The sequence below is a fragment of the Stutzerimonas sp. 21-1 genome (assembly GCF_056336065.1).
The window spans coordinates 2,822,051-2,930,819 of the sequence record NZ_CM150500.1 but is presented as its reverse complement, the minus strand read 5'-3'; the positions used below and the strand labels follow the sequence as shown (position 1 = coordinate 2,930,819).

At 63.7% G+C, this 108,769-nt stretch carries 113 protein-coding genes, 13 tRNA genes and 1 pseudogene (1 of these 127 only partly in view); 71 read left to right on the top strand and 56 right to left on the bottom strand.

The annotated features are described in order from the left end of the window. The 4 genes from queE to nadA all read left to right on the top strand — a co-directional run. Positions 1–91 carry the 3' end of a 7-carboxy-7-deazaguanine synthase QueE gene (gene queE, locus AC0ZJQ_RS14270; protein WP_102828763.1) on the top strand. 557 nt of this gene lie to the left of the window's left edge, so the window shows 91 of its 648 coding nt (coding positions 558–648); the start codon falls outside the window, past its left edge; the stop codon is at positions 89–91. 52 nt (positions 92–143) lie between these two features. Further along, positions 144–818, top strand: a complete 675-nt coding sequence (gene queC, locus AC0ZJQ_RS14265) for a 7-cyano-7-deazaguanine synthase QueC (RefSeq protein ID WP_167137897.1) — start codon at positions 144–146, stop codon at positions 816–818. Between the two features lie 58 nt (positions 819–876). Beyond that, positions 877–952, top strand: a tRNA-Lys gene (locus AC0ZJQ_RS14260). Positions 953–1,189: 237 nt separating this feature from the next. Further along, positions 1,190–2,248 (top strand): quinolinate synthase NadA, encoded by a 1,059-nt coding sequence (nadA, locus tag AC0ZJQ_RS14255; protein ID WP_155550232.1) that lies wholly within the window; start codon positions 1,190–1,192, stop codon positions 2,246–2,248. An 85-nt stretch (positions 2,249–2,333) separates the two neighbouring features. Here nadA and AC0ZJQ_RS14250 read toward each other — a convergent pair whose 3' ends face one another. Continuing rightward, positions 2,334–3,764, bottom strand: a complete 1,431-nt coding sequence (locus AC0ZJQ_RS14250) for a M48 family metalloprotease (protein ID WP_102828766.1) — start codon at positions 3,762–3,764, stop codon at positions 2,334–2,336. A gap of 107 nt (positions 3,765–3,871) precedes the next feature. On the opposite strand from AC0ZJQ_RS14250, the gene AC0ZJQ_RS14245 reads away from it, so the two are divergent. Further along, positions 3,872–4,123, top strand: a complete 252-nt coding sequence (locus tag AC0ZJQ_RS14245) for a sulfurtransferase TusA family protein (protein ID WP_213664336.1) — start codon at positions 3,872–3,874, stop codon at positions 4,121–4,123. A 50-nt stretch (positions 4,124–4,173) separates the two neighbouring features. Here the strand turns inward: AC0ZJQ_RS14245 and AC0ZJQ_RS14240 are convergent, their stop codons facing one another. After that, positions 4,174–4,647, bottom strand: a complete 474-nt coding sequence (locus AC0ZJQ_RS14240) for a peroxiredoxin (protein ID WP_165595374.1) — start codon at positions 4,645–4,647, stop codon at positions 4,174–4,176. An 11-nt stretch (positions 4,648–4,658) separates the two neighbouring features. Then, entirely contained in the window at positions 4,659–5,219 is a 561-nt protein-coding gene (locus AC0ZJQ_RS14235; RefSeq protein ID WP_314019580.1) for a glycine cleavage system transcriptional repressor, read from the bottom strand. A gap of 222 nt (positions 5,220–5,441) precedes the next feature. On the opposite strand from AC0ZJQ_RS14235, the gene dapA reads away from it, so the two are divergent. The 4 genes from dapA (at position 5,442) to AC0ZJQ_RS14215 (ending at position 8,595) form a co-directional block, all read left to right on the top strand. Further along, entirely contained in the window at positions 5,442–6,320 is an 879-nt protein-coding gene (dapA, locus tag AC0ZJQ_RS14230; RefSeq protein ID WP_008567638.1) for a 4-hydroxy-tetrahydrodipicolinate synthase, read from the top strand. 17 nt (positions 6,321–6,337) lie between these two features. Then, on the top strand, positions 6,338–7,435 hold the full coding sequence (gene bamC / locus AC0ZJQ_RS14225) for an outer membrane protein assembly factor BamC (RefSeq protein ID WP_314019578.1): 1,098 nt from the start codon (positions 6,338–6,340) through the stop codon (positions 7,433–7,435). Between the two features lie 92 nt (positions 7,436–7,527). Further along, entirely contained in the window at positions 7,528–8,397 is an 870-nt protein-coding gene (locus tag AC0ZJQ_RS14220; protein ID WP_314019576.1) for a phosphoribosylaminoimidazolesuccinocarboxamide synthase, read from the top strand. 108 nt (positions 8,398–8,505) lie between these two features. Then, positions 8,506–8,595 (top strand) — tRNA-Ser (locus AC0ZJQ_RS14215). Positions 8,596–8,649: 54 nt separating this feature from the next. Here the strand turns inward: AC0ZJQ_RS14215 and AC0ZJQ_RS14210 are convergent. The 6 genes from AC0ZJQ_RS14210 to AC0ZJQ_RS14185 form a co-directional block, all read right to left on the bottom strand. Further along, positions 8,650–9,663, bottom strand: a complete 1,014-nt coding sequence (locus AC0ZJQ_RS14210; RefSeq protein WP_476476824.1) for a phage integrase — start codon at positions 9,661–9,663, stop codon at positions 8,650–8,652. Beyond that, positions 9,663–10,943, bottom strand: a complete 1,281-nt coding sequence (locus tag AC0ZJQ_RS14205) for a hypothetical protein (RefSeq protein WP_476476823.1) — start codon at positions 10,941–10,943, stop codon at positions 9,663–9,665. Before AC0ZJQ_RS14205 ends, AC0ZJQ_RS14210 begins: the two co-directional genes overlap by 1 nt. A 58-nt stretch (positions 10,944–11,001) precedes the next feature. Then, positions 11,002–11,292, bottom strand: coding sequence for a hypothetical protein (locus AC0ZJQ_RS14200; protein ID WP_476476822.1), 291 nt, complete (start codon positions 11,290–11,292; stop codon positions 11,002–11,004). Between the two features lie 64 nt (positions 11,293–11,356). Beyond that, complete coding sequence (locus tag AC0ZJQ_RS14195; RefSeq protein ID WP_476476821.1) at positions 11,357–11,788, bottom strand: hypothetical protein; 432 nt, start codon at positions 11,786–11,788, stop codon at positions 11,357–11,359. After that, positions 11,781–11,996 (bottom strand): hypothetical protein, encoded by a 216-nt coding sequence (locus AC0ZJQ_RS14190; protein ID WP_045666264.1) that lies wholly within the window; start codon positions 11,994–11,996, stop codon positions 11,781–11,783. Before AC0ZJQ_RS14190 ends, AC0ZJQ_RS14195 begins: the two co-directional genes overlap by 8 nt. Continuing rightward, positions 11,993–12,211 carry a hypothetical protein gene (locus AC0ZJQ_RS14185; protein WP_014852368.1) on the bottom strand — a complete coding sequence of 73 codons (219 nt, stop codon included), beginning with the start codon at positions 12,209–12,211 and terminating at the stop codon, positions 11,993–11,995. Before AC0ZJQ_RS14185 ends, AC0ZJQ_RS14190 begins: the two co-directional genes overlap by 4 nt. A gap of 122 nt (positions 12,212–12,333) precedes the next feature. Here AC0ZJQ_RS14185 and AC0ZJQ_RS14180 point away from each other — a divergent pair, with 122 nt between their 5' ends. Further along, on the top strand, positions 12,334–12,600 hold the full coding sequence (locus AC0ZJQ_RS14180; protein ID WP_045666266.1) for a hypothetical protein: 267 nt from the start codon (positions 12,334–12,336) through the stop codon (positions 12,598–12,600). 138 nt (positions 12,601–12,738) lie between these two features. On the opposite strand, the gene AC0ZJQ_RS14175 is transcribed toward AC0ZJQ_RS14180, so the two are convergent. Next, positions 12,739–13,260: a GNAT family N-acetyltransferase gene (locus AC0ZJQ_RS14175; RefSeq protein ID WP_476476820.1), complete on the bottom strand. Its 522-nt coding sequence runs from the start codon at positions 13,258–13,260 to the stop codon at positions 12,739–12,741. 445 nt (positions 13,261–13,705) lie between these two features. Further along, the gene (locus AC0ZJQ_RS14170) at positions 13,706–14,254 is read right to left on the bottom strand and encodes a cysteine hydrolase family protein (protein ID WP_167137888.1); all 549 of its coding nucleotides are present in this window, start codon (positions 14,252–14,254) and stop codon (positions 13,706–13,708) included. 106 nt (positions 14,255–14,360) lie between these two features. Between AC0ZJQ_RS14170 and AC0ZJQ_RS14165 the strand changes: the two genes are divergently transcribed. Together AC0ZJQ_RS14165 and AC0ZJQ_RS14160 are read left to right on the top strand one after the other, a co-directional pair. Next, positions 14,361–15,332, top strand: a complete 972-nt coding sequence (locus AC0ZJQ_RS14165; protein WP_314019573.1) for a GlxA family transcriptional regulator — start codon at positions 14,361–14,363, stop codon at positions 15,330–15,332. 51 nt (positions 15,333–15,383) lie between these two features. After that, positions 15,384–17,750 (top strand): DNA polymerase II, encoded by a 2,367-nt coding sequence (locus AC0ZJQ_RS14160; RefSeq protein ID WP_167137882.1) that lies wholly within the window; start codon positions 15,384–15,386, stop codon positions 17,748–17,750. A gap of 27 nt (positions 17,751–17,777) precedes the next feature. Here AC0ZJQ_RS14160 and AC0ZJQ_RS14155 read toward each other — a convergent pair whose 3' ends face one another. The 4 genes from AC0ZJQ_RS14155 to AC0ZJQ_RS14140 are packed head-to-tail and all read right to left on the bottom strand — an operon-like array spanning position 17,778 to position 22,510. After that, complete coding sequence (locus tag AC0ZJQ_RS14155; protein ID WP_476476819.1) at positions 17,778–19,322, bottom strand: phospholipase D family protein; 1,545 nt, start codon at positions 19,320–19,322, stop codon at positions 17,778–17,780. A gap of 49 nt (positions 19,323–19,371) precedes the next feature. Beyond that, positions 19,372–19,716: a YdbL family probable chaperone protein gene (locus tag AC0ZJQ_RS14150; protein ID WP_476476818.1), complete on the bottom strand. Its 345-nt coding sequence runs from the start codon at positions 19,714–19,716 to the stop codon at positions 19,372–19,374. 8 nt (positions 19,717–19,724) lie between these two features. Continuing rightward, complete coding sequence (locus AC0ZJQ_RS14145; RefSeq protein WP_008567630.1) at positions 19,725–19,916, bottom strand: YnbE family lipoprotein; 192 nt, start codon at positions 19,914–19,916, stop codon at positions 19,725–19,727. A gap of 35 nt (positions 19,917–19,951) precedes the next feature. After that, positions 19,952–22,510, bottom strand: a complete 2,559-nt coding sequence (locus AC0ZJQ_RS14140; protein WP_476476817.1) for an intermembrane phospholipid transport YdbH family protein — start codon at positions 22,508–22,510, stop codon at positions 19,952–19,954. 550 nt (positions 22,511–23,060) lie between these two features. Here AC0ZJQ_RS14140 and AC0ZJQ_RS14135 point away from each other — a divergent pair. Then, positions 23,061–23,414 carry a tetratricopeptide repeat protein gene (locus AC0ZJQ_RS14135; protein WP_008567628.1) on the top strand — a complete coding sequence of 118 codons (354 nt, stop codon included), beginning with the start codon at positions 23,061–23,063 and terminating at the stop codon, positions 23,412–23,414. Between the two features lie 42 nt (positions 23,415–23,456). Further along, the gene (locus AC0ZJQ_RS14130) at positions 23,457–24,923 is read left to right on the top strand and encodes a DNA recombination protein RmuC (protein ID WP_008567627.1); all 1,467 of its coding nucleotides are present in this window, start codon (positions 23,457–23,459) and stop codon (positions 24,921–24,923) included. Positions 24,924–24,929: 6 nt separating this feature from the next. Here AC0ZJQ_RS14130 and AC0ZJQ_RS14125 read toward each other — a convergent pair whose 3' ends face one another. After that, complete coding sequence (locus tag AC0ZJQ_RS14125; RefSeq protein ID WP_008567626.1) at positions 24,930–26,177, bottom strand: MgtC/SapB family protein; 1,248 nt, start codon at positions 26,175–26,177, stop codon at positions 24,930–24,932. Positions 26,178–26,250: 73 nt separating this feature from the next. Beyond that, entirely contained in the window at positions 26,251–29,718 is a 3,468-nt protein-coding gene (locus AC0ZJQ_RS14120; RefSeq protein WP_476476816.1) for a hybrid sensor histidine kinase/response regulator, read from the bottom strand. A 279-nt stretch (positions 29,719–29,997) separates the two neighbouring features. On the opposite strand from AC0ZJQ_RS14120, the gene AC0ZJQ_RS14115 reads away from it, so the two are divergent. The 4 genes from AC0ZJQ_RS14115 (at position 29,998) to AC0ZJQ_RS14100 (ending at position 33,143) form a co-directional block, all read left to right on the top strand. After that, complete coding sequence (locus AC0ZJQ_RS14115) at positions 29,998–30,558, top strand: GNAT family N-acetyltransferase (protein WP_008567624.1); 561 nt, start codon at positions 29,998–30,000, stop codon at positions 30,556–30,558. 176 nt (positions 30,559–30,734) lie between these two features. Further along, complete coding sequence (locus tag AC0ZJQ_RS14110; RefSeq protein WP_102828779.1) at positions 30,735–31,451, top strand: AzlC family ABC transporter permease; 717 nt, start codon at positions 30,735–30,737, stop codon at positions 31,449–31,451. After that, positions 31,448–31,774, top strand: coding sequence for an AzlD domain-containing protein (locus AC0ZJQ_RS14105; protein ID WP_102828780.1), 327 nt, complete (start codon positions 31,448–31,450; stop codon positions 31,772–31,774). The genes AC0ZJQ_RS14110 and AC0ZJQ_RS14105 overlap by 4 nt, the downstream gene beginning before the upstream one ends. A 7-nt stretch (positions 31,775–31,781) precedes the next feature. Further along, a complete protein-coding gene (locus AC0ZJQ_RS14100) occupies positions 31,782–33,143 on the top strand; it encodes an MFS transporter (RefSeq protein WP_476476815.1) in 1,362 nt (453 codons plus the stop codon). A gap of 54 nt (positions 33,144–33,197) precedes the next feature. Here the strand turns inward: AC0ZJQ_RS14100 and rdgC are convergent, their stop codons facing one another. Further along, positions 33,198–34,118 (bottom strand): recombination-associated protein RdgC, encoded by a 921-nt coding sequence (rdgC, locus tag AC0ZJQ_RS14095; protein ID WP_155550246.1) that lies wholly within the window; start codon positions 34,116–34,118, stop codon positions 33,198–33,200. Positions 34,119–34,329: 211 nt separating this feature from the next. On the opposite strand from rdgC, the gene AC0ZJQ_RS14090 reads away from it, so the two are divergent. From AC0ZJQ_RS14090 to AC0ZJQ_RS14075, 4 genes are all read left to right on the top strand, one after another. Continuing rightward, positions 34,330–34,405 (top strand) — tRNA-Val (locus AC0ZJQ_RS14090). A gap of 13 nt (positions 34,406–34,418) precedes the next feature. Further along, a tRNA-Asp gene (locus AC0ZJQ_RS14085) sits at positions 34,419–34,495 on the top strand. Positions 34,496–34,755: 260 nt separating this feature from the next. Next, the gene (locus AC0ZJQ_RS14080; protein ID WP_237264037.1) at positions 34,756–35,517 is read left to right on the top strand and encodes an FKBP-type peptidyl-prolyl cis-trans isomerase; all 762 of its coding nucleotides are present in this window, start codon (positions 34,756–34,758) and stop codon (positions 35,515–35,517) included. A 197-nt stretch (positions 35,518–35,714) separates the two neighbouring features. After that, entirely contained in the window at positions 35,715–36,077 is a 363-nt protein-coding gene (locus tag AC0ZJQ_RS14075; protein ID WP_213664318.1) for a VanZ family protein, read from the top strand. Between the two features lie 254 nt (positions 36,078–36,331). On the opposite strand, the gene AC0ZJQ_RS14070 is transcribed toward AC0ZJQ_RS14075, so the two are convergent. After that, a tRNA-Asn gene (locus AC0ZJQ_RS14070) sits at positions 36,332–36,407 on the bottom strand. A 100-nt stretch (positions 36,408–36,507) separates the two neighbouring features. Continuing rightward, positions 36,508–37,704, bottom strand: coding sequence for an amino acid aminotransferase (locus AC0ZJQ_RS14065; protein ID WP_155550248.1), 1,197 nt, complete (start codon positions 37,702–37,704; stop codon positions 36,508–36,510). 209 nt (positions 37,705–37,913) lie between these two features. On the opposite strand from AC0ZJQ_RS14065, the gene uvrB reads away from it, so the two are divergent. The 8 genes from uvrB (at position 37,914) to dinB (ending at position 43,957) form a co-directional block, all read left to right on the top strand. Further along, positions 37,914–39,929: an excinuclease ABC subunit UvrB gene (gene uvrB, locus AC0ZJQ_RS14060; protein ID WP_476476814.1), complete on the top strand. Its 2,016-nt coding sequence runs from the start codon at positions 37,914–37,916 to the stop codon at positions 39,927–39,929. Between the two features lie 103 nt (positions 39,930–40,032). Beyond that, positions 40,033–41,514, top strand: coding sequence for a glutamate--tRNA ligase (gene gltX / locus AC0ZJQ_RS14055; RefSeq protein WP_155550250.1), 1,482 nt, complete (start codon positions 40,033–40,035; stop codon positions 41,512–41,514). 177 nt (positions 41,515–41,691) lie between these two features. Then, positions 41,692–41,767, top strand: a tRNA-Ala gene (locus tag AC0ZJQ_RS14050). A gap of 50 nt (positions 41,768–41,817) precedes the next feature. Then, positions 41,818–41,893: transfer RNA gene (locus AC0ZJQ_RS14045), tRNA-Glu, on the top strand. A gap of 50 nt (positions 41,894–41,943) precedes the next feature. Next, positions 41,944–42,019, top strand: a tRNA-Ala gene (locus AC0ZJQ_RS14040). Between the two features lie 45 nt (positions 42,020–42,064). Beyond that, a tRNA-Glu gene (locus tag AC0ZJQ_RS14035) sits at positions 42,065–42,140 on the top strand. Between the two features lie 214 nt (positions 42,141–42,354). Further along, positions 42,355–42,804: an acyl-CoA thioesterase gene (locus AC0ZJQ_RS14030; RefSeq protein ID WP_008567612.1), complete on the top strand. Its 450-nt coding sequence runs from the start codon at positions 42,355–42,357 to the stop codon at positions 42,802–42,804. 154 nt (positions 42,805–42,958) lie between these two features. Further along, positions 42,959–43,957 (top strand): DNA polymerase IV, encoded by a 999-nt coding sequence (gene dinB / locus AC0ZJQ_RS14025; RefSeq protein ID WP_314019670.1) that lies wholly within the window; start codon positions 42,959–42,961, stop codon positions 43,955–43,957. Between the two features lie 214 nt (positions 43,958–44,171). Here dinB and AC0ZJQ_RS14020 read toward each other — a convergent pair whose 3' ends face one another. From AC0ZJQ_RS14020 to AC0ZJQ_RS13965, 12 genes are all read right to left on the bottom strand, one after another. Then, entirely contained in the window at positions 44,172–44,579 is a 408-nt protein-coding gene (locus AC0ZJQ_RS14020; RefSeq protein ID WP_008569946.1) for an META domain-containing protein, read from the bottom strand. Next, on the bottom strand, positions 44,576–45,010 hold the full coding sequence (locus AC0ZJQ_RS14015; protein WP_237264054.1) for a hypothetical protein: 435 nt from the start codon (positions 45,008–45,010) through the stop codon (positions 44,576–44,578). The genes AC0ZJQ_RS14020 and AC0ZJQ_RS14015 overlap by 4 nt, the downstream gene beginning before the upstream one ends. A 76-nt stretch (positions 45,011–45,086) precedes the next feature. Then, the gene (locus tag AC0ZJQ_RS14010) at positions 45,087–45,893 is read right to left on the bottom strand and encodes a dienelactone hydrolase family protein (RefSeq protein ID WP_165595044.1); all 807 of its coding nucleotides are present in this window, start codon (positions 45,891–45,893) and stop codon (positions 45,087–45,089) included. Between the two features lie 131 nt (positions 45,894–46,024). Beyond that, positions 46,025–46,621: a cytochrome c3 family protein gene (locus AC0ZJQ_RS14005; protein WP_003291176.1), complete on the bottom strand. Its 597-nt coding sequence runs from the start codon at positions 46,619–46,621 to the stop codon at positions 46,025–46,027. A gap of 10 nt (positions 46,622–46,631) precedes the next feature. Continuing rightward, a complete protein-coding gene (locus AC0ZJQ_RS14000; protein WP_003291174.1) occupies positions 46,632–47,120 on the bottom strand; it encodes a nitrate reductase cytochrome c-type subunit in 489 nt (162 codons plus the stop codon). An 11-nt stretch (positions 47,121–47,131) separates the two neighbouring features. Next, positions 47,132–49,636, bottom strand: a complete 2,505-nt coding sequence (napA, locus tag AC0ZJQ_RS13995; protein ID WP_155550254.1) for a nitrate reductase catalytic subunit NapA — start codon at positions 49,634–49,636, stop codon at positions 47,132–47,134. Further along, complete coding sequence (locus AC0ZJQ_RS13990; protein WP_165595045.1) at positions 49,637–49,897, bottom strand: chaperone NapD; 261 nt, start codon at positions 49,895–49,897, stop codon at positions 49,637–49,639. Between the two features lie 73 nt (positions 49,898–49,970). Beyond that, positions 49,971–50,147: a periplasmic nitrate reductase, NapE protein gene (gene napE, locus AC0ZJQ_RS13985; RefSeq protein ID WP_008569939.1), complete on the bottom strand. Its 177-nt coding sequence runs from the start codon at positions 50,145–50,147 to the stop codon at positions 49,971–49,973. A gap of 274 nt (positions 50,148–50,421) precedes the next feature. Then, positions 50,422–50,916, bottom strand: coding sequence for a SprT family zinc-dependent metalloprotease (locus tag AC0ZJQ_RS13980; protein WP_165595047.1), 495 nt, complete (start codon positions 50,914–50,916; stop codon positions 50,422–50,424). A gap of 41 nt (positions 50,917–50,957) precedes the next feature. Continuing rightward, positions 50,958–51,629 (bottom strand): Yip1 family protein, encoded by a 672-nt coding sequence (locus AC0ZJQ_RS13975; RefSeq protein ID WP_165595048.1) that lies wholly within the window; start codon positions 51,627–51,629, stop codon positions 50,958–50,960. 149 nt (positions 51,630–51,778) lie between these two features. Next, entirely contained in the window at positions 51,779–52,378 is a 600-nt protein-coding gene (locus AC0ZJQ_RS13970; protein ID WP_008570765.1) for a Yip1 family protein, read from the bottom strand. A gap of 140 nt (positions 52,379–52,518) precedes the next feature. Beyond that, positions 52,519–53,112, bottom strand: coding sequence for a DNA-J related domain-containing protein (locus AC0ZJQ_RS13965; RefSeq protein ID WP_165595049.1), 594 nt, complete (start codon positions 53,110–53,112; stop codon positions 52,519–52,521). A gap of 133 nt (positions 53,113–53,245) precedes the next feature. On the opposite strand from AC0ZJQ_RS13965, the gene ttcA reads away from it, so the two are divergent. Beyond that, positions 53,246–54,070 carry a tRNA 2-thiocytidine(32) synthetase TtcA gene (ttcA, locus tag AC0ZJQ_RS13960; RefSeq protein WP_301618786.1) on the top strand — a complete coding sequence of 275 codons (825 nt, stop codon included), beginning with the start codon at positions 53,246–53,248 and terminating at the stop codon, positions 54,068–54,070. 30 nt (positions 54,071–54,100) lie between these two features. On the opposite strand, the gene AC0ZJQ_RS13955 is transcribed toward ttcA, so the two are convergent. Continuing rightward, complete coding sequence (locus AC0ZJQ_RS13955; protein ID WP_165595050.1) at positions 54,101–54,793, bottom strand: MOSC domain-containing protein; 693 nt, start codon at positions 54,791–54,793, stop codon at positions 54,101–54,103. Positions 54,794–54,902: 109 nt separating this feature from the next. Here AC0ZJQ_RS13955 and AC0ZJQ_RS13950 point away from each other — a divergent pair, with 109 nt between their 5' ends. The 4 genes from AC0ZJQ_RS13950 to AC0ZJQ_RS13935 all read left to right on the top strand — a co-directional run bounded on the left by AC0ZJQ_RS13950 (position 54,903) and on the right by AC0ZJQ_RS13935 (position 57,815). Further along, positions 54,903–55,346: an HIT family protein gene (locus tag AC0ZJQ_RS13950; RefSeq protein ID WP_054095149.1), complete on the top strand. Its 444-nt coding sequence runs from the start codon at positions 54,903–54,905 to the stop codon at positions 55,344–55,346. A 99-nt stretch (positions 55,347–55,445) separates the two neighbouring features. Further along, positions 55,446–56,411 carry an ABC transporter substrate-binding protein gene (locus AC0ZJQ_RS13945; RefSeq protein WP_177313848.1) on the top strand — a complete coding sequence of 322 codons (966 nt, stop codon included), beginning with the start codon at positions 55,446–55,448 and terminating at the stop codon, positions 56,409–56,411. Then, positions 56,408–57,169, top strand: coding sequence for an ABC transporter permease (locus AC0ZJQ_RS13940; RefSeq protein ID WP_314019542.1), 762 nt, complete (start codon positions 56,408–56,410; stop codon positions 57,167–57,169). The genes AC0ZJQ_RS13945 and AC0ZJQ_RS13940 overlap by 4 nt, the downstream gene beginning before the upstream one ends. Further along, positions 57,162–57,815 (top strand): ABC transporter ATP-binding protein, encoded by a 654-nt coding sequence (locus AC0ZJQ_RS13935; protein WP_476476813.1) that lies wholly within the window; start codon positions 57,162–57,164, stop codon positions 57,813–57,815. The genes AC0ZJQ_RS13940 and AC0ZJQ_RS13935 overlap by 8 nt, the downstream gene beginning before the upstream one ends. Before the next feature lie 3 nt (positions 57,816–57,818). Here the strand turns inward: AC0ZJQ_RS13935 and AC0ZJQ_RS13930 are convergent, their stop codons facing one another. From AC0ZJQ_RS13930 to AC0ZJQ_RS13920, 3 genes and pseudogenes are all read right to left on the bottom strand, one after another. Further along, complete coding sequence (locus AC0ZJQ_RS13930) at positions 57,819–59,084, bottom strand: DUF445 domain-containing protein (RefSeq protein WP_314019538.1); 1,266 nt, start codon at positions 59,082–59,084, stop codon at positions 57,819–57,821. Between the two features lie 216 nt (positions 59,085–59,300). Then, a complete protein-coding gene (locus AC0ZJQ_RS13925; RefSeq protein WP_008569921.1) occupies positions 59,301–59,699 on the bottom strand; it encodes a hypothetical protein in 399 nt (132 codons plus the stop codon). A gap of 144 nt (positions 59,700–59,843) precedes the next feature. Next, a pseudogene (locus AC0ZJQ_RS13920) lies at positions 59,844–61,822 on the bottom strand (methyl-accepting chemotaxis protein). 199 nt (positions 61,823–62,021) lie between these two features. On the opposite strand from AC0ZJQ_RS13920, the gene AC0ZJQ_RS13915 reads away from it, so the two are divergent. Next, a complete protein-coding gene (locus AC0ZJQ_RS13915; protein ID WP_008569916.1) occupies positions 62,022–62,213 on the top strand; it encodes a hypothetical protein in 192 nt (63 codons plus the stop codon). A 113-nt stretch (positions 62,214–62,326) separates the two neighbouring features. Then, positions 62,327–62,764: a 3-isopropylmalate dehydratase gene (locus AC0ZJQ_RS13910; RefSeq protein WP_165595055.1), complete on the top strand. Its 438-nt coding sequence runs from the start codon at positions 62,327–62,329 to the stop codon at positions 62,762–62,764. A gap of 47 nt (positions 62,765–62,811) precedes the next feature. Here the strand turns inward: AC0ZJQ_RS13910 and AC0ZJQ_RS13905 are convergent, their stop codons facing one another. Then, complete coding sequence (locus tag AC0ZJQ_RS13905; protein ID WP_458988611.1) at positions 62,812–63,183, bottom strand: DUF6746 family protein; 372 nt, start codon at positions 63,181–63,183, stop codon at positions 62,812–62,814. 227 nt (positions 63,184–63,410) lie between these two features. Here AC0ZJQ_RS13905 and AC0ZJQ_RS13900 point away from each other — a divergent pair, with 227 nt between their 5' ends. Beyond that, positions 63,411–63,959, top strand: coding sequence for a glutathione peroxidase (locus tag AC0ZJQ_RS13900; protein WP_102828814.1), 549 nt, complete (start codon positions 63,411–63,413; stop codon positions 63,957–63,959). A 37-nt stretch (positions 63,960–63,996) separates the two neighbouring features. Here the strand turns inward: AC0ZJQ_RS13900 and AC0ZJQ_RS13895 are convergent, their stop codons facing one another. Continuing rightward, positions 63,997–65,244 (bottom strand): OmpP1/FadL family transporter, encoded by a 1,248-nt coding sequence (locus AC0ZJQ_RS13895; protein ID WP_102828815.1) that lies wholly within the window; start codon positions 65,242–65,244, stop codon positions 63,997–63,999. Positions 65,245–65,413: 169 nt separating this feature from the next. Continuing rightward, complete coding sequence (locus AC0ZJQ_RS13890; RefSeq protein WP_476476812.1) at positions 65,414–66,256, bottom strand: sulfurtransferase; 843 nt, start codon at positions 66,254–66,256, stop codon at positions 65,414–65,416. 144 nt (positions 66,257–66,400) lie between these two features. Here AC0ZJQ_RS13890 and rnd point away from each other — a divergent pair, with 144 nt between their 5' ends. The 11 genes from rnd (at position 66,401) to AC0ZJQ_RS13835 (ending at position 75,113) form a co-directional block, all read left to right on the top strand. Further along, positions 66,401–67,528 (top strand): ribonuclease D, encoded by a 1,128-nt coding sequence (gene rnd, locus AC0ZJQ_RS13885; RefSeq protein WP_314019527.1) that lies wholly within the window; start codon positions 66,401–66,403, stop codon positions 67,526–67,528. After that, positions 67,525–67,818: a YcgL domain-containing protein gene (locus tag AC0ZJQ_RS13880; RefSeq protein ID WP_008569908.1), complete on the top strand. Its 294-nt coding sequence runs from the start codon at positions 67,525–67,527 to the stop codon at positions 67,816–67,818. The genes rnd and AC0ZJQ_RS13880 overlap by 4 nt, the downstream gene beginning before the upstream one ends. Positions 67,819–67,907: 89 nt before the next feature. Then, positions 67,908–68,303, top strand: coding sequence for a hypothetical protein (locus AC0ZJQ_RS13875; RefSeq protein ID WP_008569907.1), 396 nt, complete (start codon positions 67,908–67,910; stop codon positions 68,301–68,303). 116 nt (positions 68,304–68,419) lie between these two features. After that, positions 68,420–68,869 carry a YcgN family cysteine cluster protein gene (locus AC0ZJQ_RS13870; RefSeq protein WP_008569906.1) on the top strand — a complete coding sequence of 150 codons (450 nt, stop codon included), beginning with the start codon at positions 68,420–68,422 and terminating at the stop codon, positions 68,867–68,869. Positions 68,870–68,925: 56 nt separating this feature from the next. Beyond that, positions 68,926–70,146 (top strand): hypothetical protein, encoded by a 1,221-nt coding sequence (locus AC0ZJQ_RS13865; RefSeq protein WP_476476811.1) that lies wholly within the window; start codon positions 68,926–68,928, stop codon positions 70,144–70,146. A 201-nt stretch (positions 70,147–70,347) separates the two neighbouring features. Beyond that, positions 70,348–72,972, top strand: coding sequence for an alanine--tRNA ligase (gene alaS, locus AC0ZJQ_RS13860; RefSeq protein WP_476476810.1), 2,625 nt, complete (start codon positions 70,348–70,350; stop codon positions 72,970–72,972). 52 nt (positions 72,973–73,024) lie between these two features. After that, a complete protein-coding gene (locus tag AC0ZJQ_RS13855) occupies positions 73,025–74,263 on the top strand; it encodes an aspartate kinase (RefSeq protein WP_054095135.1) in 1,239 nt (412 codons plus the stop codon). 180 nt (positions 74,264–74,443) lie between these two features. After that, a complete protein-coding gene (csrA, locus tag AC0ZJQ_RS13850; RefSeq protein WP_003283978.1) occupies positions 74,444–74,629 on the top strand; it encodes a carbon storage regulator CsrA in 186 nt (61 codons plus the stop codon). Between the two features lie 62 nt (positions 74,630–74,691). Continuing rightward, positions 74,692–74,782: transfer RNA gene (locus tag AC0ZJQ_RS13845), tRNA-Ser, on the top strand. Between the two features lie 107 nt (positions 74,783–74,889). Continuing rightward, a tRNA-Arg gene (locus AC0ZJQ_RS13840) sits at positions 74,890–74,966 on the top strand. A gap of 70 nt (positions 74,967–75,036) precedes the next feature. Next, positions 75,037–75,113 (top strand) — tRNA-Arg (locus tag AC0ZJQ_RS13835). Between the two features lie 50 nt (positions 75,114–75,163). Here AC0ZJQ_RS13835 and AC0ZJQ_RS13830 read toward each other — a convergent pair. Beyond that, positions 75,164–75,658 carry a DUF4124 domain-containing protein gene (locus tag AC0ZJQ_RS13830; RefSeq protein ID WP_237264077.1) on the bottom strand — a complete coding sequence of 165 codons (495 nt, stop codon included), beginning with the start codon at positions 75,656–75,658 and terminating at the stop codon, positions 75,164–75,166. 335 nt (positions 75,659–75,993) lie between these two features. On the opposite strand from AC0ZJQ_RS13830, the gene mgtE reads away from it, so the two are divergent. Continuing rightward, the gene (gene mgtE / locus AC0ZJQ_RS13825) at positions 75,994–77,436 is read left to right on the top strand and encodes a magnesium transporter (RefSeq protein ID WP_054095133.1); all 1,443 of its coding nucleotides are present in this window, start codon (positions 75,994–75,996) and stop codon (positions 77,434–77,436) included. 97 nt (positions 77,437–77,533) lie between these two features. Here the strand turns inward: mgtE and AC0ZJQ_RS13820 are convergent, their stop codons facing one another. The 3 genes from AC0ZJQ_RS13820 to AC0ZJQ_RS13810 all read right to left on the bottom strand — a co-directional run bounded on the left by AC0ZJQ_RS13820 (position 77,534) and on the right by AC0ZJQ_RS13810 (position 78,512). Then, positions 77,534–77,860 carry an Arc family DNA-binding protein gene (locus AC0ZJQ_RS13820; protein ID WP_237264079.1) on the bottom strand — a complete coding sequence of 109 codons (327 nt, stop codon included), beginning with the start codon at positions 77,858–77,860 and terminating at the stop codon, positions 77,534–77,536. A gap of 221 nt (positions 77,861–78,081) precedes the next feature. Beyond that, positions 78,082–78,267, bottom strand: coding sequence for a PA3371 family protein (locus tag AC0ZJQ_RS13815; protein ID WP_237264080.1), 186 nt, complete (start codon positions 78,265–78,267; stop codon positions 78,082–78,084). A 38-nt stretch (positions 78,268–78,305) separates the two neighbouring features. Beyond that, positions 78,306–78,512 carry a hypothetical protein gene (locus AC0ZJQ_RS13810; protein ID WP_237264081.1) on the bottom strand — a complete coding sequence of 69 codons (207 nt, stop codon included), beginning with the start codon at positions 78,510–78,512 and terminating at the stop codon, positions 78,306–78,308. A gap of 222 nt (positions 78,513–78,734) precedes the next feature. Here AC0ZJQ_RS13810 and AC0ZJQ_RS13805 point away from each other — a divergent pair. Next, positions 78,735–78,811: transfer RNA gene (locus tag AC0ZJQ_RS13805), tRNA-Arg, on the top strand. A 92-nt stretch (positions 78,812–78,903) separates the two neighbouring features. On the opposite strand, the gene AC0ZJQ_RS13800 is transcribed toward AC0ZJQ_RS13805, so the two are convergent. The 4 genes from AC0ZJQ_RS13800 to flgA all read right to left on the bottom strand — a co-directional run bounded on the left by AC0ZJQ_RS13800 (position 78,904) and on the right by flgA (position 81,431). Then, entirely contained in the window at positions 78,904–79,653 is a 750-nt protein-coding gene (locus AC0ZJQ_RS13800) for a flagellar brake protein (protein WP_178091567.1), read from the bottom strand. Positions 79,654–79,716: 63 nt separating this feature from the next. Next, positions 79,717–80,187 carry a flagellar protein FlgN gene (locus tag AC0ZJQ_RS13795; RefSeq protein ID WP_008570756.1) on the bottom strand — a complete coding sequence of 157 codons (471 nt, stop codon included), beginning with the start codon at positions 80,185–80,187 and terminating at the stop codon, positions 79,717–79,719. Positions 80,188–80,217: 30 nt separating this feature from the next. Continuing rightward, the gene (gene flgM, locus AC0ZJQ_RS13790; RefSeq protein ID WP_008570755.1) at positions 80,218–80,547 is read right to left on the bottom strand and encodes a flagellar biosynthesis anti-sigma factor FlgM; all 330 of its coding nucleotides are present in this window, start codon (positions 80,545–80,547) and stop codon (positions 80,218–80,220) included. A 119-nt stretch (positions 80,548–80,666) separates the two neighbouring features. Continuing rightward, complete coding sequence (gene flgA, locus AC0ZJQ_RS13785) at positions 80,667–81,431, bottom strand: flagellar basal body P-ring formation chaperone FlgA (RefSeq protein ID WP_391639104.1); 765 nt, start codon at positions 81,429–81,431, stop codon at positions 80,667–80,669. An 82-nt stretch (positions 81,432–81,513) separates the two neighbouring features. Here flgA and AC0ZJQ_RS13780 point away from each other — a divergent pair, with 82 nt between their 5' ends. The 18 genes from AC0ZJQ_RS13780 (at position 81,514) to AC0ZJQ_RS13695 (ending at position 97,375) form a co-directional block, all read left to right on the top strand. Then, positions 81,514–82,446 carry a chemotaxis protein CheV gene (locus AC0ZJQ_RS13780; RefSeq protein ID WP_155550277.1) on the top strand — a complete coding sequence of 311 codons (933 nt, stop codon included), beginning with the start codon at positions 81,514–81,516 and terminating at the stop codon, positions 82,444–82,446. A gap of 36 nt (positions 82,447–82,482) precedes the next feature. After that, positions 82,483–83,307: a protein-glutamate O-methyltransferase CheR gene (cheR, locus tag AC0ZJQ_RS13775; protein ID WP_178091569.1), complete on the top strand. Its 825-nt coding sequence runs from the start codon at positions 82,483–82,485 to the stop codon at positions 83,305–83,307. Positions 83,308–83,499: 192 nt separating this feature from the next. Beyond that, positions 83,500–83,904, top strand: a complete 405-nt coding sequence (gene flgB, locus AC0ZJQ_RS13770) for a flagellar basal body rod protein FlgB (RefSeq protein WP_008570750.1) — start codon at positions 83,500–83,502, stop codon at positions 83,902–83,904. Positions 83,905–83,915: 11 nt separating this feature from the next. After that, on the top strand, positions 83,916–84,359 hold the full coding sequence (flgC, locus tag AC0ZJQ_RS13765; protein WP_008570749.1) for a flagellar basal body rod protein FlgC: 444 nt from the start codon (positions 83,916–83,918) through the stop codon (positions 84,357–84,359). A gap of 12 nt (positions 84,360–84,371) precedes the next feature. Next, positions 84,372–85,055, top strand: a complete 684-nt coding sequence (flgD, locus tag AC0ZJQ_RS13760) for a flagellar hook assembly protein FlgD (protein WP_008570748.1) — start codon at positions 84,372–84,374, stop codon at positions 85,053–85,055. A 30-nt stretch (positions 85,056–85,085) separates the two neighbouring features. Further along, positions 85,086–86,672, top strand: coding sequence for a flagellar hook protein FlgE (locus AC0ZJQ_RS13755; protein ID WP_476476809.1), 1,587 nt, complete (start codon positions 85,086–85,088; stop codon positions 86,670–86,672). Positions 86,673–86,869: 197 nt separating this feature from the next. Then, a complete protein-coding gene (flgF, locus tag AC0ZJQ_RS13750) occupies positions 86,870–87,610 on the top strand; it encodes a flagellar basal-body rod protein FlgF (protein WP_314019485.1) in 741 nt (246 codons plus the stop codon). Positions 87,611–87,652: 42 nt separating this feature from the next. Further along, complete coding sequence (gene flgG, locus AC0ZJQ_RS13745) at positions 87,653–88,438, top strand: flagellar basal-body rod protein FlgG (protein WP_003287448.1); 786 nt, start codon at positions 87,653–87,655, stop codon at positions 88,436–88,438. A gap of 83 nt (positions 88,439–88,521) precedes the next feature. Then, a complete protein-coding gene (gene flgH, locus AC0ZJQ_RS13740) occupies positions 88,522–89,220 on the top strand; it encodes a flagellar basal body L-ring protein FlgH (RefSeq protein ID WP_155550280.1) in 699 nt (232 codons plus the stop codon). Between the two features lie 17 nt (positions 89,221–89,237). Next, positions 89,238–90,335, top strand: coding sequence for a flagellar basal body P-ring protein FlgI (locus AC0ZJQ_RS13735; RefSeq protein ID WP_008570743.1), 1,098 nt, complete (start codon positions 89,238–89,240; stop codon positions 90,333–90,335). A gap of 13 nt (positions 90,336–90,348) precedes the next feature. Further along, complete coding sequence (gene flgJ, locus AC0ZJQ_RS13730) at positions 90,349–91,530, top strand: flagellar assembly peptidoglycan hydrolase FlgJ (RefSeq protein ID WP_155550281.1); 1,182 nt, start codon at positions 90,349–90,351, stop codon at positions 91,528–91,530. Positions 91,531–91,533: 3 nt separating this feature from the next. Further along, positions 91,534–93,573, top strand: coding sequence for a flagellar hook-associated protein FlgK (flgK, locus tag AC0ZJQ_RS13725; RefSeq protein ID WP_167137318.1), 2,040 nt, complete (start codon positions 91,534–91,536; stop codon positions 93,571–93,573). 11 nt (positions 93,574–93,584) lie between these two features. Continuing rightward, positions 93,585–94,850: a flagellar hook-associated protein FlgL gene (flgL, locus tag AC0ZJQ_RS13720; RefSeq protein WP_314019479.1), complete on the top strand. Its 1,266-nt coding sequence runs from the start codon at positions 93,585–93,587 to the stop codon at positions 94,848–94,850. Between the two features lie 124 nt (positions 94,851–94,974). Continuing rightward, positions 94,975–95,295 carry a ComEA family DNA-binding protein gene (locus tag AC0ZJQ_RS13715; protein WP_167137312.1) on the top strand — a complete coding sequence of 107 codons (321 nt, stop codon included), beginning with the start codon at positions 94,975–94,977 and terminating at the stop codon, positions 95,293–95,295. 360 nt (positions 95,296–95,655) lie between these two features. Further along, complete coding sequence (locus tag AC0ZJQ_RS13710) at positions 95,656–96,093, top strand: YkvA family protein (RefSeq protein ID WP_213663859.1); 438 nt, start codon at positions 95,656–95,658, stop codon at positions 96,091–96,093. 114 nt (positions 96,094–96,207) lie between these two features. After that, positions 96,208–96,531, top strand: coding sequence for a helix-turn-helix domain-containing protein (locus AC0ZJQ_RS13705; RefSeq protein WP_213663858.1), 324 nt, complete (start codon positions 96,208–96,210; stop codon positions 96,529–96,531). Continuing rightward, positions 96,528–96,908: a hypothetical protein gene (locus tag AC0ZJQ_RS13700; RefSeq protein ID WP_003287457.1), complete on the top strand. Its 381-nt coding sequence runs from the start codon at positions 96,528–96,530 to the stop codon at positions 96,906–96,908. The genes AC0ZJQ_RS13705 and AC0ZJQ_RS13700 overlap by 4 nt, the downstream gene beginning before the upstream one ends. After that, positions 96,908–97,375 carry an SEL1-like repeat protein gene (locus tag AC0ZJQ_RS13695; protein WP_003287459.1) on the top strand — a complete coding sequence of 156 codons (468 nt, stop codon included), beginning with the start codon at positions 96,908–96,910 and terminating at the stop codon, positions 97,373–97,375. The genes AC0ZJQ_RS13700 and AC0ZJQ_RS13695 overlap by 1 nt, the downstream gene beginning before the upstream one ends. A gap of 79 nt (positions 97,376–97,454) precedes the next feature. On the opposite strand, the gene AC0ZJQ_RS13690 is transcribed toward AC0ZJQ_RS13695, so the two are convergent. Then, on the bottom strand, positions 97,455–99,536 hold the full coding sequence (locus AC0ZJQ_RS13690; protein ID WP_167137306.1) for a carboxy terminal-processing peptidase: 2,082 nt from the start codon (positions 99,534–99,536) through the stop codon (positions 97,455–97,457). A gap of 165 nt (positions 99,537–99,701) precedes the next feature. Between AC0ZJQ_RS13690 and AC0ZJQ_RS13685 the strand changes: the two genes are divergently transcribed. Beyond that, complete coding sequence (locus AC0ZJQ_RS13685; RefSeq protein ID WP_314019474.1) at positions 99,702–100,664, top strand: NAD(P)H-quinone oxidoreductase; 963 nt, start codon at positions 99,702–99,704, stop codon at positions 100,662–100,664. Positions 100,665–100,704: 40 nt separating this feature from the next. Here the strand turns inward: AC0ZJQ_RS13685 and AC0ZJQ_RS13680 are convergent, their stop codons facing one another. From AC0ZJQ_RS13680 to minC, 5 genes are all read right to left on the bottom strand, one after another. Next, the gene (locus AC0ZJQ_RS13680; RefSeq protein ID WP_167137300.1) at positions 100,705–101,994 is read right to left on the bottom strand and encodes a M18 family aminopeptidase; all 1,290 of its coding nucleotides are present in this window, start codon (positions 101,992–101,994) and stop codon (positions 100,705–100,707) included. Between the two features lie 85 nt (positions 101,995–102,079). Beyond that, positions 102,080–102,715, bottom strand: coding sequence for an RluA family pseudouridine synthase (locus AC0ZJQ_RS13675; protein WP_008570735.1), 636 nt, complete (start codon positions 102,713–102,715; stop codon positions 102,080–102,082). A 61-nt stretch (positions 102,716–102,776) separates the two neighbouring features. Next, a complete protein-coding gene (gene minE, locus AC0ZJQ_RS13670; protein WP_003287467.1) occupies positions 102,777–103,034 on the bottom strand; it encodes a cell division topological specificity factor MinE in 258 nt (85 codons plus the stop codon). Beyond that, the gene (gene minD / locus AC0ZJQ_RS13665) at positions 103,031–103,846 is read right to left on the bottom strand and encodes a septum site-determining protein MinD (protein ID WP_008570733.1); all 816 of its coding nucleotides are present in this window, start codon (positions 103,844–103,846) and stop codon (positions 103,031–103,033) included. The genes minE and minD overlap by 4 nt, the downstream gene beginning before the upstream one ends. 90 nt (positions 103,847–103,936) lie before the next feature. Then, positions 103,937–104,662, bottom strand: coding sequence for a septum site-determining protein MinC (gene minC / locus AC0ZJQ_RS13660; protein WP_476476808.1), 726 nt, complete (start codon positions 104,660–104,662; stop codon positions 103,937–103,939). A 149-nt stretch (positions 104,663–104,811) separates the two neighbouring features. Here minC and AC0ZJQ_RS13655 point away from each other — a divergent pair, with 149 nt between their 5' ends. Beyond that, a complete protein-coding gene (locus tag AC0ZJQ_RS13655) occupies positions 104,812–105,753 on the top strand; it encodes a lipid A biosynthesis lauroyl acyltransferase (RefSeq protein ID WP_167137294.1) in 942 nt (313 codons plus the stop codon). 24 nt (positions 105,754–105,777) lie between these two features. Here AC0ZJQ_RS13655 and AC0ZJQ_RS13650 read toward each other — a convergent pair whose 3' ends face one another. The 3 genes from AC0ZJQ_RS13650 to AC0ZJQ_RS13640 form a co-directional block, all read right to left on the bottom strand. Next, positions 105,778–106,620 carry a pirin family protein gene (locus AC0ZJQ_RS13650; protein ID WP_476476807.1) on the bottom strand — a complete coding sequence of 281 codons (843 nt, stop codon included), beginning with the start codon at positions 106,618–106,620 and terminating at the stop codon, positions 105,778–105,780. A 91-nt stretch (positions 106,621–106,711) separates the two neighbouring features. Beyond that, a complete protein-coding gene (locus AC0ZJQ_RS13645) occupies positions 106,712–107,467 on the bottom strand; it encodes an MlaA family lipoprotein (RefSeq protein WP_476477782.1) in 756 nt (251 codons plus the stop codon). 7 nt (positions 107,468–107,474) lie between these two features. Next, positions 107,475–108,764: an alpha/beta fold hydrolase gene (locus tag AC0ZJQ_RS13640; RefSeq protein ID WP_476476806.1), complete on the bottom strand. Its 1,290-nt coding sequence runs from the start codon at positions 108,762–108,764 to the stop codon at positions 107,475–107,477. Between the last annotated feature and the right edge of the window lie 5 nt (positions 108,765–108,769).

Below are 108,769 nucleotides of genomic sequence, written 5' to 3'. Positions count from 1 at the left end.
CCTGGCGGACTGGATCGTCAACGACAACCTGCCGGTGCGCCTGCAGCTACAGCTGCACAAGATCATCTGGAACGACGCGCCCGGACATTGAGTTCCGGCGCTGCGGTCTGCGGCGGCGGACTATCAACCGTTTGAGGAAAAGCATGGGCGAGAAAAGAGCGGTCATTTTGTTATCGGGTGGCCTTGATTCGGCGACGGTCGTGGCGATCGCCCGTGACCAGGGCTACAGCTGTTACACCATGAGCTTTGACTATGGGCAGCGTCACCGTGCCGAGTTGCAGGCCGCCGAGCGAGTCGCCCGGCAGCTTGGTGTGGTCGAGCACAAGGTTATCGGGCTGAATCTCGATGGCATCGGCGGTTCGGCGCTCACCGATAACCGCATCGAAGTGCCCGAGCTTCCCGGTGAGGGGATTCCGGTTACCTACGTGCCGGCACGCAACACCGTTTTCCTTTCACTAGCGCTCGGCTGGGCGGAAGTGCTGGATGCCCATGATATCTTCATCGGGGTCAATGCGATCGATTACTCGGGTTATCCGGACTGCCGGCCAGAGTTCGTCGAGGCCTTCGAGCGGCTGGCCAATCTCGCGACCAAGGCGGGCGTCGAAGGTCACGGGTTCCGCATCCGGGCGCCATTGCAACAGTTGAGCAAGGCGCAGATCGTGCAGGAAGGAGCTCGCCTGGGCGTGGACTATGCGATGACTGTGTCCTGCTATCAGGCTGATGACGATGGGCGCGCCTGCGGCAAATGCGACAGCTGCCGTCTGCGGGCCGCGGGATTTGCCGCAGCCGGAATCGCCGACCCTACGCGTTATCGTTGAAGAAAAAATAAAAAAGTCGTTGATTTCATCAATCAAATCAGTATCATGCGCCCGCATCGGGTCGTTAGCTCAGTTGGTAGAGCAGTTGGCTTTTAACCAATTGGTCGTAGGTTCGAATCCTACACGACCCACCAGATTCTCTCCTAAGAGAGCCATGAAGCCGGAGGCCGCTAAGGTCTCCGGCTTTTTTGTTTCTGCGTGACTCGATTAGCGCTTTTGCGGTGATTGGCTGGCCGAAGCGCATGACGGGGCGCGGGGCGGCTGCGCCAGCATCTGCTCGCTTAAGTGCTTTAATGGCGCCAACTGCCGAATCCGTTCGATGCCCGGGTATACTCGGCGCTTCACGCAAATGTGCATGCAGGACCCGCAACATGACGCAAATACCCGAACGCATCCTTGTGCAGGCTCATCTCGCCGCCAAGCAGCCCAAGCCGCTGTCGCCCGAGCAGGAGGCGCAATTGCGCAGCGAGATCGCCGCCGAGCTGAAAAAGCAGAATGCGGTCCTGGTTGCGCACTACTACACCGACCCGGTTATCCAGGCGTTGGCCGAGGAAACCGGCGGCTGTGTTTCCGACTCGCTGGAAATGGCGCGCTTCGGCAACGAGCATCCGGCGCAGACGGTGGTGGTCGCCGGTGTCAAGTTCATGGGTGAGACGGCGAAGATTCTCAATCCGGAGAAGCGCGTGCTGATGCCGACGCTGGATGCCACCTGTTCGCTCGACCTGGGTTGCCCGGTCGAGGAGTTCGCCGCCTTCTGTGATCAGCACCCAGAGCGTACCGTGGTGGTTTATGCCAATACTTCAGCCGCGGTCAAGGCGCGCGCCGACTGGGTGGTGACCTCCAGCTGCGCGCTGGAGATCGTCGAAAGCCTGATGGATAACGGCGAGAAGATCATCTGGGCGCCGGACAAGCATCTGGGGAGTTACGTGCAGCGTGAAACCGGTGCGGACATGCTGCTGTGGGACGGCGCCTGCATCGTTCACGAGGAGTTCAAGGCGCGGCAGCTGGCAGACATGAAGGCGCTATACCCGGATGCAGCGATTCTCGTGCACCCCGAGTCGCCAGAAGCGGTAATCGAGCTGGCTGATGCCGTCGGCTCCACCAGCCAGCTGATCAAGGCGGCGCAGACGCTACCGAATACGTCGTTTATCGTCGCGACCGACCGCGGCATCTTCTACAAGATGCAGCAGTTGTGTCCCGACAAGACCTTCATCGAGGCGCCCACCGCTGGTCAGGGCGCGACCTGTCGCAGCTGTGCGCACTGTCCGTGGATGGCGATGAATACCCTTGAGCGCACGCTCGATTGCCTGCGCCAAGGTAGCAACGAGATTCGCGTCGATCCGGCGCTGATTCCGCGTGCGGTGAGGCCGCTCAAGCGCATGCTCGACTTCACCCAGGCCGCGCGCCTGCGCCAGGCCGGCAACGCCTAAGCGACTGTTGCGAAGAGGGTGCGAGAGCGCGACACGGAGAAGAGGCGTATTCGTTCAGTCTGACGAATGCGCCGCGGTACTGCGTTCAGCGCAGCATATCTTCGACCATGCGTTTTTCTTCCATCAGCCGTTGCTGACGGGCATCGATGCGTGAGGCGAGCTGGAAGTTGCTGGAGCGACGCTTGGCGAAATCCAGCTGCTCGATGGCCTGGTCGTAATCGCCAACCAGCGCGAAATACTCGGCACGGGCTTCGTGGACGCCGACGATGTTGCCCGTCAGTCCGCGAATCTCGGCAACCTGATACCAGATGTCCGGATCGGCGCTGCGTTGTGCAGCCAGCTGATCAAGTTCCTTGGCTGCCTGGGTGGTCTGTCCCTGCTTGATCAGCAGATCGATGCGTGCCTGGCGCAACGGGTAGCTGCCCGGGTACTGGCGCAGCATGCGCTGAAGGTATTGCTCCGCCTGAGGCAGGCGGTTGGCGGTGACCTCCAGCTCGATCTGGGCGAGGTTGTAGATCAGTTCGTCCGGTGCCTTGTTCAGCAGCGGTGCGAGGGTGCTGCGCGCTTCATCCAGTTGCCCGCCCTTGATCTGTGCCAGCGCCAGGCCATAGCGCGCGGCGTCGAGATCGGCGTTCTCGTTGAGCTGCGCGCGAAAGCGTTTGGCGCCGAGGCCGGGTGTGGTTTCGAAACGCAGCTGCGTGCGTGCGCGGATCAGCTGGTAACGCAGGCTGTCCTCGATACCGCCGTTGGCGAGCTGTTCCGCGCGATTGGTAGTGTCGGCGATGCGCGATTCGGTAACCGGGTGCGTCAGCAGAAATTCCGGCGGCTTCTGGTCGTAGCGATACTGGCGCATCAGGCGAGCGAACATCTGCGGCATGGCGCGGGGATCGTAGCCGGCCTTCTCGAGGTTGAGGATGCCGATGCGGTCTGCTTCCTGCTCGTTCTGGCGTGAAAAGCGACGCTGCGCCTGGATCGCCGCGGCCTGGGTCGAGACGATCGCGGCGATACCGGCATCGCCGGCGCCGGCCGCGGCGGCCACTACACCGGCAAGCATGGCGGCCATCATCGGTACCTGCATGCGTTGCTGCGCTTCCAGGCCGCGAGCGAAGTGTCGCTGCGACAGGTGCGCCAGTTCGTGCGCCATCACTGAGGCGTACTCGGCCTCCGTCTGCGCATGAATGAACAGGCCGCCGTTGACGCCGATGATTCCACCCGGTGCGGCGAAGGCGTTGAGGTGCGGGCTCTCGAGCAGCACGAACTCGAGGCGGCGATCCTGCAGCTGACTGGTTTCCGTCAGGCGATAGACGCTGCTTTCCACATAATCCTTGAGCAACGGATCGGATAGCTGACGAACCTGCCCGCGCAGCAGACTGAGCCAGGCGCGGCCCAGGAGGTACTCCTGCTCCGGTGAAACGATGCTCGAGCTGGCATCGCCCAGCGACGGAAGATCGCTGGCGGGAAGCGGGGAGGCGAGCAGGCAGGCGAGCGTCAGCAGGGTCGGGCGCAGCAGATTCATCCAGGCGGGCTCATAGTAGTGGAGCGCTACTGTAGCCTTGTGTTCGGGCGGCTGGCCAGAGGGCGTCCGCGCTCGGTATCCTGCGTTCCTTTTGCGGAGACTGGACCATGATCGAGGCGGACGAACCGACTCTTGCTTTCGACGCCGAGCTGGATGCGGTAGGGCTCGCCTGTCCGATGCCGCTGCTCAAGGCCAAGCTCGAACTCAACGGCCTGCCCAGCGGTGCGGTGCTGAAGGTGATCGCCAGTGATCCTGGCTCGCAACGGGACTTTCGCAGTTTCGCCAAGCTGGCCGGGCACGCGTTGCTGCATGAGGAAGAGAAGGGCGGAATCTATCGCTACTGGCTGAGAAAGGCCTGAGAGGCGAGTCATCCGCGTGTGCGAGGGGCGAAAAATCCGCCCCGTTCGGTTCAGGCGTCGTTCAGTGCCCGGGCGGCCTGCAAGACTGCCTCGGCATGTCCCGGAACCTTGACGCCTCGCCATTGCTGACGCAGCACGCCGTTGCGATCGATCAGAAAGGTGCTGCGATCGATGCCCAGATATTCCTTGCCGTAGAGCTTCTTCAGCTTGATCACTTCGAACAGTTGGCAGAGTTGCTCGTCCTGATCGCTGATCAGTTCAAAGGGAAAGCCCTGCTTGTTCTTGAAGTTCTCGTGAGTCTTCAGGCTGTCGCGCGAGACGCCGAACACCTGCGTGTTGACCGCGCGAAAGGCATCATGGCGGTCACGAAAATCCTGTCCTTCGGTGGTGCAGCCCGGCGTGTTGTCCTTGGGATAGAAGTACAGGACGACCTGTTCGCCCTTCAGTGCGCCAAGATCGACCTGCAGGCCGCCAGTGGCCTGGGCCTGGAAGGTTGCGACGGGTTGGTCGAGTTCGACTGCCATAACGGAATTCCTTACGGGTTTTGCGGGCGCCAAGGTTCGATCAGCGCATCGAGATTCAGCGCATCGGCGAAGTCGAGAAACTGATCCCGCAACCAGCTGATCTGGGTGCCAGCGGGAAGGGTAACGGTCAGCGTCGCGTTGAGCATGGTGCCGCCGGTCTGCGGTGCCTCGTAGGTATCGCAGGTCAGATTCTCCAGCTCAACGCGGTGGTCGATAAAGAACTGGCACAGCTCGTTGAGAATATCCGGTCGGTACACGGCGCTGACATAGGCGACGTACGGCAGCGCCTGCGGACGACTTTCCAGGGCCTCGCTACGAACTACGCTGGCGGTAAAGCTGTGCTTCTTGGCCAGACTGGGCAGGGCGGTTTCCATGCGTGCGAGGGCGTCCCAGCTGCCGGTGATCTCCAGCACCAGAGCGCTGCAGGCGCCGTGGCGAGTCAGCCGTGCGCTGACGACGGCGCAACGGTTCTCGTTGCTGGCCCGGCAGAGCACATTGGTCAGCTCCATGGGACTGGCGCCCAGGGCGCTGATGACGAGGAACTGTTCGCGGGGTACTGGAGGGGTGGACATGCAACATTCCTGGCGGTGATGAATCGGGTCGGCCAGCCAAGCCGAAAACGGCTAAGAGTAGCGAAAAGCGCCGCGCGTGGGAATGTGTCGTAGGTTCGGCGGGCGTGGAAAGGTGGGCCGGTAGGTGCATCCGATCATTGCGTTCGGACTACGCGGTGTGCTCGCAAAGCGCAATGGAGCCTTGTACCATTACGCCTCTCTTTTTCCGGCAGGAGCGGTTGCATGATTGCGGGCAGTATGGTGGCGCTGGTCACCCCCATGGACGCACAGGGTGGTCTGGATTGGGATAGCCTGAGCAAACTCGTCGACTTCCATTTGCAGGAAGGTACGAATGCAATCGTTGCCGTCGGAACGACCGGTGAATCGGCGACCCTCAGTGTGGCTGAACATATCGAGGTAATACGTCGCGTCGTCGACCAGGTTGCCGGCCGCATTCCTGTCATTGCCGGCACGGGCGCCAACTCCACCAGCGAGGCCGTCGAGCTGACGGAAAACGCTCGTGACGCCGGTGCTGATGCCTGCCTGCTGGTCACGCCGTATTACAACAAGCCGACCCAGGAAGGCCTTTACCAGCATTTCAAGCACATCGCCGAAGCGGTAGCGATTCCCCAGATTCTTTACAACGTGCCGGGGCGCACCGTATGCGACATGCTGCCGGAGACGGTCGAGCGTTTGTCCAAAGTGGCGAACATCATCGGCATCAAGGAAGCGACCGGCGATCTCAAGCGCGGCCAGGAAGTGCTGGATCGGGTCGGCAAGGATTTTCTGGTGTATTCCGGCGACGATCCCACCGCCGTTGAACTGATGCTGCTCGGCGGTAAGGGCAACATCTCGGTGACAGCCAACGTGGCACCTAGGGCTATGAGCGATCTCTGTGCCGCGGCGATGGCCGGCGATGCAGTGACGGCGCGCGCCATCAACGAGCGCCTGATGCCCCTGCACCGTGCGTTGTTCCTCGAGTCGAATCCGATTCCGGTCAAGTGGGCGCTGCATGAAATGGGCCTGATGGGCAATGGCATTCGTCTGCCACTGACCTGGCTGAGTGCGAGCTACCAGGAACCGCTACGCCAGGCAATGCGCCAGACCGGCGTGCTGGCTTGAACAACAAAGGAATACGCATGAAGCGACTGGCCGGACTCTCGACCCTAGCCCTGATCATCTCTGCTACCAGCGGCTGCGGCTGGCTGTGGGGCGACGACGGATATTTCCGCGATCGCGGCAGCGATTATCTTTCAGCGCGCCAGGTCGCGCCGATGCAGGTGCCGGTAGATGGCGATATCCGCCCGCTCGATCCGCTGTTGCCGATCCCAAGCCAGGTCGCCGATTCCACGCATACAGGCGAATACGAAGTACCGCGTCCGCAGCGTCTGCAGGTGGCGGCACAGGTCAGCGCTTTCAGCATCCAGAGTTCCGAGGACTCCCGCTGGCTGGTCGCCCAGCGCGCGCCAGCCCAGGTCTGGGCGGCGACGCGGCAGTTCTTCGTCCAAAACGGCTTCGATATCGCCGATGAACGTCCACAGACCGGCGAATTCAGCACTGCCTGGCAGCGTGGCGATCAGCTCGATCCAGCCGTCGCGCGCAATCTCGGCCTGCAGGACGATGAAGCGCGGGTGCGCGTGCGTGTCGAGCCCGGCGTGCAGCGCAACACCAGCGAAGTCTACGTGCTCAGCGTGAAGCGCCCACTCGGCAGCAACGAGGAAATTACCTGGCCACAGACCGCCAGCAATCCAGAGCTGGACCGCGTGCTGCTCGACGAACTGCATGCCAAGCTCGCCAGCAGCGCGGAGCAGGCCGGCTCCGTGTCGTTGCTGGCCGAGCGCGACTTCGACGCACCCAGCCGTGTCACGCTTAGCGACGACGGTGCAGGCATTCCGGTGCTGCAGCTGGAGACCGACTTTGACCGCGCCTGGTCAAGTGTCGGTCGCGCGCTGCAGGCTGGCGACGTGCGGGTCGACGACCTGGATCGCAGCCTGGGCGTCTATTACGTCAACCTCGCCGAAGGCGCGAAGGACCCGCAAGAAAAGCCGGGCTTCTTCGGGCGGCTGTTCGGCGGAGAAGACAAGGACGAGATCGAGGCGCGTGCCGAGCGTTATCAACTGCGTCTGACTCGCGCGGGCGACAAGGTGCTGGTGACGCTGGACAAGGGCATCGACGCCGTGGCTCCAGCCGACGTGGCGCGCCGCGTACTGTCGCTGATCAAGGACAACCTGGGCTAAAGGCAGCCGGCAGCCCTGTACCGATCCCAATAGGCGAAACTCAGGTTTCGCCTGTTTCGTTTTGATGACCTGCCAACAGCGGAATTCTCCCTATGACCACTCCCTCCACCCTGAGCCTGAAGAAGATCTATTCCGGCAAGGTCCGTGATCTCTATGCGGTTGATGACAAGCGCATGCTCATGGTCGCCACCGATCGTCTCTCGGCCTTCGACGTGATTCTCGCCGAGCCGATTCCCGAAAAAGGCAAGATTCTCACGGCCATCTCCAACTTCTGGTTCGACAAGCTCAAGGATCTGGTGCCCAATCACTTCACCGGCGACCGCGTCGAGGATGTGGTTCCGCCCGCAGAGTTGCCGCTGGTGGAGGGCCGTGCGGTCGTGGCCAAGCGCTTGAAGCCGGTTGCGGTGGAAGCGATCGTGCGCGGTTATATCGCCGGCTCCGGCTGGAAGGAATACCAGAAGAGCGGCACGGTTTGCGGCATCCAGCTGCCGGCAGGCCTCAAGGAGGCGGCCAAGCTGCCGCAGCCGATCTTCACGCCCTCGACCAAGGCGGCCGTGGGCGATCATGACGAGAACATCTCCTTCGCCCGATGCGAAGCCATCATCGGCGCAGAACTGGCCGCACAGGTGCGTGACGTATCCATCGCGCTCTACAGCGCTGCGGTCGAATACGCAGCCACCCGCGGCATCATTATCGCCGACACCAAGTTCGAGTTCGGCCTCGACGAAAACGGTACGCTGACTCTGATGGACGAGGTACTGACACCCGACTCCAGCCGCTTCTGGCCAGCCGACAGTTACGCTGAAGGTAGCAATCCGCCGAGCTTCGACAAGCAGTTCGTTCGCGACTGGCTGGAGTCCACCGGTTGGAACAAAGAGCCGCCGGCGCCCGCGCTTCCTGCCGAGGTCGCGCGCAAGACCGCGGATAAATACCGCGAGGCGCTGACCCGCCTGACTGCCTGAGCGCGTGGCGAAGCGAGGTGGCGAGCGCGCAAGATGCTGAAAAATTGAAAAAAATGTCAGCAGCCGGGGTTCGCCAACGCGAACCGAGCTGCTATCATGCGCACCGCTGGAGAGATGCCGGAGTGGCCGAACGGGACGGATTCGAAATCCGTTGTACCCTCGCGGGTACCTAGGGTTCAAATCCCTATCTCTCCGCCATTACATATAACCTAAGCCCCTGAAATTCCTAGAGTTTCGGGGGCTTTTGCTTTTCTAGCCCGGCCAACTGTCGAAGAACTGTCGAAAGTCGCGTACAGGCCCGAAAGCTACTGCGTCACGCAGATGGTCCGGTGCTAGATGGGCATAGCGCATAGTCATTGCCAGCGACGCATGACCCAGGATCTTCTGCAGGGTCAGGATGTTCCCGCCATTCATGACGAAGCGACTGGCAAAGGTGTGCCGCAGCACATGCGACGATTGCCCAGCGGGCAGGGTGATACCTGATGCCGTCAGGGTCTTGTCGAAGCTATTCAGGCAGTTTGAGAACTGGCCGTGTCGCTTGAAGTGCTCGGAGATCCGCTGTTCCAGGATGGGATCAATCGGAATCGACCGGACCCGCTTACCCTTCGTGTTCACGAACGTCACCAGACCCGACCGCACCCGTTCTGGCGCCAACGCTTGAGCCTCGCCCCAACGCGCACCCGTCGCAAGGCAGATCGCAGCCACCATCGCTACGTGAGGCGTCTTGCAGCGGGCATGGATCGTCTCGAACAGCAGAGAGACTTCGGCGTCCGTCAGGTAGGCCAGTTCCTTTTCCTGAAGGCGAAGCGGGCGTACCTGGGCCAGCGGGTTCGGGTAATCGATTTCGCCGAGCTGCCGCAGCACGTTGTAAACCGAACGCAGGTAGCCGAGGCGATTGTTCAACGTCTTCGGGTTGGCCTTGTTGGCGAGGAGGGCGGCGCGGTACTCGGCGTACTGGTTGCCGGTGATTCGACGCGCTACCGGGTTGCCAAGCTGTCTCGCCATTTCATCGAGCAGGCGTCGGCGTGCTTCGCTGTCTGCCAGGGTGTGACCGTGCAACACGAACCAGCGATCGACGAGTTCCAGCAGGCGGCGCGCATCTTTCGGCTTGGGTGACCAGTCCGGTGCGTCTATCACCTTCGCGCGACACGTCGCTTCGAACCGCTGGGCTTCGCCCTTGGTCTTTAACGTCTTGCGGAAGCGCTTGCCCTTGATCGGCTCTACATCGACTTTCCAGCGGCCATCGTCGGTTTGCTGGATCGCCATCAGATAGCGCGCCCCCACCTCACATGGCGTTCCTGCAGCAGCTCCTTGATGTGCTTGTACAGATCCCGCTCGCTCATATCCTTGGCGGCGTAGTGATCGCGGATGACCGGCCAGCAATCCCATTGCTTCAGGGTCTCGAATGCTTTCTTAGCGCCCACTCGCTCCCGTGCCAGCAGGCTTACGAAGTTTCCCAGGAACAGTTCCACGTTCTTGCCCGAGAAACCCCGCGAGGTCTTGTAGTAGCGCTTGTACTCGGTTTCATCGACCAGTGAGTCGACCGGCACATCGACACGAATGTCGTCGCGAATCAGCGTCCAGATCGGGTCGAAATAGCCGGGCCGGGCGAGCAACTTGAACTGGCACAGCCCGTAGCGCCACAGGCCGTCCAGATGGGCCGAGAAGGCTGCGAAGGAGTCCGTATCAATGACTTGGCCGGTCTTCACGTCAGTCGAGCCGCTGGCGAACTGCTGGATGACCGAATGGTGGTAGCGCAGTTCGATCCGCCACACGTCCGCGTTTGGATCGTAGTTATCAGGATCGGCGGGATCGAACGAATCCCGACGACGCCAGACGCTTTCCCAAAAGTCGAGCTTATCGGTCGCGCGGGCCTGTTCAGTCTTGTTGTAGATGCAGAGCTGGACGCCACCGGCGGAGCCGAACATGGACGTTTCCCCGCGCCCGTAGACGCTGGACTTGGTCGCCCAGTTGATCTCGTTGATACCCGAGATATCCCGGTGCGTCCGCGCACGGCAGTGCAGCCGAGCTACCAGATCCACCGGAGGTTTCCAGCCCTGGAGATCCAACGCCAGATGGACGGCGCACTGGTTGCGTTCGCGGTGCGTCATGACTGCCGCCGCGTAGTAGTCCATGCGCTCTTGCAGCCGTTCCGGCGACAGCGCGTCAATGGCGTGCGGTGACACCTCGATCTTCAGGTGTGGGCCGATCTGTTCCAGCTTGGCGTTGAAGTTCTTGATCAGCAGCACGAAGCCGAGATCGGCGTTCTGCAGCTTGTACTGGTAGCCCGAGTCCCGCCCTACCCGTCCGGCATGCCAGAACTCGCCAGCGAACTCGACCATGACGCCCGGTTTCTCGAACAGCGCCATGATTTCCGGGCGGATCAGCCCGCGATACAGCTGGCGGACCGTATCGACGCCGCAACGCAGCAAACGGACCTTGGACAGATCGACGATTGCCGCCGTGCCCGGATCGACGAACAGACGTCCGTTGCGATCTTCACGGGCGAGCATATCGAGACGGAGAAAATCTTTTGGTTTGGCCATTTGGTTTCACTTCCTAATGCTGATTAATGCGGTTCTCAACCTTCGTTTATCTGACGTGTTACAGGGACGTCAGCGGGGGCGCGCGCACGCCGGCACAGGCCACGCGCCCGCTACGCTCCGCGTAGAGCTGTGCAGGCATGCGCGCGCTTTTGGCTGGCCATGCCGTAACCGCGTCGGAAAACGCTTCGGTCGGATCGTCCGGGCAGGGTTGTTCCTGGATGAAGGTCGGCAGGTAGGGCCGGTCGGGCGGCGGCGTGCCGTCCAGGGCGATGCAGAGCGCGAGGCAGGCCAGCCCGAGAAGCAGGTGCGGCAGGCAGAGATAGGCGCGGCGCGACAGGGCGAAGAACACCAAGGGCGCCGCCCTTGTCATCCCGCTCTTGCCGCCGAGGGCTCGGGAGCGTGGGGTGGAAAAGCTACCCCACACTCCCCGCGATAGGCTGGTCATAGTCGTGCAGGGTCAAGGGTGCGCTGCGCCCGTGCTTCCGTTCGACGGGACGGTGAAGCGTGTCCCGACGAGCCGGGAGCGCGGCCCCTGACCGTTCAGCATTAGGGAGGGCGACGCGGCCCAGTACGTTGCCGGAACCGTGCCGGTCGCGGTACCGCATCGCCCTGATGGTAAGAATGTCCACGAACGGGATTTCGCTTGGCGTGCGCCCGTCGTCGACGAAGCTCACCGCCATGAAGTACGGGTAATCCCAGACGCCTTCCTTCGCCAGCACCACACCGACGATGTGCACGCAGCACCAGTAAGGCGGCTCGTCTTCGTCCATGTGCAGCTCCAGCAGCACGGACTGGCCGATGTAATCCTTGGCAGCTTCAGCATCCAAGGTGACGGGCTTACGCATGGCTGTAGTCTCCTTCCTTGAACTCCTTTTTTCCTTTCTTCAGGTCGGCCCGCAGGCGCGCGAGGTTGACCATGCGGAAGTCCGCGAGACGCATCGTTGGGATGGTGCCGGTGGCCGCCCAGTCGGCGGCCTCTTCGACGGATACCCCGCTCATTTCGGCGAAGGTCTTGAGGCTGCACAGGTCGAGGCTGTCGTCTGCCTTACTCATAGCGTCCACTCCTGTTCGAGAAGCTGCTGATGCAGCAGGGCCACGTTGACCATCGTGCGCTTGCCGACCTTCTGCGACGGCAGGTAGCCACGCTCCAGCCAGGTGCGTACCACGATGGGTTCGTCGCCCATGCCGATCCACTCGGCGAACTTCGGCCACGGCATCAGGGGCGGGGCGCCGTGCAGCTTTTGCGGGTCAAAACCTTCCGTATCCATCCGCTTTACTCCACTATGTTCGGCTTTGATAACCAACCAACCAATGGGTAACAACTACCCATGGAGCGATTGTTACCCATCCAACAAGATGGAGCAATAGCTACTCAGGAATATTTTTCTGCATGCACAGCGCATCCGATAGAGCACGCGCGTTGCTCAAGCTGATCGGCCCCAAGCGGGCGAGCGAACAAGGTGGTGATTACGAGCGCTGGCGGAACGTCAGCAAGGGTGCGGTGCGCGTAAGCGCAGACGAGATAGACGTACTGGTGAAGATCTACCCCCAGTACGCCCTATGGCTGGCCAGCGGGCAGATTGCCCCGGAGATCGGACAGACCAGCCCGGCCTATGACGAGGCCAACCGAAACTTGAGCCAACCCAGCGCGGGATAGCGATCACACGGAAAGTAGCTAGGCGATGGTATGCCCGAGCGCAGGGAGCAAGTTACAACGAACGAGAGTAGCGGCTTGCAAAGCCGCAAGCTTCGATTGATTCGCAAGTCATCAACGATCTATATCGTAGAAGTAACGCTAGGCAGGAATCTGCATTAAAAAACTGTGAACATTTACACCCGCGCGATCATTAAATAGTACTTTTTCATCTCCAATTAGTTTTCGAGCGATAGCTATTGATGCTTCATTCCCCTCATCCACCACCGCCTCGACGAAAACACCATTCTCAAATTTCCCACTCATCCCGTTTACAAACTCAACCAATGCTTTAGTTGCAATTGTATTCCCAAAGCCCTGGCCCCTGTATTCCTTTATTACGGCCCAATCTATTTGCCAGACCGGGGCGCCTTCCTTTACGTTCGAATAAACAAGCGCACACCTGGCAATTACTTTGTTCTGAAGTGACGGACTAAACATTACATATGTGATTCTAGGTATTCCATTGGGCTGATCCGCATGAACATAGACATCGTCAAATACTCGCCCCTGCTCCAGATTAATGGAATTATTTTTTATTGCTGCCGCGACTTCGGCCAACCCTTGTTCGGCGAGATCAGCACCGGAGGATTCCTTATTTCTTTTCTTAAATAATCCAAACATTTTTTAAATCTACCTTATTACTTATGGCCTGGTGAGTAATTTAAGGATTGCCGGTGCGAAAACTATATTCACCCAGTCAGGGTGGCGCAGGAGCATATTGCGCTAATGATGGCATAATGAAATTATTGTTAGAAGCCTTTCCTTTGGGATGCAAGCCGTTAAGGTCGAGCCAGCGCTTGGAGTGTCGAAAAGGCGTCGAAATCACTGCTGACCAACGCGGCACAATGCAGGCATGGAAGAACGGAACGGCCCGTATTGCGGGGTTTTGCAAAGCAACGCAGAGCAAAAAATGGGGTTCAAATCCCTATCTCTCCGCCATTACATCGATACGCGAAACCCCTGATTTCTTCGAGGAATCAGGGGTTTCGTGTTTTTGCGTGCTCGATTTGCAGTGCCGGGGGGCGGAGGCCGTCGCGTTCGGTGACAGCCTCTCTCCTCGCTCCTCTCAAGCGGACAGGTATTCGTCGGTCGAGCGGATGGTGGCGTAGGCGAAGCCGAGCGCTGCCATCATCGCGGCGTGGACCTGTGCGGCCGGTACCGTTACGCCGCCGAATTCCAGATCGAGCGTCGCGCAGGCGTCGTGCAGCACGGTGACTGTGTAGCCGAGGTCCGCCGCGGCGCGCACCGCTGCATCGACGCACATGTGGCTCATGGCACCGACGACGACCAGTTCCCGTACGTTCTGCTCATCGAGCAGGCGCTGCAGCGGTGTTTCGCGGAAGGCGTTGACGTGGTTCTTGACGACGACCGGCTCACCTTCGCGCGGCGCGACCTCGGGCTGGATCAGCACGCCATCGGTGCCGGGCGTGAACGCCGGTTTTTCGCCGTGGGCAAATTCGTGGCGGACGTGGATGACTGCGATGCCCTTGGCGCGGGCATCGTCGATCACCCGTGCGGCGTTGGCGACCGCGGCCTCGATGCCCGTCAGGGGCAGCTTGCCCGCCGGGGTGTATTCGTTCTGCAGGTCGATGACGATGACGGCTCGTTTGCTCATGCGGGAATTCCTTTGCGTTTGGGTGAAAAAGGGTCTGGCTATCCTTGGCCAGCGGCGGCACGCTGCGAAGTGGCGCGATCGACAACTTGCGGGGCGATAGAGACATATGGTGCAGGAAAACAGCATCGAGATCGGAATACTGCTGTACCCCGGCGCGCAGATGGCGGCCGTGCTGGGCCTGAGCGATCTGTTCGCGATCGCTCAGCGCATCGCCGACGAGCGGCCGGTACCCGGCGCGTTGCTGCGGGTCAGTCATTGGCAGCAACAGGCCGGCGACGATGCGCCGGTGCGCATCCGCGATTCGTTGCCGGGCGGGGGCGGCGCGCCGAAGGTGCTGATCCTGCCGCCCAGCCTGGAGGAGCCGCTTTCGTCCGAGGCAGCGGCGCCTTACCGGGACTGGCTGCGGGCGCAGCATGCGGCGGGCACGACGCTGGCATCGGTGTGCGCCGGCGCGTTCCTGCTTGGCGAAACCGGCTTGCTCGCCGGCCGTACCGTTACCACCCACTGGCTCTATGCGCAGCGCCTGCTGGGCCGTTTTGCGGACGTTCAGGTGGATGTCGACCAGCTCATCGTCGATGCCGATGACATCATCACCGCCGGCGGCATCATGGCCTGGACCGACCTGGGGCTGCGGCTGGTGGATCGCTATCTGGGCGCGGCGATCATGATCGATACCGCGCGGATGTTGCTGGTCGATCCGCCGGGGCGCCAGCAGCGCTATTACAGCGCTTTCGCGCCGCGCCTGACGCATGGCGACGACGCCGTGCTCGCCGTGCAGCACTGGCTTGCCGAAACCGATGCCAAGGAGGTTGCACTCTCCGACCTGGCGCGCCGCGCCGGGCTGGAGGCGCGCACCTTTCTGCGGCGCTTCCAGAAGGCCACCGGCATGACGACCACCGAATACTGCCAGCGCCTGCGCGTCGGGCGGGCGCGGGAGATGTTGCAGGCCGGCCGCTTGCCCATCGAGCGGGTCGCCTGGGAGGTCGGTTATGGTGACCCAGGGGCGTTTCGCAAGGTCTTCACGCGCATCGTCGGGCTGACCCCGGGCGAGTATCGCCAGCGCTTCCAGGCCGGCTGATCGCCGCGTGCTGACGTAGAATCCGCCTTTGCCTGAGCGACCGAGAGAGTAATGGCGGATCTACCGCAGGGGTTCATTCTGACCCGGCACTGGCGCGACACTGCCGAGGGCTGCGAGATCAGCTTCTGGCTCGCCACCGCTGCCGGCGCGCGGCTGGTGCGCGTTCCCAGCCGGCCGGTGGTCGCCTTCATCCCGGCGCACGAGCGCGCGCGGGCCGAGGCGTTGCTGCGGCGCGAAGCCGATGTCCAGTTGAGTCCACTGGCGTTGCGCGATTTCCATCAGCGGCCGGTGCTGGGGCTGTATTGCCGGCAGTACCGGCGCCTGCTCGATTGCGCGCGGCTGCTGCGCGATGCCGGTGTGGATGTGTACGAGGCCGACATCCGCCCGCCGGAGCGCTACCTGATGGAGCGTTTCATCACCGCGCCGGTGTGCTTCAGCGGCACGTCCGCTGGCGATGAAGGCCTGATCGACGCGCAGCTCAAACCGGTCGCCGACTACCGGCCGCGGCTGCGGCTGGTCTCGCTGGACATCGAAACCAACGCCCGCGGCGATCTCTACTCCATCGCGCTGGAGGGCTGCGGCCAGCGGCAGGTCTACATGCTCGGCCCGGCGAACGGGCCGGACGCCACGGTGGATTTTCGTCTCGACTACTGTCAGAGCCGCGCCGAGCTGCTGGAGTGCCTGAACGCGTGGCTGGCGGCGCACGACCCGGATGCGATCATCGGCTGGAACCTTGTGCAGTTCGACCTGCGTGTGCTGCACGAGCACGCGCAGCGTCTGCAGATTCCGCTACGCCTGGGCCGCGGCGGGGCGCAAATGGAGTGGCGCGAGCACGGCCAGCGGCGCAACCACTTCTTCGCCGCGGCGGCGGGGCGGTTGCTCATCGACGGCATCGAGGCGCTGCGTTCGGCGACCTGGAGCTTCCCCTCGTTCAGCCTGGAGAACGTCGCCCAGAGCCTGCTCGGCGAGGGCAAGGCGATCGACAATCCGTACCAGCGCATGGCTGAGATCGACCGCATGTTCGCCGAGGACAAGCCGGCCCTGGCCCGCTACAACCTCAAGGACTGCGAGCTGGTCACGCGCATCTTCGCCCATGCCGAACTGCTGGACTTCCTGCTCGAGCGCGCGAGCGTCACCGGCCTGGCCGCCGACCGCAGCGGTGGCTCGGTGGCCGCGTTCGAGCATCTGTACCTGCCGCTGATGCATCGCCAGGGCTTCGTCGCGCCGAACCTCGGCGAGCGCGAGCCGGAAGCCAGCCCCGGCGGCTTCGTCATGGACTCGCAGCCAGGCCTGTACGAATCGGTGCTGGTGCTCGATTACAAGAGCCTGTATCCCTCGATCATCCGCACCTTCCTGATCGACCCGGTCGGACTGATCGAGGGGCTGCGCCAGCCGACCGACGAGGCCTCGGTGCCGGGCTTTCGCGGCGCGCGCTTCTCGCGCACCCGGCATTGCCTGCCGGCGATCGTCGAACGCGTCTGGCAGGGGCGCGAGGCGGCCAAGCGTGCGCGCAACAAGCCGCTGGCGCAGGCGCTGAAAATCATCATGAACGCCTTCTACGGTGTGCTTGGCTCCAGCGGCTGCCGCTTCTTCGATCCGCGTCTGGCATCGTCGATCACCCTGCGCGGCCACCAGATCATGCGGCGCACCCGCGAGCTGATCGAGGCGCAGGGGCACACGGTGATCTACGGCGACACCGACTCCACCTTCGTCTGGCTGCGTCGCGCGCATTCCGACGACGAGGCCGCGCGTATCGGCCGTGCGCTGGTGCAGCAGATCAACGACGACTGGCGCGCGCAGCTGCGCGCGGAATTCGGCCTGGAGAGCGCGCTGGAGCTGCAGTTCGAGACGCACTTCCGGCGCTTCCTGATGCCGACCATCCGCGGCGCCGAGGAGGGCAGCAAGAAGCGCTACGCCGGCCTGGTCACGCTGCCGGACGGCAGCGACGGCCTGGTCTTCAAGGGGCTGGAAACGGTGCGCACCGACTGGTCGCCGCTGGCCCAGCGCTTCCAGCAGGAGCTGTACCGGCGCATCTTCCATCGCCAGCCCTATCGGGACTTCGTGCGCGATTACGTGCAGCGTACGCTGGCGGGCGAATTCGACGAGCTGCTGATCTATCGCAAGCGTCTGCGCCGCCGGCTTGCCGACTACCAGCGCAACGTGCCGCCGCACGTGCGCGCGGCGCGCCTGGCCGACGAGTACAACGATCACCTGGGTCGGCCGCGGCAGTATCAGAACGGTGGCTGGATCCGCTACGTGATTACCGTCGCCGGCCCCGAGCCGCTGGAAGTCCGCCGTGCCGCGATCGACTACGACCACTACCTGACGCGCCAGCTGCAGCCCGTGGCAGAGGCGATTCTGCCGTTCGTAGGCGATGACTTCTCCGCGCTGATCGACGGGCAGCTCGACCTGTTCTGAGCAGCCTGCGTTGCCGACCTCAGTGGTTCACAGCAGCCACTCGATTGGCAGCCAGGACAGCAGCGTCACCGAGGCGCGCCGCCAGAAGCCCGCTTGCGGCTCGTTGTCATGGCGGACGGTGGTGCCGTCGCGGCGCTCCAGCCAGTAGAGCCGGCCGTCATCGGCCAGGCGAACCTCGTAGGCGCTAGCCGGAATCTGCTCGTCGAACATCGTTTCGATACGTGCCGCCAGCTGCGGACTGTCGATGACGAAGCCCAGTTCGGTGTTCAGGTGTGTCGAGCGTGGGTCGAAGTTGAACGAGCCGACGAAGACCCGCTCGCGGTCTACGGCGAAGGTCTTGGCGTGCAGGCTGGAGCCGGAGCTGCCGAACGGGCCGGCCTTGTCCTTCGGCTCGTTGCCCTCGGTCAGCCGGCGCAGCTCGTAGAGCACGATGCCGGCCTGCAACAGGTCCTTGCGGCGCTTGGCGTAGCTGGCATGGACGGCAGCGACGTCGGTGGCGTCCAGCGAGTTGGTCAGGATGCGCACCTTCACGCCGTTGCCCGCCAGCGCGGCGAAGGCCGCGGTACCGGTGGCGGTGGGCACGAAGTAGGGCGACACCAGTTCGACGTCACGGCGCGGCTCGCCGAGGATCTGGCCCAGTTGGTAGGTCAGCAGGCCCTCGCCGTCGGCCAGGCCGAGGCCTTTGGCCGGATCGTCGCTGACCATGCGCGTGGTCGCCCACTCGAACGGCAGGTGGCCGGCGAGCAGCTCGCGGATGAACGCGGAGTCGCGCAGCGCCTCGATGTAGCGACCGGCGGCCGGGTCGCGCTCGATGATCGATGCCTGCGCGGACAGCTCGTCCAGTGCCGTCTCGCTTGCCGCGGGCAGGATGCCGGTCACCGGGTAGGCGGAGTCGCTGGCCCAGTAGCGGTCGAAATCGCGCGAAACTTCATCGACCACCGGGCCGACCGCCAGTACGTCCAGATCGGCGAAGAGCATGCCCTCGCTGGCGGCGAAGTATTCGTCACCGATATTGCGGCCGCCGACGATGGTGGCCTGGTTGTCGCTGGTGAACGACTTGTTGTGCATGCGCCGGTTGGCGCGGGAGAAATCGCTGAGGTAGCCGATGGCCTTCGGCTGGCGCACCACGAAGGGATTGAACAGCCGCACCTCGATCAGCGGATGCGCATCGAGCGTCGCCAGCCGGTGGTCGAGGCCGCTGGTGCCGTTGTCGTCCAGCAGCAGACGAACCCTGACGCCGCGGTCGGCGGCATCGTGCAGCGCTTCGAACAACAGCGTGCCGGTGAGATCGTTGCGCCAGATGTAGTACTGCACGTCGAGCGTGCGCTCGGCGGCGTTGGCCAGCATTGCGCGCGCGGCGAACGCATCGCGCGGGTCGCTCAGCGGATGGATGCCGCTGCGCCCCGGATGTGCAGCGATCAGCGGAGCGAGTGCGCGGCCCAGTGGCGTGTCGGCGGTTTCGGCCGGGCTCGGCGCACTGGAGCGGGGGCGGCCCTCCAGCGGCGGCAACGTGCAGCCGGCCAGCAGCAGGCTGCAGGGCAGGGCGAGACGCAGGCGCAGGCTGGACGTCACCGGCACTGACGCCAGCCCCGACCGCCGACGGCTGGCCGTGGCCGACCGGTCATTTGCGAACCCAGTTGCCGCTCAGTTGGATGATCTGCCCGGGCGGGGTTTTCTCGATGGCCTTCTTGCCGGCGATGGCTTCGACGTCGCCAACGCTGACGCCGTTCTGCTTGGCCACGCGGTGGTATTCGGCCCGGCGTGCCTGGTTGATCTGGCTGGCGATCTCCTCGGCATCGCCGCGCGACTCAACCACGCCCAGATAGCCGTCGGGCTTCTCGCCGAGCAGGCCGGCGGCCTTGGCGGTGCCCAACGCCGACATGGCTTCGTTGAGCGTCATGGCGGCGGCCGGCAGCGCCAGACCGAGCGCGAGCAGCAGGCTGGCCAGTTTCAGATAGGTTTTCATGGCTTTCCTCAGAACAGTCCGCTGTCTTCGTTGATGATCGAATCGAGCTGCTTGTCGACCTTGATGTAGATCTCGTGCTCGATCTTCACGTTCAGGTTGATGTTGATCGGCTCGTTCGGCACGGCCAGCTCCACGCGGGGCGTGCAGGCACTGGCGAGCAGGACCAGCGTCAGGAGGATCGGCGGATGGTGCGCGCGCATGGCGACTTCTCCTGTGGTATCGCGGCTGCCGCGCCTCACTGGAGACGTTCGCGCACCCGCCGTTGAATGGTTTCGCTGACCCGGTCGCTCAGTTGCAGACTGGTCAGCAGCGCCGGGATGTCCTCTTCGAGGTTGATCGAGAAGTTGATCGGCCGGCCGCCTTCCAGACCCGGATTGCGGCCGTGCAGACGCAATCCGAGGTCCAGCTTGCCGTTGGCATCATAGCGGACGTCGCTGGCCAACAGATCGTAATGGAAGTCGTGCAGGGCGTCGGCGACGATCTTCATCGCCGGATTGGCCTGACCGAGGGCATCGATTTTCGGCGACCTGAAGCGCAGCACGCCACCCGGCGCCCGCGCGGCGATCTGGCCATCGTCGATCACCAGCCCCGCGGGCAGGTAGCGCAGCTGCAGGCTGCCGTCGAGGATGCCGCTGCCGCTCAGCCCTTCGGTCGGATAGGCGGCCAGCAGCGCCGGCAGTTGCAGGCCTTCCAGGCGGGCCTGTAGCGGCTGCGGCTGGCCGGCGAGGTCGAGGCTGCCGGGCTGCAGCCACAGGCGGCCATCGAACAGGCGGGTTTCCGCCGTTTGCCAGCTGAGCCGGCCCTGCGCCGGTTGCGCGAAGTCGGCCTGATAGTGGCCACGCAGGCGCAGCGGGCCGAATTCGAAGCCCGGATTGGCGCGCTGCAGCTGCAGTTCGGGAAGTTCCAGGCGCAGCTGCTGGCGCGCCAGGCTCAGGGCAAGCTGCAGGTCCAGACCGCTTAGCTCGGTACGGTCGTAGATGCCCGCCAGCCCGTTGCCACGCAGTGCCAGGCTGGCCGCAAGCGGCGCGTTGCCGGCGGGCACGGTCAGGCGGCCTTCAGCCTGCAGCCGACCGTTGTCGAGCTGCAGCAGCGCGGGCCAGTCGGCCAGGGTGCCGGCGAGCGGATTGCCGGCGCGCAGGAATACTTCCGGCAGCTTGCCGTCGATCTGCAGCGCGCCGTTCCAGGCCTGCTCCAGCTCGATGTCGAGCGCCAGCCCGGCGGCATTGCCCAGCACGCCGCTGGCGTGCAGGCGATTGGCGTCGAGGTCGAGCCGACCGTTCCATTGCCAGCCCTGGGCGACCAGCTGCGGCTGTTGCAGGCGTACCAGGCGCAGACTGGCGGGACCGTACAGAGCTAGTTGCGGGGTGGTGTCGGCAGTGGCGCCGAACCGCAGTTGCAGGCCGTCGAGTGCGGCGTCGAGCTGTTGCGCCAGCAGCGTACCGGCGGCCAGTCGCTCGATGCGCAGACGCGAGTTTGCCGCGAGGCTTAGCTCGCTGTGCGCGGCGGCGATGCGCCCGTGCAGGCGCAGGTCGGCCTGCAGGTTGCGCAGATCGAGCGCCGCCTGCGCGAGATGCGGGCTGCGCAGTTGCAGGCGCGCGTTCTCCACGGCGATGCCGGGTTCCGCTGCGCCGGTCTCGACCTGCAGTTGCGCCTGCAGGGTGGCCGGGCTGGCGCCTTCGCCTTCCAGCCGCAGCTGCAGCGTCAGCGGGGCGCCGGGCGGTGCGTTGTCAGCAGGCGTGATGGCCAGGCGCAGCAGGTCCGGTCGCAGCGTTTCCGGCAGTGTTTGCAGCAGCCGCGCGCCGGGGCGCATCTGCAGATCGGCTGTCAGCGAAGTCGGCAGCCAGAGGCCAGCGCTGGCGCGTGCGCCGAGGTCGAGCCGGCCGCGCAGCTCGCCGAGGTCGAGCAGTGGCCAGAACAATGGCAGATCGGTCGACAGCTGCAGCTCACCGCTCAGCTGGCGCCAGTCGGCCAGGGCAGCGGTCGCCGGCCGTGACAGCGCCCAGCCGGCACCGAGGCGCATGTCGCTGGGCAGCTCGCCGAGCGCTGCGGGGTCGTAGTCCAGCCAGGTGCCGAGCCATTCCAGCACCCAGGGCGCCTCGGGCAGGCCGCTCAGGGCCAGCGTGCCGCGCCAGTGCTGCTGCGTGTCGTCGCGCGTCGCCTGGCTGTCGAGACTCAGGCGTGGCTGATCGTCGAGCAGCAACCGTCCCTGCGCGCGGATCGCGGCGCCTTCGGTGGCGGCCTCGATCAGCAGCGTCGCCCGATGATCGCCACGCGACAGCGTCAGCTCGCCATTCAGCGGCAGCAGCTCGGCACCGGCGTGCTGCAGGCGCAGGCGCGCCTGTTCCTGACAGGTCCCGCTGGCGCAGGGCAGGCGCAGCTGCAGGTTGTTGATGGTCAGCGTGCGCGGCAGCCAGGCGGCCCAGCGGCGCAGTTGCGCAGCGCTCGGCGCGGCGTCCGCTGTCGTCGGTGGAGCGGATGCAGGCGCTTGCCAATCCAGCTCGAGCTGGGCGATCTCCAGCGCTCGCGGGGGCTGGCCGCGCAAGAGGCCGGCCAAACGCAGCGAAACGCCTTCGGCGCGCAGCGCGAGTCGGCCGCCGCCACTCGTCTGCTGGGCATAGGAGAGGTGCTGCAGCGACAATCCGTCGCGCGCGAGTGCCAGCCCCTGCCAATGCAGGGTTTCGATGCCCTGCGCCCGAGCCAGCTGCTGCCAGCGGTACTGGGCATAGACGAATGCCGCGCAGACCAGCAGCAGGCCCAACGACACCCAGAGCCAGCGCTTGCGCCTTGTGCTCATTGCTCCCGATCCGTGCTCATTCCGACGGCACAGCATAGCCGCAAAAAGATGTATGCAATCGTGCCGCCGGCGTTGTGCGCCGGGCGACCGGACGGGTGCGGAAAAGTTCCCGCATGGTGATCTGCCGAGGCCGCGCAAACCCTTGCGCCAAGGCTCTTGCAGCCCGTTCCGGCAGACTTGTGCACATTCGCCTAGCGGCTTTGTCAAGCGCTTATGACAAACTGTCGCAAACCCGCGTGCTAGCTGGGATTGAGCGTAACTGATTGAAATTAAAGGATAATTTTTGGTGGTGAAAAAACCGCCAGTTTAACCGCAGGCCCCGAAACACCGGGCTTGCGGAGAGTTGTTCGCCGATTGTCCACCGAGTTATCCACAGGTTCTGTGGATGAAAAACAGGACGTGATCTAGATCGTGTTTTGCCGGTTTTGGCAAGACTTCAACTCTCGGCAAAAAGGTGTAGAGTGCGCGCCCTCATCCTCTGTCGCGCCCTCGATCCATGACGATGCGTCCTACTACCGTTCCTTCCGCCGGCTCGCCGCTACCGGTGCGCATGGCCGTCTGGCTGCTCGACAGCGAGCGCCTGGGGCGCGCCGTCGGCGTCAAACGGATCGCCGGGCGGCTGCTCAAGCAGCCGGCGCGCGAAGGCGTGATCGAGGCGCAGAGCCGCCTGGGGCAGTTGCTCTGCCGGGATTGCGACAGCCAGCGCGACCGACGCATCGGTTTCGAGCTGCTGCGCCAGGCCGCTCGCGCGGGCGACTGCCAGGCTCAGCTGGAGCTGGGGCGGCTGTACTGCCAACCGCAGCACCGCGAGCCGGCCAAGGCCCGGCTCTGGCTGGAGCAGGCCGCGGCGCAGGGCTCGCAGGATGCTGCCCGCTGGCTTCAGCGCCTGTCGCAGCGCGCCTGACGGCCGCTCGCTATACTGCCCGGCATTTTGCCGGAGCCCTTCATGTCTCTCGATTCCGATTTCCTGCTGGCCGGGCTGGCGTTCGTTGGCGTCTGCGCGATGGTCACTGCGTTCTATCTGCAGCGCCGCTTGTCGGCGGCCGAGGCTGCGCGGGCTCTGCTCGACGAGCGGCTGACCCAGGCCGCGCTGGCACAGGAAGGGCTGAGCGCGCAGCTGGAAAGCGTCCGGCTGGAACAGGCCGATCTGCAGGAGATCAAGGCGGCGCAGCAGGCCGAACTCGCGGCGCTGCGGCGCGAGGCGCAGTGGCTGCAGAGCCGTCATGGCGACGACCGCGACCGCCTCGACGAGCTGCAGGCCGAGCGTGACGCCCAGCAGGCCGAGCTGCTCCGCCTGAGCGCGGCGCATGCGGCGGTTACCGCGGAGCTGCGCGAGCAGCAGGCGGCGCATCAGCAGCGCCTGCAGGACCTGCAGGCAGCGCGCGATGAGCTGCGTGCGCAATTCGCCGAGCTGGCCGGGAAAATCTTCGACGAGCGCGAGCAGCGCTTCGCCGACACCAGCCATGAGCGCCTCGGCCAGCTGCTCGATCCGCTGAAGGAGCGCATCCAGGCGTTCGAGAAGCGTGTCGAGGAGAGCTACCAGAGCGAGGCGCGCGAGCGCTTCTCGCTGGCACGCGAGCTGGAGCGGCTGCAGCAGCTCAACCAGCGCCTCGGCGACGAGGCGACCAATCTCACCCGTGCGCTGCAAGGGCAGAAGACCCAGGGCAACTGGGGCGAACTGGTGCTCGAGCGGGTGCTGGAGCATGCCGGCCTGGAGAAAGGCCGCGAATACCATACGCAGGTCAGCCTGAAGAGCGCCGATGGCGAGCGCTTCCAGCCGGACGTGCTGATCCGGCTGCCGGGCGACAAGCAGGTGGTGGTCGACGCCAAGGTCAGCCTGACCGCCTACCAGGCGCTGACCTGTGCCGAAGACGAGAACAGCCGGGCGCTGGCGCTCAAGCAGCATGTACAGTCGCTGCGCAATCACCTCAAGGGGCTTTCGCTCAAGGATTACCAGCGGCTGGAGGGCTTGCAGAGCCTGGATTTCGTGCTGCTGTTCGTGCCGATCGAAGCGGCGTTCGCTGCCGCGCTGCAGGCTGATCCCGAGTTGTTCCAGGAGGCGTTCGGGCGGCACGTGGTGATCGTCAGCCCGACCACGCTGCTGGCCACGCTGCGGGTCATCGACAGTCTCTGGCGGCAGGAGCGGCAGAATCAGAACGCGCGCGAGATCGCCGAGAAGGCCGGGGCGCTGTACGACAAGTTCACCGCCTTCCTGCAGGATCTGGACGAGGTCGGCAGCCGCCTGCAGCAGCTCGACCGGGCCTATCTTGCCGCGCGCGGCAAGCTCACCGAGGGGCGGGGCAATCTGGTCGGGCGCGCCGAACAGCTGAAGGCGCTGGGCGCCCGGGCGAGCAAGCGTTTGCCGGGCGACTGGCTGGAACGTGCCGGAGCCTTGGGCGAGACGGGCGAATAGCGCTTTTCACACCAGCATCAGCACCGCCAGACCGCAGAGCAGGCCGCCCAGCATCACCGGCACGGTGCGCAGGGCGAGTGCGCGACCGCCGACGAGGGCGATCAGCACGGCCTTGACCAGGCTGTTGCTCAGCGCCGCGAGGAAGATCCCGCGCACGGCGATATGCGCATCCAGGTCGGCCTGCGCGCTGTTGGCGAGCGACAGGGTGATCGCATCCACGTCGCTCATCCCGGAGAGCAGGGCGACCAGGTAAACGCCGACATCGCCGAGCCAGCGGCGAGCCCCTTCGACCATCACCAGAATCGCCACCAGCAGCGCGGCGAAGCGCAGAGCCGGGCCGAGCTCGAACGGGTTCTTCAGTGGCGGCTCGGTGTTGACGTCCGGCTGCTGAGCGGCGCGCAGGTAATACAGCAGCGCGCCGCCGGCATAAATGCCACCAGCCGTCAGCATCGGCGCGAGCAGCGTCGGCAGCAACGCCGCGTTGACCACGCCGACCTCCAGTAGGACGCGCGGAAACATCAGCGCCGAGGTTGCCAGCAGCCCGGCCGCCAGCGCGGAACGCAGCTTGGGCGTATCCAGCCGGGCGAGGGTCAGCGTCATCGCCGTGGACGACACCATGCCGCCGAGTATCGCCGTGACCAGCAGGCCGTGGCGGGTGCCGAGCAGACGGATCGCCACGTAGGCGGCGAAGCCGATGCCGGTGATCAGCACCACCATCAGCCAGGTGGTGTACGGATTGAGCGCCTGCCAGGGGCCATAACCCTGGTTGGGCAGCGCCGGCAGCAGCACCACGGAGATGAACAGCAGCTTCAGCGCTCCCCCCAGTTCGGCCTCGTTGAGTTGCTGCAGGGCGCCATGCAGGCGCGCCTTCAGGCTCAGCAGCAAGGCCACCACGATGGCGAACGAGGCCGCCAGCAGGCGGCTTTCGGCCACCGCCAGGCTGCCGAGCAGGAAGGTCACCAGCAGCGCGACTTCGGTGGTCATGCCGTGATCGCCGCTGCGTTGCGCGTCGATCAGGTAGCCGACGATCACCAGCAGGGCGAACATGACGAACAGGGCGATCCACACCGTCGCGCCGAAATGCGTCACGCCCAGCGCCGCCAGCCCACCGAGCAGCCCGCCGAGGCCGAAGGTGCGCAGCCCGGCAACCAGTTCGCCACCGGCCTGCTGGCGATTGGTCCAGTCGCGCTCGGTACCGATCAGCAGGCCGACACCCAGTGCGGTGGCGAGGTTGAGTAGAAGTTCGGAGTTCATGGCTACCTGGCCGTTGCAGCAAACGGCCATCAGTGTAGCCGCGGCGGGCGGCGAGAGCTGCCCGCGCGCGGCTTCAGTTGAGCGTCAGGTGACGGCTCATCAGCGCACGCAGGGCAGCGGGTTTCACCGGTTTGGCGAGGAAATCCAGGCCGCTGGCGTGGATTTCCGCCACCAGTTCGGGGCGTGCATCGGCGCTGATCACCACGCCCGGCACCGGTTCGCCGAGGCGGGTGCGCAGCCAGGCCATCAGCTCGGTGCCGGTCTGGCCGTGGTCGAGGTGATAGTCCACCAGCACCAGCTGCGGACGAACATCCTCGGCCAGCAGGCTTTCGCATTCGGCGCGGTCGCGGGCGGTCCAGACCTGGCAGCCCCAGCGCGTGAGCAGGCTGTTCATGCCGATCAGGATGCTGTCCTCGTTGTCGATGCACAGCACCTGGGTGCCGGTCAGCGCGGTGTGCTGGACGTCGCGCGGCCCCTTCACCTGGCGTGGCTTGGCGTTCTGGGCGATCGGCACGGTCACGCTGAACACGCTGCCCACGCCCGGCCAGGAGCGGACCTCCAGCGGATGGTGCAGCACCTGGCAGAGGCCGTCGGCGATCGCCAGCCCCAGGCCCAGGCCTTTCTCGGCGCGGGTCTGGTGGCTGTCCAGACGCTTGAACTCCTCGAAGATCACCTTCAGTTTGTCTTTCGGAATGCCCGGGCCGCGATCCCACACCTCCAGCCGCAGGTGCTTGCCCTGGCGGCGCACGCCGAGCACCACGCGGCCCTTGGCGTAGCGGAAGGCGTTGGTCAGAAAGTTCTGCAGCACCCGGCGCAGCAGGCGGATGTCGCTGTCGATGCGCAGCCGGCAGCCGTGCACGCGGAAATCCACGCCCTGTTCGCGCGCCAGCACCGTGAATTCGGTGGTCAGCGTGTCGAACAGCGAGGCGAGCGGGAACGCGTTACGGTCCGGCATGATGCGCCCGCCTTCCAGACGCGAGATGTCCAGCAGGTCGGTGATCAGGTCCTCGGCTGAGCGCAGCGAGCTGTCGAGGTGGCGCACCAGCTCCTGAGCCTCTTCTGGCAGGGCGTTCTGCTGGTGGGAGAGGGCGGCGGAGAACAGTCGCGCGGCGTTGAGTGGCTGCATCAGGTCGTGGCTGACCGCGGCGAGAAAACGCGTCTTCGACTGGTTGGCCGCCTCGGCGGTGCTTTTGGCCTCGATCAGTGCCTGGTTGAGCTGCGATAGCTCCTGCGTGCGCTCGCTGACGCGCTGTTCCAGACCCTCGTTGGCGTCCTTCAGCGCGCGCTCGGCCTCGCGGTAGGCGGTGATGTCCGAGAAGCTCATGACGAAGCCGCCACCGGGCATCGGGTTGCCGATCAATTCGACCACCCGGCCGTTGGGGAACAGCCGTTCGGAAGTGTGCGCACGACCCTGGCGCATCCAGTACAGGCGCTTGGCGACATGTGTGTCGGGATCGCCTGGGCCGCACAGGCCGCGCTCGGCGTTGTAGCGGATGATGTCGGCGATGGGCCGGCCGATGTACACCAGCCCGTCCGGATACTCGAACAGTTCGAGGTAGCGGTGGTTCCAGGCCACCAGCCGCAGCGACTGGTCGACCACGCTGATGCCCTGGGTGATGTTCTCGATCGCGCCCTGCAGCAGCGCGCGGTTGAACTGCAGCACTTCCGAGGCTTCGCCGACGATGCGCACCACGTCGTCGACCTGCATGTCGCGGCCTTCCAGCGCCGCCTTGACCACCGCGCGGGTGGAGGAGGCGCCGAGCACGCCGGCGAGCAGTCGCTCGGTGTGTGCGATCCACTGGCCGTCGGCCTGCTGGCGGCGCGAGAGGTCCTGGCCATGACGCCGGGCGAAGCGCTGAAAGCTGCTCTCGGCACGTTCAGCGCCGACGAAGCGCGAGGCGAGCGTCAGCAGGTCCTCGACCTGCACGGCGAGCAGGCGCCGGTTGCTGCTCGGCGAGGTGACCTCCTGGCCAATGAAGCGCCCCGCCTGCCAGTGCTCGGCGACGCGGGTCTGGGTGAGGATCGAGACCCAGAAGAACAGGGTGGCGTTACCCATCAGCGACAGCATGACGCCCAGCGTCAGCGGGCTGACGTCGAAGCCGATGGAGCCGCCGTACATCCACTCCAGCCCTGGGAACATCTCCAGCGGCCAGCCGAGCAGCGGCAGAATCAGCGTGTAGAACCAGATCGCCGCGCCCGCGGCGAGGCCGGCGAACACGCCGCGACGGTTGGCCTGCTTCCAGTACAGCGCGCCGACCATCGCCGGTGCCAGCTGGGTGATGGCCGCGAAGGCGATCTGACCGATGGTGGCGAGGCTGGCGTTGGGGCCGAGCAGGCGATAGCTGACGTAGGCCAGCAGCAGGATGGCGACGATGCTGATGCGGCGTACCGACAGCATCCAATGGCGGAAGGCCTCGAACGGCTGTTCGGTTTCCTGGCGGCGCAGCAGCCAGGGCAGCAGCATGTCGTTGGAGACCATGGTCGACAGTGCCACGCTGGCGACGATCACCATGCCGGTAGCGGCCGAGGCGCCACCGATGAACGCCAGCAGGGCGAGCCCGGGATGCGCCTCGGCCAGCGGCAGGCTGATGACGAAGGAGTCCGGCGAGATACCGGCGGGCAGCAGCACCTGTCCGGCCAGGGCGATCGGCACGACGAACACCGCCGCCAGTATCAGGTAGATGGGAAACACCCAACGCGCCAGACGAAAATCGCGCGGCTCGATGTTCTCCACCACCGCGACGTGAAACTGCCGCGGCAGGCAGACGATAGCCATCATGGCCACCGCGGTCTGCACCAGCATCGACGGCCAGTTGACCGTTTCGGCCCAGTAATCGGACAGTTCGGCCGACTCGTGGGCGTGGTTGAACAGATCGCCGAAGCCGTTGAACAGGCCGAAGGTGACGAAGACGCCGACCGCCAGGAACGCCAGCAGCTTGACCAGCGATTCGAAGGCAATCGCCAGCACCATGCCGCGGTGATGCTCGGTGACGTCCAGGTTGCGTGTGCCGAAAAGGATGGTGAACAGCGCCAAGGCGATGGAAACGATCAGCGCCGTGTCGCCGGTCCCGGTGCCGGTGGCATCGATGTTGGTGCCGATCAGCAGGTTGACGCCGAGCACGATGCCCTTGAGCTGCAGCGCGATGTACGGCACCACGCCGACCAGGCAGAACAGCGTGACCACGACGGCCAGCAGCTGCGACTTGCCGTAGCGGGCGGCGATGAAGTCGGCGATCGAGGTGATGTTCTCCTGCTTGCTGATCACGATCATCTTCTGGATCACGTGGGGAGCGAACAGCAGCAGCAGGATCGGGCCCAGGTAGATCGGCAGAAACGCCCACAGTTGTTCGGCGGCCTGGCCGACCGCGCCGAAGAAGGTCCAGCTGGTGCAGTACACCGCCAGCGAGAGGCTGTAGACCCATGCTCGCAGACGCGGCGACATCGACGACTCGCGCTTGCGATCGCCATAGAAGGCGATGGCGAACAGAATGGTCATGTAGATGAGGGCGACCAGTGCGATCAGCCCGCCAGACAGGGTCATGCCAGCTCCGAACAGTGAAGTAGCGACAGGCCAGCGGGGCGGCGACGACAAACGTGCCGAACGCTCAAGACTGGGGGCTGCCGGGTAATCAGTATGATGAATCGGCGCAGTTTCGCAGCATTCGTGCAGCCCGTGTCGCAGGGTGCGACCAAGGTCGCATGGGGTCGGCACGGCACTGGCGGCAGCATCGCCGGCGGCTCTGCGCGGTGCACTTGGCGTCGCGTCGCTGTCTGAATCTGGCTGGCATCGGCCAGCCTGTCCACTACCGGGAGATCATGCATGTTCACGCCGCGTCCGCTCATGCTCCAACGCGGAGCCTTGCGCCTGGAACCGATGGTCGAAGCCGACATCCCCCAGCTGGTGTCGCTGGCCGAAGCGAATCGCGACGAGCTGATGTACATGAACGGGCCGCTGCGCCCGGACTGGTACCGCCATGCGCTGGCCGAGCAGCGCGAAGAGCGTGCCGTGGTGTTCACCGTACGGCTGGCCGAACGCATCGTCGGCACCACGCGCTTCGCCGACTTCATGCCCAGCCTGCCGGCCGCCGAACTGGGCTGGACCTGGCTCGACCGCGCCGAGCACGGTAGCGGCCTGAATGCGTCGATCAAGGCACTGCTGCTGCGCCACGCGTTCGAGGACTGGCAGCTGGTGCGCCTGCAATTGAAGACGGCGGCGCGCAACCTGCGCTCGCAGCGCGCCATCGAGAAGCTCGGCGCGCAGCGCGAAGGGCTGCTGCGCAATCATCGGCGGCTCGCCGACGGCCGGCTCGACGACACCGTGCTGTACAGCATCACCGATCAGGAATGGCCGGCGCTCAAGGCGCAACTGACACTCGGCTGATTTGCCTTCCCGCGTGGCGCGTGCAGGCCGTCGCGCCTGCGGCGGACTTTGCGGTAAGGTTCGTCCTTTGCCGGACCGTCGCTCCGGTCATCCAACTGTCCCGACTGCCCGCTACGCTCGCCAGACCGGCGCAGCGTCGCTGCGGTCGTTGTGCCTTGTCATCGCCAGGGGATTCGATGTCGCGTTCGCAAGAGTTCCTCCACGGTTGTCGCGATATCCTGCCGCTGGTGCTCGGTGCGATCCCCTTCGGCATCATCTTCGGCACACTGTCCATTGGCGCGGGCCTGTCGTTCTGGCAGACGCTTGGCATGTCGGCGCTGGTCTTCGCCGGTTCGGCGCAGTTCATCGCCGTGACTCTGATCAGCGGCGGCGTGGGCGCAGCGGTGGTGTTGTTGACCACCTTCGTGGTCAACCTGCGCCATGCGCTCTACAGCGCGGCGCTGCAGCCGTTCGTGCGCCACCTGTCGGGCCGCTGGCGTGCGCCGCTGGCCTTCCTGCTCACCGACGAGGCGTTCGCCGTGGTGCAGCAGCGCTATGCCCGTGACGATGCCTCGCCGCACAAGCACTGGTTCTTCCTCGGCGCGGCGCTGACGATGTTCGTCAACTGGCAGCTGTCCACGCTGGTCGGTGTGCTGTTCGGCCAGGCGGTACCGGATGTGGCGAGCTGGGGACTGGATTTCGCCATGATCGCGACCTTCATCGGTATCGCCGTGCCGATGATGACCACCCGCCCGCAGGTGGCCTCGGCGGTGTGCGCCGGCATCGTCGCGCTGCTGACCTGGGAGTTGCCCTACAAGCTCGGGCTGATTGCCGCCGCGCTGGCGGGCATCATCGTCGGCGTCTGGCTGGAGCAGCGCGCCGAAGCGGCCGCGCGTGCGCGGGGAGAATTATGAATACCTGGCTGCTCATCTTCGGCATGCTCGCCATCACCTTCCTGACGCGCTATGCCTTCTTCGCCTGGCCGAACCTGCGTTTCCCGCGGTTGGTGGAGCAGGGGCTGCACTATGTGCCGGTGGCGGTGCTGACGGCCATCGTGGTGCCCGGCATGCTGCTGCGCGAAGGCGAGTGGGCGTTGCACTGGCGCAACGCCTACCTGCTGGCCGGCGTGTTGGCGATCGCGATTGCGGTGCTGACGCGCAACCTGCTGGCGACCATCGCCGGCGGGCTGCTGTGCTTCTTCCTGCTGCGCTGGGCTTTCGGCCAGCTGACCCTGTGAGCCGGCGATGAGCATGCATTCGCAATTCACCCTGCTCGGCAAGCGGCGTTTCCTGCCGTTCTTCCTGACGCAACTGCTCGGCGCGTTCAACGACAACGTGTTCAAACAGGCGCTGGTTCTGGCGATTCTGTTCCGCCTCGCCGACAGCGCGGACAAGAGCCTGCTGGTCAATCTTTGCGCCTTGCTGTTCATCCTGCCGTTCTTTCTGTTCTCTGCGCTGGGCGGGCAGTTCGGCGAGAAGTTCGAGAAGGCCTGGCTGATCCGCCGCATCAAGTTCGCCGAGATTCCGATCATGCTTGCCGGCGCCTGCGGCCTTCTGCTGGGCAATCTGCCGTTGCTGCTGCTGGTGCTGTTCTGCATGGGCACGCAGTCGGCGCTGTTCGGTCCGGTGAAGTATTCGATCCTGCCGCAGCAGCTCGATGACGACGAGCTGGTGGGCGGCAATGCCCTGGTGGAGATGGGCACCTTCCTGGCGATCCTCGGCGGTACGCTCTGCGCCGGGCTGCTGATGGCCAGTGAGTATTACGTCGCCCTGGTGTCGCTCAGCGTGGTGGTGCTGGCGCTGGCGGGCTATCTCACCAGCCTCGGCATTCCGCGGACCGCGGCGGCGCTGCCGCAGTTGAAGCTCGACTGGAATGTGCTGCGCCAGTCATGGCGGGTGATGCGCCTGGGGCTCGGCCAGCAGCGCGCGGTTTCGCACGCCATGCTCGGCAATTCCTGGTTCTGGTTCCTCGGTGCGACCTATCTGACGCAGATTCCGGCCTTCGCCAAGGAGCTGCTGCACGGTGACGAAAGCGTGGTGACGCTAATTCTCACGCTGTTTTCGGTGGGCATCGCGCTGGGTTCGCTGCTGTGCGAGCGGTTGTCGCGGCATCACGTCGAGCTTGGCCTGGTGCCCTTCGGCGCGCTGGGTCTGAGCCTGTGCGGATTATTGCTGTGGTGGCACGCGGCGGCGTTTCCGGCGGTCGCTGGCACGCAGGATTGGCTGACGCTGTTGGGCGAGCCGTTGGCCTGGCTGATCCTGGCGGACATTCTCGGGTTGGGCATGTTCGGCGGGTTGTACATCGTGCCGCTGTATGCGCTGATCCAGTCGCGCAGCGTGGTTCACGAGCGCTCGCGGGTAGTGGCGGCGAACAACATCCTCAACGCGCTGTTCATGGTCGCGTCGGCGCTGGTGGCCATCGTGCTGCTGGTGCCGTTGCAACTGACGATTCCGCAGCTGTTTCTCGTCGTTTCGCTGCTGAGCCTGGTGGTGACCGGCGCGCTGTTTCTGTCGGTGCCGGAGTTCATCGAGCGGTTTCTGCTCTGGCTGCTGGGCCCGCGCCGGGGTGGTGCGTTGGCGCTGCGCTTGCGCGTGCGCCGGGACTAGCGCGGGCGGGAACTGCCGCTGTCGGCCAGCGGCGCCGCGCCCGCGCGGGGCGGTTCAGATGCCCTGCGGAATCTCTTCGCCGCCGAGTGCCTCGAACAGTGCCGGGAGGAACTCGCGGAAGGTCATCATCATCAGCAGGAAGCTGGCGTCCTGCTGGGCGAGGGCGTCGTCGCCGCCATCCTGTTCGGCCTGATCCTGCAACAGTTCCTCGAAGCGCAGGCGCTTGATCACCGTCTTGTCGTCGAGCACGAAGGACAGCTTGTCCTGCCAGGCCAGCGCCAGCTGGGTCACCTGCTTGCCGGCCTCCAGATGCTGCTGGATCTCGTCGCTGGTGAGGTCCTGACGCTTGCAGCGCACCGTGCCGCCGTCCTCGTGGGTGTCGCGCAGCTCGCATTCGTCGAGCACGAAGAAGTCATCGGCCGCCTTCTGCGCTTTTACCCATTCGGTAAGCGTGGCGCTGGGCGCGATCTTCACCGTCAGCGGCCGCACCGGCAGTGAGCCGATGGCTTCGCGCAGGGTCGACAGCAGGTCCTCGGCCTTCTTAGGGCTCGCGGAGTTCACCAGGATCAAGCCGCGCTCGGCGTCGATCGCCGCGAAGGTGCCGGACTTGCGGATGAAGGCGCGCGGCAGGAAGGCCTGGATGATCTCGTCCTTTATCTGGTCGCGCTCCTTCTTGTAGACCTTGCGCATCTGCTCGGCCTCGATTTCGTCGACCTTCTCCTTCAGCGCGTCCTTTACGACGCTGCCCGGCAGGATGCGTTCCTCCTTGCGCGTGGCGATCAACAGGAAACCTTGGCTGACATGCACCAGCGGGGCATCCTCGCCCTTGCCGAACGGCGCGACGAAGCCATAGGTACTCAGTTCCTGGCTGGCGCAGGGGCGGGCAGGCTTGGCGGCGAGTGCGGTTTCGAGTGTCTCGGGATCGAAAGGAACGTTCTGGGTGAGACGGTAGACGAGCAGGTTGCGAAACCACATGGCAGGGTGACTCTCCGGAAAGCAAAGCGCGCATTATTCCTCCCCACGGAGCGCAGGCCAACCCTGTCGGTCGGCCCGGCCGTACAAACGGGAAATACGGCAGCAAACCCGGGCTTTTCCTAAGTCTTTGGAACGCCTGCAATTTTTTTTTCATAAGGGGCTTGCCAAGGCACGGATGCCTCTCTAGAATGCGCCCCACTTCGAGAGCAAAGGGTGATTAGCTCAGCCGGGAGAGCATCTGCCTTACAAGCAGAGGGTCGGCGGTTCGATCCCGTCATCACCCACCACTCGAGGTTAAGCGCAGCGGTAGTTCAGTCGGTTAGAATACCGGCCTGTCACGCCGGGGGTCGCGGGTTCGAGTCCCGTCCGCTGCGCCATATTCGCTTCATGGGTCCACTGAACGCCCGGAAGCATTAAAAGAAGCGTCCTTGATGGACGCTTTTTTTATGCCCGTCGTTTGCTCAGCGAGCACATTCCGTCGCCGTGATCGCTTCTGCATCGCTGCTGATGCCCACGTCTCTCTTTGCACTCTCTTTACTATCCCGGCCAGGGTGCGCGGTAGCCAGTGTTTGCGCGTGCCTGCTAAGCTCGACGTCTTTTTCGGGGCCTGTCCCTGCCAGAGTAAAAAGGAAACAGCATGAGACTGAGACATCATCGTTTGGCATCAGCGGTCGCCCTGGTTGGCCTGGTATTGGCCGGCTGCGACTCGCAGACCAGTGTCAAGCTGGAAACTCCTGCGCAGAAGGCGTCCTACGGGATCGGCCTGAATATGGGCAAGAGCCTGGCGCAGGAGGGGATGGATGATCTCGACTCGCAGGCAGTGGCGCAGGGCATCGAGGACGCCATCGGCAAGCAGGAACAGAAGCTGACCGACGAGCAGCTGATGGAGGCGTTTGCCTTCCTGCAGAAGCGTTCGGAAGAGCGCATGGCTGAAATGAACGCCAAGGCGGTCGAGTCCGGCAAGAAATTCCTCGAGGAAAATGCCAAGCGCGAAGGCGTGAAGACCACCGAGTCCGGCTTGCAGTACGAAGTGATCAAGGCTGCCGAGGGCGCGCAGCCGACGGCCGACGACATCGTCACCGTGCATTACGAGGGCAGCCTGACCGACGGCACCGTGTTCGATAGCTCGATCAAGCGTGGCAGCCCGATCGATCTGCCGGTCGGCGGCGTGATTCCGGGTTGGGTCGAAGGCCTGCAGCTGATGCACGTCGGCGAGAAGTACAAGCTCTACATCCCGAGCGAGCTGGCCTACGGCGAGCAGAGCCCCAGTCCGCTGATTCCGGCCAACTCGGTACTGGTCTTCGAGCTGGAACTGCTCGGGATCAAGGGTGACGACGCGGCGCCGGCGGCCGAAGAAGCTCCCGCTGGTGCGGCGGATGCGGCCGCCAACAAAGAGTGATCGCAACAGCCATCCCTCTGGAACGCCCCCTCGTGGGGCGTTTCTGTTTGTGCCGCATACTCGCGTCGATCGAATGTCGCTCGGTTGATTGATCGATATGCAGATTCCGTGGTCTGTGTCCTGGTCGTCGCCGTTCCTGCGTTGATGCAGGATGGACGAACCGACCACAGTCTTGATCAAGAGGGCTTCCCTGTTCCATGTCGTACTTGCGTGTGTTGCCTTTTTTGATTGTGCTGGCGGTGGTGCTGGCAAGTGGGTTGCGACCAGAACCGGTGCCGCAGTTGTTTGACCAGCAGGACAAGCTGCATCACCTGCTCGGGTTTGCCGCGCTGGCCTTCACGCTGCGCCTGGCGTTTACCCGGCTTTCGTTTCTGTGGGGCTTCGGTTTCACAGTCGCCGCGGCGCTGCTGATCGAGTTGGCGCAGAGCCTGCTCCCGCATCGCATGGCATCACGCTGGGACATGCTGGCCAACGTGCTGGGCGTGTTGCTGGGGTGGGGCTGCTCGTTGCTGGTACAGAGCTGGCTGCGCTTGCGTGCTGAGCAACCGCTCACCGAGTGACGAGTGGTGCGGCGGGTGTGCGGGAGTTTGGAGGGCCGCAGCCCGTGGTGCGATTTCGGCAGGCATAAAAAAGCCCCGTTCTTACCCGAGGCTTTCGAATTTGCTCCGCGACCTGGACTCGACTGCGCCAGCAGAACGCGCTTCAGCGCGGCCCCGAAGGGGTGAGGCCGTGGGCCGAATAACCTGGGACGTAGTCCCTGGTGAGAGTCCAGCGGACACAAAAAAGCCCCGGTTTTAACCGAGGCTTTCGAATTTGGCTCCGCGACCTGGACTCGAACCAGGGACCCAATGATTAACAGTCATTTGCTCTACCGACTGAGCTATCGCGGAACAACGGTGCGTATCCTACTGTTTGGAAAGGAGAAGTCAACCCCTCCGGACCGTCTCGCAACACCGCGGGCAGGCAAGATGTGCCTGCCCGTGGCGCCCTTTACAGGACCTGGACGATGGCGTCGGTGACGATATCCAGATTGTTGCGGTTCAGTGCGGCGGCGCAGATGCGGCCGGTGCTGATGGCGTAGACGCCGAACTCGGCGCGCAGGCGTTCGACCTGCTCGGCCGTGAGTCCCGAATAGGAGAACATCCCGCGCTGAGCGGCGACGAAGCTGAAGTCGATCTTCGCGCCCTTGGCGGCCAGTTGCTTGACCATGCCGAGGCGCATCTCGCGGATACGCTCGCGCATCTCAGCCAGCTCGGCTTCCCACATGGCGCGCAGTTCCGGGCTGTTGAGCACCGAGGCGACGATGGTTGCGCCGTGGGTTGGCGGGTTGGAGTAATTGGTGCGGATCACGCGCTTGACCTGCGACAGCACGCGCGCCGACTCGTCGCGGTTCTGGGTGACCATCGACAGCGCGCCGACCCGCTCGCCATACAGCGAGAAGGATTTGGAGAACGAACTGGAGACGAAGAAGGTCATGCCTGAGGCGGCGAACAAGCGCACGGCTGCGGCATCTTCCTCGATGCTGTCTCCGAAGCCCTGATAGGCGATGTCGAGGAACGGGATGTGTCCGCGTGCCTGCAGCACGTCGAGAATCTGTTTCCAGTCCTCCAGCGTGAGGTCGACGCCGGTCGGGTTGTGGCAGCAGGCGTGCAGCACCACGATGGAGCGCGCCGGCAGATCCTGCAGGTCGGCGAGCAGACCGGCACGGTCGATACCGTGGGTGGCGGCGTCGTAGTAACGGTAGTTCTGCACCGGGAAGCCGGCGGATTCGAACAGCGCGCGATGGTTTTCCCAGCTCGGGTTGCTGATCGCCACGGTGGCGTCGGGCAGCAGTCGCTTGAGGAAGTCCGCGCCGACCTTCAGCGCGCCGGTGCCGCCCAGGGCCTGGGCTGTGACCACGCGGCCTTCGGCGAGGAGTGCCGAATCGTTGCCGAACAGCAGCTTCTGTACCGCCGAGTCATAGGCGGCGATGCCTTCGATCGGCAGATAACCGCGCGGTGCATGTGCGGCGATGCGTGCCTGTTCGGCCTCGGCAACCGCGCGCAGCAGCGGAATGCGGCCTTCTTCGTTGTAATAGACGCCGACACCGAGATTGACCTTGTTCTGCCGCGTGTCGGCATTGAAGGCTTCATTGAGGCCGAGGATGGGATCACGCGGCGCCATTTCGACAGCAGAGAACAAACTCATGGTGAGGGGGCTCGAAAGAGAAGAGTGGCGGAAACATCGACCCCCGCACTGGCGCGCAGGGGGATGCGCAAACGGGGCGGTAGTATAGCGGCCACTCCTGCAGCCTGCGATATGCTAAAGCGGTTTTCTGCCCCGCGCGGCCGGCGCTCCGACAGCCTGTTGGTGGGGTGCAAAAGCTGGGGTCCAGCATGTTTTTTCAGAGGGGCGAGATGTCCAAGTTCGAGTTGGTCACGCGATTCAAGCCGGCCGGCGATCAGCCGGAGGCCATCCGCCTGATGGTCGAGGGTCTCGAGGCAGGGTTGTCGCACCAGACGCTGCTGGGGGTGACCGGTTCCGGCAAGACCTTCAGCATCGCCAATGTCATCGCCCAGGTGCAGCGCCCGACAATGGTGCTGGCGCCGAACAAGACTCTGGCGGCCCAGCTGTATGGCGAATTCAAGACGTTCTTCCCGAACAATGCGGTGGAGTACTTCGTTTCCTATTACGACTACTACCAGCCCGAAGCCTACGTTCCGTCGTCGGACACCTTCATCGAGAAAGACGCATCGATCAACGATCACATCGAGCAGATGCGTCTGTCGGCGACCAAGGCGCTGCTGGAGCGACCGGACGCGATCATCGTCACCACGGTCTCCTGCATCTACGGCCTCGGCGATCCGCAGTCCTATCTGAAGATGGTGCTGCACGTCGATCGCGGCGATCGCCTCGATCAGCGCGAGCTGCTGCGCCGGCTGACTGGTCTGCAGTACACGCGCAACGACATGGATTTCGCCCGCGCGACCTTCCGTGTGCGTGGTGACGTGATCGACGTGTTCCCGGCTGAGTCGGAGCTCGAAGCGGTGCGCATCGAGCTGTTCGACGACGAAGTGGAGAGTCTGTCGGCGTTCGATCCGCTGACCGGCGAGGTGATCCGCAGGCTGCCGCGCTTCACCTTCTACCCCAAGAGTCACTACGTGACCCCGCGCGAGACGCTGCTCGGTGCCATCGACAAGATCAAGGACGAGCTGCGCGAGCGGCTCGACTACCTGCGCGGGCAGAACAAGCTGGTGGAGGCGCAGCGTCTGGAGCAGCGCACACGCTTCGATCTGGAAATGATCATGGAGCTGGGCTACTGCAACGGCATCGAGAACTACTCGCGCTACCTCTCCGGACGCGAGGCGGGCGAGCCGCCGCCGACGCTGTTCGACTACCTGCCACCCAATGCGCTGCTGGTGATCGACGAGTCGCACGTCTCGGTGCCGCAGGTCGGCGCGATGTACAAGGGCGACCGTTCGCGCAAGGAAACCCTGGTGGAGTACGGCTTCCGCCTGCCATCGGCGCTGGATAACCGACCGATGCGCTTCGACGAGTGGGAGGCGATCTGTCCGCAGACCATCTTCGTTTCCGCCACGCCGGGGCCATACGAGGCCGAGCATGCCGGCCGCGTGGTCGAACAGGTGGTGCGACCGACCGGTCTGGTCGATCCGCAGATCGAGGTGCGGCCGGCGCTGACCCAGGTCGACGACCTGCTGTCGGAGATCCGCAAGTGCGTGGCCAAGGAAGAGCGCGTACTGGTTACCACGCTGACCAAGCGTATGGCCGAGGACCTCACCGATTACCTTGGCGACCACGACGTGCGCGTGCGCTATCTGCATTCGGACATCGATACCGTGGAGCGCGTGGAAATCATCCGCGACCTGCGCCTGGGCACTTTCGACGTGCTGGTGGGGATCAACCTGCTGCGCGAGGGGCTGGATATGCCGGAGGTGTCGTTGGTCGCGATCCTCGATGCCGACAAGGAAGGCTTCCTGCGCTCCGAGCGTTCGCTGATCCAGACCATCGGCCGCGCCGCGCGCAACCTCAACGGTCGCGCCATTCTCTACGCCGACAACATCACCGGCTCGATGCAGCGCGCCATCGACGAGACCGAGCGGCGGCGCAACAAGCAGATCGCCTTCAACGAGGCCCACGGCATCGTGCCCAAGGGCGTGAAGAAGGATGTGCAGGACATTCTCGAAGGCGCCACCGTACCCGGCTCGCGCAGCCGCAAACGGCGCAGCGAGGCCAAGGCTGCGGAGGAGAGTGCGCGCTACGAGAACGAGCTGCGTTCGCCGAGCGAGATAACCAAGCGCATCCGTCAGCTGGAGGAAAAGATGCTGCTGCTGGCGCGCGACCTGGAGTTCGAAGCTGCTGCCGAGGCCCGCGACGAGATTCACAAGCTGCGCGAGCGCCTGCTGCAGGTCTAACGCGACAGCCGTGCTGCCCGGGGGCGAACTGGAGCAGCCGGCGCCGCGCCTGCTAACATTCGCGCCTTCGATTTTCCGTCCGTCCTTTCGTTCGAGAGCTTCCATGACCACGGTCCGCACCCGCATCGCGCCATCTCCGACCGGCGATCCCCACGTCGGCACTGCCTATATCGCGCTGTTCAACCTGTGCTTCGCGCGTCAGCACGGCGGCCAGTTCATCCTGCGCATCGAGGACACCGATCAGGTGCGTTCGACTCGCGAATCCGAGCAGCAGATCTATGACGCGCTGCGCTGGCTGGGCATCGAGTGGGACGAGGGTCCGGATGTCGGTGGGCCGCACGGTCCGTACCGGCAGAGCGAGCGGGGCGCGATCTACAAGCAGTACTCGGACGAGCTGGTCGCCAAGGGCCACGCCTTCCCGTGCTTCTGCTCCGCCGAGCGCCTGGATGCGGTGCGCGCCGAGCAGATGGCCAACAAGGAAACCCCGCGCTACGACGGCCACTGCATGCACATCGCGCCCGAGGAGGCGCAGCGCCGCGTCGCCGCCGGCGAATCGCACGTGGTGCGCATGAAGGTGCCGGAAGAGGGCACCTGCGTGGTCAAGGACATGCTGCGCGGCGAGGTGGAGATCGGCTGGGACCGCATCGACATGCAGGTGCTGATGAAGGCCGACGGCCTGCCCACTTACTTCCTCGCCAACGTGGTCGACGACCACCTGATGGGCATCACCCACGTGCTGCGCGGCGAAGAGTGGCTGCCGTCGGCACCGAAGTTGCTCAAGCTGTACGAGTACTTCGGCTGGGAAGCGCCGGTGAACTGCTACATGCCGCTGCTGCGCAACCCGGACAAGAGCAAGCTCTCCAAGCGCAAGAACCCCACCTCGATCACCTTCTACCAGCGCATGGGCTTCCTGCCGCAGGCGATGCTCAATTATCTGGGCCGCATGGGCTGGTCGATGCCGGACGAGCGCGAGAAGTTCACCCTCGACGAGATGATTGCCCACTTCGACATCACCCGCGTGTCGCTGGGCGGGCCGATCTTCGATCTGGAAAAACTCTCCTGGCTGAACGGCCAGTGGCTGCGCGAGCTGCCGGTGGAGCGCTTCGCGGAAGAAGTGCAGAAGTGGGCGTTCAACCCGGAGTATCTGATGAAGATCGCCCCGCACGTGCAGCAGCGCGTGGAGACCTTCAGTCAGATCGCACCGCTGGCCGGTTTCTTCTTTTCCGGCGCGCTGAACCTCGATAGCGGACTATTCGCGCACAAGAAACTGGACGAAGCCCAGGTACGGCAGGTGCTGCAGTTGATCCTCTGGAAGCTGGAGGCGCTGCGGCATTGGGAGAAGGAGCGCATCACCGGCTGCATCACGCAGGTCGCCGAGCACCTCGGTTTCAAGCTGCGCGATGTGATGCCATTGATGTTCGCGGCGATTACCGGGCAGGCGAGTTCGGTGTCGGTGCTCGATGCCATGGAAATCATCGGGCCGGATCTGACCCGCTTCCGGTTGCGCAATGCGTTGGAACTGCTCGGCGGCGCGTCGAAGAAAGAAGCCAAGGAGTGGGAGAAGCTGCTCGCGACGATCGGCTGATCGCCGCGCAGCTCGAGGCCGCGCCCCGTCATGTGGGCGCGGCATACGAGAGCGGCGGCATGGCGCCATTCGTCGGCGATAAGTATTTGTTCCTGTTGCCAAAAACTTCGGGGCGCGGTCGAAAATAATGTTGACACTGCCCAGGTGCGCCCCTAATATGCGCCCCGTCCTCGAGATGGGGCTATAGCTCAGCTGGGAGAGCGCTTGCATGGCATGCAAGAGGTCGACGGTTCGATCCCGTCTAGCTCCACCAATCTCGATTGCCACACCGATCATTTGATCGGTCGCCTTTGAAGGGCTTGCGTCCCCTTCGTCTAGTGGCCTAGGACACCGCCCTTTCACGGCGGTAACAGGGGTTCGAGTCCCCTAGGGGACGCCACTTTCCAGCTGCTACACCTTGTGTAGCGCACGTCGCGAGACGCTAAATCCGGGGCTATAGCTCAGCTGGGAGAGCGCTTGCATGGCATGCAAGAGGTCGACGGTTCGATCCCGTCTAGCTCCACCAATTCCACGCGTTTCGGCAAATTTGCCGGACCGTCTCGAAGGTTTCGTCCCCTTCGTCTAGTGGCCTAGGACACCGCCCTTTCACGGCGGTAACAGGGGTTCGAGTCCCCTAGGGGACGCCATTTTCTTGCCCGTCTTGGGCTTCAAGGGGTCATTCCATCATGGAGTGGCCCTTTTGTTTTTGGGGGTCGAAAAAACTCCGCCTCGTCTGTACATCATTTTTTTGCATACTTCGGCGTGCTGAATGGCAGGGCATCGCGCAGCCTTGCTATGGGGTGACAGCGTGGCCCGGCTGGGCTTTCATGCACACCGCAGCGTTAACGTAAGGGGAACATCATGGGGTGGGATCTGGCGGATGCGTTCGTCATCGAGCTGGATGTCGGCGCAGAGCATATCGACGAGCTCGGTCATGCCAACAACGCGGTCTACGTGTCCTGGCTGGAAAACTGTGCCTGGCAGCATTCGCGTAGTCTGGGGCTCGGCCTGGAAGACTATCGCCGACTGAACCGGGCGATGGCGGTGCTGCGCCATGAGATTGATTATCTGGCCGCCGCCTACGAGGGCGATCATCTTTGCCTGGCAACCTGGATCGTCGAGTCCGATCAGCGGCTGAAGATGAAGCGGCATTTCCAGCTCGTACGGCCGGCGGACGGGGTGACGCTGCTGCGCGCGCAGACCACGTTCGTGTGCATCGAGATGTCCACCGGCAAGCCGAAGCGCATGCCGGCGGAGTTCATTGAAGGCTATGGTCGCGCGTTGATCGAACCCTATCCACTCGGGCTCTGACCGAAGCAGGCTCGCCCGGTCGCGGCGTTGCTCGTATGATGCAGCGCCGACCGTGGCGGTCGCTTCCTTCGTCGGTAAATCCGCTGCCGTGAGCCAGAGCAAGTCCTGCAAGATCATCCATATCGATTGCGACTGCTTTTATGCCGCGATCGAGATGCGCGACGACCCGGCATTGGCCAATCGGCCGCTGGCGGTCGGCGGAGCCGCCGATCGGCGGGGAGTCATCGCGACCTGCAACTACGAAGCGCGCGCCTACGGTGTGCGCTCGGCAATGGCTTCGGCGCATGCGCTCAAGCTCTGCCCGGACCTGCTCATCCTGCGCCCGCGGATGGATGCCTACCGGGAAGCCTCGCGGGAAATCCATACGATCTTTCGTACCTATACCGACCTGATCGAGCCGCTGTCGCTGGACGAGGCGTATCTCGACGTATCGGCCTGCGAGCACTTCTCCGGCAGTGCCACACGCATTGCCCAGGACATCCGCCGTCGGGTCTGGCAGCAGCTGCGCATCACCGTCTCGGCCGGCGTGGCGCCGAACAAGTTCCTCGCCAAGATCGCCAGCGAGTGGAACAAGCCCGATGGGCTGTTCGTGATCACGCCGGGCGAGGTGGAGGATTTCGTCAGGGAGCTGCCGGTCAATCGCCTGCATGGCGTCGGCCGTGTGACCGCCGAAAAGCTCGCCCGGCTCGGTATCCGCAGCTGCGGCGACCTGCTTGTCTGGGACAAGCTGCAGCTGGTACGTGAGTTCGGCGCTTTCGGTGAGCGGCTGTGGAACCTCGCTCGGGGAGTCGATGAACGCCCCGTGCAGGTGGAAAGCCGACGGCAATCGGTCAGCGTCGAGCAAACCTACGATCAGGACCTGCCGGATCTCGCCGCCTGCCGCGCACAGCTGCCGGAACTGCTGGCGCAGCTCGAGCGGCGGATGGCGCGGCTGGACAGCGGTTACCGGCCGGGCAAACCGTTCGTCAAACTCAAGTTCCACGACTTCACCCAGACCACCCTGGAGCAGGCTGGCGCCGGCCTGGCGCTGGAGGATTACGCCGATCTACTCGCCGGGGCATTCGCCCGCGGTGCGCGGCCGGTTCGCCTGATCGGCGTCGGGGTGCGGCTGATCGATCTGCGCGCGGGCTTCGAACAGTTGAAACTGTTCTGACCGTCATGGCGGCCGCGGCGGCGAATCAAAGGGGGGATTGCCCGGCCTGCCTGTACCGAGGTCCCCGAAACTGTCTGAGGACGTTTTGCACGGTCTGTGCCAGCCCGTGATGAGCGGCGTGAGGCGGGAGTTCAGGGCGTTTCAGGCCGACGCGGGCGCGTTGGCGCGCGAGGGTGGTGCGCAGATCGGCTGATCTGCGCGGTTTTGGCGCATCTCAGCCTTGCTCGGGCCAGAAACGTACGGCGGTGCCGTCACTGGGCCACAGGCGCAACTGGTCGATGTTGGAGACGTCCCAGCGTTCTACGCGCGAGAGGATGTCGAGGAAGTGCTGTTCCTGCTCCATGATCTCTTCGGCGCATAGCTTGCGCGTGCTGCCCAGGTTGCTGAAGCGAATCTGCTGGCCGTCGAGTTCATAGCTGCCGAACCAGTGGTTGCAGCCGGCATTGCCGTACGCCCGGCCGTCGCTGAGCGTGAGCGAGACGGGCGTACGACCGATCACCGGGTCGTCGCCGATCCATTCGGCGATGTAGGTGACGTCCTTCTGCAACTTCAAGGGTTCGACGGCGCAGCCCGCGAGGCCTACGGCGAGCAGGGTAGCGGTCAGGGTGTGCGAAACGTTCATCTGGCCTCCTGGCAGTGCGGGCAGAAGTGGCTGCCGTCCCGTTCGCGCCAACCGAGCTCGATGATGCGCGCCTGCGCCGCCGGTGCGCGCGCCGATTCGCCGAGCGCGGCGTCCACGGCGAATTCGAAGTCGAGGCGTTTGCCGCAGCCATCGCAATCGACCTGCCAGTTGAGGATCGCCAGCTCGCGGAACACCGGGCCGTGGCAGACCGCTACCCATTGCCCGGGCGGGCTGATCAGGTGGCGGACCTTGTCCACGGTCAGGCGTTGCGACAGATCGCGGCTGCCCTTGAGCGTGACGATCAGTACGTCGCCACTGCGGATCGAGCCGCCGTTGCCGGTGACCTGGTAGCGGCCCGGCGCCAGGGCGCGGCATTCGGTGAGGGTGTGCGCGGGATTGAGCAGGGTGTAGCGGAAGTCGTGTTCGGCCATGACTCGGGATCGGCAAGAGAATCAGGCGGCCATGCTACCACGTCGCCCCGCCGCGCCGGGCGGTGGGGCGGCGGAGTCATTGCGCTGCGGCGGTTTGCGCGGGACCGAAGGTCTGCTCGAAGAAGCGCTGCATGTCCGCCCAGGAGCGTTCGTCCGCGGCCTTCTGGTAGGCCACGTCGAGGCCGTCCTTCTGGTGCGTGTCGGCTGCCGGGTTGCTGAAGCCGTGCTTGGCGCCGGGCAGGCTGACGAACTGGTAGTCCGCGCCGGCCTTGACCATCTCCACGTTCAGCGCGGCGATGTCATCGGTGCTGATCATGCTGTCCTCGCTGCCATGTTCGACCAGCACGCGCGCCTTGATGCTGCCCGGGACGGCGCGCGTCTGGGTGGCGAGCGCACCGTGGAAGCTGACCACGCCTTCCAGCGGTACGCCTTGCCGCGCCATGTCCAGCACCACCTTGCCGCCGAAGCAGTAGCCGATGGCGCCGAGCTTGGCGGTGTCGGTCTGCGGTTGTGCCTTGAGCAGGTCGAGCCCGGCGACGAAGCGGTTCCGGGCGGCGTCGGCATCCTTCAGTGCGGCCTGCATGAACGCCATCGCATCCTTGGGGTGTTCGGTGTTCTTGCCTTCGCCGTACATGTCGATGGCCAGGGCGCTGTAGCCGAGTTCGGCGAGATCGCGCGCGCGGCGCTTGGCGTAATCGTTGAGCCCCCACCATTCATGCACGACCACGATGCCCGGGCGCGGGCCGTCAATGGCGTCGTCATAGGCGAAGTAGCCCTTCATCTGCGTGCCGTCGGCGGCGGTGTAGGGGATTTCCTGGGTCTGGACCGCGGCGTTGGCGGTGAGGCTGGCGACCATGAGCAGGCCGAACAGGCAATGGCGCATCGGGGACTCCTTGACGGGCGAGCGGACGGGCAATGAGTGGTGTGTCACAAGAATAGCGGCTGTTGGACTGACTGCGGGCGCAACGGTTCGGCAGGCACCAGGCCGTAGCCTGGAACCTGCGCGCCGTGTGCTTACCAGCCCGGTACGCCGTGCATGTCCGGCAGCTTGTGGGCGATGCCCTTGTGGCAGTCGATGCAGGTGGCTTCGCCGCTGGCCAGCGCGGTGGAGTGGAACTTGGCCGCGCGCGGGCTCTGGCGGGTGAAGTCCATGTAGTCGAAGTCGTGGCAGTTGCGACACTCCAGCGAATCGTTGGCCTTCAGGCGCGCCCACTCGTGTTCGGCCAGCTCGCGGCGCTTGTCGAGGAACTTCTCGCGGGTGCTGATGGTGCCGAAGATCTTGCCCCACACCTCCTTGGAGGCCTGCATCTTGCGCGCGATCTTGTCGGTCCATTCGTGCGGGACGTGGCAGTCCGGACAGGTCGCGCGCACGCCGGAGCGGTTGCTGTAGTGAATGGTGTCCTTGATCTCCACGTAGACGTTGTCCTCCATCTCGTGACAGGAGATGCAGAAGGCCTCGGTGTTGGTGGCTTCCAGCGCGGTGTTGAAGCCGCCCCAGAACACGATGCCGGCGATGAACCCGCCCAGCACCAGCGCGCCCAGGCTGTAATGCACGCTCGGGCGGCGCAGGACGGCCCAGTAACGCTTGAGAAACGGCAGTATCGACTTCATCGGCGGGCCCTCACGGTGTGTTGCCGGGTTGCGAGGTTTCCCGGTACAGCAGTTCGTCGATGTTCTTGAACTCGTTATCCACCAGCGGCTTCACGTCCTGCTGCGGCACGTGGCACTGCGTGCAGAAGTAGCGCCGTGGTGCCACGGCGGCCAGGGTCTGGGCGTCGCGGTCGGTGTAGTGGGTGATGCTGATCATCGGCGACTGGGTGCGCGCGCTGTTCTCCCGGCTGTGGCAGGACAGGCATTTGTTGGCGTTCTTGTCGACGTGATAGCCGCGGATGGTGTGCGGGATGGTCGGTGGCTGCTCAGGGTAGTTGCGCTCGCGGCGCAGGTCCTTGTTCTCCTCGTCGTGCAGGGGCGGCGGAGTGAACTCCTGGGTCAGGGTGCCGCCGGGACGACGCCCGTCCGGCGCCGGAGCGTCCAGCGGATAGTTGGTTTCGGCGGCGATGGCCAGGCCGAACACCGCGAGCAGAGTCAGCGGCAGTAGACGAAATTTCATGGCGGCTCTCCTCAGGCGATGCTGACCACTTCGATCTTGACGGCGCATTTTTTGTAATCGGTCTGCTTGGAGATCGGGTCGGTGGCGTCGAGGGTGACTTTGTTGATCAGTTTGTTGGCGTCGAAGAACGGCACGAAGATCAGCCCCTGCGGCGGTTTGTTACGTCCGCGGGTTTCCACCCGCGCCTGCATCTCGCCGCGTCGGCTGATCACTTTCACCACGCTGCCGCGCCGCGCGTTGAGCTTGCGCGCATCCTCGGGATGCATGTAGACGAGCGCATCGGGCACCGCGCGGTGCAGTTCGTCGACCCGCTGGGTCATGCTGCCGGTGTGCCAGTGTTCCAGCACGCGGCCGGTGCTGAGCCAGAACGGATAGTCGGCGTCGGGCACCTCGGCCGGTACCTCGTAGGGCAGGGCGAAGATGATCGCCTTCTTGTCCGGGTAGCCGTAGAACTGCACGCCGCTGCCTTTCTCGACGTAGGGGTCGTGTCCCTCGCGATAGCGCCAGCGGGTTTCCTTGCCGTCGACGACCGGCCAGCGCAGGCCGCGTTCCTCGTGATAGGTGTCGAACGGCGCCAGGTCATGACCGTGGCCGCGGCCGAACTCGGCGTATTCCTCGAACAGGCCCTTCTGCAGGTAGAAGCCGAAAGCCTCGGCCTCGCGGTTGCGAAAGCCTGTGGCGATATCGGCGGCGGGGAAGCGGTCGACCTTGCCGTTCTTGAACAGCACGTCGAACAGCGTCTTGCCCTTGAGTTCCGGTGCCTTGGCCAGCAGTTCTGCGGGCCAGACCTCGTCGACGCTGAAGCGCTTGGAGAATTCCACCAGCTGCCAGAGGTCCGAGCGCGCCTCGCCGGGCGCATCGACCAGCTGATGCCAGAACTGCGTGCGGCGCTCGGCGTTGCCGTAGGCGCCTTCCTTTTCCACCCACATGGCGCTCGGCAGGATCAGGTCGGCGGCCTGCGCCGAGACGGTTGGGTAGACGTCGGAGACGATGATGAAGGTCTCGGGATTGCGCCAGCCCGGCAGGGTTTCCTGCATCAGGTTGGGGCCGGCCTGGATGTTGTTGGTGACCTGCGTCCAGTACACCTTGAGCTTGCCGTCCTTGAGCATGCGGCTTTGCTCGACGGCGTGGAAGCCGGGCTTTTCCTGGATGGTGCCGTCGGGCAGCTTCCAGATCTTCTCGGCGGTGGCGCGGTGCTTCGGGTTGGTCACCGCCATGTCCGCCGGCAGGCGATGGGAGAAGGTGCCGACCTCGCGCGCGGTGCCGCAAGCCGAAGGCTGGCCGGTGAGCGAGAAGGGGCTGTTGCCCGGCTCGCTGATTTTCCCGGTGAGCAGGTGGATGTTGTAGATCATGTTGTTCGCCCAGACACCGCGGGTGTGCTGGTTGAAACCCATGGTCCAGAACGACATGACCTTGGTCTTCGGATCGGCGTACAGCTCGGCCAGCGCGCGCAGGCGCTCGGCCGGAACGCCGGACTCCTGTGCCGCGTGTTCCAGGGTGTAGGGTTTGAGGAACTCGGCGTAGTCCTCGAAGCTGATGTCGCTCCAGGTGTTGGCGACCTTGGCGTTCTCCGCCTTCAGCTCGCGCGGGTCGGTGGGGCGCAGGCCGTAGCCGATGTTCTGTGCGCCTTTGGCGAAGCGGGTGTGCTTGTCGATGAAGTCCTTGTTCACCGCGCCGCTCTGGATGATGTGGTTGGCGATGTAGTTGAGGATCACCAGGTCCGTCTGCGGGTTGAACACCATCGGAATGTCGGCGAGCTCGAAGCTGCGATGCTCGAAGGTCGACATCACCGCCACCTTCACGTGCGGCGCGCTCAGGCGCCGATCGGTGACGCGCGTCCACAGCACCGGGTGCATCTCGGCCATGTTCGAGCCCCAGAGCACGAAGGCGTCGGCCACTTCGATGTCGTCGTAGCAGCCCATCGGTTCGTCCATGCCGAAGGTGCGCATGAAGCCGAACGCCGCCGAAGCCATGCAGTGCCGCGCGTTGGGGTCGATGTTGTTGGAACGGAAGCCTGCCTTCATCAGCTTGTTGGCCGCGTAGCCTTCCCAGATCGTCCACTGGCCGGAGCCAAACATGCCGATGGCTTCCGGGCCGCCGGCCTTGAGTGCGGCCTTGTACTTCTCTTCCATGATGTCGAACGCCTGCTCCCAGCTGATCGGCTGGAACTCGCCCTGCTTGTCGAACTTGCCATCCTTCATGCGCAGCAGGGGCTGGGTCAGGCGGTCGCTGCCGTACATGATCTTCGACAGGAAGTAGCCCTTGACGCAGTTGATGCCGCGGTTGACCTCGGCCTTGACGTCGCCGTGGGTGGCCACCACGCGGTTCTCGCGGGTCGCCACCATCACGCTGCAGCCGGTGCCGCAGAAACGGCAGGGCGCCTTGTTCCAGTTCAGGTTGGTGGCGTCCGCTTCGGTGATGAGGTTGGCCGCGCTGGTGGCGATCGGCATGCCGGCGACGGTGGCGGCGATGGCTGCCGCGTTGGCCTTGGCGAATTGACGACGGGTCATGCTCATTCAGGCTTCTCCTTCGAGGCCGAGAAGTTCTTCGTGGTAGATCAGCGCGGCGTTGAGCACGCCCGGCAGCTGCTGGATCTGGTCGATGGCGTTCAGGATGTGGCGTTCATGCTCGGCTTCGAGCACCACCACCAGCTTTCCGGTGGTGCTTTCCTGGTGCAGTTCGAGGTTCGGCAGACGGCGCAGGTTGGCCTTCACCGCCGGCAGCAATTCGGGGCGGCAATGCACCAGCAGGCTGGCGATATGCAGGGTGTTATCCATCGGTAATGTTCCGGCTGATCGAGGACTACGGGACGCGGGGCCCCGGTGAGAAACATGGATAGCGCGGCGGTTATCAGGCCGGTCCCGGCGGACCGAAGAACATTTGCGAAATCCAGACGATGAAGCCGTACCCGCTGACCAGCGCGATGCTCAGCAGGGGGAACAGGAAGACGATGAGGAAGATGAACAGGCGGGTTTCATCGCGCTTCTGCGAGGGCGACGAGTCAGGCGTATCGGGTGTTGTTGTCATTTTCGTACTCCGAACCGACGTGCAGGGCAGTCTAGTCAGTGACCTGCGGATGGCAATCGGCGTTCATCCGATTAACGTGCGTCGCACGCTCCGCCGCATGAACGGCGGTGGGCGCGCAGATTAATCCTGACAGCGCAATGTTGCGACTTTTCGACGCAGGGGCGATGGGATTCGCGAATTCGCGTGCCGCGGGGCGCCGCGGCCGCGGTTACATTCGGTAATGCATTCTCGGGCGCGACGGGCAGGGAACGGTCGCCGGAGCGGCGCTGCGCCGTTACTCGACGCGTTGCTGGCCGGTGAAGACCAGCGTCGTCCGGCAACTGCGGCAGAGGTAGCGGCGGCCCTTGCGCACCAGCGCATGGCGTTGCGCGGTGAAGGGGAAGTCGCGCTCCGTGCAGGCGCAGCGATACAGGTACAGGGTGCGCTGGCGTCGGGTGATCGCGTAGCTGTGGCAGCGCTCCGGCGGCAGTTCGTAGACGCCCTGCATGATCAGCCGCCATTCCGCACCATGTGGCTGGATGTGCGGGCCGAAGACGCGGTGGGCGATCAGGTGGGCGACTTCGTGGGCAACGGTCTGCCTGAGAAAGTGCTCGCTGTTTTCCCGATACAGCTGCGGATTGAAGCGCAGCAGGTTTTCCTGCAGGTGCGCCACGCCGGCCTTCTGCCCGCGCAGGCGGAAGCTCACCTGCGGGCGTTCGAAGCGTTGCTTGAAGAAGGCCTCGGCCTGCTGGTAGCAGGCTTCGACACGGGCGTTGAGTCGTTCGGGCATGGGGGCTCCACCGCGGGTGGGGCATTATGCCAAAGCCGGCTTCAGCGCTGCAGGCCCGGCGGCTCCTGGCGCGGACGTTCATCCTGGGTGCCGTAGCTCTGATCCTGCACCAGATCGCGCTCGTAGTTCGGGTCAAGTACCAGCATCCAGAACAGGATCATCGGAATCTTGATGTTGACCAGCACCAGCAGGCCGACGCCCCAGGCGCTGGCGGCATAGAGAAAGCTGTTGCGGCTGTCGAGGCGCATGAACGTCGGCAGCCCGACCAGCAGCAGATAGGTCGAATAGAGCCCCGCAGCAATCAGCACGACCAGCGCAATCCAGCGCGTCGGATACAGCGCGCCGAGACCGGCGAGGAAGAACGGCGTGATGACGTAGGCGGTGAAGCCGACGCACTGATTGAATGTCGGTCGTGCCTCGAACGAGCGCGACATCCAGCGCAGAAACCAGCCCATGACAAAGGTGCCGAGGATAATGCTGAGGTAGATCACCACGCTCAGTTGCAGCGCGCTGCGCGTATCCAGGCGGATGCGCTCGTCCTCGACCAGGCTCCAGCCGACGAAGCGCGTGCCGATGAACATGCAGACCGCCGGCAGCAGGGCGAACAGCAGCAGGTGCAGCAGGTAGTGGGAACTGTTACTGGCTTCGTCTCGCCGGATGTCGGTCCACGCCTTGTCGGGGCGGGTCAGCAAGGTGAACAGGTGCGGGGTCATACCGAGTCTCCATCTGCGTGCGGGAGAGGCCGGCCACCGTAGCGGGCGCGGTCGCGTTACAGATGTAGAACGGCGGATGCAGCAAGGGGTTCGCCACCAGACATGCAAGGGCCGCCCAACGGCGGCCCCTGTCGGATGCTGCTGAAGACTCAGCGCACGTAGACCGGCCCGAAGCCCATGCCCCAGGTGATCACCGAGATCGCGATGATCGCCACCAGCACCACCAGGCCGACGGCCAGGACCGAGCTGGAGAACATGAAGCCTTCGTCCTCCGGGATGTTCATGAACTTCGGCAAGCCGACGTAGAGCAGGTAGGCGGTGTAGCAGATCGCCGCGGTGCCCACCAGCATGAACAGCCAGACATGCGGGTACAGCCCCGCCAGACCGCCGATGAACAGCGGCGTTGCGGTGTAGGCAGCGAAGGCGATGCACTGGCTGAGCGTCGGGCTGGCGTCGTAGGTGCGCGCCATCCAGTGAATGAAGCCGCCCATGACCGCGACGCCCGCGAGCATGGCGAGGTAGGAGAGGATCGCCAGCTGCAGACAGCTCGCTTCGGTCAGCTTGACTGGCTCGCCGCCGCCGATGCTCCAGCCGACCTGAGTGGCGCCGATGAAGGCGGATATCGCTGGAATGGCCGCTAACAGCAGCACATGCCCCAGGTACATGCGGCCGATGGATTCATTCTCGCCGCGGATCTCACGCCATTCCTGACCGGGATGGGTGAACAGGCCCCACACGTGATTGATCATGCCAGCGTCTCCTCTGCTATGGGTCGGCCGCGGCGCCTGGCAATTCGTCCGAGCGACGGCAGCGTGCGACCTTATGCCGCAGTATAGGGAGGCGTGCCGCGGATGCAGGCTCTCGGTTAGAGCGAATCGAAGCTAGGTGGTCAGCGGTAATAGCGCTGTAGAATTTCCATCGCCAGATTGATCGATTGCAGACGCTGCGTGCTACCGCCGCGGTCGGGGTGATGTTGGCTCACCAGCTGGCGGTAGCGCTGCTTGATGATGTGCATGTCCAGCGGCCGGGCGAGACGATCCAGCTCGAACAGCTCCAGCGCCGCGCGCTTGTCCTCGCCGCCCTGCATGCGCGTCCAGAAGCTGGCCAGCAGACGCTCGACGGCGGGCTCGTCGGTGTCGCGCAGGTTGCTCAGGTCCAGATAGTAGGCGCGCAGCGGGTCCTCCTCGACCAGCGCGCAGGTGCCGGCGTCGTAGGGATGCAGCTGGATGCATAGCGCGGTGATGTGCAGATGGCCGCCGGCGTCCTGCCAAAGCTGGTCGCGCAATTGATAGAGCGCGTTGAACAGCAGGAAGTGGGTGCGGAACAGCACCAGCTTGTCGGTCAGCGGCAGGTTGGGAATGTGCGTGCAATGGCGCCGCTTGAGCTGCTGGATCAGCTCGAATTCGCTGAAGCCTTGCGGTTGCTCGCGCAGCAGGATGAGCAGTTGTGCCGGCAGGTCCATCGCGGGGGAGAGGTCGTCCATGCGCGCAGCCTAGCACAGCGCATCACCGGCCAAGGCTGCGGCGCTTCACAGCGTCGCGCCTGCCGGATGGGCTGGGGCCGCACGCGCTTTGCGCGTAAAATGCGCGGCTTTCGCATTCCTCCGGATTTCCAGCATGGGCACCCTTTCGGTCAACCAGAACAAACTGCAGAAGCGCCTGCGCCGCCTGGCCGGCGAGGCCGTCACCGACTTCAACATGATCGAGGACGGCGACAAGGTCATGGTCTGCCTGTCCGGCGGCAAGGACAGCTACACCATGCTCGACGTGCTGCTGTATCTGCAGAAGGTCGCGCCGATCAAGTTCGAGGTCGTCGCGGTGAACATGGACCAGAAGCAGCCGGGCTTCCCCGAACACGTGCTGCCCGAATACCTGAAAGGTCTCGGCATCGAGTACCACATCATCGAGAAGGACACCTACTCGGTGGTCAAGGAGAAGATCCCGGAGGGCAAGACCACCTGTTCGCTGTGTTCGCGCCTGCGTCGCGGCACGCTGTACACCTTCGCCGACGAGATCGGGGCGACCAAGATGGCGCTCGGGCATCACCGCGACGACATCCTGGAAACCTTCTTCCTCAACATGTTCTACGGCGGCACGCTCAAGGCCATGCCGCCCAAGCTGCTCTCCGATGATGGCCGCAACGTGGTGATCCGTCCGCTGGCCTACTGCAACGAGGCGGATATCGAGGCCTACTCGAAGATGAAGGAGTTCCCGATCATCCCCTGCAACCTCTGCGGCTCGCAGGAGAACCTGCAGCGCCAGGTGGTCAAGGAGATGCTGCAGGAGTGGGAGCGCAAGTCGCCGGGGCGCACCGAGATCATGTTCCGCGCGCTGCAGAACGTCGTGCCTTCGCAGCTGGCAGACCGCAACCTGTTCGACTTCAAGAGTCTGCGCATCGACGACAACGCCACGCCGCGCTTCGTTGACGTGATGAGCCTGTAACCAGCGCCGTGCCAGCCCGCGCCGGGCCGCTCAGGCGTCCGGCGCGCCGTACAGGCGCTTGCTCCAGTCTTCCACCGCGTTGACCTCCAGCCTCCGCTCCACCAGCTTGCGCCAGTTCGGCGCCAGCGGCAGCTCGGCCAGCTCCTGCAGGGCGGCGTGGTCGAGGGTGTGGCGGTAGAGCACGTCCATCACCCTGGTCAGCGACCAGCGCGGGTAGGGGCGCTGCTCCAGCATCAGGCTCTGTCCGGCCTGCAGCTCGCCAGGCTCCAGCACTTGGTAATACCAGCCGGTCATGCCGCTCTGCTGCACGCGTAGCGCCATGTCGGTGACGCCGAAACGATCGTTGAGCTTCCAGCATGGCTGGCGCGACTGCGCCACCTGCAGCAACACGTCGCCGCAGCGCAGCACGTCGCCCAGGCATAGATCGGCCTCGCTGAGCCCGCGGGTGCTGATGTTCTCGCCGAACGCACCGGGCTGATCGAGCACCGGCAGCCGGCCGAGCTGCTCGATCCAGCGTTGGTAGTGCTCGTAAGGATAGTGATGCACGGCCTTGTGGATGCCGCCATGCACGCGGCGATCGCCCTGTTCGTCGCCGGCCAGCCCCTCGACACCGACCGCCAGCGGCCCGGCCACCGGCTGCTTGGCGATGGCGCTGTGGCTGCCCGGGCGGGTATAGGGGACGGCCTTGCCGACGAGCAGGTGTTCGATTCTGGCCAGTTGCATGCGCGGCTCCTTGGCTGAGTGGAAGATCGGGCCGGCGGCCGCGGCGACGCTTGGCCTGGCCGCGGGCTCCGGCTATGGTCTGCGTTCGTCCTCAGCCTGGAGAAGTCCGGTGTCCCTGACCGCCAGTTACGACCCGCAGAACATTTTCGCCCAGATCATCCGCGGCGACGCGCCCTGCTACAAGCTCTACGAGGATGACGAAGTGCTCGCCTTCCTCGATCTGTTCCCACAATCCTTCGGCCACACGCTGGTGATCCCCAAGCGCTCGGCGGCGTGCAACATCCTCGATGTGGACAGCAATGCGCTGGCTGCGGTAATGCGCGCGGTGCAGAAGCTGACCCGCGCGATCGTCGCCGAGCTGCAGCCGGACGGCGTGCAGGTCGCGCAGTTCAACGGCGCACCGGCCGGGCAGACGGTGTTCCACATCCACATGCACATCGTCCCGCGTTACGCCGGCGAGGGGCTGGGCATCCACGCCGCGGGCAAGGCCGAGCCGGCCGAACTGGAAAAACTGCAGGCGCGTCTGCAGCAGCGTATCGCTGCGCTGGCCTGAGTCATGCGGCGAGGGTCGTGGCGCGGCGCGACCATCGCAGCAGGCAACAGGCACCAAAGTACAATTCGTGCGCCACAGGTGGCTTCGTAACCTGCGGGCATGACGCCTTCATTGCCCGTCCTCATCCGTTCCCTGTTGCGCCTGATGCTGGTGCTGCTGCCGCTGTGCGCGCAGGCGCAGGAACTGCCCGTGCTGACCCTCAGCGTGCTGCAGTTCGGCACGCCGCACTGGGAGCTGGAGCACCTCAAGCGCCAGCAACTGGACCGCGCCAATGGCTTCGAGCTGCGGGTGCGGCTGGTGGCCGATGTGCCTGCCTCGCGGCTGGCGCTGTCCAGTGGCAGTGCCGACGGTGCGGTGAGCGACCTGCTCTGGGCCCAGGCGCGTTACGAAGCCGGCTCGGCCTACCGCTACCTGCCGTTTTCCGCGCAGATCGGCGAAGTGCTGGTGCCCACCGGTAGCGCCATTCGCCAGCTGGCAGACCTGCGCGGCAAGCGCCTCGGTGTTGCCGGCGGCCCCGATGGGCTCGGCTGGCGGTTGTTGCAGCAGGCGGCCGCAAAGCAGGGCATCGACCTGGCGCGGGAGGCGCAGGTGCAGTACGCCGCGCCACCGCTGCTCGGTCAGGCACTGCGCCGTGGTCAGCTGGACGCGCTGCTGACCTTCTGGCATTTCTCCGCGCGCATGCGCGGCGAGGGCGGGGTGCAGAGTGCATTCGGCCTGGCCGATCTGTTGAAGGCGCTTGAATTCGATGCGCACTTGCCGGTACTCGGCTATCTGTTCCCCGAGCCCTGGGCGCAGAGCAACGAAGACCTGCTGCAGCGCTTCGCCCGAGCCCTGCGCCAGACCAAGGACGAACTGGCCCGCGAGCCGCAACACTGGCAGGCGCTGCGTCCGCTGATGCGCGCCGAGAACGACGCGGTGTTCGCCGCCTTGCGTGACAGCTTCGTCGAAGGCATTCCACAGCCATTGGACGCGGCGCGTCTCGCCGACCTGCAGCGACTGCTGGTGCTGACCGGTGCCGATCCGGCGAGACTGATGCCAGCCGCGGCGTTCCAGAGCGCCCCATGAACGGCTCGCGCTGGGCGTGCTGGATCGCCCTGCCGGTGCTGCTGGCGCTCTGGGCGGTGGTGGCGCTGGCGGTGCAGACGCCCTTACTGCCGAGTCCGGCGGCGGTGCTCGAAACATTCTGGCAGGCCGTGCAGAGCGGCGAGCTGCCTGAACACCTGCTGGTGACCCTGCGCCGTGTGCTGTTCAGCTTCGCCCTGGCGATGACGCTGGGCGCACTGCTCGGCGTGTGGATGGGCCGCTCGCGGCTGGCCAATGCGATGCTCGATCCGCTGCTGGTGCTGTTTCTCAACCTGCCGGCGCTGGTCACCATCATTCTGCTGTATGTCTGGTTCGGTCTGGTGGAGGCCGCGGCGGTGCTGGCGGTGGTGGTCAACAAGGTGCCGAACGTGGCGGTCACTGTGCGCGAAGGCGCGCGCAGCCTCGATCCCAAACTCGAACAGATGGCTCAGGTCTACGGCTTCAGTCGCTGGCAGCGGGTCGTCGATGTTTGGCTGCCACAGCTGTTTCCCTACCTGATGGCGGCGACGCGTGGCGGGCTGGCGCTGATCTGGAAGATCGTGCTGGTGGTGGAGCTGCTCGGGCGTTCGGATGGCATCGGCTTCCAGCTGCACATGGCTTTCCAGGTGTTCGACGTGGCCAGCGTCCTCGCCTACAGCCTGGCCTTCATCGCCGTGGTGCAGCTGATCGAGCTGGCGCTGCTGCAACCGTTGGAGCGGCGCGCCTCGGCCTGGCGCGAAGCGGGCGTGCGTCATGCTTGAACTGCGTCTGGACGGCCCCGGCGTCGACCATCCGGTGCTCGGCAAGATTGACGCGCAGGTGCGCGCTGGCGACCGCATCTGTCTGCTCGGCCCGTCCGGTGTCGGCAAGACCACGCTGCTCAACGCCATTGCCGGTCTCGATCCGCAACTCAGCTCGCAGATCCTGCGCCGGACGGGGCTGCGCGTCGGCTATCTGTTCCAGGAACATCGCCTGCTGCCCTGGCGCACGGTGCGGCAGAACCTTGCAATGGTCGGCGCGAGTGCGGCGGACAGCGAGCGGCTGCTGGCCGAGGTGGGGCTTGCCGGTGCCGGCGATTGCCTGCCGGAACAGCTGTCGCTAGGCATGGCGCGCCGCGCGGCGCTGGCGCGCAGCCTGGCAATCAAACCCGACCTGCTGCTGCTCGACGAACCCTTCGCCTCGCTGGACGCTGAGCGCGCCGGCGAGCTGCGCCAGCTGATCACGCGTCTGCTGGATCAGCATCCCGACATGGCGATGATCTGCGTGACCCACGATCCGCGCGATGCGGACGAGCTGGCCAACCGCCTATGGTACCTGAGCGGTACGCCGGCGACGCTGAGCTGCGACGAGCGTCTCGCCGGTGCAACCAGCGCCAGCCAGATCAGTGCGCGGCTGCGCAGCGCCTGAGCATCAACCGGCGACGAGCTGCGTCAGCGCATGTAGCAGCAGTCCGACCAGCCCGCCGACCAGCGTGCCGTTGATGCGGATGTACTGCAGGTCCTTGCCGACGCTCTGCTCCAGCTGCTCGACCAGCTCGCGGCTTTCCCAGTTCTCCACGCGCTCGGCGATATAGGCGCCGATCTGCCCGCGATAGCGTTCCAGCAGGCCGGGTGCGGCGGCCAGCAGTTGTTCGTTGATCCAGTTGCGCATGGCCTGGTCGGCCGCCAGACCGTCGCCCAGGCCGCGGCACAGCGCGACGATGCGCCGGCCGATGCGTGAGTCGGTACTGGCCAGGTCGCTTTCCAGCCATCGCGTCAGCTCTGTCCAGAGGTCGCGGAAATAGGCGCTGGTGGCCGGGTGGTCCAGCAGCTGCGCGAGGATGCGTTCGACTTCCAGCGCGTAATCCGGATCCTGTTCCAGGCGCTCGATGTATTCGCCGACGTGCTCGTCGAAGCGCTGGCGGATCAGATGTTCCGGGTCGGCGGCGATCTCGGCGATCAGCGCGGACAGGCCGTCGACGAACTTGTTGGCTGACCAGCCGCTGACTGGGCGGCTCAGGCCCAGATAGCGCAGCGTGCGGATCTCCCGGCTGATGGCGTCGGCAACCAGCGCGCGGGTGTCCTCGTCCTGCATGATCGAATCCAGACGCAGCAGCAGTTCGTCGAGCATCGCCTGATGCCGGCCCTGGCCGGTCAGCACGCGCAGCGCCTGCGCCAGCGGCGGGGCGAGGTCGAACTTGCGGACGCGGCCGATGACCTTGGCCTCGACGAAGGCGCGCACGCGCTCGTCATGCAGCGCGGCGAGACCGAAATGCGCGACGCCGGTGAGTTGGCGACCGACCGCTTCGGCATTCGCCGGGTGGCGCAGCCAACCCGCCAAGCGGGCAGCGAGGTCCAGCTCCTGCAGCTTGGCCAGCACCAGCGGTGTGGCGAGGAAATGCGTGGTAATGAAGCCCGACAGGCTCTGCCCGATGCGCGTCTTGCTGCGCGGAATGATCGCCGTGTGCGGGATCGGTAGGCCAAGCGGGCGGCGAAACAGCGCGGTGACGGCGAACCAGTCGGCGATTGCGCCGACCATCGCCGACTCGGCGAACGAGGCGAGGTAGCCCCAGGCGGGGTGCGCGGCCTCGAAGCGGGTCGCGATGACGTAGAGCAGGGCGGCCAACAGCAGCAGAAGGCCGGCGACCAGCTTCATGCGCGAAACCGGCGATTGCCAGGCGCTGATCAACAAACGCATGGGATTCCTCGTCGTTGATGGTGGGCAGGTGTGCAATGGACAGTGAAGCAGGGATGCGCGGTCGGTATCGATAGCAGATGGGTGTGCCGGCTTAGCACGGCTCCGGTCCGCCGGCAGCGTTACGTTGCATGAGTGGGCTGAAGCCCACCCTACGGTCCGTTGTGAAACCGTAGGGTGGATGTCGCTATGTACAGCCACCGAAATGACGCGGTGCGATCAGAGCTGTTCTTCTTCCTCGCGGATCAGAACGTACTGGCCTTCGGCATCGCTCAGGCAATCCCAGACATAGAACATCGAGACTTTGCCCGGCTGCTCGATGACGGCCGCATAGTCGCCGGGCACGACGGTGAAGTAGGCGCCGGAGTCGGGCGCGGCTTCGCAGGCGATGCGAGCGACGACGAAGGCTTCTGGCGCGGTGCCGTCGAAGTAGTCGTCACGGTCCTTGGCGTCCCATTCGGCGGGGGCTTCGAAGGGGCCGCTGATGATGATGCGCGCGTCGCCAAGGTCCTGTTCTTCCGCTTCCTCGTCGTATTCGTCGGGGCGGTACAGGGTGCATTCCAGGGCGTCCGGGTTTTCGAGAATGGCCGCGCGGGATTGGGGGGTGAGTGTCTGCATGGAATCTCCGACTGCGGTTGGGTGTGAGCGGCCAGTGTGGTGGAGCCGCCAGGGCAGTGCAATCGGAAGCGTGGTCGCACGTTTCGGCGAAGCCCCGCGGCGCCGGTGCAGCCCGGCGTCACGGGTGGGTTGCCTGGTCGGCCCTCAGGCGCGGAAACGGTCGACCTGGGTGCGCAATTCGGCGGCCAGCCTGTCGAGCTCGCCGGCGGTTTCGGCCAGGTTGGCGACCACTTCGCGCTGCTCCTGATTGGTCAGGGCGATGCTTTGCAGGTTGCTGCTGAGCAGGGTGGCGGTGCTGCTCTGCTCCTGGGTGGCGGTGCTGATGGCGCTGAATTGTTCGTCGGTGCTGCGGCTCTGCTCGTCGATCACCGCCAGCACGTCGGCCACCTTGGCATTGCGTTGCAGGCCGTCATCCATCAGCCGCTGACCGCGTTCCATCGTGCTCATGGCGTTGCCGGTTTCGGCCTGGATCTGGCTGATCATGCCGGTGATGCGGTCGGTGGCTTCGCGGGTGCGCGAGGCCAGGTTGCGCACTTCGTCGGCGACCACGGCGAAGCCGCGGCCCTGCTCACCGGCGCGCGCGGCTTCGATGGCGGCATTGAGCGCGAGCAGGTTGGTCTGCTCAGCGATGGCGGTGATCACGCCGACGATGCCGCCGATTTCCTGCGAGCGCTGGTCGAGACTTTGTACCACCTCGGCTGTGCTGCTCAGTGCCGAGGCGATCTGCGCCAGCGCGTCGGAGGCTTCGTCCATGGCCGCGCGCCCAACGCGCGTCTGCTCGGCGTTGGCGCGAGCCACCTGCTGAGTGTCGCGCATGTTGTCGGCGATGTTCAGCGACGTGGCGCTGAATTCTTCCACCGCACCGGCCATGCTGGTGATCTCGCCGGACTGCTGTTCCATGCCTTCACTCGCGCCGCTGGAAAGGCCTGCGAGCAGCTGCGCGCGCTGGCTGACTTCGCCGGACGCACCGCGAATGCGCGCGACCATGCTCGACAGGGCTTCGCCCATGCGGTTGAAACTGTCGGCCAGCTGACCGATCTCGTCATCGCTGCGCACGGCCAGGCGCACGCTGAGATCGCCGGCGCCCAACGCCTGCGCCTGCTGCACCAGCGCGGCGAGCGGCTTGAGCTTGTGGCGCAGCAGCCAGATGGTGGCCGCAACGGCCAGCAGCATGGCCAGCAGACTGCCGATTGCCAGGCGGGTGCCCACGCTCCAGGTGACTTCGCGAATTTCCCTGGCTGGCATGCTGGCCAGCACGGTCCAGGGGCCGCCGTCGAATGTGGCGCCGACGCTGTAGATATCCGCGTCGCCATCCTGCCAGTACTGCCCAGTGCCGCTCTGGCGTCCCAGTTCGGCGGCCTTGGATGCGGCTTGCTCCGGCTGGTTCAGGCCAGCGGGGGCACCAGCCACTGCTGCTTTTCGTCGAGCAGCGCGAGCGAGCCGGTTTCACCGATGCGAAAGCGCGCCAGGTCCTCGAACTGCGTGTGTTGCGCGTCGGTGTAGTCGAAGCCGACGAACAGCACGGCGATCACCCGCCCCTTGGCATCGACCACTGGCGTGTACTGGGTCATGTAATGGCGGTCGAACAGGAATGCGCGGCCGATGTACTGTTTGCCGGCGAGCAGCAGCGGATAGGCCGGATGCTGACGGTCGAGCAGGGTGCCGATCGCGCGGCTGCCATCCTGCTTGGTGACCGACGTGCTGACACGCACGAAGTCATCGCCCTTGCGGGCGAACACGGTAGCCACCCCGGCCGTCATTTCCCGGAAATCGTCGACCAGCGTGAAATCGTTGTTCAGCGCGGTACCGTCGAGCATCAGCGCGGGCGTCGGCACGCCGCCGACTTCGATCTGCTCCGATTCGCTGAGTTGCAGGCCGCTGGCGAAGCGCTTTTCGAAGAGCCCGCTGAGACGCTCGGTGCTTTCTCGCAGCGTGTCGTGAAAGGTGCTCAGCTGATCGGCGAGCAGCCGCGCTTCGCTGGCCAGATGTTGCTCACGGGTATGCAGGTTGGCGGTATCCAGCGAGCGAAGCGCAAAGAGCGTGCTGCCGGTGATGACGATTGCGAGGATCAGCGCAAGGGCCAGACCGAGTTGCGAGGCGATTTGAGCGCGAGGTGACTGCAAGATGTTCTCCTGACCGAGCGATGGGAACGGAAACTCGCGCTCGATACAGCAGGGGGTATCGGTAGTCGGCTGCAGAGCTTTAGTGCGCTGTGGCGAGAGGTCGCAATTGCAGCCTTCGGACCGCCGGCAGGGAGCATGTCGAACGCCTCGGGGTTTGCCGTCTCCAATATTTAACCAAACACGCAGACCCGAGGACGCCATGAATCCCAACGACGATCAGCCGAACGAAGAGCCCGACGTGACGATGACGAACGCTGGCGAGAAAAACCCCGGTGAGGATCCGGATTTCGACGACAAGCCGTCTCCTCGGGACAAGGATGATAGAGAGCCCGAAGTGCTGCCGGACGATCCCGATATCCTCGGCAACGATGGTTCCAGCGGCCCCGGCTGATGTTGCGTGCCCGACTTCAGGTGATAGTGCGCAGAGCGGACGCGCTTTTTGCGTGCTGGCGATGAGTGCTTGGCCTAGGCTTGTCGCTTCGCTGTGTCGCCGAGGAATTGCCCATGCGCCTGCTGTCTGCCGTCTCTTGCCTGCTCATTCTGGCGGGCTGCTCGTCGTGGCAACCGCAACCGGAAGAGATCAAGCCGGTGCCCGCGGAGCGTGTCCTGGCCTTCCAGCAACCATTGGAAAATGCCGGCGAGATAGTGGTCACACGCGATTTCGGCTGGCGCGGTGGCGGTTGTTACATCGCGCTGCTGATCGACCGAGAGCTGGCGGCGCGCATTCATGTCGGTGAGCAGGTGCGTTTTCAGGTGCCGGCGGGCGCTCGTATCGTCGGTATCGGCACCGACCCGCTGGATGACAGCTTGTGCGGCAAGCTGAGTCTGCGTCGCGAGAAGCTGGCGAAGGTCGTGGCAGGGCAAACGCTGGAGTTTCGCGTTATCAGCGGCAACGACGTCGGCTTCGACATCCTGCCCGTCGCCCCTGACGCCGAACGCTAAGCCTGAGAAAAGCCCGTTAGATCGACGGGCTTTTTCATGCTGCCTGCTTACTTGATGACGGTGCGTGCGGTCTTCAGGTATTCGGTCGCGTGCTCCCGTACCTCGTCGGCCTGGCGGGCCTCCGAGCTGATGTGAATCTCCTCGAGGGTGTCAGTCAGGCCGTCCATATCCTCGTTGATCTTTTCCAGGGCGTTTTGCAGCGTGTAGGTCAGCTCGTGGATTTCCTGCAGGCGTTCCGGTGTCGGTTCCTGTGCCAGTGCTTTTTCGAGTCGCTGGTTGTATTCGGAGAAATTGGCAACGGCCTCGGTCAGCGTAGGAGATGGAACGCCGTGAACCGGTGCGGCGCCGTCGTTGGCGAAGGTGCTGGAGGCGATGGTCGTGGCGAGTGCCAGGGCGGCAGTCTGGATGAGCGTTTTCACGGCAGGTCCCTCTGGTAATAAGGCGCGCGAAAGTACCATCTGCCAATTCTGTCGCTGTGCAGTAGTGCACAGTTTTGCGCAGGCGAGCGCCCCTGCGATGTTTAGCTGCTGCTCGAGCGGTTTGGTCGCACAAGGGGCACGGCTGCTGTTGGCCTCGGGCGCGCAGAGCGATTGCCCGGCGATTTGCCGCGGAGTAGCGTGGTCATCCAACCTTGCGGAGATCAGTCATGAAGGCCCTGACCCTCATCGCCTTGCTTGCATTGGCATCACCGATTGTTCCGGCGTTGGCCAGTGAATGCCCGGCATTGCTGCAGCATGAACTGCCCAAGCTGCGCTCGAAGGAAACCATCGATCTATGCCAGCAGTTCCAGGGAAAGGCGCTGGTCGTCGTCAACACAGCCAGTCACTGCGGTTTCACGCCTCAGTTCAAGGGGCTCGAGGCGCTCTATCAGCGCTACAAAGGCCAGGGGCTGGAAGTGCTGGGCGTGCCGTCGGACGATTTCTTTCAGGAGTCCGATGACGAGGCCGAGACGGCCGAGGTGTGCTACGTGAACTACGGCGTGACCTTCGCCATGACGCAGACGCAGCCGGTACGCGGCAGCGATGCCACACCGCTGTTTCGCCAACTGGCCGAGCAGGCCGGCGTGGCGCCGCGCTGGAATTTCTACAAGTACGTCGTAGACCGCCACGGCCAGGTGGTGGCGTACTTTCCCAGCAAAGTGAAGCCGGACGATCCGCGTTTGCTGGCAGCGGTGGAGCAGGCGCTGCAGCGCTGAAATCGAAAAGCCCCGGCAGGACCGGGGCTTTTTTGCATCAGAAGCGGTAGCTCAACGACGCACCAAAACCGTGGGCGCTGTTTTCGTAGGTGGCGTTGTAGACGCCACGGGTGGGGCTGCTACGGCGAATCTTGGTGTCCTCTTCCCACAGGTAGGAGTACGCCAGATCGACGGTAACGTCGGCGGTCGGATTCCATGCCACACCGAAGCTCACCGCCGTACGGTCGCCGGATGGGATGCGTGGCGAGCGGTGGGTGTTGTTGGTCGGGCTCTGATCGAAGGCCAGGCCGCTGCGCAGGGTCCATTGCTGGTTCAGCTTGAAGGCTGCACCCAGCGCATAGGACCAGGTGTCGTGCCAGTCCTGCTCTTCGATGATCGGGTCCAGACTGCCGCCTTGCAGCGGGCCCGGAAGCGACTCGTTCTCGATGATGATCGCCTCGAAACGGCTCCAGCGCGTCCACATGGCGCCTGCGTACAGGGTCCAACGATCATTCAGCTCGTGAGTCAGGGAGACGTCGACCGATTCCGGGGTGGTCAGATCCAGGGACGCGTCGTATTTGCCGGCGAACGGACCGAAGCCTGCTCCGCTGAGCTTGGTATCGCCTTCAAGGGTGTATTCGACCTTCGAGTGGTAGGTCACGCCCATACGCGTGTGCGGCGTGAACTCATACAGCACGCCTGCATTGAAACCGACGGCGGTGTCATCGCCTTTGACCTTGACCCGGCCGCCGTTGAGTGTGGCGCTCTGCAGCTCACCATCGATGCGGTTAAGGGTCGGGCCGATGCCGAACGACAGCTTTTCGTTGAAACGGTAGCTGATGGTCGGCTGCACGGTGATTACGCGAACCTCACTGTAGTCACCGAAAAAACGCCCCTGGAAGCCGCTTTCATAATCGGTTGCCAGGCCGAACGGCACATAGACGCCGACGCCCAGCGCCCATTTGTCGTCGATCGGATTGACGTAGTAACCCATCGGCACAGCGGTCGCGGGCACCATATCGCCGTCATTGGAACCGGTGGCCGGGAAGCTGCTGGTGTCGTCGATATCTGTGTTCGCTTTGATCGCCGCTGCGCCGAAGCTGACTTCTTCGCGGGTCAGGCGGGACATGCCGGCCGGGTTGCCGAACAGGGTGGTGGCGTCGTCGGCCGAAGATGATCGGCCGGCGTAGGAGGTGCCCATGCCACTGATGCTCTGTTCGTTCAGGGCAAAACCAGCGGCCATGGTCTGGCTGGACATTGCGCCCACGGCCAGGGCTAGAGCGGTCTTCAACCATGTTGTTTTCATTGTTGTACTCCTTAGAAAAAACGCGCCGGAACCTAGCAATCTTTTCTGACGAGCCGCAAATGAAACAGTGCAATTTTTCGTAAATCACACGACGATCGGTCGTGAAAAAACACGAGTTGAGGGCGAAAACCGAATATTCCGAACCTGACTGGTCGGTCTGATGGCGCCGTCAGGCGAACGGTCGCGCGGGGTCGGTGATCCATTCGCTCCACGAGCCGGGATACAGTCGTCCCAGCGGGTAACCCGCCAAGCTCAAGGCGAACAGGTTGTGGCAGGCGGTCACGCCCGAGCCGCAGTAGGCGATCACCTCGCCGGTATGGCCTTGCAGCAGGGTTGCAAAGCGTTCGTGCAGCTGCGCCGGGCTGAGGAAGCGCCCGTCGGCCGCGAGGTTGTCGGTGAACGGCGCGCAGATCGCCCCCGGGATATGCCCGGCAACCGGGTCGATCGGCTCGACTTCGCCGCGAAAGCGCGGCAGCGCGCGAGCGTCCAGCAGCGGTTGGGCGAGCGTGTCGAGTTCAGCAAGCAGCTGCTGCGCCTCGATGATCAGACTGTTGTCGGGCGAACCGGAAAAGTTGCCGGTTCGTGCCGCGGCTGGCCATGTGTCGAGTGGCAGGTTGACCGCGCTCCACGCCTTGAAACCGCCATCAAGCACGAACACATCTTCGCGCTTGCCGAGCCAGGCCAGCAGCCACCAGGCGCGAGCGGCAAACGCGCCGGGGCCGTCGTCGTACAGCACGATCTGGCTGTCGTTATCGATTCCCCAGCTGCGCAGGCGAGTGACGAGTTCCGCGGCATCTGGCAGCGGATGGCGGCCGGTCGCGCCCTTGATCACCGGGCCGGACAGGTCCTGCTCCAGATCGACGAACTGCGCCCTCGGGATATGGCTCAGCGCATGGCTGCGTCGGCCGTACGCCGGGTCCTCCAGCGCGAAACGGCAGTCGAGAATGCGCAGTTGCGGCTGCTGCAGGCGTTCGGCCAGTTGCTGCGCGCTGATGAGTTGGGCAAGAGACATGGGTGGGCTCCGGTCGGCGATGAATGCTGCACACTAGCAGGCCAGGCACGCTCGATGAATGCCCCCGGCGCGCGCCAGCCGCGATATATACTGCGCGCCTCGTTCGGCCGCGCGCCGGTCGTCAGCCGAATCAAGGAGGGCCGTGTGGCCATCGAAACTCAATGGGTCCTGGATGATGCGCATCTGGCCCGCCTCTGCGCCGAGTGGCGGCAACTGCCCTTCGTGGCGCTCGATACCGAGTTCATGCGCGTCGATACCTTCTACCCGATCGCCGGTCTGGTGCAGATAGGCGATGGGCGATGCGCCTATCTGATCGATCCGCTGACTGTAAAGGACTGGCAGCCGTTCGCCGGGCTGTTGCAGGACACTGCCGTGGTCAAGGTGTTGCACGCCTGCGGTGAGGACCTTGAGGTGCTGTCGCGTCTGACCGGGCAACTACCGGCGCCGCTGTTCGATACCCAGCTGGCGGGCGGCTACCTCAATCTCGGCTTTTCCATGGGCTATTCGCGCCTGGTGCATGCGGTGCTGGGGCTCGATCTGCCGAAGGATGAAACCCGCTCCGACTGGCTGCAGCGTCCGTTGAGCGAGATGCAGATGCGCTACGCAGCGGAGGATGTGCAACATCTGGCCGAACTGTATGCCGCGCTGCTACCGCGCCTCAGCGAGGACAAGCGGCGCTGGGTGGTGGAGGACGGTGCCGAGCTGGTCGCCAACCTGCAGCGTGAAACCGATCCGGACGAAGCGTATCGCGAGGTCAAGCAGGCCTGGCGATTGCGGCCGCAGCAACTCGCCGTGCTCCGTGTGCTGACGGCCTGGCGCGAGCGGCAGGCGCGGGCGCGTAATCAGCCGCGCAACCGCATCCTGCGCGAGGCGAGCCTGTGGCCACTGGCGCGCACGCAGCCGAAGGACCTGGTAGCGCTGGCGCGTATCGAAGACATGCATCCGCGCACGGTGCGCCAGGATGGCGAGACGCTGCTTGAACTGATTCGTCAGGCCGCCGCGCTGCCGGCGCAGGAATGGCCTGCCGCGTTGCCCGAGCCGCTACCGCTGGAAGCTGCGTCCGTTCTGAAGAAACTGCGTGCCGTCGGCCAGCGTACGGCGAAGGAATTGGATATCGCGCCGGAGATCATGCTGCGCAAGAAGATTCTCGAGGCGCTGCTCAAGAGCGGCTATCCCAACGGACCCTACAGTCTCCCCGAATCGCTGCGCGGTTGGCGCCGCGAGCGCATGGGGCAGGCATTGCTCGACGTACTGGAAAAATCGCCATCATGAAACGCATCTGCTCCATCTATAAAAGCCTGCGCAAGAACGGGATGTACCTGTATGTCGACAAGCGCGATGCGCTCGCGCGCGTGCCCGAGGGGCTGCTCGCCGCATTCGGCACGCCGCAGCTCGCATTCGAACTGGTACTGACGCCGGAGCGCCAGCTGGCGCGCGAGGATATCGGCAAGGTGCTGGCCAATCTCGAGACGCAGGGTTATCACCTGCAGATGCCGCCGGCGGAAGACGATTACATCGAGCACTTGCCCGAAGAGCTGCTGCGCATGAACGACCCGCTGTGACAACGTTACGCAGTCGGACTTGATCGGAGTCGGGTTGCGTGCGGTTTTCAAGCCTATGCTGAAAGTCCCCTGAACAAAGGAGACGGTTCATGAACATTCAATCGTGGTTACTCGGTTCCCTGTTCGCCGGCCTGGCGCTGACGGCCCAGGCGCAAGACGCACCGGCCGCGGCCGACAATTCCGCGGCCTGGCAGCAGCACTGGCAGCAGATGCAGGAGTATCGGCAGGCCTGGCAGGCGGCGAAGACCCCGCAGGAGCGCCAGAAACTGCAGGCCGAACACTGGCAGAGCATGCAATCCGGTATGGGCATGATGGGCGGCTGCCCGATGGCTGGCGGTCCCGGCATGGGCATGAAAGGCGGCAAAGGCATGATGGGCGGGGGCATGATGGGCGCGCCGACCAAGGAGATGCTTGATCTGCGTATTCAGCACATGGAGCAGATGCTCGAGCAGATGCGCAGCCATCGTCAGATGCTCGACCAGTAACGACCCCGCGCGCGTTCGGGCCGCTCCCTGCGGCCCGAGTCGCACGCCATCCGGTCGCGCTTGGCCCGTCACGGGCCAATGGCTAGACTCACAGTTTTTCTGGAGCCTCAGTCGTAATGGCCGCCAAAGTCGAACCTTTCTGGAAGCGCAAAACTCTCGCCGAACTCGACGCCGGGGAGTGGGAGTCGCTGTGCGACGGCTGCGGTCTGTGCTGCCTGCAGAAGCTCGAAGACGAAGAAGACGGCAGCGTCTATTACACGCGCATCGCCTGCAAGCTGCTGGATCTGGATAGCTGTCGCTGCAGCGATTACCCCAATCGCCGTGCCAGCGTGCCGGACTGCATCCAGCTCAATGCCCGGGATGCCGCGCAATTCAAATGGCTGCCGCCGACCTGCTCCTACCGTCTGGTCGCCGAGGGAAAGGATCTGCCGCTCTGGCACCACCTCGTCTGTGGCGATCGCAACGCGGTGCACGTCGAACGTATATCGCAAGCCGGTCGAATGCTCGCTGAAGGCAGCGTTGCCGAAGAGGATTGGGAGGATCACCTGATCTTTCGCGCCGGATGAGTTCGGCGCTTGTCCGATGTCTACCCGCCACCCCTAGTCCCGGAGTCATAGCCCTGATGCGCGTTCATGTGCTTTCCCTGCTTGCCGTTCTGCTGCTCGGCGCGACACCGGCGTGGGCCGGACAGCGGGTCGATCTCGATTACCTCGTGCGCTTTTTCCCCGAGCAGGATCAGGCCGAAGTGCAACTGACGCTGGAAAAAGGCGAGGTGATACGCAGCCTGGATTTGAGCCTCGGTGACGAGGGTTACTACAGCGCCTTCCAGGCCGATGGCGAATGGCTGCAGCAGTCGCCTGAGCGGGGCATCTGGCGGCCGGCGAAGGGCAAGGCTCGGCTGACCTACCGCGTGCGTATCAGCCATCCTCGCGACAGCGGCCGTTTCGATGCGCGGATGACCGCGGACTGGGCGCTGTTTCGTGGCGATGATCTGGTGCCGGCAGCGCGGCTCGATGAGTTGGAGGGGACGAAACTGGTTTCGCGCCTTAGCTTCGAGCTGCCCGAGGGGTGGAAGAGCGTCGAAACCGGCTGGCCGCGTATCGGCAAGAACCGCTTCCGCATTGACAACTCCGAGCGAATCTTTGATCGCCCCACCGGCTGGATGCTCGCCGGCAAGCTGGGCAGTCGTCGCACGCGGCTAGGCGAAACCGATGTGACGGTTGCCGCGCCGGTGGGCGAGGGCGTGCGGCGCATGGACATCCTCACGCTGCTGACCTTCGTCTGGCCGGAGCTGCAGAACGTATTTCCGCGCGACCCGGATAAGCTGCTGATCGTCGGCGCCGGGGATCCGATGTGGCGTGGCGGGCTCTCCGCGCCGAATTCGCTTTATCTGCACGCCGATCGCCCCCTGGTCAGCGAGAATGGCACCAGCTCGCTGATTCACGAGCTGGTACACGTCTTCAGCCGCATCAGCGACACCGACCGCAGCGACTGGATCAGCGAAGGCCTGGCCGAGTACTACGCCATCGAACTGATGCGCCGTGCTGGCGGCATGAGCGAGGGGCGCTATCAGGCGGTGCGCGAGCACCTGACGGAGTGGAGTCGCGGAATCACCAGTCTGCGTACTGAGCGAGCTACCGGGCCGGTTACCGCACGGGCGGTGTTGCTGCTGCAGGAACTGGATCGGGAAATTCGCCAGCGCAGCAAGGGGCGGCATTCGCTGGACGATGTCAGCCGCGGGCTGATGCGCCTGGACAAGGTCAGCACCGATGACTTCATCGATATCACCGCGGCGCTGCTCGGCGGTGCCTCCAAGGTGCTTGCCACGCCGCTGTTGCGTTGAGGTCGGCGCAGCGCAAAACGTGCGTTGCGCCTGCGGTCAAATGGGTTGATTCAATCGCATTTATCCCCTATACCCGGTGCGCCGTGCCGATATAATGCGGCCCTTTGCCGATATCCGTTTGGATGGTTGCATAACGGCACCGCGGTGCTGACGCACCGCGCCGTTTTGCGGCGTTCGGCCGCAGTCCTCTGGAAGAAATCTATGAAAAGCGCAGAAATCCGTGAAGCCTTCCTGAGCTTCTTCGAAGAGAAGGGGCACACCCGTGTGGCCTCCAGTTCGTTGATTCCGGCGAACGACCCGACGCTGCTGTTCACCAACGCCGGCATGAACCAGTTCAAGGACTGCTTCCTCGGCCTGGAGAAGCGCGCCTATACCCGCGCCACTACCAGCCAGAAGTGCGTGCGTGCCGGCGGCAAGCACAACGACCTGGAAAACGTCGGCTACACCGCGCGTCACCACACCTTCTTCGAGATGCTCGGCAACTTCAGCTTCGGCGATTATTTCAAGCGCGACGCTATTACCTATGCCTGGGAATTCCTCACTTCCGAGAAGTGGCTGAACCTGCCCAAGGAAAAGCTCTGGGTGACCGTCTACGCCACCGACGACGAGGCCTACGACATCTGGACCAAGGACGTCGGCATTCCCGCCGAGCGCATGGTACGCATCGGCGACAACAAGGGCGCGCCCTACGCTTCGGACAATTTCTGGGCGATGGGCGATACCGGCCCGTGCGGCCCGTGCACCGAGATCTTCTTCGACCACGGCGAGCATATCTGGGGCGGCCCGCCCGGCTCCCCGGAAGAGGACGGTGACCGCTACATCGAAATCTGGAACAACGTGTTCATGCAGTTCAACCGCACCGCGGACGGCGTCCTGCACCCGCTGCCGGCGCCGAGCGTGGATACCGGCATGGGGCTGGAGCGCATCAGTGCCGTGCTGCAGCACGTGAACTCCAACTACGAAATCGACCTGTTCCAGAGTCTGCTCAACGCGGCAGCTGAGGCCATCGGGTGCGCCAACGAAGGCCAGGCCTCGCTCAAAGTGGTCGCTGACCACATCCGCTCCTGCGGCTTTCTGATCGCTGACGGGGTGACCCCGTCCAACGAAGGGCGCGGCTACGTGCTGCGGCGCATCATTCGCCGCGCCTGCCGCCACGGCAACAAGCTGGGTGCCAGAGGTAGCTTCTTCTATCGCATCGTTGCGGCGCTGGTTGCCGAAATGGGCGAGGCTTTCCCTGAGCTGAAACAGCAGCAGGCGCATATCGAACGCGTGCTGAAGAACGAGGAAGAACAGTTCGCCAAGACTCTCGAGCAGGGCCTGAAGATTCTCGAGCAGGACCTGGCCGAACTGTCGGGCAGCATCATTCCGGGCGATGTGGTGTTCAAGCTGTACGACACCTACGGCTTCCCGGTGGACCTGACCGCGGATATCGCCCGTGAGCGGGAGCTTACCCTCGATGAGGAAGGCTTCGAGCGCGAAATGCAGGCTCAGCGCGAGCGCGCCCGCTCGGCCAGTGCCTTCGGCATGGACTACAACAGCCTGGTCAAGGTCGAAGGCGAGACCCGTTTCACGGGCTACCAGGGTACGGTCGGTCAGGGCACGGTGTTGGCGCTGTTCAAGGAAGGCATGGCGGTGGATAGCCTGAGCGCCGGCGAGGAGGGCGTGGTGGTTCTGGACCAGACGCCGTTCTATGCCGAATCGGGCGGTCAGGTTGGAGACTGTGGCTATCTTGTGGCCGAAAATCTGCGCTTCGATGTGCGCGACACCAGCAAGGCCGGTGGGGCGTTTCTGCATCACGGCATTCTCGACAGCGGCAACCTGCGCGTCGGCGCCAGCGTCGATGCGACTGTTGACGCCTCGGTGCGCCAGGCCACCGCGCTCAATCATTCGGCCACTCACCTGCTGCATGCCGCACTGCGCGAGACGCTCGGTGAGCATGTGAGCCAGAAGGGCTCGCTGGTCGATAGCCAGCGGCTGCGTTTCGATTTCAGCCATTTCGAGGCAATCAAGCCCGCGCAACTCAAGGCCCTGGAAGACAAGGTCAACGCCGAGATCCGTCGCAACACCGCTGTGGATGTCGAGGAAACCGACATCGACACCGCCAAGGCCAAGGGCGCGATGGCGCTGTTCGGCGAGAAGTATGGCGACACCGTGCGAGTGCTGAGCATGGGTGGCGGTTTCTCGGTGGAGCTGTGCGGCGGCACCCATGTGTCGCGTACAGGTGACATCGGCCTCTTCAAGATCGTCAGCGAAGGCGGTGTAGCTGCCGGGGTACGGCGTATCGAGGCGGTGACTGGAGCCCAGGCGCTGGCATATCTGAACGATGCCGAGGAGCAGTTGAAGGAAGCGGCGAGCCTGGTCAAGGGCAGTCGGGAAAACCTGCTCGACAAGCTGGCCGGTGTGCTCGAACGCAACCGTCAGCTTGAAAAGGAGCTAGAGCAGCTCAAGGCCAAAGCGGCCAGTGCTGCTGGCGATGACCTTGCCGGTTCGGCAATCGAACTGCAGGGCGTGCGAGTGCTGGCGGCGCGCCTGGATGGGCTGGATGGCAAGGCTCTGCTCGCGCTGGTCGATCAGCTCAAGAACAAGCTCGGCAGTGCGGTGATCCTGCTCGGCGGCGTGCAAGACGACAAGGTGGTGCTGGTGGCGGGCGTGACCCAGGATCTTACGGCTCGATTCAAAGCGGGCGACCTGATGAAGCAGGCCGCGGCGGCAGTGGGCGGCAAGGGCGGCGGGCGTCCGGATATGGCTCAGGGCGGTGGTAGCGAGCCTGGGCGGCTGGATGATGCCCTCGGTCTTGCGCGCTCTTTCGTCGAGCAGGGGCTCTGAGGCGAGCTGGACGGTTTAACGACTGCCCTCGAAGGGCTTAGGCGGTAATGAAATGGCTTTGATCGTACAGAAATTTGGCGGCACTTCGGTCGGTTCCGTTGAGCGCATCGAGCAGGTGGCCGAGAAGATCAAGAAGTTCCGCGACGGCGGAGACGATATCGTCGTCGTGGTATCGGCCATGAGCGGTGAAACCAATCGGCTTATCGATCTGGCCAAACAGATCAGCGATCAGCCGGTAGCGCGCGAGCTGGATGTGATGGTCTCCACCGGCGAGCAAGTGACGATTGCCTTGCTGGCTATGGCGTTGATCAAGCGCGGTGTGCCGGCGGTTTCGTTCACCGGCAACCAGGTGCGCATTCTGACCGACAGCGCGCACACCAAGGCGCGCATCCTGCAGATTGATTCGCAGCGCATCCAGCGCGAGCTTAAGGCGGGGCGTGTGGTGGTGGTGGCCGGCTTCCAGGGTGTGGACGGAAAAGGCAATATCACCACGCTCGGTCGCGGCGGTTCGGATACGACGGGCGTGGCACTGGCCGCCGCGCTCAAGGCCGATGAGTGCCAGATTTACACGGACGTCGACGGCGTCTATACCACCGATCCACGGGTCGTCGCCAAGGCCCGGCGCCTGGACAAGATCACCTTCGAGGAAATGCTCGAAATGGCCAGTCTGGGCTCGAAAGTGCTGCAGATCCGCGCCGTCGAGTTCGCCGGTAAGTACAGCGTGCCTCTGCGCGTGCTGCATAGCTTTCAGGAGGGTCCCGGGACCCTCATCACCCTTGATGAAGAGGAATCCATGGAACAGCCGATCATCTCAGGCATCGCCTTCAATCGCGACGAAGCCAAGCTGACCATCCGTGGGGTGCCGGACACGCCCGGCGTGGCCTTCAAGATTCTCGGTCCGATCAGTGCTGCCAATGTCGAGGTCGACATGATCGTGCAGAACGTGGCGCACGATAACACCACGGACTTCACCTTCACCGTGCATCGCAACGACTACAACAGCGCATTGCAGATTCTGCAGACCATTGCGAACGAGATGGGCGCTCGGGAGGTTATCGGTGATACCGATATCGCCAAGGTGTCGATTGTCGGGGTAGGCATGCGCTCGCATGCTGGCGTTGCGAGTCGCATGTTCGAGGCGCTGGCGAAGGAGAACATCAATATCCAGATGATCTCGACTTCCGAAATCAAGGTTTCGGTGGTCATCGAGGAAAAGTATCTCGAGCTCGCCGTGCGCGCGCTGCATACTGCATTCGAACTGGATGCCCCGGCTGCGAAAACGGCCGAGTGAAGCACAGAAGGCGCGTCTAGTACGCGCCTTCTGTCGTATTGGCTGTGGCGCGAGGAACTTTACCGCCTCGCCAGAAGGTCAATAGCTGGTGCAAGCTGTACGCTAAGCGTGTCGCGGCGCATTATCCGCCTTTTATTTTGCAGACTGCTTACTGACTGAATCCGTTTTAAGGAGAAAGGAATGCTGATTCTGACTCGCCGGGTCGGAGAGACCCTGATGGTGGGTGACGATGTGACTGTCACTGTTTTGGGTGTGAAGGGGAACCAGGTACGCATCGGTGTGAATGCACCCAAGGAGGTTGCGGTGCATCGCGAAGAGATTTATCAGCGCATCCAGAAAGAGAAGGATCAAGAACCAAGCCACTAATTTTTATGTAATTTCTGGCTTTGCAAACGGGGTAAAGATGGTTATGATGCGCCCCGTGTTGCGGAGAGGTGGCCGAGTGGCCGAAGGCGCTCCCCTGCTAAGGGAGTACACCTCAAAAGGGTGTCGGGGGTTCGAATCCCCCCTTCTCCGCCATTTTGCGTTCTAGGGTTTTTGGTTTGCGGATGCCTGCTTTCAGTGGAAAGCGTCAAGGTAAAATGCTTGACCGACATGCTCAACTCCCTATAATGCGCACGCTCAGCGCACTCATAGCTCAGCTGGATAGAGTACTCGGCTACGAACCGAGCGGTCGGAGGTTCGAATCCTCCTGAGTGCGCCATTATGTAAGAAGCTTTGATTTTCATCGAAGGTTCTGCAGCCAGAAGCGAGCTGGCTTATCAAGCGCTTACGCACTCATAGCTCAGCTGGATAGAGTACTCGGCTACGAACCGAGCGGTCGGAGGTTCGAATCCTCCTGAGTGCGCCATACCAAGAAGGGCCTGCAGTAATGCAGGCCCTTTTTCGTTTCTGAGCGAATCATCGTTTGCCGGTAACGCAGCCTTTCTCATCGAAGGTTACGGTACGCGCTCGGCCTTCGCTTTTCTCGTAGCGATAGCGAGTGCGGCCATTGGTGCTGACGACGCTACTGGGGCGTCCAAGGGCGCTTTCCACGTCGGAACGAGTCATCCCGCTAAGTATCCGCTGTTTAATGATCGCCTCGCGGCGCTCTCCGCCGCTGATGAGGTTGCCGCAGCCATCGTGCCGTTCGGCGACGATGGTGAGCTGGTCGCTCGACGGCGTCGTCTTGCGCGTACTGCGCGGATTGGTCGTAGCCATTTTGACCGCCTTGCCGCTACCGGGTGTGGGGTTGTAGGCCTGCTGCTTCTGTATGTCACTGCCGCCTGGACAGCCTTGCTGAGCGTAGGTGATTCGCCCTGCCTCGTCCGTACAGCGAAATACCGTTGCTGCAGCCGGTGCTTGGCTGATCAGTATGGCGAAGGCGAATAAGGTGGCGGAAAGGGGGTAATGCATGTTCGTCCTCCATGACGAAGAAAGGGCATAAGCCTAGGCGTAAAATTCTTCTTGTGCAGCTGTGCCTTGCTGTGGCGTGAAGGCGTCGACAGATGAGCTCGCCTCGTGTTGGTGGTGTTCGGGCGACTGCACAGCTGGCGCCAAGCAGTTGTATTCGCGGTCATTTGAACAGTCTTGCCGATAGAGCGGTGGTATCATTGCGGCGTTCGCCTTCGGGCTTGTGGAATCGAACCATCCCATGGACTTACCCAGTAGTCGCTCAAGAATCCTGCTTGCCAATCACATGACTGATTGATCCTCTTGGCGTGCCCCTCGCGCTGGGGGTGGAGTGCGCCATGACAGAAGTAGAAGCAAAAAAAACGCAAGAAACGCTGCAGGATCGCCTGGCGCAGGTGATCGAACTATTGCATCGGCACCGCCTGGTCGAAGATCTCACTCATCGTCAGGAGGGCGAGCATCAGGAGCTAGTGGAGAGCCTGGTGCATCGGCAAAACCTAGCGGAATTGCAGCGCAAGCTCGATGCGCTGCATCCGGCAGACGTTGCGCATATTCTCGAAGCGCTTCCTCTCGATGACCGTCTTACCGTTTGGCAGCTGGTAAAAGCCGAACGCGACGGCGACATTCTTCTCGAAGTTTCCGACGCGGTGCGCGAGACGCTGATCGCCGACATGGATGATCACGAGCTGCTTGCCGCCGCCAAGGAAATGGATGCCGATGAGTTGGCCGACCTTGCGCCCGAACTTCCGCGGGATGTCGTGCACGAGCTGATGGAAACGCTCGATGCGCAGCAGCGAGAGCGGGTTCGCTCGGCTCTGTCCTATGAGGAAGATCAGGTCGGTGCGCTGATGGACTTCGAGATGGTGACCATCCGCGAGGATGTCAGTCTAGAGGTCGTGCTGCGCTACCTGCGTCGCCTCAAAGAGTTGCCTGGTCATACCGACAAGCTGTTCGTGGTCGATTACGACGGCGTGCTCAAAGGCGTATTGCCGATCAAGCGGCTGCTGGTTAATGACCCGGAAAAGCAGGTGGCCGAGGTCATGGCCAGCGATCCCGTCACCTTTCATCCTGACGAAGACGCCTACGAGGCGGCGCAAGCCTTTGAACGCTATGACCTGGTTTCCACGCCTGTTGTCGACAAGGGCGGAAAGCTGATCGGGCGTCTCACAATAGATGAGATGGTCGACCTGATTCGCGAAGAGAGCGAAAGCGAAGTGCTCAGCATGGCTGGTCTGCGCGAAGAGGAGGACATATTCGCGTCGGTATGGAAATCGGTTCGCAACCGTTGGGCCTGGCTCGCCGTGAATCTGGTTACCGCGTTTATTGCTTCACGTGTGATTGGTCTGTTCGACGGTTCGATCGAGAAATTGGTGGCGCTTGCAGCGCTGATGCCGATTGTTGCTGGGATCGGTGGCAACTCGGGTAACCAGACGATCACCATGATCGTGCGCGCTATGGCGCTCGATCAGGTTGGTACCGGCAATACGGCCCGCTTGTTGCGCAAGGAGCTTGGAGTGGGGTTGGCCAACGGTGTGGTTTGGGGGGGGGTAATTGGGCTTGTGGCCTACTGGTTATACGGCAGCTGGTCGCTGGGCGTGGTGATGACGGCCGCAATGACCTTGAATCTCCTGCTGGCTGCGTTGATGGGGGTACTTATTCCGATGACACTTGCCCGTCTGGGGCGCGATCCGGCAATGGGGGCCAGTGTGATGATCACGGCCATGACCGACAGCGGTGGTTTTTTCATCTTTCTAGGTTTGGCGACAGTTTTCCTTCTCTAGCCCTGGCGTGTAGCAATAAAAAATCCGATGCCCTGTGGGGTATCGGATTTTTTGGCACTCATCGAAACTGACAAGACCGGCTTGTGGCTGCTGGTGCTCAGGCTTCTTCTTTAGCCAGCTCCGCGTCCTGAGCGATCAGAGCAATCAGGGCATTCTGTTGGCGATGCGTGAGCTGGCGGAAGCGCTGTAGCAGCTCACGCTCGTGAATCGACAGTTCGGGGCTGTCCAGGCGCATGCTCAGATCGTCATCTAATGCGCCTTCCTGCAGGAGGCTCTGCTCCAGGCGCGCAATGATCTCGGAGTTCATGCTGCGGTGGTGGTTGCGCGCGACGTCGGCAATGCGCTCACGCATGCCGTCGGGCAGTCGAACCACGAATTTGTCAGCCGTTCGGCTGGAATAAACTGCCTGCTTCATAGGGCGCATAATAAACCGGTTAGTCAGGTTGGCGTGGTGGCTTATTGCCGTGAAAGGTCATTGGTCTGACAACCGCCGTCCCGCGCTGTTCCGTTTGCGTAGAAAAACTTTTGGGACGGGTTGGTGGCGCCAATTGTACGGCGGTTATGCGAAGCGGGTAAAGGCATTTTGCTATTAGTGTGCGCTGATTGTGATCGGCCGCACCCCGGACAATCGCGAGCCGGGCGCAGTCAACGCAGCACGGGATCAAACTTGATGCGTCGCCCAATCAACATGGCACCTATAAACGCCAGGCCGCAAATAACCAGTCCTGCCTGCGCGGCGATGTACCAGCCTTTGGCAACTTGTGGCTCGATGATCAGAAATGCGCCGAAGATCGCCCCAATAAGTAGACAGAAGATGGCGAAGTTGGACATTGCAGCTCCCTCTAGTTTTAGTCGGTCGCTAAATCGGATCAGAAGATCCATCGCTGTGGTTGACTGAGGCTCGTTGGGCCGGCTCCGCTCATGTTGAGAGCGCGTGCGGCAGGTGCTTCGAGGCCCGGCATGCCTGGCTGCGCTGCATTCGCTGTTCTGAAATCGGTGCTGTGTTCCGCCGGCGGGTGTGTCATGGCTGCATTGAGTGCGAGCGTCGTGCCGAGCAGGCAAATCATTTTCCACATGATGCGTATCCTTCGCTGATGGGTTATTCCAAAAGGAAGCACGCGTCATGCCAATGATTTGTTAAAAAAAATCACTTTAGAATCAATAAGATAGCGTACGTTGTGGAAGGTATCGTATTGCAGAATGCATGATTCTAAAAATCGGAATTGCATTTTGCATGCAGGCTGATGGGCGACCTGGCATGACAAAAACGGCTCGGCTCGCTAACATGCCGCGCGCACGTCCCAGTAGCTCAATTGGATAGAGCATCCCCCTCCTAAGGGGAAGGTTGTGAGTTCGAACCTCGCCTGGGACGCCAGCCTTCAAGTAGCGCTGCTTCGCTACTTTCCTGCCTTGATCGAGACTCTCGTGCCGGAGCGCTGCTGGCGTCCTGCTGGGCGGGATATCGGCTCAGTCGAGCCCATCTTCCGACTGATTACGGCGTGCTTCGCGCTGCAGTTGATAGACAAAGCGCTCGACATTTCGCTGGGTAAGACCGTTGATGCGGTAGAAGCTCAATCCGCAGAAGGTCAGGTCGAGTTTTTCGTCGTATGCGACGTGGCGAAGTTCCGCAGCAGACTGCACCGTGCCGCTCGGGAGGCGTACGGAGAGCTGTTCGTATACCTGGCCGGTCTGCAGCCGGCTTTGTACATCGCCTTTGAAACTCACCTTGCAGCCGGTGGCGGAGATGTCGAGAAGCTTGCCTTCTAGGCTGTTGCGAAGCCTGTTGCCGCCCAGCGTGGTGACAATAGGCGCGCCTTGCAGCGGCGCGCGATAGGCGTTGCGGCGCTGGTGATAGGTCAGCTCTGTGGGGATCGGAACCCAATAGCAGCGTGCGCCATCCATCTCGCTCGGATGGACCGGCTGGGAATTGCTCCAGGCTATTCTCACGCCTTCGTCGAACGCTTCCAGGTGAAAAGCTTCACCCTGAAGTAGTAGGCGCTCGCCGTCATTGGGGATCAGTTCATCTAGCGCAAGCCAGCCTTTCTCGCGGTCCAGTTCGATCAGAAAGCTCTGGTAGCGCTGGTTGCGCTCGTCGAAGCGAATCATCACCGGGCTGCGGTTATCGAGCAGCGGTTTTAGGCTCGCATGAATTTCCAGGGGCGAGGTCAGCAGCTTGGGTGGTTGTGGGCCAGCTTCTTCAATGAAAGGATTTGCCACGTTCCAAGTCTCTCAGCGCAGCTACGTCGCGAACGGTCATGCCCGCGCGTCCGTGTGGGGGGATCAGGCCTGGCTGAGAGGCCTTTGTTGAGTGGTCTTGGCCGTGCCGCCCCGGTTGTCGTACAGGTCCGGCGTCGCGTTACTGCCTTGCAGAATCTCCAGCATGCTGCCGACGGCTGCGCGATTGGCGCGAATCAGTCGGCCGTTACGCTCGTTGGCTGCGCGGCAGGCATTCAAGGCAGCCTCGAGTGAATCGGCCTGCTCAAGAATGCGGGGGCCTAGTGGGGTCTTCGCGGCGAGTTGTTGCAGGCCGGCACGATCCGAGCTCAGCCCTTGTTCGCTCAGCCACTGGCTGCGCAGGCCGCCATGCTGTCCGAGTAGTGCAAGCAGTGGTTGCGTCTGCGAGAGTATGCCTTCCAGCTTCGCCAGATCACGTTCACTTAGCGCCTGAAATTCCTGCTCGGCGAGCTCAAGTAATTGCTGGGCGATGTCGATATCGCCATTGAGTTGCTGGAGCAGGGCTTCGTCTTGCATGTCTGGCTCGGAAAAGGGCGCTGAGTCGCCTTAGCGTTGGGTTTCAAACGCCAGCAGCTTGGAGGCGACGCGCTGGCTGTCGACCTGATAGCTGCCGTCGGCGATGGCTTGCCGCAGTTTGGCCACGCGCTCCTGATCTACGGTCGGCTGTTCATTGAGCTTGTCCATGGCCTGCTGCAGGCGCTGGGCTTCGGGGCTCAGTTGTACGGATTCGCCAGCCGGAGCCGTAGTGTTGCCGCTGACTGGTGCGGTGTCGCCGCTAGCCGGCTGCGCCGTGGGGCGTTCGTTGCCTTGAACGGTGCCGCTACGCGTAGCGGTCGACCCGAGAGCGCTGTTGGGCCGGTTGAAGTCGATGACCATGATGCAAACCTCGAAGGAATCAGGACGCTTGCCCGGTTTTCGGCAACGTCCGGAAGAACTTTAGCTTTTTTATCCACCATCGTCATGGCCGTGTCTCGCACATGCAGCGGGAAGCTCCGCTACATGGCCACCTCAACCTGCCCGGGGCCAGCGACCCGAGCTTTGACGACTCGTCCCGAGCGCAGGTTCTTTACACGGATCTGCGTGCCGGGTGCACCGTCGGACAGCGCTTCACCGGGCATGCGGACGTTGATGCCTCCGCTGCGCGCGGTGATGACTACCTGATCGCCCTTGCGTACCACCTCGGCGAGCTGCAGAAGGGTAGGCGCGAGCGCCTGATCGAGTTGAACCGGGCGCGTCAGCTTGTTGCCCAACACCTGGTCGAGCGACGTCAGATAGCCCTGGTTGAGCAACGACACATCCCGTTCGGCCAGGTATACGTCGGTGGCGCTGAGGGTGCTGTCGCGCCTGAGTGGGCGTGCGGCGATGATGACATCCCGAAACAGGCGAACCTGGCCAGGAACGAACAGTGACCACGGCGAGCTGCCTTCGCAACTGACGCGAACCGTGACGCGACCGATCGGTTGCGCAGGGCTCTCGAGCTTAAAGGTGAGTGGCTTGTCGCAACTGGCCAGGCGCAGGCGAGGGTCCAGGCGATTCACTTCGATTTCGTGACGGCCCGCGATGTCGCTACGTCGCAGATAGTCCGTCGTCGCCTGCTCAAGAAACTTTCGAGTCTCGTCGATAAGCTGGTCAGGATGTGACAGAGTCGGCATCTGCTCCGCTAGAGCAGAGGCACTGAGCAGGGCCAGACACGCAAAGATGGCGAGGCGGCTGCGCGTCGTTTTGGCGGCGTGTCGAAATAATGTCGGTTGAGCATTCATGGCTCGATCCGAAGCAAGGGGCGTGCCCATCAAGCCCGTTTGGCTTTAGGCAGCGCTGCTGCTAACGCAAGAGGATGACGGCATGGCCGGAGTATTGGATTCGGTTAACCAGAGAACCCAGTTGGTGGGGCAGAACCGTCTGGAGCTGCTGTTGTTCCGCCTCGATGGCGCGCAGTTGTACGGCATCAACGTGTTCAAGGTGAAAGAAGTTCTACAGTGCCCGCGTCTGACCGTCATGCCGCGCTCGACCGCTGTCGTCCGCGGTGTCGCCAATATCCGTGGCAATACGTTGCCGATCCTCGATCTGGCGTTGGCGATCGGCAAGCCCGCGCTCGACGATCTGCAGAGCTGCTTTACCATCATCACCGAGTACAACAACCGGACTCTTGGTTTCTTGGTGCGATCAGTCGAGCGCATCGTGAACATGAACTGGGAGGAAATCCTCCCGCCGCCCAAGGGGGCCGGACGCGATCATTACCTCACGGCAGTGACGCATTTCGACGGGCAGATGGTCGAAATCATCGACGTGGAAAAGGTTCTGGCCGAAGCCGCGCCGGTTTCAGAAACGGTTTCGGCCGCTGTCATCGATGCCGATGTGCAGGCCCGTGCCGGGTCGTGTCGCGTGCTGATCGTCGACGACTCCTCCGTCGCGCGAAAGCAGATCATCCGCTGTCTGCAGAATCTGGGCGTAGAGGTGGTAGCGCTCAATGACGGGCGTCAGGCGCTGAACTATCTGAAGGCAATGGCCGATGAGGGGCGACGTCCGGCCGATGAGTTCATGATGATGATTTCCGATATTGAAATGCCGGAAATGGATGGCTATACCCTGACTACTGAGGTGCGTCACGACCCGCGTATGCAGGACATGCATATCCTTTTGCATACCTCGCTATCGGGGGTATTCAACCAGAACATGGTCAAGCGGGTTGGCGCGAACGATTTTCTTGCCAAATTCCAGCCGGACGATCTGGCCACCCGCGTGGCGGAGCGGATAAAACGTGCGGACCGAAACTGAGGCCATGACCTCTCATTACCAGGGCGGGAGCAATTAGTGTCAGGCGATCAGGATTTCGAGCAGTTCCGGGTATTTCTTGAAAAGACGTGCGGCATCCTGCTGGGCAGCAACAAGCAGTATCTGGTCTCCAGTCGACTGAACAAGCTGATGGAGCAACAGCACATCAGCTCGCTTGGTGAGTTGGTCAGAAAGATTCAGAGCATGCCGCGCTCGGGCCTGCGCGAGCAGGTCGTCGATGCCATGACGACCAACGAAACCCTGTGGTTTCGCGACACCTATCCCTTTGAGGTGCTCAAGAACCGAGTGCTGCCCGAGCTGCTCAAGAGTGGTGCGGGCCAGCGGCTGCGGATCTGGTCGGCTGCCTGCTCCTCGGGGCAGGAGCCTTATTCGCTGTCGATGAGTATCGATGAGTTCGAGCGGGCGAACCCGAGCCAGCCGCGGCTGGGTGTGCAGATCGTCGCCACCGAATTGTCCGGAACCATGCTGGCGGCCAGCAAGGCGGCCGAGTATGACGGCCTGGCCATCGCCCGCGGCTTGTCCAGCGAGCGTCTGCAGCGCTACTTCGATGTTGCCGCGCCGGGGCGTTGGGTGGTCAAACCACCTATTCGCGCACGCGTCGAGTTCCGGACACAGAACCTGCTCGACAGCTATGCCGCGCTGGGCAAGTTCGACATCGTGTTCTGCCGTAACGTACTGATCTACTTTTCCGCCGACGTGAAGAAAGACATCCTTCGCCGTATTCATGCGACGCTCAAGCCCGGCGGTTACTTGTTCCTCGGCGCTTCCGAGGCGCTCAACGGCTTGCCTGAGCTGTATCAGATGGTTCAGTGCAGCCCGGGCATCATTTATCAGGCGCGATAGCCTTTGGCGGCGGCAGAAAACCGTCATGCATCATGACGGTACGCGGCAACCCAGCGGTAAAGCCTTGCCGCTTTTGACGCCTAAACTGGCGTCGCTCGAAATAAGTCCTTATAAATCAATCTGTTGAATAGATGGCATGGGCTTTGCTCAAGTTTGCGCCAGCAGACTTGTATCCGGCAGAGGTCCAGATCCATGAGCATCAGTTTCGACAAGGCACTCGGCATTCACGAGAAGGCGCTTGGTTTTCGTGCGCAGCGTGCCGAGGTGCTGGCCAACAACATCGCCAACGCCGATACGCCCAACTATAAGGCGCGTGATCTAGACTTCGGCGCCGTTTTGGCGGCGCAGGCCGCACGCGGTGAGGGCAGCTTCGCCACGCGTACCACCGACGCCCGGCACATCGCCGCCGAAGGACTGGAGATCGCCGATCCTTCGTTGCGCTTTCGCACGCCGGCGCATGCCTCGCTCGATCAGAACACCGTCGATCTGCAGATCGAGCAATCCAACTACGCGCAGAACGCCGTCGATTTTCAGGCGAGCTTCACGTTGCTCAACAGTAAGTTCCGCGGGCTAATGAGCGCCCTGCGTGGCGAATAAGGAGTCCAGCCATGTCCCTGAGTAATGTCTTCAACATCGCTGGTAGTGGCATGAGTGCGCAAAGCACGCGCCTCAACACTATCTCCAGCAATATCGCCAACGCCGAGACGGTGTCGTCCAGCGTCGATGAGACCTACCGGGCTCGCCACCCAGTGTTCGCCACCATGCTGCAGCAGGCCAGCGGCGCGCCGAACGAGTCACTGTTCGCCGATCAGGACCAGGCCGGCGTCGGTGTGCAGGTGCTTGGTGTGGTCGAGGACCAGAGCGAGCTGCAGGCCCGTTACGAGCCCAATCACCCGGCGGCCGACGACAAGGGCTACGTCTACTACCCGAACGTCAATGTGGTGGAGGAGATGGCCGACATGATTTCCGCCAGCCGCGCGTTCCAGACCAACGCCGAGCTGATGAACACGGCCAAGACCATGCTGCAGAAAGTGCTGACACTGGGTCAGTAAGGGAGCCTTTTGATGAGCACAACAAGCGGCGTTGGCGGTACCGGCTCGATACTGGATCAGTACCAGTTCGGCAAGGACCGTGAGGTCAAGGGCGAAGAGCTCGGCAAGAACGAGTTCCTCGAACTGCTGGTCGCGCAGATGAACAACCAGAATCCGCTGGAGCCGCAGGAGAACGGCGAGTTCATCGGCCAGCTGGCGCAGTTCAGCACCGTCGAGGGCGTCGAAAAACTGAATTCCAGCATGGAGACCATCCTCTCCGGCTACCAGTCGTCGCAAGCGTTGCAGGCCTCGTCGCTGGTAGGGCGCAAGGTCATCGTGCCGACCGACAAGGCGGTGGTCGACACCAGCGAAACCTTCAAAGCCAGCCTGGTACTGCCAACGTCGAGCAGCAACGTATTCGTCAACATCTACGACAGCACCGGCGCTTCGGTCAGTCGCGTCAACCTCGGGCAGCAGCAGGCCGGCAATGTCTCCTTCATGTGGGACGGCAAGGATGCCAGCGGCAAAACCTTGCCGCCCGGCACCTACAAGTTCGAGGCGCAGGCTACCTACGACGGCGAAACCAAGGGGCTGTACACCCTGCTTCCGGCCAACGTGGACAGCGTCACGCTCGGGCAGAACGGCGGGGAGCTGATGCTCAACCTGGCCGGTATCGGCAGCATCGGGCTTTCCCAGGTCCAGGTCATCGGACAATAACCGCCGGCACTCGGCGAAAGGAGCGATTCAATGTCCTTCAATATCGGTCTTAGCGGCCTGCGTGCCGCGAGCAAGGATCTCAACGTTACCGGCAACAACATCGCCAACGCCGGAACGGTCGGCTTCAAGCAGTCGCGCGCGGAGTTTTCCGATGTGTACGCCGCGTCCGTCATGGGCACTGGCAAGAACCCGCAAGGCAGCGGGGTGCTGATGTCGAACATTTCCCAGCAGTTCAACCAGGGCAACATCAACTACACACAGAACGCGCTGGACCTGGCGATCAACGGCAACGGCTTCTTCCAGGTCAGTAACAACGGCGCCATGAGCTATACCCGCGCGGGCTACTTCGGCACCGATCGCACTGGTTTCCTGGTCGATAACTTCGGCTACAAGCTGCAGGGCTATCCGGTCGATGCGAACGGCAATCTGCAGAGCGGCGTGGTCGGCGACCTGCAGGTGCAGACCACCAACCAGGCTCCGAAGGCGACCAGCCAGATCACCACGGCGTTCAACCTGAACTCGACGCAGAAATCGCCGACAACCTGGCAGGCTGCGTACGATGCCGAAGTGCAGCCGTTCTATGACGCGGCCTATAACAACTCGCTGACCGCGGCCGGACAGGCTGCTTACGATGCCGAGTTTGCTGTGTCGGGCGATACGGCGGCAGCCGATGCCGCTCGCGCTGCAGCACTGGTTGATGCGACGAATATAGCTAATGCCCAGGCCGCGGGAGATGCCGCGAAAGCGCTGCCGGCGAACGTGACTGCGGCGTTGACCGCTGCGAATGCGACGTTCGATCCAACCGACCCCACGACCTACAACAGCTCGACTTCGCTGAACATCTACGATTCGCAGGGTAATGCGCATGTCATGACGCAGTATTTCGTCAAGACGAGTGCCAACACCTGGGACATGAAGGTGCTGATCGATGGGCGCAATCCTGCTAACCCGGCGCAGCAGCCGCCGCAGCCTTACGTCATGGGGCTGTCGTTCAATTCCTCCGGTGCGCTGACCGGCATCGATAACGGTGGCTCCGGGCTGTTCAGCGTTTCGCCGGACCTGAAGGTGACGCTGAATTCCGCCACTGGCAACCCTCCCGCTGGCGGTTGGATCCCGGCGATTTCCGACGGTGGTAGTCCAGCTACCTGGTCTGCCAACGGCGCCCTGGCCAATCCAGGCGGCATCGTCCTCGATTTCTCCAAGTCCTCGCAGTACGCCAGCACCTTTGCGGTGAACAATGTCGCGCAGGACGGTTACACCACCGGCGAGCTGGCCGGGCTGGAGATCGACGACACCGGCGTGATCTTTGCGCGCTACACCAACGGCCAGTCCAAGGTGCAGGGCCAGATTGTGCTGGCCAACTTCGCCAACGTGCAGGGCCTGACCCCGGTGGGCAAGACGCAGTGGGTGCAGTCGTTCGAATCCGGTGAGCCGGTGGTGGGAACGCCGATGTCCGGCACCCTCGGTGCGCTGCAGGCCGGTGCGCTGGAAGACTCCAACGTCGAGCTGTCCGATCAGCTGGTCAACCTGATCGTCGCCCAGCGTAACTATCAGGCGAACGCCAAGACCATCGAGACGGAAAGCGCAATCACCCAGACCATCATCAATCTGCGCTGAGGCTGAGCGGCAAGCGCCTTGCCGCCACCGGCAGGATTCCGCCGTTTCCTCGATCGAAGGCCCGCAAGGGCCTTCGTCGTTTCTGGAAAACGCTTTCGATTCAGTGGCTTGGGTGGTCTTGGGTGTGGTGGCACGCGCCTTGCTATCTCAATGCCAACAGAACGGCGAGTGTCAATCTCGCGTCTTGGAGTTTGCTGATGGACAAGATGCTCTACGTGGCCATGACCGGCGCCAGCCAGAACGCGCGGGCACAGCAGGCCCATGCGAACAACCTGGCGAACATCTCCACCACCGGATTTCGGCGGGATTTCGAGCAGGCGCGTTCGATGCAGGTGTTCGGCGACAGTTTCCCGGCGCGCGTCTACGCGATGACCGAGCGCCCGGGGACGGACTTTACCGCCGGCGCGCTGCAGGAAACCGGGCGCGACCTGGACGTCGCCATCGAAGGCGAGGGCTGGATTGCGGTGCAGGCGCCCGATGGTGGTGAAGCCTACGTGCGCACCGGCAGCCTGAGCATCGATGTGCTCGGCGTGCTGCGTACCGCCGATGGCATGCCGGTGATGGGCAACGGCGGGCCGATCGCCATTCCGCCCGAGGAAAAGGTCGACATCGGTCAGGACGGCACCATCAGTATCCGCGCGCTGGGCGAAGACCCGAACGTAGTCGTCACCGTCGATCGCCTGAAACTGGTCAATCCCGATCCGCAGCAGCTGGAGAAGGGGACGGATGGCCTGATCCGCATGAAGGACGGCCAGCCCGTGGAGGCTGACGCAGGCGTGCGCGTGACCTCGGGTTTCCTCGAGGCGAGCAACGTGAATGCGGTGGCCGAAATGACATCCATGCTGGCGCTGTCGCGCCAGTTCGAACTGCACGTGAAGATGATGCGCACCGCCGAGGATGATGCGGCTGCGATGGCTCGCGTCCTGCAAATCAGCTAACACCAGCGCGTCGCGTCCGCTCGACGTACGAGGAGAAAGCACATGCTTCCAGCACTTTGGGTCAGCAAGACCGGTTTGTCCGCCCAGGACATGAACCTGACGACCATCTCGAACAACCTGGCCAACGTCTCGACCACTGGCTTCAAGCGTGACCGTGCCGAATTCCAGGACCTGCTCTATCAGATCCGTCGCCAGCCCGGCGGTCAGTCCAGCCAGGACAGCGAACTGCCGTCCGGCCTGCAGCTGGGTACCGGGGTGCGCATCACTGGCACGCAGAAGATCTTTACCACCGGCAGCCTGCAGACCACCGAGCAGCCGCTGGACATGGCGATCAACGGGCGCGGCTTCTTCCAGGTGCTGCTGCCCGACGGCACGGTGTCCTATACCCGCGACGGCAGCTTCCACCTGAGCTCCGATGGCCAGATCGTCACCTCCAACGGTTATTCGCTGGAGCCTGCCATCGTCGTGCCGCCGGAAACCCAGACCTTCACCGTCGGCGAAGACGGCACCGTCTCGGTGACCACACTGGGCAACGCGCAGCCGCAGATCATCGGCAATATCCAGACGGCCGACTTCATCAATCCGGCCGGCCTGCAGGCGATGGGCAGCAACCTGTTCCTTGAGACCGCCGCCAGCGGCGCGCCGCAGATCAGCACGCCGGGCCTCAACGGTCTGGGTACGGTGCTGCAGAACACCCTGGAAAATTCCAACGTCAGCGTGGTGGAGGAGCTGGTCAACATGATCACCACCCAGCGCGCCTACGAGATGAACTCCAAGGTCATCTCCACCGCCGACCAGATGCTGTCGTTCGTTACCCAGCAGCTGTAAGTCGCGTTAGCCGTTGTTGCAGGGCATGGATAGCTCGCTGTGTCCGAAGTCGTTTCAGTGGCCCTGTCCGGGCTGAGGTGTGTATGAGCCGCTTGTTGACCGTTGTTGTCTCGATATCGTCCGCGCTGGCCCTGGCTGGCTGCGTGGCGCCGGCGCCCAAGCCGAACGATCCGTACTACTCGCCGGTGCTGCCGCGTACGCCGCTGCCGGCGGCGCAGAACAACGGTGCGATCTATCAGGCCGGTTTCGAGACCAACCTCTACGACGACCGCAAGGCCTTCCGGGTGGGCGACATCATCACCATCACCCTCAACGAGCGGACTCAGGCGAGCAAGAATGCCTCGTCGCAGATTTCCAAGGACAGCAGCGCGAACATCGGCCTGGGCTCGCTGTTCGGCGGTGGCGTTTCGATGGGCAATCCGCTGACCGGCACCAAGATGACGCTCGGCGCCGAATACGAGGCTGAGCGTGACACCTCCGGCTCCGGCCAGGCGGGGCAGAGCAACAGCCTGTCCGGCTCGATCACGGTGACCGTCTCCGAGGTGCTGCCCAACGGTATTCTCGCGGTGCGCGGCGAGAAGTGGATGACGCTCAACACCGGCGACGAGCTGGTGCGCATCGCCGGCCTGGTGCGTGCCGACGACATCACCACGGACAACACCGTGCCTTCGACACGGATTGCCGACGCGCGCATCACCTATTCGGGGACGGGTGCCTTCGCCGACGCGAGCCAGCCGGGGTGGCTGGATCGCTTCTTCATCAGCCCGCTGTGGCCGTTCTGACCGGAGGCTGTTCCATGATGCGCAAATTCTTCGTGCTGCTCGGCCTGCTCGGCCTGGCCATGACCGCCCAGGCCGAGCGCCTCAAGGACGTCGCCACCATCAATGGCGTGCGCGCCAACCAGCTGGTCGGCTACGGCCTGGTGGTCGGCCTGAACGGCAGCGGCGATCAGACCACGCAGACGCCGTTCACCGTGCAGACGTTCAACAATATGCTGGCGCAGTTCGGCATCAAGGTGCCGGCCGGCGGCAACGTGCAGCTGAAAAACGTCGCGGCGGTGTCCATTCACGCCGAGTTGCCGCCATTCGCCAAGCCTGGGCAGACCATCGACATCACCGTGTCCTCGATCGGTAACGCCAAGAGCCTGCGCGGCGGCAGCCTGCTGATGGCGCCGCTCAAGGGGATCGACGGTAACGTCTACGCCATCGCCCAGGGCAACCTGGTGGTTGGTGGTTTCGATGCCAGCGGCGCCGACGGCTCGCGGGTTACCGTCAACGTACCGTCGGCCGGGCGGATTCCGGGAGGAGCGACCGTCGAACGGCAGGTGCCGAGTGCCTTCAACCAGGGCAACACGCTGACGCTCAACCTCAATCGACCGGACTTCACCACGGCGAAGAACATCGTCGACCAGATCAATGACCTGCTCGGCCCGGGCGTGGCGCAGGCGCTGGACGGCGGCTCGATCAGCGTCAGCGCGCCGCTGGACCCGAGCCAGCGCGTGGATTACCTGTCGATCCTGGAGAATCTCGAGGTCGACGTCGGCCAGGCGGTGGCCAAGGTCATCATCAATTCGCGCACCGGCACCATCGTCATCGGTCAGAACGTGCGCGTGCAGCCCGCCGCCGTTACCCACGGCAGCCTGACGGTAACCATTACCGAAGACCCGCAGGTGAGCCAGCCGGAGGCGTTCTCCGGCGGGCAGACCGCGGTGGTGCCCAACTCCCGCGTGCAGGCCGAAGAGGAGGCCAAGCCGATGTTCAAGTTCGGTCCTGGTACCACGCTGGACGAGATCGTGCGTGCGGTGAACCAGGTCGGCGCGGCGCCCAGCGACCTCATGGCGATTCTCGAGGCGCTCAAGCAGGCCGGTGCGTTGCAGGCCGATCTGATCGTGATCTAAGGGTTTAACGGATATGGATACTCGTCTGGGCGCCGGCGGGCGCGGTCTCGACAGCGGCAGCTACACCGATCTCAATCGCCTCAACCAGTTGAAGGTGGGGAAGGATCGTGATGGCGAAGAAAACGTGCGCAAGGTTGCGCAGGAATTCGAGTCGCTGTTTCTCAACGAGATGCTCAAGTCGATGCGCTCGGCCAATGCCGTGCTGGCCGAAGACAACCCGCTGAACAGCCAGGCCGCCAAGCAGTATCAGGAGATGTACGACCAGCAGCTGTCGGTCAGTCTGTCGAAAGACGGCGGCGGCATCGGCCTGGCCGACGTGCTGGTGCGCCAGCTGAGCAAGCAGACTGAAACCGCCAGCCGGCCGAATCCCTTCGCCCAGGTCGCTGCCACCGAAGGTGCGAGCTGGCCGAACAAGCCGGCCGCGGCGACCGAGGCCGTGCGTGACGACTCGCGTCTGCTCAACCAGCGCCGCCTGGCGTTGCCAGGCAAGCTCAGCGAGCGCCAGGTCGCCAATGTTTCGGCAACCAATCCTGCCGCGCCGCAGGCGCTGGTATCCGATGGCAAGCCGCTGGTCGAACTGGACTGGAAGCCCGCCACCGCCTTTGCCGCGCCGCAGGACAAGTCGCTGATCGTCAACGGGGTGCCGGCGAATGCAGCCGCAGCGCCGAGCAAGACGCGCTTCAGCTCGCGCGAGGAATTCATCACCACCATGCTGCCGATGGCCGAGAAGGCCGCCGAACGCCTGGGCGTCGAGCCGCGCTATCTGGTGGCGCAGGCCGCGCTGGAAACCGGCTGGGGCAAATCCATGATCCGTCACCGCGACGGCAGCAACAGCCACAACCTGTTCGGTATCAAGGCTACCGGCTGGCAGGGTGAGTCGGCCTCGGCGACCACCACCGAGTACGTCAATGGCAAGGCCACTCGCGAGGTGGCGGGCTTCCGTGCCTACGATTCCTTCGAGCAGAGCTTCAACGACTTCGTCAGCCTGCTGGAGAACAACGACCGTTACCGGACCGCCATTCAGGTCGCCAGCAACTCCGGTGACTCCGAGCGCTTCGTCAAAGAGTTGCAGAAGGCGGGCTACGCCACCGATCCGCAGTACGCGCGCAAGATCAGCCAGATCGCGCGCAAGATGCAGACCTATCAGACCGTCGCCGACGCAGGTTCGGCGCCCGCCATGCGGACCAGAGGCTAATTCATGGCTGACCTACTCAATATTGGCCTGTCCGGGCTTTCCGCCAGCAAGACCCAGCTGTCGATCACCGGTCACAACATCACCAACGTCAACACGCCGGGCTACACGCGCCAGGATGCGACCCAGGCGACACGGCTGGCGCAGTTCAGCGGCGCGGGCTATATCGGCTCCGGCACCACGCTGGTCGACGTGCGCCGCAGCTACAGCGAGTTCCTTACCAGCCAGTTGCGCAGCAGCACGGCGCTGAACAGCGACGTAGCGGCGTACAAGAGCCAGATCGATCAGCTCGATTCGCTGCTTGCCGGTACCACCACGGGGATCACCCCGGCGCTGCAGAGCTTCTTTTCCGCGATGCAGACGGCGGCCGAGGACCCGGCCAACATCCCGGCGCGTCAGCTGGTGCTGGCCGAGTCCGAAGGTCTGGCGCGGCGTTTCAATACCGTCTACGACCGGCTGGCCGAGCAGAACGCCTTCACCAACAAGCAGATGTCCGCGGTCACCGACCAGGTCAACCGACTGGCCGGCAGCATCGGCAGCCTGAACGAAGCCATCGCCGTCGCCGCCGCCAACGGCAAGCAGCCGAACGACCTGCTCGACGCCCGTGAAGAGGCGGTACGCGAGTTGTCCACCTACATCGGCGTGACGGTGGTGCCGCAGGACGACAGCAGCTTCAACATCTTCATCGGCAGCGGCCAGCCGCTGGTGGTGGGCAGCAGCGTGGCGCGCCTGGAAGTGGTACCGGGGCAGGGCGACCCTAACCGCCACGAGGTGCAGTTCATCAGCGGTGGCTCACGCCAGGGCATCACCTCGCAGATCACCGGTGGCGAGCTGGGTGGGTTGATTCGCTATCGCAGCGAGGTGCTGGACTCGACCATGAACTCTCTCGGCCGCCTGGCGCTGGCGGTGAGCGATCAGGTCAACAGCCAGCTGGGGCAGGGCCTGGATCTGAAGGGCAATGTGGGGTCAGCGCTGTTTGGCGATTACAACGATCCGGCGCTGGCGAAACTGCGCGTCAACGCGTTCTCCGGCAACAGCAGCAATGCGCAGCCGGCGCTTAACATCACGCAAACCAATCTGCTGACCACCAGCGACTATCTGATGGAGTATGGCGCTGGTGGCTATACGGTGCGTCGCCTGAGCGACAGTCAGCCGATGACGGTAACAACCAATGCTGACGGCAGCCTGAGCATCACCGACAAGAGCGGCCGGGATCAGGGATTCCAGATCGTACCGGGAACGCCGGCGCCCGCGGTGGGCGACAAGTTCACCCTGCAGCCCACGCGCCGCGGTGCGACCGACATCACGGCGGTGCTCGATCAGGCGGACCAGTTGGCCTTCGCCGCGCCGATGCGTGCCGAAGGTAATCTGCAAAACAGCGGAACCGGTGTCATCGGTCAGCCTGATCTGGTCAATGGTCCGTCGCCGATCGACAAGACCGTGCTCAGCGCGGCTAGCCTTTCGCTCGAGGTAACACTGAGCGCGGACGGCAAGACCTATACGCTGGGCGATCCGCTGCCGAGCGGCTGGTCGTACGTAGACGATCAGGGTAATCCGCTAGCGGCCGCTCCCAGCTTCACATCGGGCACTGCCAATACTGTGCGGGTGGCTTATACGTCCGGCACCGAGACGTATCAGCTGGCCTTTGCCATGAGCGGCCGTCCGGCGAATGGCGATGATTTCAGCATTGCCTTCAACCAGAGTGGCGTCTCCGACAACCGCAACGCACTGAAACTGGTCGACCTGCAAAGCAAGCAGAGCATCGGTGTCGATAGCAATGTCACGGGTTCCGGCTTCAGCTTCACCGACGGCTATGGCGAGCTGGTCGAGCGCGTCGGCACGCTGACCGCCCAGGCGCGGCTGGACAGCGAGGCGAACGGCGCGATCCTCAAGCAGGCCACCGACAACCGCGACTCGCTGTCGGCGGTCAACCTCGACGAGGAGGCGGCCAACCTGATCAAGTTCGAGCAGTACTACAACGCCTCGGCACAGATCATTCAAGTTGCCCGCTCGCTGTTCGATACATTGATCAGCACCTTCCGCTAACAGGCCCGACCATGCGCATCTCGACCTTGCAGGCATTCAACAACGGCGTCGCCGGGTTGCAACGCAACTACGCCAACGCGACCCGTACTCAGGAACAGATCAGCACCGGCAACCGCATTCTCACGCCGGCCGACGATCCGGTCGCGTCGGTACGCCTGCTGCAGCTGGAACAGCAGCAGAACGTGTTGAGCCAGTACAACGCCAATCTCACGGCGGCGAAGAACAGCCTGACTCAGGAAGAGGTCACGCTCAATTCGGTGAACACCGTGTTGCAGCGCGTGCGTGAGCTGGCGGTGCAGGCCGGCAACGGTGCGCTCGATCCGCAGGATCGCAAGTCCATCGCGGCCGAACTGGGCGAGCGCGAGGACGAGCTGCTGTCGCTGATGAACACCCGCAACGCGCGGGGCGAGTATCTGTTCGCCGGCTTCCAGGGCAAGACTCAGCCGTTCGTGCGTGGCGCCGATGGCAGCTACAGCTACGAAGGGGATGAGGGGCAGCGCAAGCTGCAGATCGCCAGTTCGTTGAATATTCCTATCAGTGACAACGGCAAGTCGGTCTTTGAGAACGTGACCAATGCCGGGCGCTACCAACTCAGCTTCACCGCTCAGCCCGGTTCCACGTTGAGCGTTTCGGCTCCGCTGGTGCAGGACGAGGTTGCGCTCACCGCAAATCCGGCGTTTCCCGCTGCGGGCATTGGCGTGCACTTCACTTCCGAAACCGATTACATCGTCTACGACCTGAACGCCCCGCCAGCTGACTTTGCTGATCCATTTGCCGATCCTGATCTCGTGCTCGCGTCCGGTTCTTTGGACGGAAAAACGGATACAAGCGACAAGCTCGTTTTTCGTGGTGTGGTCATGCAGTTTGACGGCGCGCCCGTTGCTGGCGATTCGGTGGAGGTTACGCTGGACGCTACTCAGCAGAAGCAGGGCATCCTCAGCACCATCGCCAATCTTCGCTCCGCATTGGAAAGCCCTACCACGGGTAATCAGGGGGTTCGCGACGCCGTTGCCGTCGGCCTGACCAACCTCGACCACGGCATGGTCAGCGTCGATGCCGCACGCGGCAATATCGGCGCCCGGCTGAACGTGATCGAAACGACGCAGACCGACAACGAGGACGTGACTCTGGTGAACAAGTCGGTACAGGCCGAGCTGAAGGAGCTGGACTATGCCGAAGCGTTGTCGCGCCTGTCGTTCCAGACCGTCATCCTCGAGGCGGCGCAGCAGAGCTATGTGAAGATCAGTGGCCTCAACCTGTTCAATGCGATGAGGTAATCGCAAGGTGACGGGGTTCGCAAATTGCACATCCCGTTTTGACTTCGATAGGGCGCTGCCTAGATTAAGCACGCTGCGGAGCAGGAAGTACCGCAGCCTTCATTACTTCATCAAGGACGTGAAAATGAGCAAAGCATTTCTTTCCGCAGTGGCTTTCGCGCTGCTGACCTCTCTGGCCGTGCCAGGCCATGCTGCCAGCAGCACCCAGCAAAGCGCCTCCGACCCCGTGCCAGCGGTGAGTGCGGAAGTTGCGGTCGTTAAGATCAACAGCGCCGACGCAGAGACCCTCACCCGCGAACTCAAAGGGGTCGGCCCGACCAAGGCGAAGGCGATCATCGATTATCGCGACAACCACGGTCCGTTCCAGTCAGTCGACGAGCTGCTGGAGGTCAAGGGCATCGGCGCGGCAACGCTCGAGAAGAATCGCAGCAAACTCAGTCTGTAACCTGCAGCCGAAGCGAGCCGCATGGGCTCGCTTCGTTGCCAGCCCCTCCTTCGGCCGAACCCTGTCGCTGCAGCCTAGTCAAAAACGCTATCGAAAAAGCGTTGACATATGACGGTTATGCACATTCCAAACGGCCAGCAGACCACTCGTCTCCATCTCCTTGTCCTCGCTTGGCGAAATGACATAAGTCATTGTTTTTCAATGACTTGAGCGGCTGCGCAAAAAAGAAACGATTTGTCTCGGAGGCCCGTGAGCAGGGCGTTTGACGCAATCATCCATAAACAATTCACAAGGTTATCCACAGCTTCTGTGGGTAACATCTCGGAGCCAGCAAGGACGCTGCCTGGAGGAGGATCTGCAATGAAAGCGCCCTGGAATTTCCTGCGATATCTGCCGGTTGCCCAGCGCCTCATCGCGCGTGGAAGAATTCCCGCGCTGCTGCTAGCGGTAGCGCGTAAGCGCTCCTCCCACGGCGGGTTGCTCAAAGGTTTGCGTGAGGATCTGTCGCTGTTTCAGGCGTTGTGTGTCGCCTGGTGGCGCGGTGAGTACCGGGCGATCAGCAAGCCGGCTCTCGTATCGGTGGTTGCAGCGCTGTTGTACTTTTTGTCGCCGCTGGATGCACTTCCGGACTGGATTCCCGGGCTCGGCTTCATCGATGACCTGGCTGTGTTGGGTTGGGTCATGCGCAAGTGGTCCGACGAGCTCGCGGCCTTTCGTGACTGGCGCGACGCCCAGCCACCGTTGCGTAAAGCGGCGCTGGAGACGTTGCCGCCAGTGCAGGAAACCGAGCAACGTTAGAGCAGATGGCTGCACCCGGAAATGCAGTGAAATGCAGCCTCATCGCGCGATGCTCCATTGCCTGCTCAGGCTGTTAAGATTCGGCCATCAAGGCAAAGAACTCAGGAAAGAGAGATGAATGTGCAGGTCATCATGCGCGATGGCGCCCCCGAATATGCTGTCCTGCCGTGGAGCGAATACGAGGCGCTGCTGAATGCGGTAGGGCGACGTCCCGAGGCACCTCAGCCTACGCCCGAAGCCGTTTGCGTACCGGCACTGCGACAGCTGCCTCAACTGCGTGAGGCAAAGGGACTGGATATCGCCGCGCTGGCCCATTCGGTAGGTATCAGCCCGGCGTATCTCGCGTTGATTGAAAGCGGCGAACGGGCCCCGGATACGGCGATCCGCCGCGCCTTGGCCCGTGCCCTTGAGGTGCCACGCTGGGAGGACGACGTTTGAGCCTGCAACGTCCTGCGGTGCGCATCAGTCGGCAGCATTGGCAAGCGTTGCTGCTGGAGCTGGGCGAGGCTCGCCGGCAGCGTCATCTGGTGACCTATCGGGCATTGGTCGAGCGCCTGCAATTGCCGGCTCCGGCCATGCAGACACTGACCGCTGCGCTGGAGCACCTGGCGGCGCTGGATGCGCGGGCGGAGCGACCTCTGCGCAGCGCTCTGGTCATCAGCCAGGGCGCCAGCCGGTTACCGCGTACGGGGTTCTTCGAGTGTGCGACGAAACTCGGGCGCTTCAGCGGCCCTTCGGACGGATTCGCTGCGGCATCCTGGCATGCTGGCGAGGTCGCGCGGGTTTTTGAATTCGATTATCCGGAGGTTCCATGATGCTCTGGAAGCTGCGCGCGAGCGCAGGCTATCTGCTAGCCCGCAAACTGATGGCTGCGCGCTGGGCGGTGCAACAGCCGAAGCTATGGCGCTGGATGGAAGGGCAGTTCTCGCGCAAGGCCAACCTGGGCGATCGTGCCGCACAGAGTTTCTACGGTCATATGCTCTATTTCCGTGGCCAGGGTCTGGGCGCGAAGCAGGAAGGCATGCGGCTGTTGCGTTTGGCTGCTCAGGCCGGTGATGCCAAAGCGGCCTATCAGCTGGGCGTGATCAGTCTCAGTGAAGATGCTTCGCGCGGCCCGGACGGACGTGAAGCGGCGCGCTGGTGGGGACAGGCGGCAACTGCCGGACATCCACTGGCGGCGATGCGGCTGGAGCAGCTTTACCGTGCCGGTGGCTATGGACTGGCAGCCGATCCGGTCGAAGCTGATCGCTATAAGGCGCTCGCCGCACAGCGCGGCGTATAAGATCTGCGCTGGAGCTGCATGAGAATGAAAAAGGCCGCCTTGTTGGCGGCCTTTTTCGTTGGAGCGGCTCAGCGGTCGATCAATGCTGTGCCATCGCTGAATCGAGACCCAGATAGTCGAGCAGAATCCGTCCACTCTCGGCGAGATAGGCGTCATCCTCCGGCTTGAGTTTCTCGGGCTCGTGAGGCGTACTCGTCTCGTCGTCCTTTTCCAGCTTGGCCAGCGGCTCTTCGCCCTTGGCCCGGCGCAGCGCATTTTCCAGCGACAGCTGGCGTTTCTCGATAGCGGCCTGCTGCGCGCGACGCTTGCTCTCGTTGAGACTTACCGTGGTTTCGTGCATCAGTTCCTGAGTCAGGGCCAGACGATCACGCGTGAACACGAAGTCCGGATTCTGCTCGGTGCGCGCTTCGTGGCGCGCCTTGAGTTCGGCGAGGAACGGCTTGAACGGGTTCATATCCGGATTGATCGCGGCGCGGATGCTGTCCCAGGGCATTGCCTCGGGCAGCGCGCTTTCGCCGATTTCCTTGGTGTCGACGTCGGCCGGATAGCTGATATCCGGAATCACCCCCTGATGCTGGGTGCTCTGCCCGGAAACCCGGTAGAACTTGGCCAGGGTCAGCTTCAGTTCGCCGTGATTGAGCGGCTGGATGGTCTGCACGGTGCCTTTGCCGAACGTCTGTCCGCCGAGGATCAGTGCGCGGTGATAGTCCTGCATGGCGCCAGCGAAAATCTCCGACGCGGAAGCGGACAGCCGATTGACCAGTACCGCCAGCGGCCCTTTATAGAACGCGCCGACGTTCTCGTCAGCCAGCACGTCGACGCGGCCGTCGGCGTTGCGCACCAGCACGGTCGGCCCCTGGTCGATGAACAGGCCGGTCAGTTCGGTGGCTTCCTGCAGCGATCCGCCGCCGTTGTTGCGCAGGTCGATCACCACGCCATCGACCTTCTCCTGCTGCAATTCGGTCAGCAGTTTCTTCACGTCGCGGGTGGTGCTCTTGTAGTTCTGGTCGCCGGCGCGCAGCGCCTTGAAGTCAAGGTAGAAAGCCGGTATCTCGATGACGCCGAGCTTGAACTGCTGGCCCTGGTGCTCGAGGTTGAGCACCGATTTCTTCGCCGCCTGTTCTTCCAGCTTCACCGCTTCGCGAGTGATCGCGACGATCTTGCTGGTCTGGTCGTTGGGTGCGTTGCTCGCCGGAATCACTTCCAGACGCACAACCGAGCCCTTCGGACCACGAATCAGCTTGACCACTTCGTCCAGTCGCCAGCCAATCACATCGACCATCTCGTCATCGCTCTGGGCGACGCCGATGATCTTGTCGGCCGGCGCCAGCTGCTTGCTTTTCTCTGCCGGGCCAGCCGGCACCAGGCGCACGATCTTGACGTGCTCGTTGTCGCTCTGCAGCACCGCACCGATGCCTTCCAGCGACAGGCTCATGTTGATATCGAAGTTCTCCGCGTTGTCCGGCGACAGATACTGCGTGTGCGGATCGTAGGACTGCGCGAAGGCGTTGATATAGGTCTGGAACACGTCTTCGCCGCGAGTTTGCTCCAGCCGCGCCAACTGATTTTTGTAGCGCTTGGTCAGTAGCTCCTCGATGGCCTTCGGCTCCTTGCCGGCTATCTTCAGGCGCAGGACTTCATCCTTCACGCGCTTGCGCCAGAGGTCATCGAGTTCTGCGCGGTCCTTCGCCCAGGCGGCCTTTTCGCGATCCACCAGCAGCGTCTCATCGACCGTGAAGTCGATCTTGTCGACGCCCTGCTGCAGCAGGCCCAGCGCATAGGTGAGGCGATCTTCCAGGCGCTCCAGGTGACGTTTGTAGATGAGGAAGCCCGGTTCCAGGTTGCCGCGCTTGAGGAAGTCGTCGAACTCGGTGCGCCAGCGGTTGAATTCGGCGAGGTCCGATTCGAGGAAATAGCTGCGCGCGGGATCGAGCATCTCGATGTAGCTGTCGAAGATCTTTGCCGAGCGTGCGTCGTTGAGCGGTGGCTTGTTGTAATGGTGGCGCTTGAGCAGCTCGACCACGTTGAGGCTGGCAATGACCTGCTCGCGGTCCGGCTGTAGGTAATCCCACTTCGGTGCGTCGCCGGGCTTGGCCAGCGCCAGCGAGGCCTGGAGGCCGAACAGCAGGGTGAAAACGGTGCAGGCAAGCGTGCGTTTCATGGTTTGAGGGCGACGTAAGGCTGAGGAATAACGCATATTAGGCCATCTAGAGTTGGCGCCGGTTCGTCAGGCGTCCGGCGGTATGAAGCACGCGCCCGCTGGTATGGCTGGGAAAGACCAGCGAGTGACGGTTGGGCGCAGGATTGGACTCACTATGGAGGCAGCATGAAGGCATTGCAAGGCGTCGAGGGGGAACTGGAGTGGGCGCAGCGACCAGCCCCGGAGTGTGGCGAGGGTGAGGTACGAATTCGCGTTGCGGCCGCTGGGTTGAACCGCGCCGACCTGTTGCAGCGTGCCGGTCATTACCCGCCGCCAGCGGGCGTGACCGATATTCTCGGTCTGGAGTGTGCCGGGGTGGTCACGGAAGTCGGTGCGGGCAGCCGCTGGCAGGTTGGCGATCGGGTTTGTACCTTGCTGGCCGGTGGCGGCATGGCGGAGGAAGTTGTGGTCGATGCCCGGCATGCGCTGCCGGTGCCGGCGGGACTGTCGCTGCACGAGGCGGCGGTGATTCCCGAGGTGTATGCCACAGCCTGGCTCAATCTGTATCGGCTGGGTGCGCTGCAGCCTGGCGAGAAGGTGCTGCTGCATGCCGGGGCCAGCGGTGTCGGTTCGGCGGCGATCCAGCTGTGCAAGGCGTTCGACAACCCTTGCTGGGTCAGTGTGGGCTCGGCCGAGCGTCTGGCCTACTGCGAAGCGCTCGGCGCACAGGGCGGCGTGTTGCGTGGAGAAGCGCTGGAGGCGCTGCGCGATTTCGCGCCATTCGACCTGATCCTCGATCCGGTCGGTGCCAAGTACGCCGCACTGAACCTTCAGCTGCTGGGCCTGGACGCGCGCTGGGTGATGATCGGCTTGATGGGCGGGCGCAAGGCCGAGCTCGACCTGGCGGGGCTGCTGGCCAAACGCATCCAGCTGATCGGCTCAACGCTGCGCAGCCGCGATGCGGACTACAAGGCCGGGTTACTCGCCGAGATGGAGGAGAAGGTTTGGCCGTTGTTCGCTGAGGGTAAATTGTCACCGCGTCTGGAGCAGGGCTTCCCGATCGGCGACGCCGAAGCGGCCTTCGCTGCACTGGCCAGCAATACCGTTTCCGGCAAGCTGGCACTGGTCATCGACGCCGATCTGCAGTGACCAACCATGCGGTGCGCCGGCCGGCGCACCCGCATCCGCTTCAGGGCAGCGTGCTGCTCGAATAGAAAGCGGTGAGTACCTTCACCAGGTGCGCCAGGTCCTGACTGCCGGCCAGTTCGCGGATCGAATGCATGGCGAAGGTCGGCAGGCCGATATCGACCGTGCGCACGCCGAGCTGACCGGCGGTGATCGGTCCGATGGTCGATCCGCAGCCGAGATCGCTGCGGGTAACGAAGCTCTGTACCGGCACCTCGTTTTCCACGCACAGATGGCGGAAGAAGCCGGCGGTTTCGCTGCTGGTGGCGTAGCGCTGGTTGCTGTTGACCTTGATCACCGGGCCGGCGTTGAGCTTCGGTCCGTGGTTGCCGTCGTGCTTGTCGGCGTAGTTGGGGTGCACGGCGTGTGCGTTGTCGGCGGAGATCAGCAGGGAGCGGTTGATGCAGCGCTGGAAACTCTCATCTTCCGGGAGCACGCGGCGCAGCACCTGCTCAAGGAACGGGCCGTCGGCGCCGCACATGGAGCAGGAGCCGACCTCCTCGTGATCGGTACAGACGAGCACGCAGGTCTCTTCCGGCGCGGCATTCAGCAGCGCCTGCAGGCCGGCGAAGCATGACAGCTGGTTGTCCAGACGGGCGCCGGCGATGAAATCGCCGTTGAGGCCGACCACCGCGGCTGACTGGGTGTCGTAGAGGCTGAGCTCGAAGTCGAGGATCACGTCGGCGATCAGATCGTGCTCGCGGCTCAGCTGTTCGGCCAGCAGCGCTCGCAGATCCGGATTCTCCTCGCCGAATACCTGGGCGATCAGCGGTGGCAGTTCGTTCTGCGCGTTGATGGCCCAGCCCTGGTTCGCTTCGCGGTTGAGGTGAATGGCCAGGCTGGGGATCACCGCGATGGGCAGGCGGAAGTCGATCAGCTGGCTCTCGATGCGGCCGTCGCGGCTGTAGGTGACGCGGCCGGCGAGCGACAGGTCGCGGTCGAACCAGGGTGCCAGCAGCGCACCGCCGTAGACTTCCACGCCGAGCTGCCAGAAGCCCTGGCGCTGCAGGTCCGGATGCGGCTTGACGCGCAGGCAAGGACTGTCGGTATGCGCACCGACCAGGCGCATGCCGTGCTCGACCATCGTTCTGCTGCCGAGCTGGAAGGCGATGAGCGACGAATCGTTGCGCGTGACGTAATAGCGCCCGCCGGGCTGCAGATGCCAGGCGTCACGTTCCACGAGCGGAGTGAAGCCGGCGGCCTGCAGGCGCTGAGCGAGACTGAGCGTGGCGTGGAACGGCGTGGGGGATGCCTGAAGGAATTCGATCAGGCTCTGGTTGAGTGCTTGCGGCATGACGGGCTCCGGACTGCAATGGCGCAAAGTCTACCGCATCGACCTCAGCCGGTCTGCGCGACTGGCCGGCGCCGTGTGTTGCCGTTCAGAAGGGTGCCGCGCAGTCGAAGCGCAGGCGTTCGCCGGTTTGCGGGTGGGTCAGCGTGAGCATGCTGGCATGCAGGCACAGACGCTCATGCGCCTGCAGGGCCTGCTCGTGCGCGTACAGGCGGTCGCCGAGCAGCGGATGGCCGATGGAGAGCATGTGCACGCGTAGCTGATGCGAGCGACCGGTGATCGGTGTCAGTTCGACGCGGCAGTGATCGCCGCAGCGTTCGAGGATGCGCCAGAACGTCAGCGCATGTTTGCCCAGCTCGTGATCGACGACGTGCCGTGGCTTGGTCGGGGGGTCGTAGCGCAGCGGCAGGTCGATACTGCCGCTGTCCTGCTCCGGCTGGCCCCAGCACAGCGCCGTGTAGGCTTTTTCGGTTTCGCGATCGTGAAACTGACGAGACAGCTCGCGGTGGCTGTCAGCATCCCGGGCGAGCACGATCAGGCCCGAGGTTTCCCAGTCCAGCCGGTGCACGATGCGCGCTTCGGGGTAGCCGTTTTCCTGCAGGCGGGTCACCAGGCAATCGCGGTTGTCCTCGGCGCGGCCGGGCACGGAGAGCAGCAGGGTAGGCTTGTTGATCACCAGCAGGGCGGCGTCCTGATGGACGATCTCGATGTTGCTTAGCGGCATGTGCTTTTCCACAAACGAAGACGGCGGCCCGAGGCCGCCGTTTCTGAAACAGCCGGGTCGCTCAGCGATCCGGCAGGGTGATGTTCAGCTCGAGGATCGAGCAGCTGCCCTGGTCCTCCAGCGCCACCTGGACCTGATCCTGATCGATGTTGACGTACTTGCGGATCACCTCCACCAGCTCCTTCTGCAGCGCAGGCAGGTAGTCCGGCTGGGTGCGTTGGCCGCGTTCATGCGCAACGATGATCTGGAGGCGCTCCTTCGCGATGGCGGCCGGCGTTTCCTTCTTCTTGCGCTCGCGAAAGAAATCGAAAAGGTTCATTCGCGGCCTCCAAAGAGTCGTTGCAGGAAGCCGGGCTTCTTCACGTCGAGGAAGCGGTGCGCCACTTCCTTGCCGAGCAGACGGTCGACGGCGTCGCTATAGGCCTGGCCGGCGTCGCTCTGGTCGTCGAGAATCACCGGGATGCCCTGGTTGGAAGCCTTGAGCACCGCCTGAGATTCCGGGATTACGCCGAGCAGGCGGATGGAAAGGATTTCCTCGACGTCTTCGACGCCGAGCATTTCGCCCTTGTTGACGCGCTCGGGGTTGTAGCGGGTCAGCAACAGATGCTCCTTGATCGGCTCCTGGCCGTTCTCGGCGCGGCGCGATTTGCTGGCCAGCAGGCCGAGCATGCGGTCGGAGTCGCGTACCGACGATACTTCCGGGTTGGTCACCACGATGGCTTCGTCGGCGTAGTACATGGCTAGGTGCGCGCCCTTTTCGATACCGGCCGGGGAGTCGCAGATCACGTACTCGAAAGTCTTGCTTAGCTCATCGATCACCTTGCCGACGCCTTCGAGCGTCAGGGCGTCCTTGTCGCGGGTCTGGCTGGCGGCGAGGACGTAGAGGTTCTCCAGGCGCTTGTCCTTGATCAGCGCCTGGCCGAGGGTCGCGTCGCCATTGATGACGTTGACGAAGTCGTAAACCACGCGACGCTCGCAGCCCATGATCAAGTCCAGATTACGCAGGCCGACGTCGAAGTCGACCACGGCGGTCTTGTGCCCGCGCAGAGCGAGGCCGGTTCCGATGGCGGCGCTGGTGGTGGTCTTGCCGACGCCACCTTTGCCGGAAGTGACTACGAGGATCTTGGCCAAGGTGCTTCACCCTAAATATGAAAAATCGGCCTCGTCGGCCTGAGCGGCGCGGGAAGCCATTTTGGTGCGGAAAATTCGCGGAAGTATCCGTTAAAGGCGGGTGATGTTCAACACGTCGCCGGCCAGCCGGATCTGCACCGCTTCGGCCCACAACGGCTCGCGGCGCAGGTCTTCGGCCACCTTGTACTGACCGGCGATCGAGACCATCTCGGCGGCCAGTTGCTGGCAGAAAATGCGCGCATTGGCGTCGCCCTTGATGCCCGCTAGCGCGCGCCCGCGCAGCGGACCGTACACATGGATGTTGCCATCGGCGAGAAGTTCCGCGCCGGGGCTGACCGCGGCCAGCACGATCAGGTCGCCGCCCTGGGCATAGACCTGCTGGCCGCCGCGGATCGGCGTGGTCACCACACGCGTCGGGCGATAGACCGGCTCGGCGGGTTTGGCCGGTGCCTTGCTCGCCAGATCGACCTTGCGCTCGCGTGCGCCGGAGGGTGGCAGCACCGGCATGTCGAGGCGCTCGGCTGCGCTGATATAGGCCGGTTGGGCGGCGCGAACCGCCAGCGTGCGCAGGCCGTGCTTGCGGCATAGCGCGATCAGCGCGGCGAGGTCGATATCCGCATCATCGGCGGGCAGCTTGTCCAGGGCCAGCACCAGCGGTGTGTTGTTGAAGAAGTCTGGTGCCTGCTCGACCTTGGCTGCCAGCTGTACGTCGAGGGCGTCGAGGTCGTTGCGCACAATCTCCAGCACGGTGATGGCGAGCATGCTGCCCTTGAGCTGGAAGACGGGGGCGTTGGGAGAGGAGTCGGCTTGGCTCATGGTCTGCCTGCGGCGGTAAATGGCGAGGACTTATAGCGGGGTGCGGCGCGGCCTGCAACAGCGGACACGGACCGCCGCCGGGGCCAATGGCTCGGTTTTGCAGCGTTTTTCCCGATAGAATGCGCGGCTTCACCCGCTTCGAGCCTGTTATGGAACGTCCTCACTTTCGCCCGTACTTCCTGCATCCGCGTTTCTGGCTGCTCTGGCTGGGGCTGGGGCTGCTCTGGCTGCTGGTGCAATTGCCGTATCCGTGGCTGTTGCGTCTGGGCCGTCTGCTCGGCCGGTTGATGTATGCCGTTGCAGGTGCGCGACGGAAAATCGCCCGGCGCAACCTGGAACTGTGCTTCCCCGAACTGAGCCAGGAGCAGCGCGAGCGGCTGCTGAAGGAAAACTTCGCCTCCACCGGCATCGCCTTTTTCGAAATGGCCATGAGCTGGTGGTGGCCGCAGGCGCGCCTGCAGCGCCTGGCGCATGTCGAGGGGCTGGAACACCTGCAGCGCGCGCAGACGGCAGGGCAGGGCGTGATTCTGATGGCGCTGCATTTCACCACGCTGGAGATCGGCGCCGCGTTGCTGGGCCAGCGCCACACCATCGACGGCATGTACCGCGAGCACAAGAACCCGCTGTTCGATTTCATCCAGCGGCGCGGGCGCGAGCGGCACAATCGCGATGCCACCGCCATCGAGCGCGAGGACGTGCGGGCGATGCTCAAGGTGCTGCGCGCCGGCCGCGCCATCTGGTACGCGCCGGATCAGGACTACGGGCGCAAGCAGAGCCTGTTCGTGCCGCTGTTCGGCATCCAGGCGGCAACCGTCACCGCCACCACCAAGTTCGCCCGCCTGGGGCGGGCTCTGGTGGTGCCGTTCACTCAGGAGCGTCTGGCCGATGGCTCGGGCTATCGGCTGGTGATCCATCCGCCGCTGGAGGATTTCCCCGGCGAGACGGAAGAGGCCGACTGCCGGCGCATCAATCAATGGGTCGAGGAAGCGGTCGGCGCGCTGCCGGAGCAATACCTCTGGGCGCATCGGCGCTTCAAGACACGCCCGGAAGGCGAGCCGAGTCTCTATGGTCGGCGAAAGCGGCGCGGCTGATTCGCCGCGCCCGATGACGCCGGCTCAGGCCAGCGTGCCGTCGCGATAATCGCGTAGCGCCTGCTCGATTTCCTCGTGGCTGTTCATCACGAACGGCCCGTACTGCACGATCGGCTCGCCCAGCGGCTTGCCGGCCAGTAGCAGTAAACGCGCGCCGTCGCGGCTGTGCAGCTGTAGCTCGCCATGCTCCGACAGCCGCGCCAGCTGGCCCTTGCCGGCGTCCTGCCCGCCAATCTGCACCATCCCCTCGAACACGTAGAGCAGTAGGCGATAGCCGTCGGCTATGCGCGGCGCCAGATCGCTGCCGGCCGGCAGCTGCAGATCGAACAACTGCGGGTCGGTGTCTGGGCGCTGCACGACGCCGGGCTGGTCGATAGCCCCGACCGCCAATCGACCGGCGATGACCTTGGCCACGACCCCGTTGGGTAGCGCCAGTTGGGGAATCTCCTGCGCTGCGAAATCACGGTAGCCGGGCGCACCAAGCTTGGCGTGGGCAGGCAGGTTAAGCCAAAGCTGGAAACCCCGTATGCTGCCTTCGCGCTGCTGCGGCATCTCGCTGTGGATGACGCCGCGCGCCGCGGTCATCCACTGCACACCGCCGCTCTCCAGCAGGCCGACGTTGCCCATGTGGTCTTCATGGCGCATCCGACCTTCCAGCATGTAGGTGATGGTTTCGAAGCCGCGGTGCGGATGCGGCGGGAAACCGGCGATGTAGTCGTCCGGATCGTGCGAGCCGAACTCGTCGAGCATCAGGAATGGATCGAAGCGCTCCGGCGCGGCACCGCCGAACACGCGGGTCAGGCTGACACCGGCGCCATCGGAAGTGGCGCGGCCGGTGCTGATGGATACGATTTCGCGCTGGGACATGAACGGCCTCCTCGGTTGCTGATGGCGAGGATAGAGCGCCTGCTTCGATCCATGGGCGCGTTTTATGGGTTGGAATAATCGGTTTTATGGATCATTCCGCAATCTGCAGATCGCGCGCGCGGCTGTAGACATAACGCACCTTTTCATACTCGAACGGCGAGTTGAGCTGGCCGTAGCGGAAGTCGGTGCTGTAGCGGATATCCACCACGCGCAGCGCCGTCAGGCCGAACTGCCCGCCGCTGGCCTCGGCGTAGCCGAAATAGTCCACCTGGCGTTCGATGGCGAAGTCGGTGACCAGTCCGGCGCTGTCGCGCAGGTTGGACGGACCGAGCGCCGGCAGGATCAGGTACGGACCGCTGGGGACGCCGTAATGCCCCAGGGTCTGGCCGAAATCCTCCGGCTGGCGAGGCAGCCCCATGCGCGTCGCCGGGTCCCACAGGCCGGCGACGCCGATTATGGTGTTGAACAGGAGGCGCGCCGTCGCGTTCATCGCCCGCTCGCCCTTGAGCTGCAGCACGCTGTTGGCCAGAGTCGGCAGTTCGCCGAGATTGCTGAAGAAGTTGCTCACTCCGGTGCGCACCAGGCGCGGGGTGACGTAAACGTAGCCGCGCACCACCGGCAGCATCACCCACTGGTCCAGCCGGTAGTTGAAGTGGTACATGTGCCGGTTGAACGACTCGAAGGGGTCATAGACGTCCAGCGCCTTGAAGGTTGCGCGCTCGAACTCGCGCTGGTCGAGACCGGGATTGAATTCGAGATCGCGCAGCGGGTGGGTGAAGCCATCCTCGTCGATGTTCGAGGTTTCGCCCCAGGCCGCGGCACTGGCGAGCAGCAGCGGCAACAACAAAGAGAACCTAGCCACGGAAGAACTCCAGCATCTGCGCGGTGTTGACGCGGTAGTTGAGGTTGCCGCAGTGCCCACCGCGCGGGTACAGCGTCAGCCGCTCGCCGAAGGTGCGCCGCAGAAAGCCGATGTCGCCGGGGCCGAGGATCAGATCATCGGCGTTGTGCATCACGGCAATCTTGTCGGCGCTGCGCAGGTAGTCCTCAAGCGCGTAGAGGCTCACCTGCTCGATCATCTGGGTGAGGCTGCCGCCGTCGTACTGCGCGCGCCACATGGGAATCAGCTGTTCGACGATGTAGCAGTCGAAGTCGCATAGCAGCGCGCGCTTGAGGAACGGTTCCAGGCTGGTGCCTTCGTCGATCGGGTAGTCGGGCGGGGTGATCAGTCCGCGACGGTTGATCAGGTCCGAGGTAAAGGCGATGTCCGCCGCAGAGAAGCGGAACACCGTGCCGATCAGCATCGCCATCTGCTCGTCGCTGAGCCGCAGTGGCGACTGCTGGAAGTCGTAGAGCATGGCTTCGTCGAGGTCGATGTAGCCCTTGTGGCGGTAGTAGCGGGTCAGCTTGTCCAGCACGACCTCGTAGAACGTGGTGTTGTTGTCGATGCCTTCGACCCGGGTCTGCACCAGCTTGTCCAGGTTGCTGATCGAGGTATAGAGGTTGACCGGCGGGTTGAGCAGCAGCACGCGCTTGAAGCCGAAGCTCTGCCGCGTCTCGTCGAGCTGGCTGACGAAGGCGGCGTGCAGCGCGCCGAGGCTGTAGCCGAGCAGGTGGAACTCGGTCACCGGCAATTTGCGCTGTTGTGCGCGCACGGCCTGCATGACCCGGTAGAGGTCCTTGGCGTCGTCCTGGCTCAGGCCCGGGGTGGCATAGCGCGAGGCGGCGGCCATGAAGTCGTAACTGGTGGGCGAGGAAAGCTGCACCACATGGAAGCCGGCGCCGTAGAACAGCCGCTTGAGCGCCTCGGTCTTGCTGTTGGCGTAATGCGCGCCCGTGCCGGAGATGATGAAGATCAAGGGCGCTGGACCCGCCTGACGTGCGAGCCGGTAGCCCAGGCGTTTAACCGGCCAGAAGTTGTCCGGCAGCGTGAATTCGCGCTCCGGGCGCAGGCGCAGGCTGTAGTCGGCCTGATCGATCTCGTCGTCGGCCGGCACCGCCGGACGCAGTTCGAGCGGGGTCGTGGCGATGGTCGCCTCGAACGGATTGTCCAGCGGAAAGCCATATTCGGCGGCACCGAGGTCGGCGGCCTGTACTGGCAGTACGCAGACGACCAGCAGGGCAATGAGCGGCAGCAGCGGCATGCGAA

Coding starts and splice junctions, on each gene's coding strand:
- queC (WP_167137897.1), top strand. CDS start 144: ATGGGCGAGAAAAGAGCGGTCATTTTGTTATCGGGTGGCCTTGATTCG.
- nadA (WP_155550232.1), top strand. CDS start 1,190: ATGACGCAAATACCCGAACGCATCCTTGTGCAGGCTCATCTCGCCGCC.
- AC0ZJQ_RS14250 (WP_102828766.1), bottom strand. CDS start 3,764: ATGAATCTGCTGCGCCCGACCCTGCTGACGCTCGCCTGCCTGCTCGCC.
- AC0ZJQ_RS14245 (WP_213664336.1), top strand. CDS start 3,872: ATGATCGAGGCGGACGAACCGACTCTTGCTTTCGACGCCGAGCTGGAT.
- AC0ZJQ_RS14240 (WP_165595374.1), bottom strand. CDS start 4,647: ATGGCAGTCGAACTCGACCAACCCGTCGCAACCTTCCAGGCCCAGGCC.
- AC0ZJQ_RS14235 (WP_314019580.1), bottom strand. CDS start 5,219: ATGTCCACCCCTCCAGTACCCCGCGAACAGTTCCTCGTCATCAGCGCC.
- dapA (WP_008567638.1), top strand. CDS start 5,442: ATGATTGCGGGCAGTATGGTGGCGCTGGTCACCCCCATGGACGCACAG.
- bamC (WP_314019578.1), top strand. CDS start 6,338: ATGAAGCGACTGGCCGGACTCTCGACCCTAGCCCTGATCATCTCTGCT.
- AC0ZJQ_RS14220 (WP_314019576.1), top strand. CDS start 7,528: ATGACCACTCCCTCCACCCTGAGCCTGAAGAAGATCTATTCCGGCAAG.
- AC0ZJQ_RS14210 (WP_476476824.1), bottom strand. CDS start 9,663: ATGGCGATCCAGCAAACCGACGATGGCCGCTGGAAAGTCGATGTAGAG.
- AC0ZJQ_RS14205 (WP_476476823.1), bottom strand. CDS start 10,943: ATGGCCAAACCAAAAGATTTTCTCCGTCTCGATATGCTCGCCCGTGAA.
- AC0ZJQ_RS14195 (WP_476476821.1), bottom strand. CDS start 11,788: ATGCGTAAGCCCGTCACCTTGGATGCTGAAGCTGCCAAGGATTACATC.
- AC0ZJQ_RS14190 (WP_045666264.1), bottom strand. CDS start 11,996: ATGAGTAAGGCAGACGACAGCCTCGACCTGTGCAGCCTCAAGACCTTC.
- AC0ZJQ_RS14185 (WP_014852368.1), bottom strand. CDS start 12,211: ATGGATACGGAAGGTTTTGACCCGCAAAAGCTGCACGGCGCCCCGCCC.
- AC0ZJQ_RS14180 (WP_045666266.1), top strand. CDS start 12,334: ATGCACAGCGCATCCGATAGAGCACGCGCGTTGCTCAAGCTGATCGGC.
- AC0ZJQ_RS14175 (WP_476476820.1), bottom strand. CDS start 13,260: ATGTTTGGATTATTTAAGAAAAGAAATAAGGAATCCTCCGGTGCTGAT.
- AC0ZJQ_RS14170 (WP_167137888.1), bottom strand. CDS start 14,254: ATGAGCAAACGAGCCGTCATCGTCATCGACCTGCAGAACGAATACACC.
- AC0ZJQ_RS14165 (WP_314019573.1), top strand. CDS start 14,361: ATGGTGCAGGAAAACAGCATCGAGATCGGAATACTGCTGTACCCCGGC.
- AC0ZJQ_RS14160 (WP_167137882.1), top strand. CDS start 15,384: ATGGCGGATCTACCGCAGGGGTTCATTCTGACCCGGCACTGGCGCGAC.
- AC0ZJQ_RS14150 (WP_476476818.1), bottom strand. CDS start 19,716: ATGAAAACCTATCTGAAACTGGCCAGCCTGCTGCTCGCGCTCGGTCTG.
- AC0ZJQ_RS14145 (WP_008567630.1), bottom strand. CDS start 19,916: ATGCGCGCGCACCATCCGCCGATCCTCCTGACGCTGGTCCTGCTCGCC.
- AC0ZJQ_RS14140 (WP_476476817.1), bottom strand. CDS start 22,510: ATGAGCACAAGGCGCAAGCGCTGGCTCTGGGTGTCGTTGGGCCTGCTG.
- AC0ZJQ_RS14135 (WP_008567628.1), top strand. CDS start 23,061: ATGGCCGTCTGGCTGCTCGACAGCGAGCGCCTGGGGCGCGCCGTCGGC.
- AC0ZJQ_RS14130 (WP_008567627.1), top strand. CDS start 23,457: ATGTCTCTCGATTCCGATTTCCTGCTGGCCGGGCTGGCGTTCGTTGGC.
- AC0ZJQ_RS14125 (WP_008567626.1), bottom strand. CDS start 26,177: ATGAACTCCGAACTTCTACTCAACCTCGCCACCGCACTGGGTGTCGGC.
- AC0ZJQ_RS14120 (WP_476476816.1), bottom strand. CDS start 29,718: ATGACCCTGTCTGGCGGGCTGATCGCACTGGTCGCCCTCATCTACATG.
- AC0ZJQ_RS14115 (WP_008567624.1), top strand. CDS start 29,998: ATGTTCACGCCGCGTCCGCTCATGCTCCAACGCGGAGCCTTGCGCCTG.
- AC0ZJQ_RS14110 (WP_102828779.1), top strand. CDS start 30,735: ATGTCGCGTTCGCAAGAGTTCCTCCACGGTTGTCGCGATATCCTGCCG.
- AC0ZJQ_RS14105 (WP_102828780.1), top strand. CDS start 31,448: ATGAATACCTGGCTGCTCATCTTCGGCATGCTCGCCATCACCTTCCTG.
- AC0ZJQ_RS14100 (WP_476476815.1), top strand. CDS start 31,782: ATGAGCATGCATTCGCAATTCACCCTGCTCGGCAAGCGGCGTTTCCTG.
- rdgC (WP_155550246.1), bottom strand. CDS start 34,118: ATGTGGTTTCGCAACCTGCTCGTCTACCGTCTCACCCAGAACGTTCCT.
- AC0ZJQ_RS14080 (WP_237264037.1), top strand. CDS start 34,756: ATGAGACTGAGACATCATCGTTTGGCATCAGCGGTCGCCCTGGTTGGC.
- AC0ZJQ_RS14075 (WP_213664318.1), top strand. CDS start 35,715: ATGTCGTACTTGCGTGTGTTGCCTTTTTTGATTGTGCTGGCGGTGGTG.
- AC0ZJQ_RS14065 (WP_155550248.1), bottom strand. CDS start 37,704: ATGAGTTTGTTCTCTGCTGTCGAAATGGCGCCGCGTGATCCCATCCTC.
- uvrB (WP_476476814.1), top strand. CDS start 37,914: ATGTCCAAGTTCGAGTTGGTCACGCGATTCAAGCCGGCCGGCGATCAG.
- gltX (WP_155550250.1), top strand. CDS start 40,033: ATGACCACGGTCCGCACCCGCATCGCGCCATCTCCGACCGGCGATCCC.
- AC0ZJQ_RS14030 (WP_008567612.1), top strand. CDS start 42,355: ATGGGGTGGGATCTGGCGGATGCGTTCGTCATCGAGCTGGATGTCGGC.
- dinB (WP_314019670.1), top strand. CDS start 42,959: ATGCGCGACGACCCGGCATTGGCCAATCGGCCGCTGGCGGTCGGCGGA.
- AC0ZJQ_RS14020 (WP_008569946.1), bottom strand. CDS start 44,579: ATGAACGTTTCGCACACCCTGACCGCTACCCTGCTCGCCGTAGGCCTC.
- AC0ZJQ_RS14015 (WP_237264054.1), bottom strand. CDS start 45,010: ATGGCCGAACACGACTTCCGCTACACCCTGCTCAATCCCGCGCACACC.
- AC0ZJQ_RS14010 (WP_165595044.1), bottom strand. CDS start 45,893: ATGCGCCATTGCCTGTTCGGCCTGCTCATGGTCGCCAGCCTCACCGCC.
- AC0ZJQ_RS14005 (WP_003291176.1), bottom strand. CDS start 46,621: ATGAAGTCGATACTGCCGTTTCTCAAGCGTTACTGGGCCGTCCTGCGC.
- AC0ZJQ_RS14000 (WP_003291174.1), bottom strand. CDS start 47,120: ATGAAATTTCGTCTACTGCCGCTGACTCTGCTCGCGGTGTTCGGCCTG.
- napA (WP_155550254.1), bottom strand. CDS start 49,636: ATGAGCATGACCCGTCGTCAATTCGCCAAGGCCAACGCGGCAGCCATC.
- AC0ZJQ_RS13990 (WP_165595045.1), bottom strand. CDS start 49,897: ATGGATAACACCCTGCATATCGCCAGCCTGCTGGTGCATTGCCGCCCC.
- napE (WP_008569939.1), bottom strand. CDS start 50,147: ATGACAACAACACCCGATACGCCTGACTCGTCGCCCTCGCAGAAGCGC.
- AC0ZJQ_RS13980 (WP_165595047.1), bottom strand. CDS start 50,916: ATGCCCGAACGACTCAACGCCCGTGTCGAAGCCTGCTACCAGCAGGCC.
- AC0ZJQ_RS13975 (WP_165595048.1), bottom strand. CDS start 51,629: ATGACCCCGCACCTGTTCACCTTGCTGACCCGCCCCGACAAGGCGTGG.
- AC0ZJQ_RS13970 (WP_008570765.1), bottom strand. CDS start 52,378: ATGATCAATCACGTGTGGGGCCTGTTCACCCATCCCGGTCAGGAATGG.
- AC0ZJQ_RS13965 (WP_165595049.1), bottom strand. CDS start 53,112: ATGGACGACCTCTCCCCCGCGATGGACCTGCCGGCACAACTGCTCATC.
- ttcA (WP_301618786.1), top strand. CDS start 53,246: ATGGGCACCCTTTCGGTCAACCAGAACAAACTGCAGAAGCGCCTGCGC.
- AC0ZJQ_RS13955 (WP_165595050.1), bottom strand. CDS start 54,793: ATGCAACTGGCCAGAATCGAACACCTGCTCGTCGGCAAGGCCGTCCCC.
- AC0ZJQ_RS13945 (WP_177313848.1), top strand. CDS start 55,446: ATGACGCCTTCATTGCCCGTCCTCATCCGTTCCCTGTTGCGCCTGATG.
- AC0ZJQ_RS13940 (WP_314019542.1), top strand. CDS start 56,408: ATGAACGGCTCGCGCTGGGCGTGCTGGATCGCCCTGCCGGTGCTGCTG.
- AC0ZJQ_RS13935 (WP_476476813.1), top strand. CDS start 57,162: ATGCTTGAACTGCGTCTGGACGGCCCCGGCGTCGACCATCCGGTGCTC.
- AC0ZJQ_RS13930 (WP_314019538.1), bottom strand. CDS start 59,084: ATGCGTTTGTTGATCAGCGCCTGGCAATCGCCGGTTTCGCGCATGAAG.
- AC0ZJQ_RS13925 (WP_008569921.1), bottom strand. CDS start 59,699: ATGCAGACACTCACCCCCCAATCCCGCGCGGCCATTCTCGAAAACCCG.
- AC0ZJQ_RS13915 (WP_008569916.1), top strand. CDS start 62,022: ATGAATCCCAACGACGATCAGCCGAACGAAGAGCCCGACGTGACGATG.
- AC0ZJQ_RS13910 (WP_165595055.1), top strand. CDS start 62,327: ATGCGCCTGCTGTCTGCCGTCTCTTGCCTGCTCATTCTGGCGGGCTGC.
- AC0ZJQ_RS13900 (WP_102828814.1), top strand. CDS start 63,411: ATGAAGGCCCTGACCCTCATCGCCTTGCTTGCATTGGCATCACCGATT.
- AC0ZJQ_RS13895 (WP_102828815.1), bottom strand. CDS start 65,244: ATGAAAACAACATGGTTGAAGACCGCTCTAGCCCTGGCCGTGGGCGCA.
- AC0ZJQ_RS13890 (WP_476476812.1), bottom strand. CDS start 66,256: ATGTCTCTTGCCCAACTCATCAGCGCGCAGCAACTGGCCGAACGCCTG.
- AC0ZJQ_RS13880 (WP_008569908.1), top strand. CDS start 67,525: ATGAAACGCATCTGCTCCATCTATAAAAGCCTGCGCAAGAACGGGATG.
- AC0ZJQ_RS13875 (WP_008569907.1), top strand. CDS start 67,908: ATGAACATTCAATCGTGGTTACTCGGTTCCCTGTTCGCCGGCCTGGCG.
- AC0ZJQ_RS13870 (WP_008569906.1), top strand. CDS start 68,420: ATGGCCGCCAAAGTCGAACCTTTCTGGAAGCGCAAAACTCTCGCCGAA.
- AC0ZJQ_RS13865 (WP_476476811.1), top strand. CDS start 68,926: ATGCGCGTTCATGTGCTTTCCCTGCTTGCCGTTCTGCTGCTCGGCGCG.
- alaS (WP_476476810.1), top strand. CDS start 70,348: ATGAAAAGCGCAGAAATCCGTGAAGCCTTCCTGAGCTTCTTCGAAGAG.
- AC0ZJQ_RS13855 (WP_054095135.1), top strand. CDS start 73,025: ATGGCTTTGATCGTACAGAAATTTGGCGGCACTTCGGTCGGTTCCGTT.
- csrA (WP_003283978.1), top strand. CDS start 74,444: ATGCTGATTCTGACTCGCCGGGTCGGAGAGACCCTGATGGTGGGTGAC.
- AC0ZJQ_RS13830 (WP_237264077.1), bottom strand. CDS start 75,658: ATGCATTACCCCCTTTCCGCCACCTTATTCGCCTTCGCCATACTGATC.
- mgtE (WP_054095133.1), top strand. CDS start 75,994: ATGACAGAAGTAGAAGCAAAAAAAACGCAAGAAACGCTGCAGGATCGC.
- AC0ZJQ_RS13820 (WP_237264079.1), bottom strand. CDS start 77,860: ATGCGCCCTATGAAGCAGGCAGTTTATTCCAGCCGAACGGCTGACAAA.
- AC0ZJQ_RS13815 (WP_237264080.1), bottom strand. CDS start 78,267: ATGTCCAACTTCGCCATCTTCTGTCTACTTATTGGGGCGATCTTCGGC.
- AC0ZJQ_RS13810 (WP_237264081.1), bottom strand. CDS start 78,512: ATGTGGAAAATGATTTGCCTGCTCGGCACGACGCTCGCACTCAATGCA.
- AC0ZJQ_RS13795 (WP_008570756.1), bottom strand. CDS start 80,187: ATGCAAGACGAAGCCCTGCTCCAGCAACTCAATGGCGATATCGACATC.
- flgM (WP_008570755.1), bottom strand. CDS start 80,547: ATGGTCATCGACTTCAACCGGCCCAACAGCGCTCTCGGGTCGACCGCT.
- flgA (WP_391639104.1), bottom strand. CDS start 81,431: ATGAATGCTCAACCGACATTATTTCGACACGCCGCCAAAACGACGCGC.
- AC0ZJQ_RS13780 (WP_155550277.1), top strand. CDS start 81,514: ATGGCCGGAGTATTGGATTCGGTTAACCAGAGAACCCAGTTGGTGGGG.
- flgB (WP_008570750.1), top strand. CDS start 83,500: ATGAGCATCAGTTTCGACAAGGCACTCGGCATTCACGAGAAGGCGCTT.
- flgC (WP_008570749.1), top strand. CDS start 83,916: ATGTCCCTGAGTAATGTCTTCAACATCGCTGGTAGTGGCATGAGTGCG.
- flgD (WP_008570748.1), top strand. CDS start 84,372: ATGAGCACAACAAGCGGCGTTGGCGGTACCGGCTCGATACTGGATCAG.
- AC0ZJQ_RS13755 (WP_476476809.1), top strand. CDS start 85,086: ATGTCCTTCAATATCGGTCTTAGCGGCCTGCGTGCCGCGAGCAAGGAT.
- flgF (WP_314019485.1), top strand. CDS start 86,870: ATGGACAAGATGCTCTACGTGGCCATGACCGGCGCCAGCCAGAACGCG.
- flgG (WP_003287448.1), top strand. CDS start 87,653: ATGCTTCCAGCACTTTGGGTCAGCAAGACCGGTTTGTCCGCCCAGGAC.
- flgH (WP_155550280.1), top strand. CDS start 88,522: ATGAGCCGCTTGTTGACCGTTGTTGTCTCGATATCGTCCGCGCTGGCC.
- AC0ZJQ_RS13735 (WP_008570743.1), top strand. CDS start 89,238: ATGCGCAAATTCTTCGTGCTGCTCGGCCTGCTCGGCCTGGCCATGACC.
- flgJ (WP_155550281.1), top strand. CDS start 90,349: ATGGATACTCGTCTGGGCGCCGGCGGGCGCGGTCTCGACAGCGGCAGC.
- flgK (WP_167137318.1), top strand. CDS start 91,534: ATGGCTGACCTACTCAATATTGGCCTGTCCGGGCTTTCCGCCAGCAAG.
- flgL (WP_314019479.1), top strand. CDS start 93,585: ATGCGCATCTCGACCTTGCAGGCATTCAACAACGGCGTCGCCGGGTTG.
- AC0ZJQ_RS13715 (WP_167137312.1), top strand. CDS start 94,975: ATGAGCAAAGCATTTCTTTCCGCAGTGGCTTTCGCGCTGCTGACCTCT.
- AC0ZJQ_RS13710 (WP_213663859.1), top strand. CDS start 95,656: ATGAAAGCGCCCTGGAATTTCCTGCGATATCTGCCGGTTGCCCAGCGC.
- AC0ZJQ_RS13705 (WP_213663858.1), top strand. CDS start 96,208: ATGAATGTGCAGGTCATCATGCGCGATGGCGCCCCCGAATATGCTGTC.
- AC0ZJQ_RS13695 (WP_003287459.1), top strand. CDS start 96,908: ATGCTCTGGAAGCTGCGCGCGAGCGCAGGCTATCTGCTAGCCCGCAAA.
- AC0ZJQ_RS13690 (WP_167137306.1), bottom strand. CDS start 99,536: ATGAAACGCACGCTTGCCTGCACCGTTTTCACCCTGCTGTTCGGCCTC.
- AC0ZJQ_RS13685 (WP_314019474.1), top strand. CDS start 99,702: ATGAAGGCATTGCAAGGCGTCGAGGGGGAACTGGAGTGGGCGCAGCGA.
- AC0ZJQ_RS13680 (WP_167137300.1), bottom strand. CDS start 101,994: ATGCCGCAAGCACTCAACCAGAGCCTGATCGAATTCCTTCAGGCATCC.
- AC0ZJQ_RS13675 (WP_008570735.1), bottom strand. CDS start 102,715: ATGCCGCTAAGCAACATCGAGATCGTCCATCAGGACGCCGCCCTGCTG.
- minE (WP_003287467.1), bottom strand. CDS start 103,034: ATGAACCTTTTCGATTTCTTTCGCGAGCGCAAGAAGAAGGAAACGCCG.
- minC (WP_476476808.1), bottom strand. CDS start 104,662: ATGAGCCAAGCCGACTCCTCTCCCAACGCCCCCGTCTTCCAGCTCAAG.
- AC0ZJQ_RS13655 (WP_167137294.1), top strand. CDS start 104,812: ATGGAACGTCCTCACTTTCGCCCGTACTTCCTGCATCCGCGTTTCTGG.
- AC0ZJQ_RS13650 (WP_476476807.1), bottom strand. CDS start 106,620: ATGTCCCAGCGCGAAATCGTATCCATCAGCACCGGCCGCGCCACTTCC.
- AC0ZJQ_RS13640 (WP_476476806.1), bottom strand. CDS start 108,764: ATGCCGCTGCTGCCGCTCATTGCCCTGCTGGTCGTCTGCGTACTGCCA.